At 66.1% G+C, this 115,343-nt stretch carries 98 protein-coding genes and 1 pseudogene (2 of these 99 running past the window's edge); 58 read left to right on the top strand and 41 right to left on the bottom strand.

The genetic code is table 11. The annotated features are described in order from the left end of the window. Both bsaP and bioB read right to left on the bottom strand, forming a co-directional pair. Positions 1-24, bottom strand: the start of a protein-coding gene (gene bsaP / locus NFC73_RS21080) for a biotin synthase auxiliary protein BsaP (protein WP_443703141.1). It extends 228 nt beyond the left edge of the window; only the first 24 of its 252 coding nucleotides appear in the window; it begins with the start codon at positions 22-24; its stop codon lies off the left edge, out of view. Beyond that, the gene (bioB, locus tag NFC73_RS06325; protein WP_254748582.1) at positions 21-1,046 is read right to left on the bottom strand and encodes a biotin synthase BioB; all 1,026 of its coding nucleotides are present in this window, start codon (positions 1,044-1,046) and stop codon (positions 21-23) included. The genes bsaP and bioB overlap by 4 nt, the downstream gene beginning before the upstream one ends. 301 nt (positions 1,047-1,347) lie before the next feature. On the opposite strand from bioB, the gene NFC73_RS06320 reads away from it, so the two are divergent. Together NFC73_RS06320 and NFC73_RS06315 are read left to right on the top strand one after the other, a co-directional pair. Next, positions 1,348-2,421: a DNA polymerase IV gene (locus tag NFC73_RS06320; RefSeq protein ID WP_443703140.1), complete on the top strand. Its 1,074-nt coding sequence runs from the start codon at positions 1,348-1,350 to the stop codon at positions 2,419-2,421. 120 nt (positions 2,422-2,541) lie between these two features. Then, a complete protein-coding gene (locus NFC73_RS06315) occupies positions 2,542-3,522 on the top strand; it encodes an aldo/keto reductase (RefSeq protein WP_254748580.1) in 981 nt (326 codons plus the stop codon). 45 nt (positions 3,523-3,567) lie between these two features. Here the strand turns inward: NFC73_RS06315 and NFC73_RS06310 are convergent. The 4 genes and pseudogenes from NFC73_RS06310 to NFC73_RS06295 all read right to left on the bottom strand — a co-directional run. Further along, a pseudogene (locus NFC73_RS06310) lies at positions 3,568-4,239 on the bottom strand (hypothetical protein); the annotation flags it as partial. Positions 4,240-4,324: 85 nt separating this feature from the next. Then, a complete protein-coding gene (locus NFC73_RS06305; RefSeq protein ID WP_058932601.1) occupies positions 4,325-4,543 on the bottom strand; it encodes a three-helix bundle dimerization domain-containing protein in 219 nt (72 codons plus the stop codon). A 118-nt stretch (positions 4,544-4,661) separates the two neighbouring features. Continuing rightward, a complete protein-coding gene (gene ligD / locus NFC73_RS06300; protein WP_254748578.1) occupies positions 4,662-5,906 on the bottom strand; it encodes a non-homologous end-joining DNA ligase in 1,245 nt (414 codons plus the stop codon). Positions 5,907-6,048: 142 nt separating this feature from the next. Further along, entirely contained in the window at positions 6,049-6,450 is a 402-nt protein-coding gene (locus NFC73_RS06295; protein WP_254748576.1) for a RidA family protein, read from the bottom strand. 150 nt (positions 6,451-6,600) lie between these two features. Between NFC73_RS06295 and NFC73_RS06290 the strand changes: the two genes are divergently transcribed. Then, positions 6,601-6,771 carry a hypothetical protein gene (locus tag NFC73_RS06290; RefSeq protein WP_254748574.1) on the top strand — a complete coding sequence of 57 codons (171 nt, stop codon included), beginning with the start codon at positions 6,601-6,603 and terminating at the stop codon, positions 6,769-6,771. A gap of 162 nt (positions 6,772-6,933) precedes the next feature. Next, positions 6,934-7,563: a dihydrofolate reductase family protein gene (locus NFC73_RS06285; protein ID WP_254748572.1), complete on the top strand. Its 630-nt coding sequence runs from the start codon at positions 6,934-6,936 to the stop codon at positions 7,561-7,563. On the opposite strand, the gene NFC73_RS06280 is transcribed toward NFC73_RS06285, so the two are convergent. From NFC73_RS06280 to xylA, 9 genes are all read right to left on the bottom strand, one after another. Further along, positions 7,538-8,362, bottom strand: coding sequence for an HpcH/HpaI aldolase family protein (locus NFC73_RS06280; RefSeq protein ID WP_372494586.1), 825 nt, complete (start codon positions 8,360-8,362; stop codon positions 7,538-7,540). The genes NFC73_RS06285 and NFC73_RS06280 overlap by 26 nt on opposite strands. Then, positions 8,347-9,132 (bottom strand): 2-oxo-hept-4-ene-1,7-dioate hydratase, encoded by a 786-nt coding sequence (gene hpaH, locus NFC73_RS06275; protein ID WP_254748570.1) that lies wholly within the window; start codon positions 9,130-9,132, stop codon positions 8,347-8,349. Before hpaH ends, NFC73_RS06280 begins: the two co-directional genes overlap by 16 nt. A gap of 2 nt (positions 9,133-9,134) precedes the next feature. Continuing rightward, a complete protein-coding gene (hpaD, locus tag NFC73_RS06270; protein WP_254748568.1) occupies positions 9,135-10,232 on the bottom strand; it encodes a 3,4-dihydroxyphenylacetate 2,3-dioxygenase in 1,098 nt (365 codons plus the stop codon). Between the two features lie 49 nt (positions 10,233-10,281). Further along, positions 10,282-11,796: a 5-carboxymethyl-2-hydroxymuconate semialdehyde dehydrogenase gene (gene hpaE / locus NFC73_RS06265; RefSeq protein ID WP_254748566.1), complete on the bottom strand. Its 1,515-nt coding sequence runs from the start codon at positions 11,794-11,796 to the stop codon at positions 10,282-10,284. A 60-nt stretch (positions 11,797-11,856) separates the two neighbouring features. After that, positions 11,857-12,537, bottom strand: a complete 681-nt coding sequence (locus NFC73_RS06260; RefSeq protein WP_254748564.1) for a GntR family transcriptional regulator — start codon at positions 12,535-12,537, stop codon at positions 11,857-11,859. Next, positions 12,534-14,054 carry a fumarylacetoacetate hydrolase family protein gene (locus NFC73_RS06255; RefSeq protein ID WP_254748562.1) on the bottom strand — a complete coding sequence of 507 codons (1,521 nt, stop codon included), beginning with the start codon at positions 14,052-14,054 and terminating at the stop codon, positions 12,534-12,536. The genes NFC73_RS06260 and NFC73_RS06255 overlap by 4 nt, the downstream gene beginning before the upstream one ends. Before the next feature lie 63 nt (positions 14,055-14,117). Next, positions 14,118-14,519, bottom strand: a complete 402-nt coding sequence (locus tag NFC73_RS06250; protein WP_254748560.1) for an SgcJ/EcaC family oxidoreductase — start codon at positions 14,517-14,519, stop codon at positions 14,118-14,120. A 69-nt stretch (positions 14,520-14,588) separates the two neighbouring features. Next, complete coding sequence (locus NFC73_RS06245; RefSeq protein ID WP_254748558.1) at positions 14,589-16,199, bottom strand: xylulokinase; 1,611 nt, start codon at positions 16,197-16,199, stop codon at positions 14,589-14,591. Positions 16,200-16,218: 19 nt separating this feature from the next. Continuing rightward, on the bottom strand, positions 16,219-17,409 hold the full coding sequence (gene xylA / locus NFC73_RS06240; protein WP_254748556.1) for a xylose isomerase: 1,191 nt from the start codon (positions 17,407-17,409) through the stop codon (positions 16,219-16,221). 241 nt (positions 17,410-17,650) lie between these two features. On the opposite strand from xylA, the gene NFC73_RS06235 reads away from it, so the two are divergent. The 7 genes from NFC73_RS06235 (at position 17,651) to NFC73_RS06205 (ending at position 26,280) form a co-directional block, all read left to right on the top strand. Further along, entirely contained in the window at positions 17,651-18,925 is a 1,275-nt protein-coding gene (locus NFC73_RS06235) for an FAD-binding protein (RefSeq protein ID WP_254748554.1), read from the top strand. Positions 18,926-18,936: 11 nt separating this feature from the next. Next, the gene (locus NFC73_RS06230; protein WP_254748552.1) at positions 18,937-20,157 is read left to right on the top strand and encodes an ROK family transcriptional regulator; all 1,221 of its coding nucleotides are present in this window, start codon (positions 18,937-18,939) and stop codon (positions 20,155-20,157) included. A gap of 109 nt (positions 20,158-20,266) precedes the next feature. Then, positions 20,267-21,280: a LacI family DNA-binding transcriptional regulator gene (locus NFC73_RS06225; RefSeq protein ID WP_254748550.1), complete on the top strand. Its 1,014-nt coding sequence runs from the start codon at positions 20,267-20,269 to the stop codon at positions 21,278-21,280. 107 nt (positions 21,281-21,387) lie between these two features. Beyond that, a complete protein-coding gene (araB, locus tag NFC73_RS06220) occupies positions 21,388-23,112 on the top strand; it encodes a ribulokinase (RefSeq protein WP_254748548.1) in 1,725 nt (574 codons plus the stop codon). Then, positions 23,109-23,813 carry an L-ribulose-5-phosphate 4-epimerase gene (locus NFC73_RS06215; protein WP_254748546.1) on the top strand — a complete coding sequence of 235 codons (705 nt, stop codon included), beginning with the start codon at positions 23,109-23,111 and terminating at the stop codon, positions 23,811-23,813. The genes araB and NFC73_RS06215 overlap by 4 nt, the downstream gene beginning before the upstream one ends. Positions 23,814-23,860: 47 nt before the next feature. Beyond that, complete coding sequence (gene araA / locus NFC73_RS06210; RefSeq protein WP_254748544.1) at positions 23,861-25,381, top strand: L-arabinose isomerase; 1,521 nt, start codon at positions 23,861-23,863, stop codon at positions 25,379-25,381. Next, positions 25,378-26,280, top strand: coding sequence for an aldose 1-epimerase family protein (locus tag NFC73_RS06205; protein ID WP_254748541.1), 903 nt, complete (start codon positions 25,378-25,380; stop codon positions 26,278-26,280). The genes araA and NFC73_RS06205 overlap by 4 nt, the downstream gene beginning before the upstream one ends. A 142-nt stretch (positions 26,281-26,422) precedes the next feature. On the opposite strand, the gene NFC73_RS06200 is transcribed toward NFC73_RS06205, so the two are convergent. Both NFC73_RS06200 and NFC73_RS06195 read right to left on the bottom strand, forming a co-directional pair. Continuing rightward, entirely contained in the window at positions 26,423-26,860 is a 438-nt protein-coding gene (locus tag NFC73_RS06200; RefSeq protein WP_254748538.1) for an RraA family protein, read from the bottom strand. Positions 26,861-27,155: 295 nt separating this feature from the next. Further along, positions 27,156-27,509 carry a hypothetical protein gene (locus NFC73_RS06195; protein WP_254748535.1) on the bottom strand — a complete coding sequence of 118 codons (354 nt, stop codon included), beginning with the start codon at positions 27,507-27,509 and terminating at the stop codon, positions 27,156-27,158. Between the two features lie 406 nt (positions 27,510-27,915). Between NFC73_RS06195 and NFC73_RS06190 the strand changes: the two genes are divergently transcribed. Together NFC73_RS06190 and NFC73_RS06185 are read left to right on the top strand one after the other, a co-directional pair. Beyond that, positions 27,916-28,656 carry a tetratricopeptide repeat protein gene (locus NFC73_RS06190; RefSeq protein WP_254748533.1) on the top strand — a complete coding sequence of 247 codons (741 nt, stop codon included), beginning with the start codon at positions 27,916-27,918 and terminating at the stop codon, positions 28,654-28,656. Positions 28,657-28,848: 192 nt separating this feature from the next. Continuing rightward, positions 28,849-29,271, top strand: a complete 423-nt coding sequence (locus NFC73_RS06185; protein ID WP_254748531.1) for a hypothetical protein — start codon at positions 28,849-28,851, stop codon at positions 29,269-29,271. 148 nt (positions 29,272-29,419) lie between these two features. On the opposite strand, the gene NFC73_RS06180 is transcribed toward NFC73_RS06185, so the two are convergent. From NFC73_RS06180 to NFC73_RS06155, 6 genes are all read right to left on the bottom strand, one after another. Beyond that, positions 29,420-30,280: a phosphogluconate dehydrogenase C-terminal domain-containing protein gene (locus NFC73_RS06180; RefSeq protein WP_254748529.1), complete on the bottom strand. Its 861-nt coding sequence runs from the start codon at positions 30,278-30,280 to the stop codon at positions 29,420-29,422. 1 nt (position 30,281) lies between these two features. Then, positions 30,282-31,115: a sugar phosphate isomerase/epimerase family protein gene (locus NFC73_RS06175; protein ID WP_254748527.1), complete on the bottom strand. Its 834-nt coding sequence runs from the start codon at positions 31,113-31,115 to the stop codon at positions 30,282-30,284. Next, positions 31,112-31,915 (bottom strand): triose-phosphate isomerase family protein, encoded by an 804-nt coding sequence (locus NFC73_RS06170; protein ID WP_254748526.1) that lies wholly within the window; start codon positions 31,913-31,915, stop codon positions 31,112-31,114. The genes NFC73_RS06175 and NFC73_RS06170 overlap by 4 nt, the downstream gene beginning before the upstream one ends. Beyond that, positions 31,899-32,369: a ribose-5-phosphate isomerase gene (locus NFC73_RS06165; protein ID WP_254748524.1), complete on the bottom strand. Its 471-nt coding sequence runs from the start codon at positions 32,367-32,369 to the stop codon at positions 31,899-31,901. The genes NFC73_RS06170 and NFC73_RS06165 overlap by 17 nt, the downstream gene beginning before the upstream one ends. After that, positions 32,366-34,150: a dihydroxyacetone kinase family protein gene (locus NFC73_RS06160; protein ID WP_254748523.1), complete on the bottom strand. Its 1,785-nt coding sequence runs from the start codon at positions 34,148-34,150 to the stop codon at positions 32,366-32,368. The genes NFC73_RS06165 and NFC73_RS06160 overlap by 4 nt, the downstream gene beginning before the upstream one ends. A 106-nt stretch (positions 34,151-34,256) precedes the next feature. Further along, positions 34,257-35,621 carry an MFS transporter gene (locus NFC73_RS06155; RefSeq protein WP_254748521.1) on the bottom strand — a complete coding sequence of 455 codons (1,365 nt, stop codon included), beginning with the start codon at positions 35,619-35,621 and terminating at the stop codon, positions 34,257-34,259. Positions 35,622-35,829: 208 nt separating this feature from the next. On the opposite strand from NFC73_RS06155, the gene NFC73_RS06150 reads away from it, so the two are divergent. Continuing rightward, positions 35,830-36,573 (top strand): FadR/GntR family transcriptional regulator, encoded by a 744-nt coding sequence (locus NFC73_RS06150; protein WP_254748519.1) that lies wholly within the window; start codon positions 35,830-35,832, stop codon positions 36,571-36,573. A 57-nt stretch (positions 36,574-36,630) separates the two neighbouring features. On the opposite strand, the gene NFC73_RS06145 is transcribed toward NFC73_RS06150, so the two are convergent. Next, the gene (locus tag NFC73_RS06145) at positions 36,631-37,623 is read right to left on the bottom strand and encodes a LacI family DNA-binding transcriptional regulator (RefSeq protein WP_254748516.1); all 993 of its coding nucleotides are present in this window, start codon (positions 37,621-37,623) and stop codon (positions 36,631-36,633) included. A 396-nt stretch (positions 37,624-38,019) separates the two neighbouring features. Here NFC73_RS06145 and NFC73_RS06140 point away from each other — a divergent pair, with 396 nt between their 5' ends. The 6 genes from NFC73_RS06140 (at position 38,020) to NFC73_RS06115 (ending at position 45,914) form a co-directional block, all read left to right on the top strand. Next, the gene (locus NFC73_RS06140; protein WP_254748513.1) at positions 38,020-39,279 is read left to right on the top strand and encodes an ABC transporter substrate-binding protein; all 1,260 of its coding nucleotides are present in this window, start codon (positions 38,020-38,022) and stop codon (positions 39,277-39,279) included. A gap of 88 nt (positions 39,280-39,367) precedes the next feature. Continuing rightward, positions 39,368-40,333 carry a carbohydrate ABC transporter permease gene (locus NFC73_RS06135; RefSeq protein WP_246848512.1) on the top strand — a complete coding sequence of 322 codons (966 nt, stop codon included), beginning with the start codon at positions 39,368-39,370 and terminating at the stop codon, positions 40,331-40,333. Continuing rightward, positions 40,333-41,217 (top strand): carbohydrate ABC transporter permease, encoded by an 885-nt coding sequence (locus tag NFC73_RS06130; RefSeq protein WP_254748511.1) that lies wholly within the window; start codon positions 40,333-40,335, stop codon positions 41,215-41,217. Before NFC73_RS06135 ends, NFC73_RS06130 begins: the two co-directional genes overlap by 1 nt. 45 nt (positions 41,218-41,262) lie before the next feature. Continuing rightward, a complete protein-coding gene (locus NFC73_RS06125) occupies positions 41,263-43,017 on the top strand; it encodes a DUF5605 domain-containing protein (RefSeq protein ID WP_254748508.1) in 1,755 nt (584 codons plus the stop codon). 171 nt (positions 43,018-43,188) lie between these two features. Continuing rightward, a complete protein-coding gene (locus tag NFC73_RS06120; protein WP_254748506.1) occupies positions 43,189-45,099 on the top strand; it encodes a D-apionate lactonase family protein in 1,911 nt (636 codons plus the stop codon). A 59-nt stretch (positions 45,100-45,158) separates the two neighbouring features. Next, positions 45,159-45,914: an SDR family NAD(P)-dependent oxidoreductase gene (locus tag NFC73_RS06115; protein WP_254748503.1), complete on the top strand. Its 756-nt coding sequence runs from the start codon at positions 45,159-45,161 to the stop codon at positions 45,912-45,914. A gap of 25 nt (positions 45,915-45,939) precedes the next feature. Here NFC73_RS06115 and NFC73_RS06110 read toward each other — a convergent pair whose 3' ends face one another. After that, positions 45,940-46,578 (bottom strand): TetR/AcrR family transcriptional regulator, encoded by a 639-nt coding sequence (locus NFC73_RS06110; protein ID WP_254748500.1) that lies wholly within the window; start codon positions 46,576-46,578, stop codon positions 45,940-45,942. A gap of 184 nt (positions 46,579-46,762) precedes the next feature. Here NFC73_RS06110 and NFC73_RS06105 point away from each other — a divergent pair, with 184 nt between their 5' ends. The 9 genes from NFC73_RS06105 to NFC73_RS06065 all read left to right on the top strand — a co-directional run bounded on the left by NFC73_RS06105 (position 46,763) and on the right by NFC73_RS06065 (position 62,476). Further along, on the top strand, positions 46,763-48,286 hold the full coding sequence (locus NFC73_RS06105) for an ABC transporter substrate-binding protein (RefSeq protein ID WP_254748498.1): 1,524 nt from the start codon (positions 46,763-46,765) through the stop codon (positions 48,284-48,286). A 75-nt stretch (positions 48,287-48,361) separates the two neighbouring features. Continuing rightward, complete coding sequence (locus tag NFC73_RS06100) at positions 48,362-49,303, top strand: ABC transporter permease (RefSeq protein ID WP_254748496.1); 942 nt, start codon at positions 48,362-48,364, stop codon at positions 49,301-49,303. Further along, complete coding sequence (locus tag NFC73_RS06095; protein WP_254748494.1) at positions 49,300-51,150, top strand: dipeptide/oligopeptide/nickel ABC transporter permease/ATP-binding protein; 1,851 nt, start codon at positions 49,300-49,302, stop codon at positions 51,148-51,150. Before NFC73_RS06100 ends, NFC73_RS06095 begins: the two co-directional genes overlap by 4 nt. Further along, the gene (locus NFC73_RS06090; RefSeq protein ID WP_254748492.1) at positions 51,147-52,007 is read left to right on the top strand and encodes an ATP-binding cassette domain-containing protein; all 861 of its coding nucleotides are present in this window, start codon (positions 51,147-51,149) and stop codon (positions 52,005-52,007) included. The genes NFC73_RS06095 and NFC73_RS06090 overlap by 4 nt, the downstream gene beginning before the upstream one ends. A 110-nt stretch (positions 52,008-52,117) precedes the next feature. Further along, entirely contained in the window at positions 52,118-53,557 is a 1,440-nt protein-coding gene (locus NFC73_RS06085; RefSeq protein WP_254748489.1) for a GH1 family beta-glucosidase, read from the top strand. Further along, positions 53,554-56,118 carry a beta-glucosidase family protein gene (locus tag NFC73_RS06080; RefSeq protein ID WP_372494585.1) on the top strand — a complete coding sequence of 855 codons (2,565 nt, stop codon included), beginning with the start codon at positions 53,554-53,556 and terminating at the stop codon, positions 56,116-56,118. The genes NFC73_RS06085 and NFC73_RS06080 overlap by 4 nt, the downstream gene beginning before the upstream one ends. Further along, entirely contained in the window at positions 56,115-57,647 is a 1,533-nt protein-coding gene (locus NFC73_RS06075) for a glycoside hydrolase family 43 protein (RefSeq protein ID WP_254748487.1), read from the top strand. The genes NFC73_RS06080 and NFC73_RS06075 overlap by 4 nt, the downstream gene beginning before the upstream one ends. An 83-nt stretch (positions 57,648-57,730) precedes the next feature. Then, complete coding sequence (locus NFC73_RS06070; protein ID WP_254748485.1) at positions 57,731-60,622, top strand: alpha-L-rhamnosidase; 2,892 nt, start codon at positions 57,731-57,733, stop codon at positions 60,620-60,622. 45 nt (positions 60,623-60,667) lie between these two features. Next, complete coding sequence (locus NFC73_RS06065) at positions 60,668-62,476, top strand: DUF5605 domain-containing protein (RefSeq protein ID WP_254748483.1); 1,809 nt, start codon at positions 60,668-60,670, stop codon at positions 62,474-62,476. A gap of 189 nt (positions 62,477-62,665) precedes the next feature. Here the strand turns inward: NFC73_RS06065 and NFC73_RS06060 are convergent, their stop codons facing one another. Both NFC73_RS06060 and NFC73_RS06055 read right to left on the bottom strand, forming a co-directional pair. After that, positions 62,666-63,250, bottom strand: a complete 585-nt coding sequence (locus tag NFC73_RS06060) for a histidine phosphatase family protein (RefSeq protein WP_254748481.1) — start codon at positions 63,248-63,250, stop codon at positions 62,666-62,668. A 62-nt stretch (positions 63,251-63,312) separates the two neighbouring features. Then, positions 63,313-64,128 carry an alpha/beta fold hydrolase gene (locus NFC73_RS06055; protein WP_254748479.1) on the bottom strand — a complete coding sequence of 272 codons (816 nt, stop codon included), beginning with the start codon at positions 64,126-64,128 and terminating at the stop codon, positions 63,313-63,315. Between the two features lie 355 nt (positions 64,129-64,483). On the opposite strand from NFC73_RS06055, the gene NFC73_RS06050 reads away from it, so the two are divergent. Next, positions 64,484-65,419 (top strand): 5'-3' exonuclease, encoded by a 936-nt coding sequence (locus NFC73_RS06050; RefSeq protein WP_254748476.1) that lies wholly within the window; start codon positions 64,484-64,486, stop codon positions 65,417-65,419. A gap of 23 nt (positions 65,420-65,442) precedes the next feature. On the opposite strand, the gene NFC73_RS20965 is transcribed toward NFC73_RS06050, so the two are convergent. The 3 genes from NFC73_RS20965 to NFC73_RS06040 form a co-directional block, all read right to left on the bottom strand. Beyond that, the gene (locus NFC73_RS20965) at positions 65,443-66,135 is read right to left on the bottom strand and encodes an HNH endonuclease signature motif containing protein (RefSeq protein WP_372494584.1); all 693 of its coding nucleotides are present in this window, start codon (positions 66,133-66,135) and stop codon (positions 65,443-65,445) included. Between the two features lie 24 nt (positions 66,136-66,159). Further along, positions 66,160-66,960, bottom strand: coding sequence for a 13E12 repeat family protein (locus NFC73_RS20960; RefSeq protein ID WP_372494583.1), 801 nt, complete (start codon positions 66,958-66,960; stop codon positions 66,160-66,162). A 152-nt stretch (positions 66,961-67,112) separates the two neighbouring features. Continuing rightward, positions 67,113-67,691: a hypothetical protein gene (locus NFC73_RS06040; protein WP_254748474.1), complete on the bottom strand. Its 579-nt coding sequence runs from the start codon at positions 67,689-67,691 to the stop codon at positions 67,113-67,115. A 162-nt stretch (positions 67,692-67,853) separates the two neighbouring features. Here NFC73_RS06040 and NFC73_RS06035 point away from each other — a divergent pair, with 162 nt between their 5' ends. The 3 genes from NFC73_RS06035 to NFC73_RS06025 all read left to right on the top strand — a co-directional run bounded on the left by NFC73_RS06035 (position 67,854) and on the right by NFC73_RS06025 (position 73,281). Next, the gene (locus tag NFC73_RS06035) at positions 67,854-70,013 is read left to right on the top strand and encodes an elongation factor G-like protein EF-G2 (protein ID WP_254748472.1); all 2,160 of its coding nucleotides are present in this window, start codon (positions 67,854-67,856) and stop codon (positions 70,011-70,013) included. 52 nt (positions 70,014-70,065) lie between these two features. Next, positions 70,066-71,322 (top strand): MFS transporter, encoded by a 1,257-nt coding sequence (locus NFC73_RS06030; RefSeq protein ID WP_254748470.1) that lies wholly within the window; start codon positions 70,066-70,068, stop codon positions 71,320-71,322. A gap of 102 nt (positions 71,323-71,424) precedes the next feature. Then, positions 71,425-73,281 (top strand): gamma-glutamyltransferase family protein, encoded by a 1,857-nt coding sequence (locus tag NFC73_RS06025; RefSeq protein WP_254748467.1) that lies wholly within the window; start codon positions 71,425-71,427, stop codon positions 73,279-73,281. Between the two features lie 48 nt (positions 73,282-73,329). On the opposite strand, the gene NFC73_RS06020 is transcribed toward NFC73_RS06025, so the two are convergent. Continuing rightward, complete coding sequence (locus tag NFC73_RS06020; RefSeq protein WP_248764158.1) at positions 73,330-73,590, bottom strand: hypothetical protein; 261 nt, start codon at positions 73,588-73,590, stop codon at positions 73,330-73,332. A gap of 95 nt (positions 73,591-73,685) precedes the next feature. Here NFC73_RS06020 and NFC73_RS06015 point away from each other — a divergent pair, with 95 nt between their 5' ends. After that, positions 73,686-76,481 carry an ATP-dependent RNA helicase gene (locus NFC73_RS06015; protein WP_254748465.1) on the top strand — a complete coding sequence of 932 codons (2,796 nt, stop codon included), beginning with the start codon at positions 73,686-73,688 and terminating at the stop codon, positions 76,479-76,481. A gap of 153 nt (positions 76,482-76,634) precedes the next feature. Next, positions 76,635-76,787 (top strand): hypothetical protein, encoded by a 153-nt coding sequence (locus tag NFC73_RS06010; protein WP_254748463.1) that lies wholly within the window; start codon positions 76,635-76,637, stop codon positions 76,785-76,787. Between the two features lie 39 nt (positions 76,788-76,826). Here the strand turns inward: NFC73_RS06010 and NFC73_RS06005 are convergent, their stop codons facing one another. Then, complete coding sequence (locus tag NFC73_RS06005) at positions 76,827-77,504, bottom strand: alpha/beta hydrolase family protein (RefSeq protein WP_254748461.1); 678 nt, start codon at positions 77,502-77,504, stop codon at positions 76,827-76,829. A gap of 79 nt (positions 77,505-77,583) precedes the next feature. Between NFC73_RS06005 and ligD (NFC73_RS06000) the strand changes: the two genes are divergently transcribed. Then, a complete protein-coding gene (ligD, locus tag NFC73_RS06000; protein WP_254748459.1) occupies positions 77,584-78,606 on the top strand; it encodes a non-homologous end-joining DNA ligase in 1,023 nt (340 codons plus the stop codon). A gap of 36 nt (positions 78,607-78,642) precedes the next feature. Here ligD (NFC73_RS06000) and NFC73_RS05995 read toward each other — a convergent pair whose 3' ends face one another. Then, on the bottom strand, positions 78,643-79,263 hold the full coding sequence (locus NFC73_RS05995) for an L-threonylcarbamoyladenylate synthase (protein ID WP_058932553.1): 621 nt from the start codon (positions 79,261-79,263) through the stop codon (positions 78,643-78,645). A gap of 140 nt (positions 79,264-79,403) precedes the next feature. Here NFC73_RS05995 and NFC73_RS05990 point away from each other — a divergent pair, with 140 nt between their 5' ends. Next, positions 79,404-80,159, top strand: coding sequence for a ZIP family metal transporter (locus NFC73_RS05990; protein WP_254748457.1), 756 nt, complete (start codon positions 79,404-79,406; stop codon positions 80,157-80,159). Positions 80,160-80,179: 20 nt separating this feature from the next. Here NFC73_RS05990 and NFC73_RS05985 read toward each other — a convergent pair whose 3' ends face one another. Continuing rightward, a complete protein-coding gene (locus tag NFC73_RS05985) occupies positions 80,180-82,153 on the bottom strand; it encodes an APC family permease (RefSeq protein ID WP_254748455.1) in 1,974 nt (657 codons plus the stop codon). 178 nt (positions 82,154-82,331) lie between these two features. Between NFC73_RS05985 and NFC73_RS05980 the strand changes: the two genes are divergently transcribed. The 7 genes from NFC73_RS05980 to NFC73_RS05950 all read left to right on the top strand — a co-directional run bounded on the left by NFC73_RS05980 (position 82,332) and on the right by NFC73_RS05950 (position 88,430). Beyond that, positions 82,332-84,302: a DUF4118 domain-containing protein gene (locus NFC73_RS05980; protein WP_254748453.1), complete on the top strand. Its 1,971-nt coding sequence runs from the start codon at positions 82,332-82,334 to the stop codon at positions 84,300-84,302. Further along, positions 84,299-85,018 carry a response regulator gene (locus NFC73_RS05975; protein WP_254748451.1) on the top strand — a complete coding sequence of 240 codons (720 nt, stop codon included), beginning with the start codon at positions 84,299-84,301 and terminating at the stop codon, positions 85,016-85,018. Before NFC73_RS05980 ends, NFC73_RS05975 begins: the two co-directional genes overlap by 4 nt. 111 nt (positions 85,019-85,129) lie before the next feature. Continuing rightward, positions 85,130-85,561 (top strand): VOC family protein, encoded by a 432-nt coding sequence (locus NFC73_RS05970; protein WP_254748449.1) that lies wholly within the window; start codon positions 85,130-85,132, stop codon positions 85,559-85,561. Between the two features lie 174 nt (positions 85,562-85,735). Next, on the top strand, positions 85,736-86,245 hold the full coding sequence (locus NFC73_RS05965) for an HAD domain-containing protein (RefSeq protein WP_254748447.1): 510 nt from the start codon (positions 85,736-85,738) through the stop codon (positions 86,243-86,245). Between the two features lie 152 nt (positions 86,246-86,397). Next, complete coding sequence (locus tag NFC73_RS05960) at positions 86,398-87,615, top strand: inorganic phosphate transporter (protein WP_254748445.1); 1,218 nt, start codon at positions 86,398-86,400, stop codon at positions 87,613-87,615. Beyond that, on the top strand, positions 87,612-87,833 hold the full coding sequence (locus NFC73_RS05955) for a hypothetical protein (RefSeq protein WP_058932545.1): 222 nt from the start codon (positions 87,612-87,614) through the stop codon (positions 87,831-87,833). Before NFC73_RS05960 ends, NFC73_RS05955 begins: the two co-directional genes overlap by 4 nt. A 39-nt stretch (positions 87,834-87,872) precedes the next feature. Further along, on the top strand, positions 87,873-88,430 hold the full coding sequence (locus NFC73_RS05950; protein WP_254748443.1) for a dihydrofolate reductase family protein: 558 nt from the start codon (positions 87,873-87,875) through the stop codon (positions 88,428-88,430). A 20-nt stretch (positions 88,431-88,450) separates the two neighbouring features. Here NFC73_RS05950 and NFC73_RS05945 read toward each other — a convergent pair whose 3' ends face one another. Continuing rightward, positions 88,451-88,924: a hotdog fold thioesterase gene (locus NFC73_RS05945; RefSeq protein WP_254748441.1), complete on the bottom strand. Its 474-nt coding sequence runs from the start codon at positions 88,922-88,924 to the stop codon at positions 88,451-88,453. Positions 88,925-89,117: 193 nt separating this feature from the next. Between NFC73_RS05945 and polA the strand changes: the two genes are divergently transcribed. The 5 genes from polA (at position 89,118) to rpsA (ending at position 96,471) form a co-directional block, all read left to right on the top strand. Next, a complete protein-coding gene (polA, locus tag NFC73_RS05940; RefSeq protein WP_254748864.1) occupies positions 89,118-91,760 on the top strand; it encodes a DNA polymerase I in 2,643 nt (880 codons plus the stop codon). A 60-nt stretch (positions 91,761-91,820) separates the two neighbouring features. Beyond that, entirely contained in the window at positions 91,821-92,432 is a 612-nt protein-coding gene (locus NFC73_RS05935; protein WP_254748439.1) for a GyrI-like domain-containing protein, read from the top strand. A 97-nt stretch (positions 92,433-92,529) separates the two neighbouring features. Next, positions 92,530-93,819, top strand: a complete 1,290-nt coding sequence (locus NFC73_RS05930) for a GNAT family N-acetyltransferase (RefSeq protein WP_256548704.1) — start codon at positions 92,530-92,532, stop codon at positions 93,817-93,819. Positions 93,820-94,123: 304 nt separating this feature from the next. Continuing rightward, on the top strand, positions 94,124-94,834 hold the full coding sequence (locus NFC73_RS05925; RefSeq protein ID WP_254748435.1) for a polysaccharide deacetylase family protein: 711 nt from the start codon (positions 94,124-94,126) through the stop codon (positions 94,832-94,834). Positions 94,835-94,992: 158 nt separating this feature from the next. Then, the gene (gene rpsA, locus NFC73_RS05920) at positions 94,993-96,471 is read left to right on the top strand and encodes a 30S ribosomal protein S1 (protein WP_056339708.1); all 1,479 of its coding nucleotides are present in this window, start codon (positions 94,993-94,995) and stop codon (positions 96,469-96,471) included. A gap of 153 nt (positions 96,472-96,624) precedes the next feature. On the opposite strand, the gene NFC73_RS05915 is transcribed toward rpsA, so the two are convergent. Next, positions 96,625-97,122, bottom strand: a complete 498-nt coding sequence (locus NFC73_RS05915; RefSeq protein ID WP_254748433.1) for a GNAT family N-acetyltransferase — start codon at positions 97,120-97,122, stop codon at positions 96,625-96,627. Next, positions 97,106-97,795, bottom strand: coding sequence for an IMPACT family protein (locus NFC73_RS05910; RefSeq protein WP_254748431.1), 690 nt, complete (start codon positions 97,793-97,795; stop codon positions 97,106-97,108). The genes NFC73_RS05915 and NFC73_RS05910 overlap by 17 nt, the downstream gene beginning before the upstream one ends. A gap of 40 nt (positions 97,796-97,835) precedes the next feature. Here NFC73_RS05910 and coaE point away from each other — a divergent pair, with 40 nt between their 5' ends. The 4 genes from coaE (at position 97,836) to NFC73_RS05890 (ending at position 104,039) form a co-directional block, all read left to right on the top strand. Beyond that, complete coding sequence (gene coaE, locus NFC73_RS05905) at positions 97,836-99,050, top strand: dephospho-CoA kinase (RefSeq protein ID WP_254748429.1); 1,215 nt, start codon at positions 97,836-97,838, stop codon at positions 99,048-99,050. A gap of 78 nt (positions 99,051-99,128) precedes the next feature. Further along, positions 99,129-101,228, top strand: coding sequence for an excinuclease ABC subunit UvrB (gene uvrB / locus NFC73_RS05900; RefSeq protein ID WP_254748427.1), 2,100 nt, complete (start codon positions 99,129-99,131; stop codon positions 101,226-101,228). A 228-nt stretch (positions 101,229-101,456) separates the two neighbouring features. Then, on the top strand, positions 101,457-102,485 hold the full coding sequence (locus NFC73_RS05895; RefSeq protein WP_056339723.1) for a TerC family protein: 1,029 nt from the start codon (positions 101,457-101,459) through the stop codon (positions 102,483-102,485). A gap of 120 nt (positions 102,486-102,605) precedes the next feature. Then, a complete protein-coding gene (locus NFC73_RS05890) occupies positions 102,606-104,039 on the top strand; it encodes an MFS transporter (protein WP_254748425.1) in 1,434 nt (477 codons plus the stop codon). On the opposite strand, the gene NFC73_RS05885 is transcribed toward NFC73_RS05890, so the two are convergent. From NFC73_RS05885 to NFC73_RS05870, 4 genes are all read right to left on the bottom strand, one after another. Beyond that, the gene (locus NFC73_RS05885) at positions 104,025-105,323 is read right to left on the bottom strand and encodes an alpha/beta fold hydrolase (RefSeq protein WP_254748863.1); all 1,299 of its coding nucleotides are present in this window, start codon (positions 105,321-105,323) and stop codon (positions 104,025-104,027) included. The genes NFC73_RS05890 and NFC73_RS05885 overlap by 15 nt on opposite strands. Positions 105,324-105,402: 79 nt before the next feature. Next, on the bottom strand, positions 105,403-105,903 hold the full coding sequence (locus tag NFC73_RS05880; RefSeq protein WP_254748423.1) for a GNAT family N-acetyltransferase: 501 nt from the start codon (positions 105,901-105,903) through the stop codon (positions 105,403-105,405). A gap of 30 nt (positions 105,904-105,933) precedes the next feature. Further along, positions 105,934-107,319 carry a CoA transferase gene (locus NFC73_RS05875; protein WP_254748421.1) on the bottom strand — a complete coding sequence of 462 codons (1,386 nt, stop codon included), beginning with the start codon at positions 107,317-107,319 and terminating at the stop codon, positions 105,934-105,936. An 11-nt stretch (positions 107,320-107,330) separates the two neighbouring features. Beyond that, positions 107,331-109,877: a DEAD/DEAH box helicase gene (locus NFC73_RS05870; RefSeq protein ID WP_254748419.1), complete on the bottom strand. Its 2,547-nt coding sequence runs from the start codon at positions 109,875-109,877 to the stop codon at positions 107,331-107,333. A 96-nt stretch (positions 109,878-109,973) separates the two neighbouring features. Here NFC73_RS05870 and NFC73_RS05865 point away from each other — a divergent pair, with 96 nt between their 5' ends. The 5 genes from NFC73_RS05865 to uvrA form a co-directional block, all read left to right on the top strand. Continuing rightward, on the top strand, positions 109,974-110,759 hold the full coding sequence (locus NFC73_RS05865; protein WP_254748417.1) for a trans-aconitate 2-methyltransferase: 786 nt from the start codon (positions 109,974-109,976) through the stop codon (positions 110,757-110,759). A gap of 144 nt (positions 110,760-110,903) precedes the next feature. Further along, positions 110,904-112,649, top strand: coding sequence for an ABC transporter ATP-binding protein (locus tag NFC73_RS05860; RefSeq protein ID WP_254748415.1), 1,746 nt, complete (start codon positions 110,904-110,906; stop codon positions 112,647-112,649). Continuing rightward, entirely contained in the window at positions 112,646-114,457 is a 1,812-nt protein-coding gene (locus tag NFC73_RS05855; protein WP_254748413.1) for an ABC transporter ATP-binding protein, read from the top strand. The genes NFC73_RS05860 and NFC73_RS05855 overlap by 4 nt, the downstream gene beginning before the upstream one ends. Continuing rightward, a complete protein-coding gene (locus NFC73_RS05850) occupies positions 114,454-114,834 on the top strand; it encodes a GntR family transcriptional regulator (RefSeq protein ID WP_254748411.1) in 381 nt (126 codons plus the stop codon). The genes NFC73_RS05855 and NFC73_RS05850 overlap by 4 nt, the downstream gene beginning before the upstream one ends. Before the next feature lie 48 nt (positions 114,835-114,882). Then, positions 114,883-115,343, top strand: the start of a protein-coding gene (uvrA, locus tag NFC73_RS05845) for an excinuclease ABC subunit UvrA (protein WP_254748409.1). 2,467 nt of this gene lie beyond the right edge of the window; the window shows 461 of its 2,928 coding nt (coding positions 1-461); the start codon lies at positions 114,883-114,885; its stop codon lies beyond the right edge, outside the window.

Here is a 115,343-nt window from a genome sequence, read left to right as displayed (position 1 = left end):
TGAGCTCGTCGCAACCCCGTTCATAGTGTCTTCTGGAGTTCCTTGATGGGCATGTTCAGCTCCACGAGCAGGTTCAGGTCGGCGTCTGCCGGGCGGCCCAGGGTGGTCAAGTAGTTGCCGACGATGACGGCGTTGATGCCGCCCATGAGGCCTGCCTTGGTTCCGAGGTCGCCGAGGGTCAGCTCGCGGCCGCCCGCGTAGCGCAGCACGGTGCGGGGCATGGCCAGGCGGAACGCGGCGATCGCGCGGAGCGCGTCCTTGCCGTCCATGATGCCCTGGTTTTCCAGCGGGGTGCCGGGGCGGGGGTTGAGGAAGTTCAGCGGGACTTCGTGGGGTTCGAGGGCCGCGAGCTGGGCTGCGAGTTCCGCGCGCTGTTCCAGGCTTTCGCCCATGCCGATCAGGGCGCCGCAGCACAGTTCCATGCCGGCGTCTTTAACCATGTTGCAGGTGTCGAGGCGCTCCTCGTAGCTGTGTGTGGTGACGACCTCGGGGAAGTAGCTGCGCGCGGTTTCGAGGTTGTGGTTGTAGCGGTGCACGCCCCAGCTGGCGAGCTGGTCCACCTGGCGCTGGGTGAGCATGCCCAGGGAGCAGGCGATGTTGATGTCCACGGCTTCGTTGATCCGGTCGATTGCGAACTTGATCTGGTTCATGAGCTTGATGTCCGGGCCGCGGACGGCCGCGACGATACAGAACTCGGTCGCTCCGGTGGCGGCGGTTTCCTTCGCGGCTTTGACGAGTTCGGGGATGTCGAGCCAGACGCCGCGAACGGGGGAATCGAACAGGCCGGACTGGCTGCAGAAATGACAGTCCTCGGGGCAGCCGCCGGTCTTGATGGAAATGATGCCCTCCACTTCGACGTCCTCACCGCAGTGCTTGAGCCGGACTTCGTGGGCGAGCTGCAGGGCTGCGGGCAGGGCGCTGTCCGGCAGCCGGAGGATTTCCAGGAGCTGGCTTTCGGACAGGCCGATGCCCTGATCCAGGACCTGGTAGCGGGCGGTCTCGAGGATGGGGCTGGGGTTGGCCTGAAGCTCTGGCTGCATCTTCATCGATAGTCCTTTGGGGGTGCATAGCTGCGGATATTGCCTCGGGACAAACGCTACTTCCCGGTTGCACGGCAGATTTTGTTGGGTTTCGACAAAGTGGCGAAGCTGAAATTAGAAGGACCGATACCCAAGCGAGGGGACGCTGGACGGAATGTCTCGCGCGCGGACGAGTCGCGCTCCAAGCCGTCGGGCAAAACTGAGACACACCACTAGGGAGCATCGCTCCGCCCCTGTGATGGTGTTCTGCGGTCAGGCTCAGTGGTTAGCGGATGCCCGCCAGGGATGTTTAGGGCAGACTGATGGCGTGAGCGGAATCCGGTGGGTGCTGCATGTCGACCTCGACCAATTCATTGCGGCGGTCGAAGTGCTCCGGCGGCCGGAGCTTGCGGGCAAGCCGATCATTGTCGGCGGCCGAGGCGATCCCACGGAACGGGCGGTGGTATCGACCGCATCCTACGAAGCCAGGGCGTTCGGGGTGGGTTCCGGAATGCCCTTACGCATTGCGGCCCGGAAAGTTCCCGACGCTGTGATCCTGCCCGTCGACCACGAGGCTTACCTCGCGGTGTCTGAAACGGTGATGGCCACGCTGCGCGCGCAGCCCGGCGCCACCGTGCAGGTGCTGGGCTGGGATGAAGCCTTTATGGGCACTGAGACAGCGAATCCGGAAGCCTACGCCCGGCGGGTGCAGGCCGCTGTCCTGGAGCGAACGCGGTTGCATTGCAGCGTGGGCATCGGCGACACGTTGGTCCGGGCCAAGGTTGCCACCGGTTTCGGGAAGCCAGCTGGCGTTTTTCGTCTGACTGCCGGGAACTGGCTCGACGTTATGGGCAGTCGGCCCACCAAGGACCTGTGGGGTGTCGGAGCCAAAGTGTCGGGCCGGCTGGCCAGGCTCGGCATCAATACAGTGGCCGAGCTAGCCGCGTCCGACCCCCAGAACCTGGTTCCGGAGTTCGGCCCCAGGATGGGTCCTTGGTACGCGGAGCTCGGACGCGGGGACGGCGCCAGTGTTGTGGACGATACGCCGTGGGTTGCCCGCGGGCACAGCCGGGAGACCACCTTCCAGCGGGACCTGACCGAGCCCACCCAGGTGGACGACGCGGTGAGGGAGCTGACAGCGCGTGTCCTTGAGGATGTTGTGGCTGAAGGACGGCCCGTGGTCGGGCTGACTCTGAAGGTCCGGTACGCGCCGTTCGAGACCAAGAACCACGGGAGGAAGATTCCCGAGACCTTCGACCGGGCGGAAATCCTCGCGAGGGCTTTGGACCTCGCAGCAGGAATCGAAGCGGGCCGTCCGATCCGGCTCCTCGGCCTGCGGGCCGAAATGGCCATGCCCGACGATGCCCGAAAGGGACATACGCCTACGCGGGGCGGTTGGTGACGGTCTCCGCGTTTGCAAGGTGCTGGCCGGGCAGGAGGGGCGGCGCGGCCGGGGGCGCCGCGATGCGCACAGCGATCTCCGGCCCCGGAATCTGAAGTGCTGCCCCTATATAGTCGGGGGATGGAACAGCGCGTATTAGGCAAGACCGGACGGAACGTCTCGATCGTGGGGCTCGGCACCTGGCAGCTCGGTGCCGATTGGGGCAACGTGGACCCGTCGCAGGCCCAAAGCATTCTGGCGGCCTCCGTGGAGGCCGGCGTCACGCTCTTTGATACCGCAGATGTTTACGGCGACGGCAAAAGCGAACGGGCCATCGGCACGTTCCTTAAAGACAATCCCGGGCTGGACATCACCGTGGCCACCAAAATGGGCCGTCGCGTGGACCAGCAGCCCGAGAACTACACTCTGGCCAACTTCCGCCAGTGGGTCGACCGGTCACGCAGGAACCTGGGTACGGACAGCCTGGATCTCATCCAGCTGCACTGCCCGCCCACGTCCGTGTATAGCAACCCCGAGGTCTACGACGCCCTGGATACGCTGGTCTCCGAGGGTGCCATCCGCAACTACGGCGTGAGCGTGGAACGAACGGACGAAGCGCTCGAAGCCATCCGGCACGAAGGCACCGCATCCGTCCAGATCATCCTCAATGCCTACCGGCTGAAGCCCCTGGACGAAGTCCTCCCCGCAGCGAAGGCCGCCGGAGTGGGCATCATTGCCCGGGTCCCGCTCGCTTCTGGCCTGCTTTGTGGAAAGTACACGAAGGACACCTCCTTCGCGGACAACGATCACCGCAACTACAACCGCGCAGGCGGATCGTTCGATGTCGGCGAGACTTTCTCCGGTGTGGACTATGGCGTGGGGCTGAAGGCCGTGGCGGAGTTCGAGCAGTTGGTCCCGGATGGTGTTGGCACCGCGCAGGCGGCCATCGCCTGGATCGCCGCCCAGGATGGCGTTACTTCCGTGATCCCCGGCGCACGCAACGTGGAGCAATCCGTCGCGAACGCGGCCGCGGCCGGCGTTTCCCTCGACGGCAAATTCGACGAGGGCGTGCGCTGGATCTACGACCACTACTTCCGCGAGGCGATCCACCCGCGCTGGTAGCGCCGCAGGTTTATCACCAGCCGGCCAGGTTGGAGCCCTGTATGGCTACTTGGCGCGGGCGAGAACGGACGCGTTATCGGGATCGCTGATGTCGTTGGGCTGGTGTGGGCTGAGGTTCTTCCGGTATCGCCACACGCCAATGCCGACGACGACGGCGGCGAGTGCCATGGAGAGCAGCAGCGATTCGCGGGTTGCGTCCAGGATCAGCATGCCGATGAGTAGGGCGACGATGCTGGCGATTGCGACCCAGGTCAGGTGCGGGAAGAGCCACATCTTCATGGCGAGGTCCTTGGCGGCTGCGCCCATGCGGCGGCGCAGGATGAGCTGGGAGGCGGCGATGACCAGCCACACGAAGAGTGCGATGGCGCCGGAGGTGTTGACCAGGAAGAGAAATACCGTGTCCGGGGCAACGTAGTTCAGTCCGACCGTGATGAATCCGACCACGGTGGATGACAGCACGGCCGCAGCCGGAACGCCGCGCTTGGAGATCTTGGTCCAGGACTTCGGGGCGTCGCCTCGCTGGATCCGATGTAGAAGACCAGGATGCGCCATACGGTGGACTTGACGGCCTTCTTGACTGCGTCAACGGGATTTTCGGACTCGCCGGCGGCGATCGTGGCGATCTCGGCCCCGAAGAAGGAGAACACCACCTCCCGGGGCGGGAACCCCGGGAACAAGGCCGAGGATTGCGGCAATGCCGAACAGCAGGAAAAGCACTGCTCGAAGGAAAGTAATCCAAAGCTACCGCCACCGTTGGGGATGGCGCGACCCTGAGCAGCTGCGGACCCGGTTCAGCGGGATGTCAGGTTTCCCTGTTCCTGCGGGAGAACTCGCGGTGGAGTTTGTTCCTGGCGCCGTGTTCGACAAGGGTCGGGATGTACGTCCGGATCCGGCCCGCATCCAGCGTTTCGTATTCCTCTGTGACGACCCGGACGACCACCGGCCGGGGTGCGTCGGGATAGCGTGCGGCGAGCAGGTCGGTGACTTTGGCGATGGTGTCGTGCTTCTCCGTATCTTCCATCCAACCAGTTTGATGCCGAAGACTTGTGGCGTCTATCACATTTTGCAGAGATATTTTGCAGAGCTGGGGAACGCTGAAGACCCGCTCGGCGCGCGGACGTCCGGTTTCCGTTACGGTGTCAGGATCCCGGGCGCCCGGGCCACTCCTTGCCGGCCCACGGGTCGTAGTCGGCGATGAGCTCCTCCTGGGGTGGACGCTCCGGTTCGGGGACGTGCTGCAGGTTCACCCGCACCCGGTACCAGAGGGAGCTTGATCCCCGCATTCCGTCGACGAGCACATCGGCGGGGTGCAGGGCCGGGACGACGGCGGCATGCCGGGTTTTCCACTCGTCGAGCGCAGCGAGCGCCTCGGGTTTGGTCCTGGTGCGGGCCACCTCGATGAGCGGCATCAGCGACTGCCGTCGGCCGGTGCCATCACCGCTGCGGGGCGCCTTCTCGGCGGGGCCGAGTTCGGCCGCCAGGGCCAGCAGCCCATCGAGCGTGCCGACGGCGTCGTCGATGCCGGCGTGGGGATCTCCCCCGTCGGCGAAGCGCCCGGGCACCGTGAGCACGGTGAACTGTTCCGGCCGGATGGAGCGGACCTCATCCCAGGTGAGCGGCGTCGAAACCCGGGCATCGGGCAACGGCCGGATCGAGTACGCCGATGCCACGGTCCGGTCCTTCGCGTTCTGGTTGAAGTCGACGAACACACTCTCGCCGCGCTCCTCCTTCCACCAGCGCGCGGTGGCGAGGCCGGGAGCGCGGTTTTCGACCTCGCGGGCGAGGGTCTCGGCAGCGAGCCGCACCTCGCGGAACGACCACTGCGGCGCGATGCGCACCAGGATATGCAGTCCGCGCGATCCGCTCGTCTTCGGCCACCCCACCAGCCCCACGTCGTCGAGCACTTCCCGCGCGACATACGCGACATCAACGATCTGGGACCAGCCAACGCCCGGCATCGGATCGAGGTCCACCCGGAGCTCGTCCGGGTGCTCAAGGTCCTCGGCGCGCACGGGATGCGGGTTGAGGTCCAGGCAGCCAAGATTCACCACCCACGCCAAGCCCGCGGCGTCCCGTATGACGGCCTCTTCGGCTGATGTCCCGGACGCGTAGTGCAGCGTGGCTGTGTCGATGAAGTCGGGGTGGCTTTCGGGCACGCGCTTTTGGAAGAACGGTTCAGCGTCGATGCCCTTCGGGAAGCGCTTGAGCACCATCGGCCGGCCGCCGGCGCCGCGCAGCGCGCCATCCGCGACGGCGAGGTAGTAGCGGACCAGATTGAGCTTCGTCAGCCCGGGCTCGGGGAAAACCACTTTGTCCGGACTTGAGATGCGTACCTCGGCGCCGGCAATGTCGAGGATTTCGGCCGGGGTCTTCGACGGGCTCATGGCGCCACGCTAGCAACGATCGGATGTCCCAGCCAGACCTGCTGGAGGGAATAGCCGCCGACATTTCGCAGTCGGCGTCGTCGATTACATTGGCGGTGACCGTCCAGCCGAGGGCTTGGCCAGATGCTCGCCGGGGTCTCCTTCACCGCATAACGGCGGCGACCGCGCTGATCTCGACCAGTGCCCCGGGCACGCCCAGCGCCGCGACTCGCGCTCCGGTCACCAGGGGCGGTTCGTCGGACGCGAGTTCCGAAGCGATGGCCCCGTACGCCGCCGCGAGGTCCACTCCATCGACGAAGAGCACTGTCCACTGCACAACGTCGCTGAGGGCAGCGCCGGCTGCGGCGAGCGCGATCCGTGCGTTCTCGAGGGCGCGGGCAGACTGGACGGCCACGTCGCCCTCTCCGACGAGCGCGCCGTCGGCGTCGACGGCGTTCTGACCGCCGACGTAGATGGTGGTCGCACCCGGCGGCACGATGGCGACGTGGCTGAAGGCCGGGCTCGAGATGAGCCCCTGGGGGCGGATGCGCTGTATGGATGCCATGCCTGTATATTCTCACCGACCGCAGGCCGAGGCGACTCTCGAAACATACCGAAAGCTTCATCGGGACGGCTGCGGACCGCCTTCAAGCCTTCGACGTGGTCCTCACCGGCGCCACGTACAAGGCCACGGCGCTGGAGGGCCTGCGGCAGGATGGACATTCGCTTTACTTCGACGACACGGTGCATCGCCGTCGGGGTTCTCAGCGGGTACTGCCCCGTAAACCGGCTGCGGGCCGCCGGAGCGCAGCCCATCATTACGGACTACGAAGGAATGGACGTGGTCACTGCACGCACGCTCTTCGGCAGCTACGTGAGGCCATAGCTTCTTCAATGTGTCGAAGCTCCGGTCATCGTCGATGCCAAGCCCCTTGAACGTCTGAGCGCGGCAGGGCTAGCATTGCCGGCACGGGCGCCGACGCCACACCTGGACTGATGCCACACCTCTACAACGCGGTGCCGACGTCGATCAAGCGAGGAGACTGCCATGGGCGAGACATCTGCAGAGGCGTCATCAGCAGACCTGATGGTCGACCTGATCATCTCGCTGGACGGGTATGCCTCGGCGGAGGGGTGGCCAGGCTGGTGGGGTCTGGAGGGGCCGGAATACCTGGCTTGGCTCGGGCAGGAGGGCGAGAAGGACTACACGTTCCTCCTTGGGGCGAACACCTACCGGCTGATGTCCAGCATGTCGGAGGAAGCCGCGGCCGACGCCTCCAGCTTCTCCGAGGAGGAGGGGGCCAGCCTGACCGGCCTTGCCGCCGTGCCCAAGGTCGTCTTCTCCTCCACCCTGCAGGAGCCCCTGACATGGCCGAACACGGAGCTGGTCACCGGGGACGCGGTCCAGGCCGTGGCGGAGCTGAAACGGACCAGGACCGGAACCCTGAGCACCCTGGGCAGCATCAGTCTCTGCCGGTCGCTGCTGACCGCCGGCCTCGTGGACAGGTTCCGGTTGGTCATCTTCCCGGTGATCACGGGCAGCACCGGCAGGGAACGGATCTACGACGGCTATCCGGACATCTCGCTCGAGATGGTGAACAGCAGGACCTTCGACGGCCGGCTTCAGCTGCTCGAGTACATCCCCACCGTCCTCAGCGGTCCGCCGGGTCGCGGGTAGCGAACGCGTTGGCCAGCGCCTCGGAGCCGCGGGCCAGGAGGGCGACGTCGGCGCCTACGAGGACAAAGGCGGCGCCGGCGGCCAGGTAGCTGCGGGCGGTGTCCGGGTTGAACGCGTTGACCCCTGCGGGTTTGCCGGCCGCTTTTGCGGCGGTGAGGCAGTGTTCGACGGCGGCGCGCACCTTGGGGTGTTCCTGCTGTCCCAGCACGCCCATCGAAGCCGCGAGGTCCGAAGGTCCCAGGAAGATGGCGTCCACGCCGTCTACGGCCAGGATCTCCTCGACGGCTTCGACGGCCGCCGTCGATTCGATCTGCACCGTGACGCTGACGGTCTCTGACGCGCGGGCGAGGTAGTCCGGGACACGGTTCCAGCGTGAGGCGCGGGCCAGGGCGGATCCCACCCCGCGGACGCCCTGGGGTGGATACCGGGTGGCCGCAACCGCGGCTTCCGCTTCGGCCGCCGAGTTGACCATGGGGATCAGCAGGTTTTGCACGCCGAGGTCCAGGTACTGCTTAATGAGCACGGTGTCGTTGACCGGGGGCCGGACCAGGGCCTGGACCGGGTAGCCGTTGACGGCCTGGAGCTGGGCCAGGATGGATTCGAGGCCGTTGGGGCTGTGTTCGGCGTCGATGAGGAGCCAGTCCAGGCCGGATCCGGCGCAGAGCTCGGCCACGAGCGGGCTGCCGGAGCAGACCCACATCCCCGTCAGGGGGCGGCCTGCTTTACCGTTTTGACTGCGGAGGGCGTCGCGGAACGTGTTTGCGTCGTCAGGATTTCCGGGTTTTACTCGAAGCGGCATGTGATGGCCCCCAATGGTCCGTAGTCGGCGTGGACGGTGTCGCCCTTGTACACCCAGAGCGGGCGGGTGAAGGAACCGGCGAGGATGATGTCCCCGGCTTTCATCCCGTCGCCGTGGGCGGCGATTTTGTTGGCGAGCCAGTGCACGCCGTTGGCCGGGTGGTCCAGGACGCCGGCTGCAATCCCGGTTTCCTCCACGGTCTGGTTTTTGTAGAGGATGGCCGCGACCCAGCGGAGGTCCACGGCGTCGGGCTTGACCGGGTTGCCGCCGATCACCATGGCGCCCATCGCGGCGTTGTCGGCGATGGTGTCCACGATGGTCCGGCCCTCCATTTCGATCCGGGAGTCCAGGATCTCCAGGGCGGGCACCACGTAGTCCGTGGCGTTCAGGACGTCGAAGATGGTGCAGCCGGGTCCGGCCAGGTCCTTCTTCAGCACGAACGCCAGCTCCACTTCCACCCGGGGATGGGTGTACCGGTCCCATTCCACCGAGCAGCCGGTTTCGAGGACCATGTCATCGAAGATGGCGCCGTAGTCCGGCTCAGTGATGCCGGTGGCGGCCTGCATGGCCTTGGAGGTGAGGCCGATCTTGCGGCCCACCAGTTTGCGGCCGGCGTCCTCGTTGCGCCGCCGCCACAGCTGCTGCACGGCATAGGAGTCCTCCACCGTCATCTCCGGGTAGCGGGCCGTGAGGCGGGGGACCGGGGTGCGGGTTCGGGCGGCCGCCAGGAGTTCGTCGGCGATGGCCTCAATCGTCTTCGCGTCCAGCATGGCTACAGCTGCGCCCCGAGCTTGAATCCCGTTTTCTGTTCAACGGCGCCGGCGCCTTCTCCTTCTGTTTTGCGGGTGTAGGAGAAGCCGTCGGCACCCACGGTGACCGCCATTTCGCTCTTTTCCTCGCGCACGACGACGGGCTGCGGGTTGCCGTCGAGGTCCAGGACCAGGGAGGCCTCGGTGTACCAGGACGGGACCACGGGGTTGCCCCACCAGTCGCGGCGCTGGTTGTCGTGGACGTCCCAGGTGACGACGGGGTTGTCCGGGTCTCCGGTGTAGTAGTCCTGGGTGTAGATCTCGATGCGGTGCCCGTCAGGGTCCAGGATGTAGAGGTAGAACGCGTTGGAGACGCCGTGCCGGCCGGGGCCGCGCTCGATCCGGTCGCTGATGCGCAGGGCGCCCATCTTGTCGCAGATCTGGATGATGTTGTGCTTCTCGTGCGTGGCGAACGCGATGTGGTGCATGCGCGGGCCGTTGCCGCCGGTCAGGGCGGTGTCATGCACGGTCTGCTTGCGGTGCATCCAGACCGCGTACGTGACACCGTCGGAGTCCTGGATGTCCTCGGAGACGCGGAAGCCGAGGTCCTCCAGGTACTTGCGGCCGCGGGGCACGTCCGGGGTGACCTGGTTGAAGTGGTCCAGGCGGACCAGTTCGCCGGCGGAATAGAGGTCGTAGCGCTGGGTGAGGCGCTCCACGTGTTCCACGTCGTAGAAGAATTCGTAGGGGAAGCCCAGCGGGTCCTCGACGCGGACGGAGTCGCCGACGCCTTTGGTGAAGCCTTCCTTGCGGCGTTCAACCCGGCAGCCCAGTTCCTTGTAGTAGGCCTCGGCGGCGTCCACTTCGGCGGGGGACTTCACCCGGTAGGCGAACGCGGCGACGGCGGCGATGGGTCCCTTGCGGAGCACCAGGTTGTGGTGGATGAACTCCTCGAGGGAGCGCAGGTAGATGGTGTTCTCGTCTTCCTCCGTGACGTGCAGGCCCAGGACGTCGACGTAGAACGCGCGGGAATTGGCGAGGTCGGTGACCACGATTTCCATGTAGGCGCAGCGGACGATGTCCGGAGCCGGGACGGTGGGGGTGGGAACGAAGTCAGTCATGGGAGTCTCTCTTCTGTGGAAGCGGGTCTGGTGGGCGCCGGTGGGTGGCTCAGGCGCCGAATTTGGGGGTGTGGACGGTGCCGAGGCTGATGTGCACGGCCTGCTGGTCGGTGTAGAAGTCGATGGAGCGGTAGCCGCCTTCGTGGCCCAGGCCCGAGGCTTTGACGCCGCCGAACGGCGTGCGGAGGTCGCGGACGTTGTGGCTGTTCAGCCAGACCATGCCGGCCTCGACGTTCTGGGAGAAGTTGTGCGCGCGGGTCAGGTTCTGGGTCCAGATGTAGGCCGCCAGGCCGTAGCGGGTGTTGTTCGCCAGAGCCAGCGCCTCGTCGTCGTTCTCGAACGGGGTGATGGCGACGACGGGACCGAAGATTTCCTCCTGGAAGATCCGCGCGTCGGGCGCGACGTCGGCGAACACAGTAGGTGCGATGTAGTTGCCTTCAGGGAGGTGGCCGGGGCGTCCGCCGCCGGCCAGGAGCCGGCCTTCGGTTTTGCCGATCTCCACGTAGGAGGCCACCTTGGCGTAGTGCTCAGGATGGACCAGGGCCCCGACTTCGGTCTTCGGGTCGTGGGGGTCCCCGACCACGATGTTTTTGGCCCGGGCGGCGTACTTTTCGCAGAACTCGTCGTAGATGGCGCGTTCGACGAGGATCCGGGATCCGGCGGTGCAGCGTTCGCCGTTGAGGGAGAAGACCCCGAACAGGGCGGAATCGATCGCGGCGTCCAGGTCGGCGTCGGCAAACACCACACACGGGGATTTGCCGCCGAGTTCCATCGACAAGCCCTTGAGGTTGGCTGCGGCGTTGCGGAAGATCGTCTGCCCGGTGGTGGTCTCACCGGTGAAGGAGATCAGCGGGACGTCCGGGTGCTTGACCAGTGCATCGCCGGCTTCCTCGCCGAGGCCGTTGACCAGGTTGAACACCCCGTCCGGCAGGCCCGCGTCCTTGAAGATCTGCGCCCAGAGCGAGGCGGACAGCGGCGTGAACTCGGCAGGTTTGAGGACCACGGTGTTGCCCGTGGCCAGCGCGGGGGCGAGCTTCCAGGACTCGAGCATGAAGGGGGTGTTCCACGGGGTGATGAGCCCGGCCACGCCGATCGGCTTGCGGTTGACGTAGTTGATCTGCGCGCCGGGGACTTTCATGGCGTCGTCGAACTGGGCCACGATCAGGTCCGCGAAGAACCGGAAGTTCTCGGCTGCGCGCAGCGCCTGGCCCTTGGCCTGGGTGATGGGCAGGCCGGTGTCGAAGGTTTCCAGTTCGGCGAGCCGGGCCTCCTGGGCCTCGACGGCGTCGGCTATCCTGTTCAGGACCCGGGCGCGTTCCCGTGGCTTCATCCTTGGCCACGGGCCGTCGGTGAACGCTGCGCGGGCGGCGGCCACGGCGAGGTCGATGTCCTCCTTCTGGCCGGCGGCGGCGGTGGCGTAGTTCCGGTTCGACACCGGGTCCAGGACGTCGAAGGCCGCTCCGTTCACGGAGTCAACGAACTGGCCGTTGATGTAGTGCTGGATGTGGGTGGGGAGGTCCTGCGGCACGTAGTGCGTGCTGGCTTCTGAGGCGGTGAACGTCATTGTTGTCTTCCTTTGCTTCTAATTGCAACGCGGGGTCACTTCTTGCCCGTGCGGGGCCGTTTATCGGGCGTTTAGTGACCCCGCGTTGCTTTGGGCGAGGTAGGCGTCCAGGGTGGCGGCCCGGTGTCGGCGGGCGGCTCTTTCGATGGTGTCTGCTCCGGCGCCGGCCTCGATCAGCCGAAGGAGCGCTTCGTGCTCGTCCACCGATTCGTGGGCGCGGCCGGGAACGAACCGGAACGTTGAAGACCGCAGTGAAGCGAGCCGGTTCCAGCCCCGGTGCACCAGGTCCAGGATGTGCGGGTTGGGGCAGCGCTCAAAGAGGATGCTGTGGAAGTCCTGGTTCAGCGCCGTGAAGCGGACGGGGTCGAAGTGCTGGAGGCATTCGCGCATGTCCTCGTTCACGGCCCGGGCGCGTGCAATGTCCGCCGGGCCAATCAGTGGAGCGGACAATGCGGTGGCGGCTCCCTCGACGATGCTCAGGGTCTGCATCGTGTAGAGGTACTCAGTGGGGTCGATCCCGGAGACCGTGGCGCCGACGTTCCGCTCGAACGTCACCAGACCTTCGGCCTCAAGGCGCCGGATCGCTTCACGGACCGGGACCACACTGACACCCAGATCCTTGGCGATGGCGGCCAGGACCAGCCGGTAACCGGGGGAGTAGGTACCGTCCACGATCCGTGCCTTGACGGCCGCGTAGGCCTGTTCTGATTTGCTGCCTGTCGCCATCAACGTCTCAGTCATTGGGCTTTGCCTGCTTCCCATGCCTCGTACTTGGCCCGCCAGGCCGCGTTCAGCGGGTAGAGACCGTCTACGCTGTGGCCCTGTGCCACCATTTCCGCGATGAAGGTTTCCTCGCGCTCCTGGATGATGGAGTCGTCCGCGAGCTCTTCGGCCAGGGCCGGCGGGATCACCAGGATGCCGTCGGCGTCGGCCACGATGATGTCCCCGGGCTGCACGGTGGTGCCGCCGCAGGCGATGGTGATGTCCGTGTCCCACGGGATGTGCCGGCGCCCCAGGACGGCGGGGTGCGGGTTGGCGTAGTAAGTCGGCATGTCCATCGCGGCCACCGCGGCGAAGTCCCGGACGCCGCCGTCGGTGATGATCGCCGCAGCTCCCCGGACCTGGGCGCGCAGGGCCAGGATGTCGCCGATGGTGCCCGTGCCCTTCTCGCCACGGGCTTCCATGACCAGAATCTCGCCCTCGTTCACGGAGTCGATGGCCTGTTTCTGGGCGTTGAAACCGCCGCCATGGGTCTTGAACAGGTCCTCGCGGTTGGGCACGTACCGCAGGGTCCGGGCCAGGCCCACAATCCGCTTTTCCGGCCGGGTGGAGCTGAGGCCGTCGATGCTGACGTTGTTCAGACCGCGCTTGCGCAGCTGGGAGGAGAGCGTGGCGGTGCAGACACTCTCCAGCTTCGCCTTCAGCTCAGGGGTCAGAACCTGCCCGACGGCGGTGCTGGCCGCCGGGGCAAGCCCGGCGGCTGCGCGGGAACCGTACGCCTCCTCCCGCTGCGCGTCATCTGCCCTGGGCTGCGCCCCAAAGTCAGCGAACGCCGTCGTGCCTTCCCCCACGCGGGTGACCAGCCGCCCGGTAGTCAATCCAACACCGGTGACTTCAGCACCGCCGGGGGCTCCAGCCGTCGTGCTGACTTCAACCTCGACCACGTCGCCCGGTTCGGCCACGGAGGCGCCCGCGGGCGTGCCGGTCAGGATGATATCGCCCTCCTCCAGCGTCAACAGCTGGGACAGGTCGGCGACGAGGCGGGCGAACGGGAAGAGCAGGCCCGCGGTGGTGTCGTCCTGGACGAGGTCGCCGTTGTGCCAGGTCCGGATGCGGAGACCGGCGGGGTCCACGGCGTCCGCGGGGATCAACCCGGGGCCGATCGGGGTGAAGCCGTCGCCGCCCTTGGACCGGAGATTGGAACCTTTGTCCGCGTAGCGGAGATCGTAGACGCCGAGGTCGTTGCTGGCGGTCACCCACTCGACATGGCTCCAGGCGGCCTCCACACCGACGCGTCGGGCGGGCTTGCCGATGATCAGGGCGACCTCGCCCTCAAAGCCCAGGAGTTCGCACCCGGCCGGACGCTCCACAACGGAAGGGGCTGCTGCCGAACCATGCGCCAGCGAGGACGGCGGCTTCAGGAAGTAGGACGGCTGCTCCGGCGTGCGGCCACGCTGGGCTGCCCGGCTGGGGTAGTTGATGTGCACCGCGATGACCTTGCGGGCCGCGGCCAGGGTGTGCTCGGTGACCTGATCCAAAAATTACTCCTCATCGAGTACGAAATCGTATACGAAGCAATATTCCAGATATCCCTTGCGGCGTCAATGGGTGTGGTCAATTGTGTGATCGTTGCACAGGCGGTGCCGGTCGGTGCTGTCGTCGGCGTCGGAAACCCCTACGTTGTCGGTTTGGAATGTGCCCGCGACGAGTAGGTCTCCGGGACAAGTCCTTCTTCTGAGGAAAGGTGCGTGTGCATGCCGGGGACGATATCGGTGTTTTGGGCGCTTACGGCGAGCCACCCGCCGTTCGGTTGGCGGGTGGCTGTGAAACTGATGACTCCCAATGGCATGGTTCTCACGGATCTGATGCCGGTTCGTCCACCAAAGACCGACAACGTTAACGAAGTCGGCGTCCTCCACAAAGAGGGCCGCCAAGGCCTCAGGATCCACCGCGTTCCAGGCAGCAGCGAACTCCTCGGCGATCTCGCGCGGGTTACGGGGCATCGGATAGGGCACTTTCCGGGGTCGTGGGGGGTGGCTTGATCCTTACAGGAGAACCTTAGCGACCCTGCCTCAGTGCTGACTCGAGGTCGGCTCACTGGACGTCGAAGACACAATGGCGCGGCTGTCCTCATTAATCTGCCCACAGGCCCGCGCATACTGCTCGCCGATGACGGAATGGAAGTCCGACGCCGGCGCCGCGGCAAGTGCCACCGGCCAGTCGGGACGGACTCCCGTGAGTGCCCAGACCGCCTGTGCTGCGGCGCCGCGGGCCACGTACTCGTCGGGGCGTGGCACCACCACCGGCAGGTCAAACACCTGTGACGCGATCTTCTGTACCGCCGGGTTCTGCACGGCTCCGCCGATCAGCAGCAGCCGCCGCGCCGGGTAGCCCAACGCCTGCAAGGCTGCCAGGCCGCCGGACAATCCGCACAGCATCCCTTCGATGGCCGCCCGGGCAATGTTGCTCCGGGTGGAGGACGCGATGCTGAGGCCGTGCAGGCTGGCCTTGGCGTGCGGCAGGTTGGGCGTGCGTTCGCCCTCAAAATAGGGCACGAGAACCACACCGTCTGCCCCGGGCGCAGCGTCCAATGCCAGCCTGGAGAGCTCATCAAAACCGACGTCCAGGAGCGTGGCCATGGAGCTCAGCACCCTGGCGGCGTTCAGCGTTACGGCGATGGGCAGGTAGTCGCCGGCCGCGTCTGCAAAGCCGGCAACTGTTCCGCTGGGATCATGGCCAGCTTCGGATGCGACGGCGAAAACTGTTCCGCTGGTGCCGACGGAGACCACCACATCACCGGGCCTGGCGCCCAGACCCAAGGCTGCGGCTGCGTTATCCCCGGCGCCTGCGCCGAGCAGGATTTCCGCCCGCCCGCCGCCAGCGCCTGCGTCACCACCGGTATCAGTGTCTGCGCCGGCGTTGCTCCCGGCAAAACAGCGCGGATGAACACGGCCGGCGGCTTCGCCGGCGGCCAGCACGCGCGGCAGGATGACAGCCCCATCCAACGCGGGGGCAGCCGAATCAGGTGCAGCTTCAGCCGCTTCCTGAGGAGAGGCCTCGCGTGCATCCCTGCCGAAGGCCAGCCGGAACAGCTCCAGGTCGTAGCTGCCGGAGGCGGGGCTCCAGTAGCCTGTCCCGCTGGCATCGGACCGGTCCGTGGTGAGAGCGTCCAGATCCGGGCCCAGCGGGCTGGCACCTGCCGGACCGTATCCGCGCAGGCGCCAGCTCAGCCAGTCATGGGGGAGGGCGACGGCTGCCACCCTGGCCACATTCTCGGGCTCGTTGTCCCTCACCCAGCGGACCTTGGTGACCGTGAAGGACGCCACGGGCACCAGCCCGGTACGCCGCGCAAACTCCCCGGCCCCCACCTCGTCGATGAGAGCCGCGGCAGCTGCCGCGGAGCGGGTGTCATTCCACAGGAGTGCCGGCCGCACCACGTTGCCGTCGCGGTCCAGCAGCACCATGCCGTGCTGCTGGCCCGCGACGGACAACGCGTCCACGTCCGCCAGCCCGCCGGCGTCGTCAATGGCTTCGGCCAGGGCCCGCCACCAATGGTCCGGATGGACTTCCGTCCCGTCCGGGTGGCTCGCCCGGCCCTCGCGGACCAGGACGCCGCCTTGGGCGTCCAAGACCGCAACCTTGCAACTTTGGGTGGAGGAGTCAACCCCGGCAACGAGGTTCAAGGAAGCAGCCGCCACAGTATCAGCGCGCTCCGAGGAGGTGTTCGATGAAGAGCTGCTGCAGTTTCACGAAGCCGAAGCCCTTGCCGCCGAAGTAGGCGTCGGCGTCGAAATCCTCGTAGGAAGCACGGTCCGCACGCAGTTGCTCGTAGCCTTCGCCCGGGTCGAGCGTGGGCTCGTTGATTTCCGCCACGCGGGAAGCCTGCAACGCGTCCTGCACCTCGGGGTCGGCGCGGAAGGCCTTCGCGCGTTCCTTCAGCAGCAGGTAGGTCTGCATGTTCGCGGCGGCGGAGTCCCACACGCCGTCGATGTCCTCGGTGCGGCTGGGCTTGTAGTCGAAGTGGCGGGGGCCGCTGTAGGCAGCTCCACCGTCGGGGCCGCCGTTTTCGAGCAGGTCCACCAGGGAGAACGCGTTCTGCAGGTCGCCGTGGCCGAACACCAGGTCCTGGTCGAACTTGATGCTGCGCTGGCCGTTGAGGTCGATGTGGAAGAGCTTCCCCTGGTACAAAGCCTGGGCAATGCCGTGCGTGAAGTTCAGGCCGGCCATCTGCTCGTGGCCTGTCTCAGGGTTGACGCCCACTAGTTCCGGACGTTCCAGGGTCTCAATGAAGGCGAGGGCGTGTCCCAGGGTGGGGAGCAGGATGTCGCCGCGGGGTTCGTTCGGCTTCGGTTCGATGGCGAAGCGGATGTTGTAGCCCTTGTCCGTGACGTAGTCGCCCAACAAGTTCACGGCCTCGCGGTAACGTTCCAGGGCACCGCGGATGTCCTTGGCGGCGTCGTACTCGCTGCCCTCACGGCCGCCCCACATCACGAACGTCTCGGCGCCGAGTTCAGCCGCGAGGTCGATGTTGTCCAGGACTTTGCGCAAGGCGAAGCGGCGGACGCCGCGGTCGTTGCTGGTGAAGCCGCCGTCCTTGAAAACCGGGTGGCTGAACAGGTTGGTGGTGACCATGGGAACGATCATGCCCGTGGACTTGAGCGCGCCGGTCAGCCGGTCAATCTCACGCTGGCGGTCAGCTGCCGAGCAGCCAAAGGGAAAGAGATCGTTGTCGTGGAAAGTGATGCCATAGGCACCCAGATCACTCAGCTTGTTGACGGCTTCGACGGTGTCCAGGGGCGGACGGGTGGCTGAACCGAACTGGTCCTGGGCCTCCCAGCCGACCGTCCAGAGGCCGAAGGAAAACTTGTCTTCACGGGTGGGCTGAATCGTCATTGAATGCTCCGTTGCTCGGTATCAAAGGGAGTGCGTGCCGCGCTCCTGGGTGAATCGCAGGCATTTTGTTCTGCATACAAACATATTAGGAATTTCCGTGATGTCAACCACTGCGGCACCGGAGGCCGGAATGACGCGCGGGAGCCCCTCCCTCTAAATGACTGGTTTTGCGCACCCGCAGATCTGTTATGTTGTGAAGAACATCAAACCCGAAAACCAGACTCCATGGAGGACGCAGAGCGTGACTGAACAACGTGTGCAGGAACGGAACTGGGCCGGAAACCTCGGCTACCGGGCGGAAAGGATCGTGCACCCGCGCACCGTGGCGGAGCTGCAGGAACTGGTGGCCGGAGCCCGGACCATCCGCGCCCTGGGATCCCGCCATTCGTTCAACGACATCGCCGACACTTCCGGCACGCTGGCGGCCCTGGACATGCTGGATCCGGCCATCACTGTCGATGCTGAGAGCATGACCGTCACGGTGAGCGGAGGCACGCGGTACGGGACGCTCGCCGCGGAGCTGCAGCGGCAAGGCTTCGCCCTGCACAACCTGGCCTCGCTACCCCATATTTCGGTGGCCGGTGCGGTGGCCACGGCCACGCACGGCTCCGGTGACGGCAACGGGAACCTGGCCACCGCCGTCGCCGGCCTGGAACTGGTGACAGCCGACGGCGGCATCCTCACCGCCCGCCGCGGCGAGACCACGGACTTCGACGGCATGGTGGTGGGACTCGGTGCCCTGGGAATCGTCAGCAGCGTGACCCTGGACATCGAGCCGGCGTTCCAGGTTGAGCAGCACGTTTTTGAGAACCTGGACTGGGGGCAGGTTCTGGAGAATTTCGACGACGTCACCTCCTCCGCGTACAGCGTCAGCCTCTTTACCGACTGGAGCGGCAGTACCGTAGGGCAAGCATGGCTGAAGGACCGGGTGACGGGTCCGGGAGTGGTGGCCGGCAGGCGGGACTTCTTCGGCGGCACACCGGCCCTGGCGGCCCGGCATCCGCTCCCGGGGGTCTCCGGAAGCAACTGCACGGAGCAACTCGGCGTGCCGGGGCCGTGGTCGGACCGGCTTGCCCACTTCAGGATGGAATTCACGCCCAGCAAGGGCGACGAACTCCAGTCCGAGTACCTGGTGCCCCGGGAACTCGCCGTGGATGCCATCCGCACACTGCGTAAACTTTCCGGGGTCCTTACCCCGTTGCTCCTGGTTTCCGAGATCCGCACGATTGCTGCCGACCGGCTGTGGCTAAGCCCCAACTACGGCCGCGACGGCATCGGCCTGCACTTCACTTGGCGGCAGGACCAGCCCGCGGTCGAGGCGGTACTGCCACTGCTTGAGGCGGAGCTGGCGCCCTTTGCGGCACGGCCTCACTGGGGCAAGCTGTTCGACGGCGGTGCTGCCGCCGTCGCGCCCCTGTACCCGCGCTTTGATGACTTCCGGGCCCTCGCGGGCCGGCTGGATCCTGCCGGAAAGTTCCGTAACCGGTTCCTGGACTACGCGGTCTTCGGCTCCTGATATTGTCACGGATGATGTCCTCAGCAACCCGCCTCCCCGCAACGGCCAGCGACCCTGATCCGTCGCGGCGGAACAACCTTGCCCTGATCGCGACCCTGGTGCATCACCATGGCGTGCTCAGCCGAGCGGACCTCACCAGGCGGACCGGGCTGAACAGGTCCACGGTGGGGGCGCTGGTGGGCCAGCTGGCGGCACTCGGCCTGGTCTATGAAACGGCACCGTCCGGCGAGTCCCAGGTGGGCCGTCCCAGCCCGGACGTCCGGCCTGACCCCTCCACGGCGGCGCTGGCCGTCAATCCGGAAGTGGACGCCGTCACCATCGGACTGGTGAGCCTGGGCGGAAAGGTCCAGAAGAAGATCCGCTTCGCCACGGAGCGGATCCCCACCGCCAGGGAAGCAGTCAACATCGCTGCCGCCGTCATTGAAGGGATGCGGTCGGAGCTGGATGCTTCCTACCGGATCGTCGGCATCGGCATGGCAGTGCCCGGCCTGGTCAACCGTGAGGACGGTGTGGTCCGCCACGCCCCTCACCTGGACTGGCGCGACGAACCCGTGGCCCGGATGATGCGCGAGGCCACCGGCTACCCGTGCCTGGCGGACAACGATGCCTCCCTTGGTGCGGAGGCCGAGCTCATTTTCGGGGCCGGCGCCGGCCGCGGCAACCTGATCTACCTCAACGGCGGCGCCAGCGGCATCGGCGGCGGCGTTGTTGCCGATGGGGCGTTGCTGCGCGGGTCCGCCGGATATGCGGGCGAGCTGGGACACACCTTCGTGCGGACCGCCGGCCAGGTCTGCCATTGCGGTGCCTCCGGCTGCCTCGAAACCGAGGTGTCCCAGTCCCGGCTCTTTGAGCTGGCAGGGCTCCGCGGCGGCGACGCCAGCCAGCTCGAAGCGGCACTCCGCTCGAAGGACAGTGCGGAGCTGGCAGGGGAGATCGCCCGACAACTGGGCTATCTGGGAATCACCCTGCGCAACGCCGTTAACACGTTCAACCCGGACGCTATTGTCCTCGATGGGTTCCTGGGCATTCTGCATGCGCTGTCCCCTGACACACTGGAAGGCCTGCTCCGGACCCAGGCCCTGGACGAGGTGGCGGGCATGGCGAAGATCTACCGTGCCGCGCTGGGCTCCGATCTTATGATGATCGGGGCTGCGGAGCTGGCCTTTACCCGATTGCTCGCGGACCCGGCAGGCATCACTGCCCTGCCCGCACCTCCCGCGAAAGTACGCTGAGTGCACCCGGCAGCGCCGACAGTGCCGGGCTGACAACGCTGCTTTCCGCATCGATCGCGGCCATAGAATGTTGGACACCACCTTGTCTTCCACCGAAGGGTCCCCTCACATGGGCAACACCATCGACCGACGCCAGCCACGCCTGGAGGACGTGGCAGCGCGGGCAAAGGTGTCCCACCAGACCGTCTCGCGGGTCATCAACAACCACCCCAATGTCAGCAGCGCCACCAGGGAGAAAGTGGAAGCGGCGATTGCGGAACTCGGCTACCGGCGCAATACAGCTGCCAGGAGCCTGGTCACCCGGCGTTCGCAGACCATAGGTGTGCTGGCAGCCGAAATGGGGCAGTACGGCCCGGCCAACACCCTCCTGGGAGTCCAGCAGGCCGCCCGGGAGGCCGGCTACTTTGTGAGCATCGAGGCCATCAAGGAGGCCGGTGCGGATGCCATCTCGGACGCCGTCCGCCATCTCACGGACCAGGGCGCGGACGGGATCATCGTCATTGTGCCCCACGACGGTACCGTTCAGGCACTGGAGGGCCTCACTCTGGACGTTCCCGTGATCCTTGTGGGTGCCGCCGGTGGGGGGCTCTTCAGCGGAGCGCTGGTGGACCAGAAGCTCGGGGCGCGCCTGGCGGTCTCGCACTTGATCGACCTGGGCCACCGGCGGATCGGGCATGTTTCCGGACCCCAGGACTGGGTGGACGGCAGGTCACGTGCCGAGGGCTGGGGTGAGCGGCTCCGCGAAGCCGGCCTTCCTGATGACCTGTTGATCGAGGGGGACTGGAGCGCCGGCAGCGGGTACCGGATCGGCCGTCAGCTTGCCGCTGAGCGCACGGCAACGGCTCTGTTCGTTGGCAATGACCAGATGGCCCTGGGCCTGCTGCGCGCCTTCAGCGAAGCGGGGGTCCGCGTGCCCGACGACGTCTCCGTGGTGGGCTTCGATGACCAGCCTGAGTCGGGCTACTTCACGCCGCCGCTGACCACCGTGCGCCAGGACTTCGAGGAACTCGGCAGGCGCTGCATGGGCGCTATGCTGAACGCCCTTGAGGGCGGCGCGGGCGCAGGCACCATCATGGTGGAGCCGGAGCTGGTTGTCCGCAGCAGTACGTCCGCTCCCGCCTGATTCCCGCCTGATCTTCCCAGCCATGCCGCCGACACTTGACGTCCCAATTGTTAGCGCTCACAATTGAATCAATCCGCGCTCACCGGACCAGCTATTTGGAGGACTTCATGGACGTCACAGTGGACGGCACAGACAGCTACGTCATCGGCGTGGACTACGGAACGCTTTCGGGACGGGCCGTAGTGGTCCGGGTCCGTGACGGCAAGGAACTGGGCAGCGGTGTCTTCGACTATCCGCACGCCGTGGTCACGGATGCCCTTCCGGCGGATGTAGCGGGCGTTGCGGGCGACGGCAGTGGCCGGCTTCCCGGGGAATGGGCACTTCAGGTGCCGAACGACTACCGCGACGTCCTCCGCCACGCCGTCCCGGCAGCGATCGCAGACGCCGGGATCAACCCGGCGGCCGTCGTCGGAATTGCCACTGACTTCACGGCCTGCACCATGGTGCCGGTCAGGGCCGACGGCACCCCGCTCAACGAACTGCCCGGCTTTGCCAGCCGCCCGCACGCCTACGTGAAGCTGTGGCGGCACCACGCCGCGCAGCCGCAGGCGGACCGGATCAACGCCCTGGCCGCCGAGCGCGGCGAAACCTGGCTGCCGCGCTACGGGGGACTGATTTCCTCCGAGTGGGAATTCGCCAAGGGCCTGCAGCTGCTGGAAGAGGACCCGGAAGCCTATGCCGCCATGGACCACTGGGTGGAGGCGGCCGACTGGATCGTCTGGCAGCTTTGCGGCCAGTACGTTCGGAACGCCTGCACCGCCGGTTACAAGGGCATCTACCAGGACGGCCGGTACCCTTCCGAGGACTTCCTCGCCGCGCTGAACCCGGAATTCAAGGACTTCGTCAGCACGAAACTTGAACACACCATCGGCCGCTTGGGCGATGCCGCGGGCTACCTCACGGCCGAGGCCGCCGGATGGACGGGATTGCCTGAGGGCATCGCCGTGGCCGTCGGTAACGTGGACGCGCACGTCACGGCCCCGGCCGCAAAGGCAGTGGAGCCGGGGCAGCTGGTGGCCATCATGGGCACGTCCACTTGCCACGTTATGAACGGTTCGGAACTTCGGGAAGTCCCGGGCATGTGCGGCGTGGTGGATGGCGGGATCGTGGACGGGCTGTGGGGCTACGAGGCCGGGCAGTCCGGCGTAGGCGACATCTTCGGCTGGTTCACCAACAACGGTGTCCCGCCGGAATACCACCAGGCGGCGGCCGCGGCAGGCCTGGGCATTCACGAATACCTCACCGAGCTCGCCGCACACCAGGCCATCGGAGGGCACGGCCTCATCGCCCTGGACTGGCACTCGGGGAACCGTTCGGTGCTGGTGGACCACGAGCTCTCCGGCGTGGTGGTGGGCCAGACGCTCGCCACCAGGCCCGAGGACACCTACCGCGCGTTGCTGGAGGCCACGGCCTTCGGCACCCGCACCATCGTGGATGCCTTCCGCGATTCCGGCATTCCGGTGAAGGAATTCATCGTGGCCGGCGGGCTCCTGAAGAACAAGCTGCTGATGCAGATCTACGCGGACATCACCGGCCTGCAGCTTTCGACCATCGGCTCCACCCAGGGCCCGGCCCTGGGCTCCGCCATCCACGCCGCCGTTGCGGCGGGAAAGTACGCCAGCATCCGTGAAGCTGCGGCGGCCATGGGCTCAGAACCCGGCGACGTCTACACGCCGATCCCGGAAAACGTTGCAGCCTACGAGGAACTGTTCCAGGAATACCGGACACTTCACGACTACTTCGGCCGGGGAGCCAATGACCTGATGCACCGGCTTAAGGCCATCCAGCGCAACGCCACGAAAGCACTCGTGGGCGCCGGAGCATGCGCATGAGCGCCGCGCCTTCAAGCACCTTGGAAACCATCGCCCGGATCCGGCAGGAGGTCTGCATCCTGCATGCCGAGCTCACCCGCTATGGGCTGGTGGTGTGGACGGCGGGCAATGTCTCCGCGCGCGTTCCAGGCCATGACCTGATGGTCATTAAGCCGTCGGGCGTTTCCTACGATGACCTCACACCCGAGCAGATGGTGGTCACCGACCTGTATGGGGTACCCGTGGCAGGCGACGCCGACGGTGAGTGGGGCAACCCGGGGCTGTCGCCGTCGTCGGACACCGCCGCGCACGCCTATGTCTACCGGCACATGCCCGACGTCGGCGGCGTGGTGCACACGCACTCCACCTATGCCACGGCCTGGGCAGCCCGCGGCGAGTCGATCCCGTGCGTTCTGACCATGATGGGCGACGAGTTCGGCGGCTCCATCCCGGTGGGCCCGTTCGCGCTGATCGGCGATGACTCGATCGGTCAGGGCATCGTGGAGACGCTGAAGAACTCCAACTCGCCCGCGGTGCTGATGCAGAACCACGGCCCGTTCACCATCGGCAAGGATGCCAGGGATGCGGTGAAGGCCGCGGTCATGTGCGAGGAAGTGGCGCGGACGGTGCACATTTCCCGGCAGCTCGGCGAGCCGCTGCCGATGGACCAGGCCAAGATCGAATCCCTCTACGCCCGCTACCAGAACGTCTACGGCCGCTAGCCGGCCCGGACCCCCGCACTTCACCGGACTTTCACAGGAGAAAACCCATGAACAACGCCAACAGCACGTCCCTCGGCCACTACGAGGTCTGGTTCCTCACCGGCAGCCAGCACCTTTACGGCGAGGATGTCCTCAAGCAGGTCGCCGCCCAGTCACAGGAGATTGCCGCCGCCCTGAACGCCTCCTCCGACGTTCCCGTCAAGGTGGTCTGGAAGCCGGTCCTCACCGATTCGGACGCCATCCGCCGCACGGCATTGGAAGCGAACTCGGACGATTCCGTGATCGGTGTGACGGCGTGGATGCATACGTTCTCCCCGGCCAAGATGTGGATCCAGGGCCTGGACCTGTTGCGCAAGCCGCTCCTTCATCTGCACACGCAGGCCAACGTGGAGCTGCCCTGGGCGGACATCGACTTCGACTTCATGAACCTCAACCAGGCCGCCCACGGCGACCGCGAATTCGGCTACATCCAGTCCCGCCTCGGCATTCCCCGCAAGACCGTGGTGGGCCACGTGTCCAACCCGGAAGTCTCGAGGCAGGTGGGCGTGTGGCAGCGGGCGTCGGCAGGCTGGGCCGCGGTTCGCACGCTCAAGCTGACCCGCTTCGGTGACAACATGCGCAACGTTGCCGTCACCGAAGGCGACAAGACCGAAGCCGAACTCCGCTTCGGTGTCTCCGTCAACACCTGGTCCGTCAACGAGCTCGCCGACGCAGTGCACGGCGCCGCAGAGTCCGACGTCGACGCCCTGGTTGCGGAGTACGAGCGCCTGTACGAGGTGGTCCCGGAGCTCAAGGCCGGGGGAGCGCGGCACGAGTCGCTGCGGTACAGCGCCCGGATCGAACTGGGGCTGCGCAGCTTCCTGGAGGCCAACGGCTCCGCCGCGTTCACCACCTCTTTTGAGGACCTGGGCGATCTCCGCCAGCTGCCCGGCATGGCCGTCCAGCGGCTGATGGCCGATGGCTACGGCTTCGGCGCCGAGGGCGACTGGAAGACGGCCATCCTGGTCCGCGCGGCCAAGGTGATGGGCGCGGGCATGCCCGGCGGCGCGTCCCTGATGGAGGACTACACCTACCACCTGGAACCCGGTTCCGAGAAGATCCTGGGCGCGCACATGCTCGAGGTCTGCCCGTCCCTGACCGCCACGAAACCGCGCGTCGAGATCCACCCGCTCGGCATTGGCGGCAAGGAAGATCCCGTCCGCATGGTGTTTGATACGGACGCTGGCCCCGGCGTCGTCGTAGCGCTGTCCGATATGCGCGACCGGTTCCGTCTGGTCGCGAACGTGGTGGACGTCGTCGACCTTGACCAGCCGCTCCCCAACCTGCCGGTGGCCCGCGCGCTCTGGTCGCCGAAACCCGACTTCGCCACCTCGGCCGCAGCGTGGCTCACCGCCGGTGCCGCGCACCACACGGTATTGTCCACGCAGGTGGGTCTGGACGTGTTCGAGGACTTCGCCGAAATCGCCAAGACCGAACTTCTCACCATCGATGAGGACACCACCATCAAACAGTTCAAGAAGGAACTCAACTGGAACGCCGCGTACTACAGGCTGGCGGGCGGCCTGTGAACGGTGTCGAAATTGAGCTCGTCTCGGGGGACTACACCGCCGCCGTTGTCCAGCGCGGCGGCGCCTTGCGGCGGCTGGCGTTCCGGGGCAGGGACCTGGTGGTGCCCTTCGACGCCGATGCGCCCATCCCGGACTACCGGGGAATCATCGCTGCGCCGTGGCCCAACCGGATCGCCGATGGCACGTACCGTTTTGCCGGCGTCGAGCACCAACTGCCCACCAACGAACCGGAGCGGGGCACGGCACTGCACGGGCTCGCATTCGACCGTTTGTGGACCGTTGAACGCAGCGGCGCCGACGCGGTGAGCCTGTCCTGTGAGATCCCCGGGGCCCCAGGGTATCCGTTCCACCTTCGGCTCCACGTCGACTACAGGCTGGACGACGCCGGGCTGCACACCACTGTCACGGCCACCAACGCCGGCGACGAGGCGGCCCCTTACGGGGTTTGCCCGCACCCGTACCTGCTGGCGGGACCCGCGCCGCTGGATGAGTGGACCGTCCGGATCCCCGCGGCGTCTTTCCTCGAGGTCACGCCGGACCGGCTCCTGCCGGTCGCCACCCGGACGGTGGAGGGCCATCAGTTCGACTTCCGGGCGCCGCGTGCAATCGGCGGCACACAGATCGACCACGCCTTCACCGACCTGGAGTTCGACGACGGCGGCCGCGCCCAGCTGATCGCCAGGGACCCCGGCGGAACCGGGGTGGGCATGGCCTGGGACCGGGCATGCCCCTGGCTGCAGATCCATACCGCCGACAAACCTGCCCCTGTACCCAACAGGCTGGGCCTGGCGGTTGAGCCGATGACCTGTCCGCCGGACGCCTTCAACAGCGGCCAGGACCTGCTGCAGCTGGAACCGGGCAGCAGCCATCAGGCCGGCTGGAGCATCTTCGCCGCCTGATGCCGCCTGATGCCGCGTGGTGGTGGCGTTGACACGCACAGAAGCGGCCGGCCCCGGCAGTTAGCCGGGGCCGGCCGCTTCAATGGACAAGCTGTCAGTGCACAATCAGGTCAGTGCACAATCAAGCCAGTGCACGCGCGGGTCAGTGCGCCAGCAGCGTCTCAAGCGGTTCTCCTGCCGCGATCCGTGCCAGCAGCTCCGGCTCGGCCGCATCGGAGGCAAGCGCCTGCTCCAGGACTGCTGCCGCCTCCCGCGGAGACAACACGATCACGCCGTTATCGTCACCCAGCACCCAGTCGCCGGGGGCCACGTCCACGCCCCCGCAGGTCACGGAAACGTTGACCGCAGATTCCGTGCCGTGCAGGCGCTTGGTGGTGAGGCATGACGTGCCGCGGGCAAAGACCGGCAGGCCGGTGCTCCGCAGCTCCAGCAGGTCCGTTGCCACTCCGTCCACCACAATGCCGGCGGCGCCCTGGGCCTTGGCGGCTGCGGCCGTCACTGCGCCGACGGGGGCATGGCGGCGATCGCCGTCCATGTCCACCACCAGCACTGCGCCGGGGTACAGCTCCAGTCGTACCACTCGACGGTCGTGCCGATGACGCTGGCGAGGGCGATTTTGCGCATTTTTTGCGAGGTCCAGCCGTGCCGTAGCAGCGGCGGTGGCGGTATTTACCATGTTGGCCATCAGTTCTCCAGATGGGGGTGCGGGGACGATTGTCCGGTGCAGGTAGTTACCAACCATTCTGTGTCCGCGATCTCAGTTCAATGGCTAAAAGGCCGATAAATGTGAGTTCACACAACACGCCGCCCAAGGTAATAACGTGCCGCTACGCGCAGGCCACTGGCATCCGGACGGCCTGCACCGGATCAGTGCGTCACACCTGGGCAGAAAGTTCGTGCCGGGTCAGGCTCAGGTACACCTTTCCGTCTTCGACCCGGTTGATGACATCCGCAGCGGCATAGGAGTCGCTTGCCCAGAATCCGCGGGCATCGATTTTGATGTAGCCCGAATGGAACAACCGCCGGGCCATCAGCTCGGGTACTTTCGGTTCCCTGCCAAAGACAGCGCTCAGCCCGAGGTTGAGCAAATCCTGTTCGGAAGCCGTGGCGGCTTCTTCGAACACTTCTGCCTTAGTGTTCGGCGGAACGATGAGCTCAACGGCACCGATATCATCGCCCGACGCATCCACAACGCGCATTCCCTTGGACACGGATTCCAAGACGTCCACGATCGTCCTCCTCCACTCAACTTCATTACGGCACCATTGCGCCCCACGGTCAAGGGGCTGTGGCTTGGGCAGGCGCCGCCACTGGTGACGCTCGCAAACGTCAGGCCCACGCCACTACCAGCGTGGCCACCTGGGCGGGAACGGCAAGGTCGATTCCGGTCAGGTCCTGGAACCGGTTCAGCCGGCTGAGGATGGTGTTCCTGGGCCATGCGGACCCGCTCGGCCGAATAGCCTGAGTGCGTGTGCGCGGCGAATTCGTCCGAGCGTGGACGGAATCTCCCACAACGAACACGAAAACACCACGGACGAGGACATCGTGGCCGGCCGCGCCATGCTGACCGAAGTGGTTAGCCGTCTTTGCAACGGGGTCCTGGAGGACTAAGGGAGGCGGATCTCGGCGAAGGGGATGCCGGATACTCCGGCCGCGTTGATTTGTGCTGCGCGTGGCGTCCCGTTCAACGGAGCCAACCCGGCGGCCTGGAACCTGGGCATCGCATCAACAGCCCTGGGTGACTGGACCACCGCCCGGCACGCGTGGGTCGCTTACGGACTGGACAAGTTTCGGGCTGAAGCTGGGCCCATCGACGTCGACTGCGGCATGGCTCCGGTCCGGCTCAACCCCGACCAGCCCAGCCTCCCTCACCAGGTGCTGTTTTCGGCCGGGAATACTGAGGTGGTGTGGTGCTGGCGCCGGAGCCCGGCCCATGCAGTCATCGCGAGCGTTCCGCTGCCGGATTCCGGCCATCGGTGCCGAGACGTTGTCCTGCACGACGGTGAACCCAAAGGGACCCGACAGCTCGACGGACAGGATGTGTCGGTCTTCGACGAGCTGGGACGCCTCGAAGAATCCGGCCTGCCGACATGGCAGGCCCAGGTGGTCGGTGCCACCGCCAACGATTTTCAGGAACTGTCGGACCTCTTGGAACAGCGCGGACTCGGACTTGACGATTGGTCCGGGATCCGGTTGATGTGCTCGGAATGCTCGCACGGTGCACAGCAGGATGGACACGACCACATTCCTGCAGCGTCGGACGATGGGAAACGGCTGGGACTCGCCGGCCGCGAGTCAGACCTGGACGAAGTCATAGCGCCATGGCTGTCCGGGAGGCACGGAATCGACGTGCTCAACCTCGACCTGCTCTGGTAATCCTCCATCGCTAAGGAACTTGATCGCTAAGGAAGGGACGGAAATGTTCGGTCTATTCAAGAAAAGAGAACCCAGCGTTGTTATCGCCACGCTGAACGCACGCCTGCAACCCCAGGACCGGGCCGCCCTTGAAGACGCCTTCGAGTCCGCCATGACGTGGCGCGGCTCCGCGTTGTTGGCGGGGGAACCCAAATGGCGGCCAACGGCGAGGTCATTGACTGTGATATCGAAATTGAGATTGACGAACTCTCCGAGCTGACGGTCGACGCCGTGACCGAAACCCTTGCCACAATGCTCGCCCCCAAGGGTTCCACCCTGTACGTGTCAGACCAAGACCGTCGGATCGATTTCGGCGCACACGAAGGATTGGCCCTTTATCTCAACGGCGCCGATCTTCCGGAGGATGTGTACCGGGACTGCGACTCCAATCATGTCTATACAGAATGCGGCCGGCTGCTGGAGGGGTTGGGGATCGTGAGCAGTCACTGGCAAGGACCTCGTGAAACAGCGCTATATATGTATGGATGGGACGTCCAGGCCATGCAGGAGAGGCTGACACCGTTCCTGCAGGAGTATCCGCTGTGCCAGCAATGCCGCGTGATACAAATCGCGTGATACCCCGATGAGAATGTGGCATGACTTGTTACGATGACGCGCTTGCTCCCATAACCTCGGTCAACGGTGGGCCGCAGACTACGGGAGGCATCAACACAAATAGCCCGGTGCGCGGCAACTGCCGCGCACCGGGCTATCACTGGGGGGATCAGCGTTTGACGGCGTCCAGTTTCAGCATCTTGGCGATGACGCTGTCCAGCTCGGAGTCGTCGAAGATTTTCTTCCAGTCGTCCTTGATGATGGTGTCCTTGCCGTACTGGATGGCGATTTCGCAGGCTTCGGAGAACGGGTTGGAGCCGCGCAGGGCGTTGGTGAGGGCGATCTGGACGTGGCCGAACAGCATGGCCTTGGCCGCTTCCTCTGGAACGCCGGCGGTGTGGACGGTCTCGTACAGCGCCTCGTTCAGGAGGGTTCCGATCATGCAGGCCACGGTTTCCACCAGGGTGGGTTCAAGGATGGCGAGCTGCTTGACGGTGACCCAGTGCACGTCGATGACGGGGGCGTAGATGATGCGGATGGTGGCCTCGGCGGCTGCCTTGGTGTCTTCCGGGGCGTCCTCGTCGATCGCGGCAACCACGTTCTGCGGGGCGCCTTCGCCGCCGAAGGTGTCGGCCCATTCTTCCTTGGTGGTGCGCTCCAGGAACACGGACGGGTGGCAGGGGTGCGCCACTGCCTGGACGACGTCGTCGCGCTTGGCCAGCAGGCCGGCGTAGGCGGCGGCGGGGTCCAGGGTGAGCAGGATCGCTCCGGCCTTCATCTGCGGGACAACGCCCTCGGACACAACGCCGAGGACGGTGTCCGGGACGGCGAGGATGACCACGTCGGCGTTCTTGACGGCGTCCTCAGTGGAGGTGATGTCGCGGCCCTCGGCCTGGATGCGTTCCTGGCCTGCGGGGGAGTTCTCGCTATAGAAGACGCTGTGGGTGCTCTTCTGGAGGTTCCGGGAAACGCGCATTCCCATTTTTCCACCGGCTCCGACGACGGCGACGGTCAATTTTTCTGTTGACATTTCACTTGCTCCTTAGGTATTCGATGCTGTGTTTGGTCCACTGGTTTTCGAGGCGGATGGTTTCCGCTTTGGAGTCCTGCCACGGCAGCCAGTGTTCGACGATCTGGTTGATGCTTCTTTGGTGGGGCTGGAATTTGCTGACCATGTAGTCGTAGTCGAGCAGGCCTTCGCCGAGCGGCGCTCCGGCGTAGGTGAACCCGACCCAGCCGTCCTTGCGGCTGAACGCGAAGTCCTTGACGTGCATGTTCAGGACGTAAGGCGCGACGGCGTCAATCACCTCGCGCGGCATCTCCAGCGCCGCGACCGTGTTGGCCGGGTCGCTGCAAATGCCAAGGTATGGTCTGTCCACTCCGCGGATCACGTCCAGGATCCGGGAGGTGGGAACCTGTTCGTAGGTTTCCACCGCGATCTTGACCCCGGCGGCTTCGAACTCCGGCAGGACCTCCTTGAAGATGGCCACGGCTTCCTCCGTCGTCGGGGTGTGGCCCGGGACGTTGAACATGGTCCGCAGCAGGGGCGAGCCCAGGATCCCGGCGATGCGCAGGAATTTCCGCAGGTGCCCAGGGCGGATGCCCTTGGTGCCGAGCTCCAGGGAGATGCCCAGCCGGTCAGCTGTTGCCCGGACGGCTGCCAGTTCGGTGTCCGTCATGGCTTCCAGCGGGGCGTAGTCGCAGACCTGGAACAGGTCCACGCCGAGTTCCGCCGTCCGCTCCAGCGCCTGGTGGATGCTAAGCGGTTCGCTGACCTTGTCCGAGAGCTGCCAGAAGAACGCGTAGCTGCTCAGGCCGATCCGTGAGCCAACTCCGATCCGTGAGCCCTGGCCGACGCGGCTCATACCGTCACCTCCGCTGCTGTCAGCCGTGCGGCCGTCTCGTCCAGGATGGTCTTCAGCGCCTTCGGGTCGTGGGCGAAGCGGCCCAGGAACAGGCCGGCCACGGCGGAGTCCAGTTTGGTGATCAGGCCGGGTCCGGCGCTGCCGCCGTAGATCACGCGGCTGTCCGCCTGGCCGGGCAGGGCGCGCAGGTGCGCGTCCAGCCCGGCGATGACGGCGCTGATGTAGTCCGGGGTTGCGGGTTCCGGGGCGCCGATGGCCCACTGCGGTTCGTACGCCACGATGGTCCGGCCTATGGGTCCCAGCGACTGGGCGCGGTTCAGGGCGGCATCAATCTCGGCGGTGCACTGCGCGATAGCCTCTTCCGGCGAACCGGCGTGAAGCTCCCCGACGCACAGGATGGGCGTGAGGCCGTTGCGGTAGGCGGCGGCCGTCTTCAGCCCGATGACCGTGTCATCTTCGCCGAAGATCCGCCGGCGTTCGGCGTGGCCCACCTCGGCGTAGCGTCCGCCGAGCTCCACCACGGTCTTCCCGCCCACTTCACCGGTGAACGCCCCTTCGTCTTCCCAGAAGATGTCCTGGGCACCCGCGGCGGCTCCTGCAGTGCCCAGGATGCGGGCAGCTTCGGGAAGGACCGGGAGAGTGGGCAAGACAAACAGCTCAATGTCGCCGCCCTGGATGGCCGGGTGCGCGAACGCGATGCCGGCCACGTCGCGGCAGTAGTCCACCGAGCGCTGGTAGCCGAAGTACATCTTCAGGCTGACACCGATGATGGCTTTCGGTTTCTTAGCAGGAAGTGACACCCTCATAGTCCTTAATCAGTGTGACCTTCTCGGCCGAAGCCGAGCTTTCGTCGAAGGTGTAGGTGAGCCATTCCTTGGCGAGGCGGCGGGCCAGTTCCAGGCCGACGACGCGCTGGCCGAAGGTGAGGACCTGGACGTTGTTGGAGAGGATGGAACGTTCAACCGAGTAGCTGTCGTGCGCGGTGACGGCGCGGATGCCGGGGACCTTGTTCGCGGCGATGGCGACGCCGAGACCGGTGCCGCAGACCAGCAGGGCACGGTCGGCCTTGCCGGCGGCGATGAGTTCGGCGGCGGCGATGGCCACGGACGGGTAGGGGGTGTGGCTGGTGGCGTCCACTCCGACGTCGGTCACGGATTCGACCAGGTCGGAGGCCTCCAGGTCAGCCTTGAGGGCTTCCTTGTAGTCGAATCCGGCGTCGTCGGCTCCGATGACCAGGCGCAGTTTGGCGCTCATGCGTTCTCCTTGACTGTATTGATGCTGGGGGTGTTGTGGCTGGGGGTGTTCCCGGCGGGGGAATTCTCGCCGAAGGTGTTGTGGATGGCCCGGACGATCAGGGCCATGGAGACCGCTCCGGCGTCGGGGGTGCCGAGGCTCTTCTCGGCGTGCGGGCGCGCGCGGCCCATCAGGGGCAGCAGCGCGGCGGTGTCGTCGGCGGCCTGCTGCGCAACGGTGGCGGCGGCGCCCCACGCGTCGGTCAGGGACTGCCCGGCCTGTACTCCGGCTGCCAGGGCGTCGCGGAACGGGACCAGGACGTCCACCAGGGTTTTGTCCCCGGGTTTGGCCTTGCCGAAGTCCATGATCGCGGCTGCGGCGCCGGCGACTCCGGCGGCGACAGCTCCGGCGTCGGGGGCTTTGGTGTCCCCGACCGCGTCACCGACGGCCCGCAGGGCCATGCCCCAGAGAGCTCCGGACGTGCCGCCTGCCCTGTCGGACCAGGCGTCCGCGGCGAAGTGCAGCGTGGTGGCCGCGCCGGCGCCGCGGGCGACGGCGTCCGTTGCGGCCTCGACGGCGGCGCCGACTCCGCGTTCCATGCCGATGCCGTGGTCACCGTCGCCGGCGATCGCATCGATCCTGCCCAGTTCGTCAGCGTTGGCGTCCACTACCGCTTTCGCGGCGCCGAGGGCGGCGAGAATGCGGACGGCGCCGGCGCGGGACTCCGGCGTCGCCTCAGGAATGGAAAGTTCGACGTCGGCCGCTTCGCCGGCGTCGCTCGGCTCAAGGGCGGCCGTCACGGCTCCGCGGCGGAAGGCCGGTGCGTCGGCCGGGGCGTTCCAGAGGGTCTCGAGTTCGTCGTCGAGCCAGAACAGGGTCAGGGACGTCCCGGCCATGTCGAAGCTGGTGACGAGTTCGCCCACCTGAGGGTCCACGGCTTCCAGGCCGGCTTCGGTCAGGAGCTGGGCGACGCGGCGGTAGACCACGAAGAGCTCTTCGTACTTGACGCTGCCCAGGCCGTTGAGGATGGGGACCACGCGGGCGCCGCTCGTCTCCAAACCATCCGGGATTTCGGTGAGGAGCTTTGCAACCAGGAGTTCGGCGAGTTCATCCGCCGTCGGGATGTCCGTCTCGCCGATGCCGGGTTCGCCGTGGATACCCATCCCGACGGCCATCCGACCCTCGGGGACGGAGAACAGGGGGTGGTCGGCGCCCGGCAGAGTGCAGCCGGTAAAGGCCACGCCGAAGGAACGGGTGCGGTCGTTGGCGCGCTCGGCGATGGCGACGACGTCGTCCATGGAGTAGCCGGCTTCCGCTGCGGCGGCGGCCACCTTGAAGACGGTCAGGTCACCGGCGATGCCGCGGCGTTTGGCGCGTTCGGCCAGGGGGGCGGAGGAGACGTCGTCGGTGACAGCGATACTGCGGCAGTCGATGCCTTCCTTGCGGAGGCGGTCCTGGGCCTGGTTGAAGTGCAGGACGTCGCCAGCGTAGTTGCCGTAGCCCAGCAGGACGCCGGCGCCGTTGTTGGCGGCCTTCGATACGTTGTAGACCTGCTGCGCCGACGGGGACGCGAAGAGGTTGCCCATCGCTGCGCCGTGCGCCAGGCCCTGTCCCACCAGTCCGGCGAACGCCGGATAGTGGCCGGAGCCGCCGCCGATCACCAGCGCCACCGTGTCCGGGGTGCTCTTGGTGTTGCGGACCACGCCGCCCGAGACACGCTTCACCCAGCGGCCGTGGGAGGCAACAAAGCCTTCGATCATCTCGTCGGCGAAGGCTGCTGGTTCATTGAAAAGGCGTGTCATGGGGAGCTCCTGGGCCTAACTGCGGGGAAGTCGTGATTCGGGGTGGGGGTGCGGGGTGGGATTGGTGCGGAGGCGTCCCCGGGTGAGGGGGACGCCTCCGGGTCCGTTACGGCTCGGCGTGGTGTCCGGCCCCTGCGGGGTCCAGGGCTTCCGCCGGGACTCCGTCGCTGACCTTGCCGGAGCGGCTCAGCACCACCATGAGGATGGAGGACAGGAGCATAAAGCCGCCGACGACGAACATCGGTACCGTGTAGCTGCCGGTCAGGTCCTTGAGCCAGCCGGTGATGTACCCGGCGCTGAATCCGGCGAGGTTGCCCACGGTGTTGATCAGGGCGATGCCGGCAGCAGCCGCTGCGCCGGTGAGGAACTGGGTGGGCACGGTCCAGAAGTTGGGCAGTGCCGCGAAGATCGACATGGCCGTGATGGTGATGACGGCGATCGTTGCTGCCGGCGAGCCGGCGAACAGTGCCAGCGGGATGCTCAGGCCGCCGATAAGGGCGGGGAGGGCGATGTGCCAGGTCTTGACGCCGCGCTTTGTGGCGTCCTTGGACCAGAAGTAGAGGGCGAATGCCGCCGGCAGGTACGGGATGGCGGTGATGAGGCCCTTCTGGAGCACATCGAACTTGGCGCCGTAGATGCCTTCGAAGCCGGCGATGATGGTGGGCAGGAAGAACCCGAGGGCGTAAAGGCCGTAGATGAAGCCGAAGTAGATGGCGGACAGCATCCAGACCCGGCCGTTGCCGAACACGGTGCGGACGCTGACGTGCTTGTTGCTGGCGGTCGTTGCCTTCTTTTCCTTCTCCAGCGCGCCGGTCAGCCAGGTCTTTTCCTCGGCGGTCAGCCACTTGGCCTTGGCGGGGGAGTCAGCGAGGTAGAACCAGGCGATGATGCCGACGATGATGGCGGGGATGGCGACGCCGAAGAACATTACGCGCCAGCCTTCAAGCCCGAAGAGGCCGTGCTGCTGGATGAGGAGGCCGGCCAGCGGGGCACCGATCACGGTGGTCAGCGGCTGGGCCAAGTAGAAGAGGGCGAGGATCTTGCTGCGGTGGCGGGACGGAACCCAGAGGCTCAGGAAGAGGATGGCGCCGGGGAAGAACCCGGCTTCTGCTACGCCCAGGATGAAGCGCAGGATGTAGAGCTGTTCCACGTTGCCCACCCACGTGAAGAGGAGGGAGACGATGCCCCAGCTGACCATGATGCGGGCGAGCCAGCGGCGCGCACCGAACTTGTGCAGTGCCAGGTTGCTGGGAATCTCGAGCAGGATGTAGCCGATGAAGAAGACGCCGGAGGCGAAGCCAAACTGGGCGGCCGAGAGGGCCAGGTCCGTATTCATGCCGTTGGGACCGGCAAAGGAAATTGCCGTGCGGTCCAGGTAATTGATGAAGAACATCAGGGCGACGAAGGGAACAAGCCGGATCGCCACTTTCCTGATTGCAGATTTTTCGACCACCGATTGTGTGGTGTCCACGTTGACTCCTAGATGTTGATGTCCCGGCGCAATCCTGCATTGGAGGCGTGGGGCTGGTTTGAGGCTTGGCCTAGTAGTGGTTGCCGGATGGGCTAGGACTGTGATCTCTACCATAGGACTAATCTGTAAATTGGTCAACCGGTTGACGTGTTCTTTTTCGCGCGGGTCCATCCCGCCGAATTGGTCAGCCGGTTGTTAGGCTTGGACCGTGACCCTAAATTCCGCTGCCTCCGCGGCCAAAATCAGTGCCGCCCTCGGCTCCGTAGGGCAGGGTTCTGTTGTGTCGGAGGTTGCCGAGCGCCTCTTGGCCTATTTCACAAGCGGGGATATTGCCGTCGGAACCAGGCTTCCTGCGGAGCGCCAGCTCGCGGCGTCCCTCGGCGTCGGCAGGTCTGCCGTGAGGGAGGCGCTGGCAGCCCTGGAAATCCTGGGCATCGTGATTGTCCGCCCAGGTTCAGGGACCTACCTCCGGGACGGCATCTCCGAACTCCTGCCCCGCACGCTGAGCTGGGGCCTGATGCTTGGGGCGCCCCGGACCCGAGAGCTGGTGGAGCTGCGAAGCGGCCTGGAGGTCCAGGCGGCGCAGCTGGCTGCCGACCGGATTACCAACGAAGCGCTGGACCGCATGCGCGGCAACCTCGAAACCATGGCCCACACCCTCGATGACCTTGCCGCGTTCGTCGAGGCGGACGCTTTGTTTCACCGCGAAATTGCCGAGAGTTCGGGCAATCAGGTTCTGCAGGAGCTGCTGCAGAGCATCCGGTCCCTGCTGCGGATCTGGGTGGACCGTGCGCTGACCGACGAGGGGCATGCGGCGGCGGCCCTGACGGAACACTCACAGATCTTTGCGGCCCTTGAAGCGCGGGACCCCGACGCCGTGACGCTGACTATGCGTTCACACATGCAGACGGCTTCCAAGCGACTGCTCGCTGGCTTCGACGCATCGCAGTAGCTTCCGTCGATTTGGACGGGGCTGGCTGCACGTAGAAAGTTGCGGGTGCGCCGGGGCCTAGGGCCGCTGGGTGGCTGAGGTCGAATTGCGAATCACAAGCTCGGGCTCGACGACGTAATGCTGGGCGCGTTCTCCTGTGAGGATCTGATGGTGCAGCATCTTGAAAGTCGCGATGCCCAGTGCCCGGAAGTCAAGGCGCATGGTGGTTAGCGGAGGTGAGAAGAAGGCGGCTGCAGGCATGTCGTCAACGCCAACGATTGAAAAGTCCTGGGGTGCACGGAAGCCCCGTCTTTCCAAGGCACTCATGAAGCCGAGGGCTATCTCGTCGTTGGCCGCGAAGACAGCCGTGAACGTGGCCGGATCCGCCAGTTCCCCGGCGCGATACCCGGAAATCGAGGACCAGTCCTTTGCAACATTCAGCACGCGAGGGCTGAGGCCGGCACTTTGCATGGCGTCGCGGTAACCACGTTCACGCTCGTGTCCTTCATTGCGGGTCGCGGGGCCGGCGACGTGCAGGATGTCCCGGTGGCCTAGCCCGATGAGGTGGTGGGTCGCTTCCCAGCCGGCGGCGTGCGAGTGAGTGCCCGCCGATCCTTCGTCCGTACCCGGAAGCTCGGAAACAGTGATCAGGGGCGTTGATTCGTCCCAGTCGGCGAGGAGATTCTCGATCCCTGGCAGCGGTGTCGACAAAACGATGCCGTCAACCTGTGCGGACTTGAAGTGCGTTAGTGCGCGCCGCGCCTCGACTTCCCAGTTCTTCGCTTCGAAGTCGAGATCAAGGGCGGCAATGGTGAGGGTAACGTCGGCCTCGCGGGCTGCAAGTCCCAGTCCGGTGAGCACGCCGGCGCTGCCGTAGCTGAAAGCGCCCATGGTTAAGACCCCAACGGAGTTCGTCCTGCTCGTGCGGAGAGTGCGGGCGGATTGATTTGGTACGTACCCAAGTTCGTCGATGGCAGCGGCGATCCGGTCCCGCGTCTCGGTCCGCACATAACCAACACCGGTGAAATACCGGGACACCGTCTGAGTCGAGACGTTTGCCAGCCTCCCCACGTCCGCCATGCTTGGCCGCGCCGCCGGTCTTGCCTTTACCAAATTCCCACCTCCATGCACGGTCTGCCACGCGGCCCAGCTTGTGCTGCCGGTTGCTGCTGCGAGGTTCGGGTGACGAAGCCCATTGGATTGGGCTCTTCAGAATAAGTTTACGATAACCTACGGTGCTTGCTTCCGCTGCGGACGCGATTCCGCTTGGCCTCCGCTCAGTAGCCACCGGGCCGATGTCGGCCGCCGTTCCCTGTAAGCAAATCAAAGATTAATTGGTCAACCGGTTGACTTGAGTTATCGTAACCCTACATACTCGTTTATGGGCCAGATCACATCCGCGCTTTTCCGAAGGGGCGGCCGAATTGACGAAGGCACCCTCACATAAACCTACGAAAGGACGCGACGATGCGTTTGCTTGCCAAAGGCGCTGTTGCTCTTACGGCCATTGCCGTGCTGGCCGGTTGCTCTGCCGGTGCAGGATCCGATGCTTCTGGGAAAACCCAGCTTGACTGGTGGGTGATTAACCCGAGCTCCCCGTCAGCGGCGGCGGCGCAGGAGAAGATCATCACGGATTTCCAGGCCGCCAACCCTGACATCACGATCAAGAAGACCAACCGTGCAGTCGATGCGCACAAGGATGCGTTGCGGACCTCTATCGGTACCGCGGCCGCTCCCGACATCTATGACTTCTGGGCTGGGCCGGGTCTTGGTGGTGAGTTGGTAAAGAACGGCGCCAGTGCTGACCTGAGTGCCCAGTACACCGAGTACAAGTGGCCCGAGCGGTTCACGGAGGCCGCACTTGGGCCGGTTACGCAGTATGGCGGCTACCACGGGGTTCCGTGGAAGCTCAACGGTGAAGCGATGTACTACAACAAGGCTTTGTTTGAACAGGCCGGCATCGCTGAGGTGCCGAAGACCATGGATGAACTGAACGATGCAGCCGCGAAGCTCAAGGACGCCGGCATCACGCCGATCGAGTTCGGCGGTACCGTCAACTGGCACGTCATGCGCCTGCTCGACACTTTCCTCGAGGGCTACTGCGGTTCTGACACGTTCGACAAGCTGGTCACCAAGCATGCAAATTGGGGCCAGGAAGAGTGCGTGACGGAGTCCTTCACGAACCTTCAGAAGTGGTCAAAGGACTACTTCAACTCCGGATTCATCGGCATCAATAATGACGAAGCCTCTTCGCTGTTCTTCAACGGCAAGGCCGCCATGGCCCTCGAAGGAGACTGGTTCAACGCCCAGATCAAAGACAAGGCCACCAAGGCCGAGGACTATGGCGTGTTCCCCCTGCCCACCGGCACTGGCCGCATGTACGGCTTCGAGCAGGCCATGTACATCACCAAGGACAGCAAGCACGCTGATGCTGCGGCCAAGTTCCTGGACTTCATGATGTCCACTCCGGTTCAGAAAGAAACGTTGGGCAAGTTCTCGACCCAGTCGGTGAACAAGGAAGTCAAACCCACGGGCACGGACGAACTCACCAAGTCCTGGGAAGGCATCTTCGCCGCTGCAAAGGGCCTGTACATGAACAACGATCAGAACCTCTCCCAGTCCCAGACCACTGAGTACTGGCGCATCCAGAACCTGGTTGCCACCGGCGGCCTGGACCCGGCCAAGGCCGGGGCTGAGTTCCAGAAGTTCCTGGATTCGAGCAAATAGCTCCTCCGCTGAAGAGGTGGGACTGGGCGTCCCGCGCAGTCCCACCTCTTTGGCCCCGTAACCGATCAAAGATCAAAGGCGACCTCTCTTGTCCAAGCTCACAGCCGCGCCCCTCCAGACGCAGGTGCCCGCGCCCCGGAAAATTCCGAAAAAGCCTCTTCTGAAACGCCTCACCAAAGGTGGTTTCATCGCGGCACTGCCGTTCCTCGCGCCTGCCCTGGCCGCATACGTTGTCTTCGTCATCGGCCCGATGGTCAGCGCCGTGCGCTTGAGCCTGTACGAGTGGTCTGGCTTCAACGCCGACCCGCAGGTGTTCGTCGGGTTCCAGAACTACGTCCGTCTCTTCACCCAGGACCCGGTGTTCTGGACAGCCATGCAGAACACCATCATCTGGGTGCTGCTCTCCCTGGTAATTCCGACCACCCTGGGCCTGGCGATGGCCCTGGCCCTGAACCGTCCGATCTTTGGACGGAATCTCTTCCGCTCTGTCTTCTACATCCCCGGAGTCCTGGCCCCGATCGCCATCGCGAACATGTGGCGCTGGATGTACAACCCCAACTACGGGGTATTTTCAGAGCTCGCCAAAGCCTGGCACCTCGGCGATGGCTCGGGTGTGACCTTCCTCAGCGACCCCAAATTGGCCATCTACGCTATCTTTGCCGCCTTCGTCTGGCAGATCGCCGGGCTGAACATGGTCCTCTTCCTTGCCGGCCTGCAAAGTGTGTCCAAGGAACTTGTCGAAGCGGCCCGTCTGGACGGCGCAACCAGCTGGAAGGTCTTCCGGCACGTGACCTTTCCCGCCCTCCGCCCCACGGTCGTGGTCGTCATGGTGCTGACCATCGTGCACTCCATCAAGGTCTTTGACCTCGTGGTCGGCATGACCGGCGGCGGCCCCGCGCAGTCCTCGCAGGTACTGGCTCTGTGGTCCTACTCCCAGTCCTTCCTGCAGCACGACTTCGGCATGGGCAACGCTATAGCCACGGTGCTGCTCGCCGTCACCCTTGTCCTTGTCATCCCCTACCTGATCTGGTCCACCAAAGGAAACGAAGACTGATGAGCACCCTGACTCTCGGGCGCGCCAAGCACGCCGACGGAACATCCCGTCCACGCCGCAACGTCGACTACGTAAGGATCGGGCTGTGGCTCGCTCTGGCCGTCACCATGGTCATCTGGGCCATGCCCCTGATCTTCGTGATGTTTACATCGCTGAAGTCAGAAGCCGCGATCTTCAGCACCTCATCGTTCTCCCTTCCCACCGCGGCTGAGTGGGAGAACTACTCCGAGGCGCTGGAAACCGGGAACCTCCTCACCGCCGGCGGCAACAGCCTTCTCATCGCCGCGATCAAGGTGCCCCTGGGCCTGCTGTTCTCGGCCGCCGCTGCCTTCGGCCTGTCCCGTATCCGTTTCAAGCACAGCAAGCTGCTGCTGGGGGCGTTCGCCCTTGGATCCATGGTTCCGATCCAGGTAGCCCTGGGACCGCTGTTCAAGACGATCCTGGACATGGGCCTGCTCAACAGCCCGATCGGCGTGATCCTCCCGTACATCGGATTCGGCCTGCCCATTCAGATCTTCATCCTGCATGGGTTCTTCAGCGCCATCCCGAAGGAAATCGACGAAAGCGTCCGAGTGGACGGCGGCGGCAACTGGCGGCTGTTCTGGCAGATCATCCTTCCCCTGTCCAAGCCTGCCCTGGCTGCACTGTTCATCCTGGACTTCGTGGCCACCTGGAACGAGTACGCGATCGCCCTTGTGATCCTGCAGGACCAGGCAGCCCAGACCATTCCGCTGGCCATCCAGGGCTTCCAGTCCCAGTTCACCAGCTCCTACGGTCCGCTGAATGCCTTCACTGTCATGTCGATTCTCCCGGTCCTCATCGTGTATCTGCTCTTCCAGCGCTACTTTGTCGAGGGTATGTTCAGCGGCGCCGTCAAGGGCTGACCCCGCCCCCTCGTTTTACGAAACTTTCAACGCAGAAAGGCCATCATGGCGACCTACACCGCAACCACTCCGCTCTTCGAGGTCATGCGCGATCCCGCCGGACACGAGATCCTGGCGCACGACGTTCCTGAACTCGCGGCCAACCCGCTGCTCCACACGCTGTACCACTACCAGCTCGGCCTGATCCTCGGCACAGAGAAATCCCTGCGCAACGACCCGGCAAAGAAGGCCGAGATCCTCGCGAAAATCGAGGCACTGCAGCCGTCACCCGCACCTGACCGGTCAGTCCGGCACAACGCACCTGCAGCCGGCTACGAGCCCGAATCGGTCGAGCGAGGCAGCGCCCGGACCGACTTCCCCGCCGAGGGCACCAAATGGCAGCAGTACGAGATCGCACTGCAGGGCCCCTCACACGGAAACCCGTTCACGGACGTTGAACTGGCCGCTGACTTCACCACCAACGGTGAGACGCTGACAGTTCCCGGTTTCTACGACGGCGACGGCGCCTACCGGATCCGCCTGCTCGTCCCGGCTGAGGGGGAGTGGTCCTTCACCACCCGCAGCAACGCCACGTCCCTGGACGCCATCACGGGAAGCTTCACCGCGGCTGCGGCTTCGCCGGATTCCCGCGGAGTGGTCCAGGTGGCCGACACCTTCCATTTCGCCTACGAGGACGGAACGCCCTACCTCCCCATCGGCACGACATCCTATGTCTGGACCCACCAGGGCGAGGCCCTCGAAGAACAGACCCTCCAGTCCCTGAAGGCCGGGCCCTTCAACAAAATGCGCATGTGCGTCTTCCCTAAGTCCTACCTGTTCAACGAAAACGAGCCTGAAATCTACCCCTACGAGGGGAACCTTCAGGACGGTTTCGACTACACCCGTCCCAACCCCGCCTACTACAGCCATCTGGAGAAGCGGATCAGCCAGCTCGAAGAACTCGGCATCGAAGCTGACCTGATCCTCTTCCACGCCTATGACCGGTGGGGCTTCTCCAAAATGGGCCCCGCAGCCGATGATCTGTACGTCAAATACGTCACCGCGCGCCTGGCCTCACACCGCAATATCTGGTGGGCCCTGGCCAACGAGTTTGACCTCATGTTCGAAAAGACCATCGAGGATTGGGAACGTTTCGCTGCGATCGTGCAGGAGAACGACCCAACCCACCATCTGCTCTCCATCCACAACTGCCGCGAGATGTATGACCACTCACGTCCTTGGGTTACGCACTGCAGCATCCAGCGGCTCGACATCTACAAGACCGCCGAAATGACCACCCAGTGGCGGCAGGAATGGCAGAAGCCTGTCGTCATCGACGAATGCGCCTACGAGGGGAACATCGACCAGGGCTGGGGAAACATCACCGGCGAGGAAATGACCCGGCGGTTCTGGGAAGGCGCGGTCCGGGGCGGTTACGTCGGACACGGCGAAACCTATGTCCACCCCGAGGACATCCTCTGGTGGGCCAAGGGTGGGAAGCTGCGTGGCACCAGCCCCGACCGCATCGGATTCCTGCGACGCATCATGGAGGCAGCCCCCGAAGGCCACCTCGAGCCGCTGCCAGGCCACTGGGATGCTCCCAGCGCCGGAATCAAGAACGAATATGAACTGATCTATTTCGGCTTCAACCAGCCCACGTACCGGCGATTTGTCATGCCCCCGGGGATAGAGTTCCAGATTGACGTGATCGACACCTGGAACATGACTGTGGAAACTCTTCCCGACACATTCGAAGGCCGCTTCCGCATCGAACTACCGGGCCGGCAGTACATCGCCGTACGGCTGCGCGCTGTGGCTTGACGGCTATTCAACGGCCAGGGGTTGCGCTCCTTCCCTCCGGCCGTTGACGTCCCATCCATCCCCCTGTGATTCCATAATCGGAGGTGGCCTGACTCCCAGGCCATCTTTGAGTTGGCACTAGACAAGCCGCTTACCCGGGCCACAGCAGCCGGGCCGGCAGAGAGTAGCGACGTGACTTTCCAGCCCTTTCAGTATGACGAACCCGGAGTGTCCCGCCCGGCACCGTCACGCCCGGCACCGTCACGCCTGGCACCCGCCCGCCGGGCGCTGTCCGCAGGACCCTGGTCCGCCGAGCTGGTGGGCGACGAACTGGCCCACATCAGTTACCTTGGACGCCCCGTGCTGCGGGCGGTCAAGGCCGTGGTCCGGGACCAGGACTGGCAGACACCCCAGCCGGCCGTCCGTACCCTTGAGGTCACCCAGGATAACGAGTGCCTGCAGGCGCGGTGGACCGTCCGCTTTGCCGGCTATGGCGTGGAATATGACGGCCGCCTGACGGCAGACTTCACCCCTGCGGCCGTGGAGATTGCGTTCGAAGGCGAGGCCGTCCATGCGTTCCGCAGCAACAGGATCGGCCTGGTGGTGCTGCATCCGCCTGCCGACGCCGGACGGGACATCACCGTGGAGCATCCCGACGGCGGCCGCACGGCCGCGCGGTTCCCGCGCGACATCAGCCCGCACCAGCCGTTTATGGACGTCGCCGCCCTCGAATGGGCCGACGACGGGACCGCCTTCCGGCTGTCGTTCACCGGCGATGTCTTCGAGACTGAGGACCAGCGAAACTGGACCGACGGTTCGTTCAAGACGTACAGCACGCCGCTGGCGCGGCCTTTCCCCGTGGACGTTGCGGCGGGGAATACGGTACGGCACGTGGTGCGCCTGGCGGCTGCCAACGTGGACGCCGCCACTCTGGACGCCGCCGATCTGGCTACGGACAATCCGAACACCGCCGCCCTGGAGCTGCCGAAGACCGTAGCGTTGGGCGCTGTGGCCGCCCGCGTTCCCCGGCTGGCCGTGGGTGCAGCACCCCACTCCGGAGGGCTTTCCCCGCTGACCGGACTTGATGCGGTCCTGCTGGAACTCGCTGACGAGCCCGGCGACAGGCCGCGGTCCGGCTGGGCTGCCCGGCTGGAGGCTGCCGCGGATGAGGCTGCCGTCCATGGCGCGGGCCTGGACATCCGGGCCGTTGCAGCTGACCCCGCGGCTGCGGTGGCGGAGCTCGCCCCCTACCTTTCCCGGGCCAAGCGGCTGGCCGTTTTCCATCCGGCCAGCCAGATGACCGAGCCGGGCAGCTGGCCGGAGCTCAAGTCCGCCCTTCATGCCGCAGGGTTCCGTGGAGAGCTCCTTGCCGGTGTCCGTTCGCACTTCACGGAACTCAACCGCAACAGCGGCCGTACGCCGTCGGACTCTGATGCCCTGACGTTCAGCCTCACGCCGCAGATGCACAGCACCGAGGCCACGCACATTATCGACACCGTTCCCATGCAGCGGCTTGTGGCACAGAACGCACTCCGGCTGGGCGGCGGGAGGCCCGTGCATGTGGGGCCGGTGACCCTGTTGCCGCGCTTCAACGCCGTGTCCACATCAGGCGCGGCCCCCGAGGCCGAAGCGGATGAACTTCAGGCCGAACCCTTTGCCGCGGCCTGGACCCTGGCCAGCATCGATGCCCTGACGCTGGACGGGGTGGAATCCGTTACCTACTTCGAGGCTTCAGGTCCGAGGGGAATTTCCGACGCCGGTGGCCGGCTCAATCCAGCCGGCGAACTCCTGAAGGAGGTCGCCGCCCTCCGGGGCAGCGAGGTGTTGTCGGTCCATGACAGGGGGCCATCTTCGCTGACCCTCTATCCCGTGGTGACGTCCCATGGACTGGCCCTCTTTGCCGGGAATCTCTCTGCCTCCGCCCTGGAGGTGGGTATACAGCTTCCGGACGGCACGGCCGCCGCTGACGGTGAATGCGGGGTTTTCGGGCAGGACCGGGGTTCGGCCATGGCCTTCACTGCCGACGACGGCGGGCCGGCCGGTGGGCGGCTCACCCTGGGACCCTGGTCCGCCGGCGTTGTCCGCTTTCCTGCCGTCCGCTGAACTGCGGACCACATTTTCGCCGCCCCGGGGGCGGTGTCACACCAACGAAAGGAGACCCCATGGGTCTGCGTCTTGAAGGAAAAACAGCCCTGGTCACCGGGGCCGGATCGGGCATCGGCCTGGCCGTGGCCCAACGGTTCGTGGCCGAGGGGGCCACGGTCTACTTTGCCGACATCAACATGGCGGCTGCCGAACAGGCCGCCGAGGCCACAGCCTCCCCGCGGGCCCGGGCCCTGCATATGGACATTTCGGACGAGGACAGCGTGGCCGCTGCCTACGCCGCCATGGCCGGAGACGGGCAGCTGGACGTGGTCGTGGCCAACGCCGGAGTGCAGCTGTTCGGCCAGGATGCCAAGGTGGGTGAACTGGATCTTGCGGTCTGGGAAAAGACCGTCAGCATCAACCAGCGCGGCGCCTTCCTGACCCTCAAGCACGCCGTCCGGGCCATGGAAGGCCGCGGCGGCTCCATCATCTGCACCGGGAGTCCCACCGCCGTGGTGGGCTGCGGCCAGACGTTCACGGCGTACACCAGCTCCAAGGCCGGGGTCCACGGCCTGGCCCGCGTGGTGGCGGCGGACTACGCGCAGGCCGGGATCCGCGTCAACACCGTGGTCCCGGGCTACACCGAGACGCCGCTGGTGCAGGCCATCGCGGACGACCCCGTCAGCCGCGCGGGCCTGGTGGACTCCACCATGCTGGGACGGCCCGGCACCGCGGCGGACGTGGCGGGGATCATGGTGTTCCTCGCCAGCGACGACTCCTCCTACGCCACCGGGGGACTCTTCACCGTGGACGGCGGCCTGACAGCGCTGTAGGGGAACGGCGCTGTGACGCTTCGGCTTAGAACTTTTCCGTGGTGATGGCTTCGAGGAACGCTGCCACTTCGGCCGGCATATCCACGGACCCGTTGTCCAGCAGCCACTGCACTTGCAGGCCATCCATCAGGGCCGCGAGCTGGCGGGCAGCGGCGGCGGGAACGATGCCCGGCCGGAGTTGGCTGAGCCGTTGCATCTCCGCGAAGGCCTCGGTCATGGTGCCGCGCACCCACGCGTAGCGCCGTTGGAAGTAGCCGTGGGCCGGGTGGTCCGGGTCTGTGGCCTCAGCCGAGAGAACGCAGTAGAGGGCGACGAGGCCAGGAATGGTGGTGTTGTAGTGCGTGAGCTCCACCAGGCCGCGCAGCATCTCGATCCCCTTGGTGGTCAGGGACCGCGTGCGGACCACTGAGTCCTCGTCACGCAGTGTCAGCACCGCCTCCAGCAGGGCCTCCTTACTGGGGAAGTGATGCAGCAGGCCGGCCTGGCTCAGCCCCACTTTGTCCGCCACGTCCTTCAGCGACCCGGCGCGGTAGCCCGACGTCGAAAACACCTCAAAGGCGGCGGTCAGGATCTCCTGCCGGCGGGCCTCGGTCTTAGCGTAGCTGCCCCGCGGACGGCCCCGCCGTGGCGCTTCAGCCACTGCGCCGGCTGGTGTGTCAGTCATCACGTAACCCTAACAAGCTCGTTCCTGTGCGCTTGAAACCAATTGGTCAACCGCTGTGGGTGGCGTCACATTTCGTGACGATTCAAAATTGGGAAATAAAAACCTAGTACCCACTAGGTTTTCATGTTACGGTCTTTCCCAATGGCAGTCCATGGTGGACCGCCACTGACCGTGAAAGGGACCAATGATGTTCCGATCCAAGCGAATGGCCGCCGTTGTTGCCGCCGTAGCCCTGAGCCTCGCCGGCTGCTCCGCCGGTGGAGATGCCTCCGCAGAACAGTCCTCACAAACCCTCACCCTCGGCGCCATCCAGTCGCCCAAGACGTTCGATGCCAGCCAGTCCGAGTTCGCCAACCTCTCGCCGTTCTACCAGGCCGTCTACGACACACTGCTCCGCATGGAGCCGGACGGCACGCTGGTGCCCATGCTGGCGACGGAGTGGAAGTACAACGACAACAAGACTGTCCTGACCCTGAAGCTGCGCGACGACGTGAAGTTCACCGACGGGACGGCCTTCAACGCCGACGCCGCCAAACAGAACCTCGAGCGCTTCAAGGCCGGAACCTCCCCGGATGCCCAGTTCCTGGCGGCCCTGAAGACAGCCACGGCCGTCGACGCCACCACTTTGGAACTGACCCTCTCCGCCCCGGATCCCGCGTTCCTGAACTACCTGTCCAAGGACGCGTCGTTTATGCAAAGCCCGGCCTCCTTCGCCAACGCGGACATCGCCACCAACCCCGTGGGTTCCGGACCGTACATCCTGGACACGGCCGCCACCGTCACCGGCACCTCCTACACGTACAAGAGCAACCCGGACTACTGGGCCAAGGACCTGGTCCACTACGACCAGCTGGTCCTGAACGTCTACCTCGACCAGACGTCCCTGCTGAACGCCATCAAGTCCGGCACCCTGAACGGCGCCAACACCATTGACAACAACACGCTCACGGAGATCGAGGCTGCCGGCTATAAGGTTAACCCGCTCCAGCTGAACTGGTCCGGCCTGCTGATCTTCGACCGCGCCGGAACCACCAACCCGGCACTCAAGGACGTCCGCGTCCGCCAGGCCCTCAACTACGCGTTCGATACAAAGGCGCTGCTGGCGTCCATCGGCCAGGGCCACGGCGAGCAGACCGCCCAGGTGTTCCCGCCGTCGTCGGACGCCTATGACAAGTCACTGGATTCCCGCTACGCCTACGACCCCGCCAAGGCCAAGGCACTGCTGGCCGAGGCCGGCTACGCCAGCGGCCTGACCCTGACGCTGCCGTCCTCCGCCCTTCTGGGCAACACCATTCCGGCGCTGATCACCCAGCAGCTCAAGGATGTGGGCATCACTGCGGAGTTCACCGATACCGGCAACAACTTCATCGCCGACCTCCTGGCCCCGAAGTACGGCGTGAGCTACATGATCCTGGAGCAGCAGTCCGACTGGCAGCTGATCAACATGAAGCTCACTCCCAACGCCCCGTGGAACCCGTACAACTACGAGGATCCCAAGGTGGATGAACTGGTCAACAAGATCCACGTCGGCTCCGCGGACGAGCAGAAGTCAGCGGCCAAGGAACTGAACAAGTACATCGTGGAGCAGGCCTGGTTCGCCCCGTGGTTCCGCCCGCAGTCCAGTTTCGTGACCGACGCCAAGACCAACGTCGAGGTCCAGACGGGCAACGCCTACCCGTTCCTCTGGTCCTTCACCCCCGCCTCCTAGCGGACAGCTTCCGGACCGGGCCGCACAACAGCGGTCCGGTCCGGCAGCCCAGGAACCTTCCCTAAGGATTTTCGAATGTACCGATTCGTGCTGCGGCGCCTGTTTTCCGGTGTCCTCCTGCTGTTCGTCATCACTACGGTCGCCTACCTGCTGCTGTATGCCGGCGGCGGCGACATCGCCCGCCGCATCGTGGGACCCACCGCCAGCGATGCCCAGGTTGCGCTGAAAGCCAGCCAGCTGGGCCTGGACCGCCCGCTCCTGGTCCAGTACTGGGACTGGCTCACCAGCGCCCTGACCGGCGATCTTGGCCGGTCCTGGTTCAACGGCCAGCTGGTGACCGCCGGCGTCACCGGCCGTGTCTCCGTGACCCTCTCCCTGGTCCTCGGCGCCACCATCATCGCGGCGGTTATCTCCGTGGTTCTCGGCGTCCTGGCCGCTGTCCGCCGCGGCACGGTGGATCGGGTGGCGCAGCTCGTCGGCGTCCTGGGCCACGCCATCCCGGGCTTCCTCATCGCCCTGGGGCTTGTGTCCCTCTTCGCCCTGAACCTCAAGTGGTTCAAGGCCACCGGCTACGTCCCCCTTACGACGTCGTTCGGCGGCTGGGCAGCCACCGTCACCCTTCCGATCATCGCCCTTTCCATCGGCTGCATCGCGGCGATCGTCCAGCAGGTCCGCGGTTCCCTCATTGACGCGCTCCGCCAGGACTACGTCCGGACGCTCCGCGCCCGCGGCCTGTCCTTCAACCGCGTTGTCTACAAGCACGTGCTGCGCAACGCCGGCGGCCCCGCCCTCGCTGTGCTGGCCGTGCAGTTCATCGGCCTGCTCGGCGGTGCCGTCATTGTGGAACAGATCTTCGCGCTGCCCGGTCTCGGGCAGATCACCGTCACCGCCACCGGCCAGGGCGACATCCCGGTCGTGATGGGAGTCGTCGTCGCGACTGCCGCCATCGTGGTGACCGTCAACCTCATCATCGACCTCGCGCAGGGCTGGCTCAATCCGAAAGTTCGGCTGTCATGATCGAAACTCCCATCGCACTGCCCGTCACGGCAGCCAAGGTTTCCCTGTTCCGCAAGCTCCTGACCAACCCCACCGGCGCGGCATCGCTGCTGGTCCTGCTGATCGTGGCACTTGCCTCCATCCTGGCGCCACTGCTCGCCACCCATGATCCCAGCACCGCCAGCCTGCAGGATGTGCTCGCCAAATCCGGATCCGAGCACCTGCTGGGTGCCGACAGTGCCGGCCGCGACGTCCTGAGCCGGCTGCTCTTCGCCGGCCAGTTCAGCCTCGCCGGGGCACTGGTTGCCCTCGTGGTGGCTCTGGTGCTGGGCGTTACCGGCGGCCTGATCGCCGGCTACTACGGGGGCTGGTTCGACTCCGCAGCTTCCTGGCTCACCGGCCTGCTGATGGCCCTTCCCGGCATGGTGGTACTGCTGGCCGCCCGTGCAGTCCTTGGCCCGTCCATGTGGCTGTCCATGATGATCTTCGGCATCATGCTCTCGCCCGCCTACTTCCGGCTGGTCTACGCCTCGGTGACCGCCGTCCGCAACGAACTGTATGTGGACGCGGCCCGAGTCTCCGGACTCAGCGATTTCCGGATCATCGGCCGCCATATCCTCACAGTGGTCCGGGCGCCCGTCATCATCCAGTCCGCCATGATCCTGGGCATTGCCATTGCCATCCAGGCAGGCCTCGAATTCCTGGGCCTGGGCGACCTCAACATCCCCACCTGGGGCAGCATGCTCAACGACGGCTTCATCAACATCTTCAAGTCGCCAACGCTGGTCCTGTGGCCCGCCCTGATCATCGGGCTCGTCTGCATCGCCCTGACGCTACTGGCCAACGCCATGCGCGATGAACTGGAACGCAGCCGGGGGCCCGTCAAGCGCCGCAAGGCTGCCACCACCGACGCCGCCACCGCGGTTGCCGAGGCCGCAGCGAAACGCGGCGAGGCCGCCGTCGTCCATCCCGAAGAGCCGGCCGGAGCCACCAAGACAGTCGGCGAGCTGCTCCTGGAAGTCACTGACCTGGGCGTCGGCTACGACCAGCCCGACGGTTCCACCACCCACGTGGTGAACCACGTTGGCCTGGCCGTCCGCCGCGGCGAAGTCCACGGCCTGGTGGGCGAATCCGGTTCCGGCAAGACCCAGACCGCTTTCTCCATCCTCCGGCTCCTGCCGCAGGGCGGGCGCATCACCGGCGGCTCCATCTTCTTCGAGGGAAAGGACCTGGCACGGCTCTCCGAGAAGGAGATGACCAAGGTCCGCGGTAAGCGCATCGCCTACATCCCGCAGGAACCCATGTCCAACCTGGACGCCGCCTTCACCATCGGCAGCCAGCTGATGGAACCCATGCGGGTCTGCCTGGGAATCTCCAAAGCCGAAGCCCGCAAACGCGCCCTCGCGCTGCTGGCCAAGGTGGGCATCCCCAACCCGGAACGTACGTTCAATTCCTACCCGCACCAGGTCTCCGGCGGCATGGCCCAGCGCGTCCTGATCGCCGGCGCCGTGTCCTGCGAACCGGACCTGCTGATCGCCGATGAACCCACCACGGCCCTGGACGTCACCGTGCAGGCCGAAGTCCTGAACCTGCTCCGCGAACTGCAGGCGGAGCTGAACATGGGCGTCATCCTGGTGACGCACAACTTCGGCGTAGTGGCCGATCTCTGCGACCGGGTCTCGGTGATGCAGTCCGGCCGCGTGGTGGAAACCGGCCCCGTCCGCGCCATCTTCAACGACGCCCAACACCCGTACACCCGGCAGCTGCTGGCAGCCATCCTCGAAGACACCGCACCCCGCGGGGAGTACATCACCGCCGGTGCGGTTCCAACCGGTGGGCACAAAGAACTGAAAGGAGTGACGCCATGACCGAGCCACTGCTCGACATCAAGGACGTCGTGGTCGAATATCCCCTCAAGGGTTTCCGCCGCGCACCGTTCAAAGCGCTCAGGGGCGTCTCCCTGGACATCCGCCCGGGCGAGACCGTGGGCCTGGTGGGCGAGTCCGGTTCCGGCAAGACCACCCTGGGCCGCGCCGTGCTGGGTCTGGCGCCCGTCACCGGCGGCAGCATCAAGTACCGCGGCCAGGAGATCTCCAGGGCCAGCCGTGCCCAGCGCAAGGAACTCAGCCACGAGATCCAGGTGGTGTTCCAGGACCCCTATACGTCCCTGAACCCGTCCATGACCATCGAACAGATCCTCACCGAGCCGCTCACCGTCCGGAAAGTGGACCGGCAGGCAGCCAACAAGCGCGTGGCCGAGCTGCTGGACCAGGTCCGGCTGCCGCACGGTGCCGCGCACCGGCTGCCGCGTGAGTTCTCGGGCGGCCAGCGCCAGCGCGTGGCCATCGCCCGCGCCCTGGCCCTGGATCCGAAGCTGATCGTCTGCGACGAACCGGTCTCGGCCCTGGACCTCTCCACCCAGGCCCGCGTCATGGAACTCTTCATCGAGATCCAGGAACGCACCGGCGTTGCCTACCTTTTCGTCTCCCACGACCTCGCCGTGGTGCGGCACCTCAGCCACCGCGTGGCAGTGATGTACCACGGCGAAATTGTCGAATGGGGCGACGGCGAACAGGTCACCGGAGCACCGGAGCACCCGTACACGCAGCGGCTCTTTATGGCCGCCCCCATCCCCGATCCCGACCGGCAGGCCAAGCACCGCGCAGACAGGCTCCGGCTCCTGGAACTCCAGCAGGAGCAGGATCTCCAAGCCGGCGCCGCCTGACCAACTGTTCCCCCCGCCCAACTGAGTAGCAGCAGATGTCGTTTAGAGCCCTCAAAACGACATCAACTGCGACCTAGTTAAGGTTCCCACACCCTACGAAAGGCGCGCCCATGACGGAGCCAGCAGCCTCCCCACGCCCTCAGCTATCCTCCGATGCAACCTTCCCCGCCGGCTTTGCCTGGGGCGTGGCCACCGCCGCGTACCAGATCGAAGGCGCGGTCAACGAAGGGGGCCGCGGCCCCAGCATCTGGGACACCTTCTCGCACCAGCCAGGCACCACCATCAACGATGACAACGGCGACATTGCCTGCGACCACTACCACCGCTGGGAATCCGACCTGGACCTGATGGCGGAGCTCGGGATTCCGTCCTACCGCCTGTCGCTGTCGTGGTCCCGCCTGCAGCCCACCGGTACCGGTCCCTTGAACCCCGAGGGTGTCCACTTCTACCGGGACCTGCTGGCAGGCTGCATTGCCCGTGGCATCACCCCCTATGTGACGCTCTACCACTGGGACCTGCCGCAGGCCCTGCAGGACGACGGCGGCTGGCCGGCCCGGCAGACGGCTTACCGCTTCGGCGACTACGCCGGGCTGGTGGCCGATGCCCTGGGTGACCTCGCCGAACACTGGATCACGATCAACGAACCGATGTGCGCGGCCTTCCTGGGCCACTCCTGGGGCATGCAGGCCCCCGGCTTCAAGGACGACAGGCTGGCCGTGGCCGCCGCGCACCACCTGCTCCTGGCCCACGGCCTGGCGCTGGCCGCATTCCGCACGCGCCGTCCCGGCACCAAGCTGGGCATCACCAACATCATCGGCAACCTGAACCCGGCCAGCGGCTCGCAGGCCGACCTCGACGCAACCGAGTACTGGGATGCCGTCAGCAACCGGATCTTCCTGGATCCGGTCTACCGCGGCCGCTACGCCGACGCCACCGTCGCCGCGTACGGAAAGTACGGCCTGACCGCCACCGGTGAAGGGGCCGGAGCCGGGGACCTGGTCCAGCCGGGCGACCTGGACATTATCTCCGCGCCGGGCGACTTCGCGGGCGTCAACCACTACACCAACATGCTGGTCTCCGCGGGTCCCGGCACGGACGGCACCCCCAGCTGGACGCACGTTCAGCCGGCCCCGTCGTCCTTCGGCTGGTCCAACACGCCAGAGGCCCTCAAGGCAGTCCTTACCCGGGTGGCCGCCGAATACACGCAGCTGCCGCTGTACGTCACCGAGAACGGCGTGACCTTCCACGACTACGTGGACCCGAACGGCGAAGTCCGGGACCCCCGGCGCATCGACTACCTCCGCGGCTACATCTCCGCGGTGGGCGAAGCGATCACCGACGGCGTGGACGTCCGCGGCTACTTCGCCTGGTCCTTTATGGACAACTTCGAATGGGCCGAGGGCTACGACAAACGCTTCGGCCTGGTCTACGTGGACTACGGCACGCAAACCCGCATCCCCAAGCAGAGCGCCTACTGGTACCGGGACACTATCGCCGCCCACAGTCCTGCTGCGAAAACAGCACCCGTCACTGCCGGTGCCACGGCATGAGCATCGATACCTCCGCCACCGGAACAGCTAGGAAAGCCACCATGGAAACCCTCACCCCCGACCACCGCGCCACGGACGTGCGCCTGGAATCCCTGCTCGCCGAACTCACCCTCGAAGAGAAGGTCCAGCTCCTGACCGGCCGCGACTTCTGGACCACCTGGCCGCTGGAAAAAATCGGCCTGCGCCGCATGCTGTTCTCCGACGGCCCCACCGGGGTCCGTGGCGAAGTATGGGATGAGCGCGAGCCGTCCATGAACTTCCCCTCCGCCGCGGCCATCAGCTCCAGCTGGGATCCGGCCATCGCGGACCGGCTGGGCGCCGCGTCCGCCGTCGAGGCCCGCCGCAAGGGCGTGGACGTTGTCCTGGGCCCCACCATCAACCTCCACCGCTCGCCACTGGGTGGCCGCCACTTCGAGGCGTTCAGCGAGGACCCCGTCCTGACGGCGGAACTCGCAGCAGCGTACGTGTCCGGCGTGCAACGCAACGGCGTGGGCGCCACCCCGAAGCACTACATCGCCAACGATTCCGAAACCGACCGGTTCACGGTGGACGTGAAAGTGGACGAGCGGCCGCTGCGAGAGCTGTACCTGCTGGCGTTCGAGAAGGCCATCGTCGAATCCAAGGCCTGGCTGGTGATGAGCTCCTACAACTCCATCAACGGCGCCACCGCCACCGAAAACGACCTGCTGGAAACCCCGCTGAACACGGAATGGGGCTTCGACGGCGTGGTCATCAGCGACTGGACCGCCGTGCGCAGCATCAACAGCGCCAACGCCTCCCAGGATCTCGCCATGCCGGGTCCGGCCGGCCCCTGGGGTGCAGCGCTGGTGGTGGCCGTCAAATCCGGGGACGTGGCGGAAACCGCCATTGACCGCAAGGTGCTGCGGATCCTCCAGCTCGCCGCCCGGGTAGGTGCACTCGAGGGCTTCGGCGCCGTCCAGGCTGAACCGGCCGACAGGGAAGACCCCATCGCCTTTGCCCGTGAAGCGTCCGCCGCGGGCACCGTAATGGTGAAGAACGACGGCGTCCTGCCGCTCGATGTGCCCTCAGTGCGGAAGGCGGGCCTCAAGTCAGGCGGCAAGTCAGTCGCGGTGATCGGGCACAACGCCCGGTATGCCCGCACCCAGGGCGGCGGCTCCGCCACCGTGGTCCCGGAGAAGATCGTCACCCCGCTGGACGGGATCCGTGCCGCGTTCGGTCCGGACAATGTCAGTTACAGCGTGGGCGCCGTGGTACAGGAAGGCATCGCCGAACTCCCGCTGGAACAGATCACCAACCCTGTCACCGGAACTCCGGGCGTGCGGGTGCGCTTCCTCGATGCCAACGGCGAAGAATTGTTTGCCGAGGACCGCCGCTCCACCGCCCTGGTCTGGTTCGGCGGGGATGCCCCCATCGAGGCGTCCTCCACGGTACAGTTCCACACCCTCTACACCCCGGCAGAAACCGGTCCGGTCAAGCTGGGCTTCTCCACCGTGGGCCACGGCCGGATCTTCGTGGACGGGGTCCTCACCCGCGAAGCAACCATCGAGGCAACCGGCACGGACCTGGGGGCGGCGTTCCTCGCCCCGCCGTCCGCGTCTGTTGAAATCCAGGCTACGGCCGGGGTACAGCTGCAGGTCCGGATTGAACTGGACACGGCGGACCGTGAAGGTGCCCTCTCCAACGCGCTGGCCATCACCATCGGGGTCGAAGCGGACAACGCCGACCCGGACGCACTGATCCACGACGCAGTGGAGGCCGCCCGCGCAGCCGAGATCGCCGTCGTCGTGGTGGGCACCAACTCCCGCGTCGAATCAGAAGGCTATGACAGGACCACGCTTGAGCTGCCGGGACTGCAGGACCGCCTGGTCCATGCCGTCGCAGCCGCCAACCCCCGCACCATCGTGATCGTGAACTCCGGCTCCCCGGTCCTCCTGCCGTGGCGTGATGAGGTGGCGGCAACCCTGATCGGCTACTTCGGCGGCCAGGAATTCGGTAACGCCCTCACGGACATCCTCACCGGTGCCAGCGAACCCGGCGGCCGGCTGCCCACCACCTGGCCGGCCACCCAGGAAGACGTGCCGGTCATCAACGTCACCCCCGCCGAGGACGGGACCCTGACCTACGACGAAGGCATCCACATCGGCTACCGCGCCTGGCTCCGGGCGGGCACCACACCGGCCTACGAATTCGGCTACGGCCTCGGCTACACCGACTGGAGCCTTGACATTGTGGACGCCCCCGCGACCGCGGAACCCGGCACCGCCGTCCCCCTGACCGTGACCCTCACCAACACCGGCACCCGCGCCGGCAAGAACGTGGTCCAGGTATACGCCGAAAAGCCAGGTTCCGCCGTCGACCGTCCCGTCCGCTGGCTCGTGGCCTCCACGCCCGTCTGGGCCGGACCGGGCGAAACCGTCACCGCCGTCCTGGACGCCCCCACCCGGCTACTTGCCTACTGGGACAATGGCTGGACCTACGAACCCGGCGACTACACCCTCCGCATCGGCACCTCCGTCACCGACCTGCCGCTGGAAACCACACTGACCCTGACCGACATCTCCCAGGAGGGAGCAGCATGAACCTGCCCAACCCGCTGATCCCCGGCTTTAACCCGGACCCCAGCATCGTCAAGGTGGGCGCGGACTACTACCTCGCCACGTCCACGTTCGAATACCTGCCCGGCATCCCGGTCTACCACAGCACCGACCTGGTCACCTGGGCCCGGATCGGACATGTGGTGGACCGGGAAGGGCAGCTGGGCTCCCGCGAGGTGCCCACCCTCGGCGGTGCCTGGGCTCCCACCATCCGCTTCCACAACGGCCTGTTCTACGTCGCCGTCACGGACGCCATGGCCCGCGGCACGCTGGTGTTCACTGCCACAGACCCCGCCGGCCCGTGGAGCGACGGACTGGTCATCGAAGGCGCCATCGGCATCGACCAGGACCTCGCCTGGGACGAGGACGGCACCGCCTACATGACCTACTCCGGACTCGACACCGTCACCGGAAACATCAATGACCACGGCGGCATCCTGCAGGTCCGCGTGGACCTTGAGGCAGGCAAGGCACTGGAGGAACCCCGCAGCGTCTGGTCCGGGACCGGACTGATGTTCCCCGAAGCGCCGCACCTCTACAAGCGCGGCGACTACTGGTACCTCATGATCGCCGAGGGCGGCACCGAGCGCGGCCACAGCGTCAGCATCGCCCGCGGAACGTCCCCGGCCGGGCCTTTCGTGGGCAACCCGGCAAACCCCATCCTGAGTGCCCGCAGCACCGACCGGCCCATCCAGAACACCGGCCACGGCGACCTGGTGGAAACCCCCGACGGCGGCTGGGCCATGGTGCTCCTGGGCATGCGTCCCAAGGGCATGACCCGCGCATTCTCGGCCCTGGGCCGGGAAACCTTCATCACGACGGTTACGTGGGAGGACGGCTGGCCGGTAGCGGAACCGGTGATTCTTAATCCCCGCGAGGGCGGCTTCGCGTTCGAGGACGACTTTGCGGATGCCGAGCTCGACGGCGGCTGGATCGCCGTGCGGCGCTTCCCCGGTGCGTTTGCCTCCACCGAGAAGGACCCCGGCCGCCTGACGCTGAGCAGCGACGGCACCGGCCTGGACGATGCCCGGCCCGCGTTCCTGGGCCGGCGCCAGGAGTCGCAGGTGGAGACCATCTCCGCGCTGGTGGACGCGGGATCTCCTGAATCCGGGAGCGGCGCCGCGGCAGGCGAGCGCAGCTCCGGCGGCCTGGCCGTGCGCTACGACGAGGCGCACCACTACTCCATCGAGACGGACGGCGCCACGATCACTGCCCGGGCCAGGATCTCCTCGATCGAGCAGAGCTGGACCCATGCGGCCCCCGGCGGCCCGGTGGAACTGCGGATCGAAACCCGCGAGCCCGAACGTGGTGCGGGCCTGAGTCACCTGAGCTCGGACACCATCGCGCTGCAGGCGGTCATCGACGGCGAAACGGTTACCCTCGCCGAACTCGACGGACGGTACCTTTCGGCCGAAACCGCCGCGTCCTTCACCGGCCGGGTGTCCGGCGTCTTCGCCAGCCGCGGCACCGTGGCCTTCGACTGGTTCCGCAGCTCCGGCCGCGAACCCAGCTAGGAACGCTCACCCAGGCCGCGAACCGGCCAGCTCACCGCGGCCGGTGCCCAGGCCTCATCCACCTCATTTCCGAAAGGCCTTTCGTGACATCCACGTCCCTGACACCGCAGTCAGTCACCCGCCAGCAAGCCGCCGTCAGCCGGTTGACGGCGGAGTACCGGACTGACACCCCGTTCGTGGCTGAGCCGCGTCCCCGGCTCAGCTGGGTCACCGACACGGACAGCACCGGCTGGCAGCAGTCGCAGGCGGAGCTACGTATCACCCGTGGCGGAGCCGTGGAGTCCGTGGTGCAGGACGGTCCGGAGTCCGTGCTGGTGGCGTGGCCCTTCGGGTCCATCGCCGGCGGTGAGCGCGTGGAGGTGGAAGTCCGCGTGACCGGGAACGACGGCGGCACGACGGACTGGAGCGAGCCCCTGGCTTTGGTGGGCGGTTTTGTTGCCGGTTCCTGGCGGGCCGAAGCCATCGGCCTGCCGGCCCCGGCCGGTGAGGAACCGCGGCTGGGGCAGCCCGGCCAGCTGCGACATGAATTCACCGTGGGGGAGGGCTTGGTCAAAGCGACCCTCTTCGCTACCGCCCACGGCGTCTACCAGGCCGAAATCAACGGCACGGAGGTGGATGACCAGGTCCTCAAGCCGGGGTGGACGGCTTACGCGGACCGGCTCAACCACGAGACAACGGATGTCACCGCACTCCTGACGCCGGGCCCCAACGCCATCGGCATCTGGCTGGCCGGCGGCTGGTTCACCGAAAAGTACGGCTTCCACGGCTTCGCGAAACCGTTCTACGGTGAGCAGCCTGCCGTGAAGGTGGAGCTGCGCCTTGAATACGCGGACGGCACACAGGAAACCGTGGCCAGCGGCCCGGCCTGGCGCGCCACCACCGGCGGTCCGCTGGTCTCCAGCGGCATCTACGCCGGCGAAGCCTACGACGCCCGTCGCGCCGAGGCCGGCTGGTCCGCGCACGGTTTCGACGACGCCCGCTGGCTCCCCGCGCCGCTCACCGAAGGGGACTGGCCGGAGGCGACCCCGGCCACCGCCCCGCCCGTGCGCCGCATCCAGGAACTGCCCGTCAAGGAAGTGCTGACCACGCCCTCCGGCGCCACGGTGCTGGACTTCGGCCAGAACCTGGTGGGACACCTCAGGATCCGGGTCACCGGCGAGGCAGGCCGCACCATCACCCTCCGGCACGCCGAAGTCCTTGAGGACGGCGAGCTGTCCCTCCGCCCGTTGCGCCAGGCGGCCGCCACCGACACCTACACCCTCGCCGGCGGTATCGGAGAAGCTGGCGAGGAGGAATGGGAACCGCGCTTCACGTTCCACGGCTTCCGCTACGCCCAGGTGGACAACTGGCCCGGCGAGCTGGACCCGGCGGCGATCACCGCCGTCGTGATCCACAACGACATGCGCCGCACCGGCTGGTTCGACTGCTCCGACCCGCTGCTGAACCGGCTGCACGAAAACGCCCTCTGGGGGATGCGCGGAAACTTCCTGGCTCTGCCCACCGACTGCCCGCAGCGTGATGAGCGGCTGGGCTGGACCGGCGACATCCAGGTTTTCAGCCCCACCGCCGGCTACCTCTATGACTCGCTGGGCTTCCTGGATTCCTGGCTGCGGGACCTCGCCCTCGAACAGGGCCGCCGCGACGGCGTGGTCCCCATCGTCGTGCCGTCCGTCCTGGGCATGCTCGAATCGCCGGTGGCCGCATGGGGCGACGCCGCCACGGTGGTCCCGTGGGTGCTGTTTGAGCGCTTCGGGGACACCGGACTGCTACGCCGGCAGTACACCAGCATGCGGGACTGGGCCGATGCCCTGCTCAAAGTCAGGGACAGCTCCGGTCTGTGGCAGGGACAGATGCAGCTCGGCGACTGGCTAGACCCCGCCGCGCCGCCCGACAAGCCGGGTGCCGCCCGCACCCACGGCGACATCGTGGCCAGCGCCTACCTGTTCCGGTCCCTGGACCTGGTGGCCCAGGCTGCAGCCGTACTGGGGAACGACGCCGACCACGGCACCTACGCGACGCTCGCCGAGGAGACCCGGCAGGCTTTCCTGGCCGAGTACGTGACCCCTGCCGGCAGGATGGTCTCGGACGCCCAGACCGCCTACTCCCTGGCCCTCATGTTCGGCATCAGCACCGAACCTGCCCAGCGCCAGGCCCTCGGTGACCGGCTCGCCGAACTCGCCCGCTTGGGCGGCTATCGGATCGCCACCGGATTCGTCGGAACGCCGCTGATCGCGGACGCCCTCACAGCCACCGGACATCTGGATGCCGCGGAACGGCTGCTCACCCAGACCGAATGCCCGTCCTGGCTGTACCCCGTGACGCAGGGCGCCACCACCATCTGGGAACGCTGGGACTCCATCCTGGAGGACGGCAGCGTTAACCCCGGCGAAATGACCTCCTTCAACCACTATGCGCTGGGCGCCATCGCCGACTGGATGCACCGCACTGTTGCCGGACTGGCACCGGCCGCGCCCGGGTACCGGAAACTCAGCGTCGCACCACGCCCGCTGAACAGCCTCACGCACGCGTCGACGTCGCACGAAACGCCGTACGGCCTGGCCCGGGTCGCGTGGAAGCGCGTGGGGGACCGGATCCTGGTGGATGCCACCGTGCCGCCCGGCACCGCTGCCGTCGTCTCACTCCCGGACGGGTCCGCAGAGTTCGAGGTCGGCTCTGGCCGGCACAGCTGGGACGTTCCCGCCGCGGCCCCGGCGCCTGCAGCCGGCGCTGCCTCCCTGCATACCCCGCTCGCGGCCATCATGGACGACCCCCAGGCCTACGCCGCAGTCTGGCAGGCCATCGACGTGCATGACCCGGCCGCGGCTGCTGCGTTTCGCAGGGACACCGTCTGGTACCGGCAGACCACGCTGGAACAGAGCCTGATCTTCACCCAGCCGGCGGTCAAGCAGGACATCGCCGCCGCGCTGGCCGCCCTCAGCGGCAACCGCGCCGCCAAAACCCCCAAAAACTCCTGATCTCCCAAGTCCGGAATCCCAACTCCTGAAATCACGAAGGCACCGATGACAACTTTCACTGCTGCTAGCCCCCTGTATTTTGTGATGCGGCACGCCGAAGGCAACCGTATCCTGAGCCAGCACGTCCCTACGCTGACCAACAACCCCCTGCTGCACACCCTCTACTTCCACGAGGTGGGCATGATCCTGGGCACCGAGGAAGCCCTGAAGGGCAATCCCGCCGAGGTGGCGGAGATCCTCCGCCTGATCAGCGAGCTGGAGCCGGAGGACACCGTGGCGCAGCGGGCTGCAGCGGCCGCCGTCGACGTTCCCGCCCCGTCTGCCGACTACGAACCGGAAACCGTGGAGCGGGGCAGCGCCGCTGTTTCGTTAACCACGACGGCGACAGCGCAGGAACGCTTCGAAGTCACCTTCGCCGGGCCCTCGCACGGCAACCCGTTCACCGACGTCGGACTCCGCGCCTTGTTCACCGCACCCTCCGGCAAGGTGCTCAGCGTGCCCGGCTTCTACGACGGCGACGGCAGCTACAAGGTCCGGCTCCTGGTTCCGGAACCGGGGGACTGGAGCTTCACTACGTTCAGCAACGCCCGCTCGCTCGACGGCGTCACCGGCTCCTTCGCCGCTGCGGAGCCTGCAGCAGGCGCCAGGGGCGTGGTGCGGGTGGCCAACACCTTCCACTTCGCGTACGACGACGGCACCCCCTACCTGCCGATTGGCACCACTGCGTACGCCTGGACCCACCAGGGCGACGCCCTCGAAAAGCAGACCCTCGACACGCTCGCCGCGGGCCCGTTCAACAAGATGAGGATGTGCGTCTTCCCCAAGTCGTACCTGTTCAACGAGAACGAACCGGACCTGTACCCGTTCGAGGGCTCCCTGGCCGGCGGCTTCGACTACGAGCGGCCCAACCCTGCCTTCTATCGCCATCTCGAACAGCGCATCAGCCAGCTGGACGAGCTCGGCATCGAAGCGGACCTCATCCTCCTCCACGCCTACGACCGCTGGGGCTTCTCTACCATGACCCCGGGCCAGGACGACCGCTACCTCAAGTACGTGGTGGCCCGGCTGGCTGCACACCGGAACATCTGGTGGTCCCTGGCCAACGAATACGACCTGCTGTTCCGCAAAACAACCGAGGACTGGGAGCGCTTCGCCGGAATCGTCCAGGCCAACGACCCCAGCGGCCACCTGCTCTCCATCCACAACTGCCAGGACTTCTACGACTACAGCCGGCCGTGGATCACGCACAGCAGCATCCAGCGCCAGGACGTCCACAAGACCGCCGAGTTCACGGGGGAATGGCGGGACCGCTGGCAGAAACCGGTGGTCATCGACGAGTGCGCCTACGAGGGCACCATCGACCAGGGCTGGGGCAACATCACCGGCGAGGAAATGACCCGGCGGTTCTGGGAAGGCGCCGTCCGCGGCGGCTATGTCGGCCACGGGGAAACCTACATGCACGCCGATGACATCCTGTGGTGGGCCAAGGGCGGGGCATTCCACGGCAGCAGCCCGGAACGCATCGCCTTCCTTCGCCGCATCCAGGCAGAGACGCCCGGCGGTTACCTGGAGCCGCTGCCCAGCGCCTGGGACGTACCCACCGCGGGCATCCGGTATGAGTACGAGCTCAGCTACTTCGGCTTCAACCAGCCCTCGTACCGGAACTTCGTGATGCCGGCCGGGCGGAAGTACGAGGTGGACATCATCGACACCTGGAACATGACCATTGATACCCTGCCCGGCACGGTCACGGGGCGGTTCCGCGTGGAGCTTCCGGGCCAGCAGTTCATCGCCGTCAGGATCCGCGCCGTCAGCTCTCCAGACTCCGGAATCATCGCAGCCCTGCGGCTATGAGGCCTGTCCGTTGATGGAGGACCCCGCGCAGATCGCGATTCTGGAGCGCTACACGGATGCCGCGGGTTTTGCCGCCGCCCGGAAACACTGAACACATCGAGCAGATCGGGGCTGCACTGATCATTCCGCGGCTGGAGCGCGGGAACATCGAAGCGTTCGAGGTTAGGTTAGGGCGGACGCCTAGGTTTATCAGCCCTGGGCTGTAGCCACCACGCGCTCGCCGTTGAAGTATTCGAGGTGCCAGCCCTCGGTGGCATGGTAGTGGGCCAGGTTCAGCACCGCGTTGTCGATCCTGTGCAATGTGCGGCCAATGGCGCGGTTAAGGCTCACCCGGAGGAGTGTGCCATGGGCGACCACAAGGACGCGGCGGGCGGGGAATTCTTCGGCCAGCGCTTCCAGTGCACCCAACCCGCGCGCGGCCGCGTCTTCCTCGGTTTCGGCGCCGCGGTAACCACCGGGTATGCGCAGGGCCTCCAGCTCGGGGCCGGCCTGCAACCCCTCTGCCGGTCCGAAGCTGCGTTCGGCCAGCGCCGGAATGTGCCGCGTAACACTCAGCCCCAACCCGTCCGCAATCACGCTGGCGGTTTCCGCGGCACGACTAAGCGGCGAGGACACGATCGCATCCCACTCGTAGTCTGACAGGACGTCGACGGCGTCGCGCGCCTGCCCACGGCCGACGTCGTTCAGCGGAATATCGGTGGCTCCCTGGAGCCGACGCTGCGCATTCCAGTCTGTCTGGCCATGGCGGATCAGGGCGAAGGTCGTAAGGGTCATGCTGTCTATTCTCCCCGACGGCGGGGACGGTCCGGGCAGCCGCCGGGATCAAGGCAATCCTTCTAGGCCCAAGGGTCCGGTCCGGCGTTCCGGTCGATGAAGTCCAGGACAGCCGGATGGGCAGGATTAATAAGGTGCCCGCCCGGGACCAGCACCGTATGGGTGAAGGGCAGTGCACCCGACAACCTGGCGTTCACGGACCGGCAGGCCTCGGGGGAGTCCTCGGCGGAGACAATCAGGGTGGGCCGGCGGATCCCGGCGAGTTGCTCCTCGTTCAGTTCCAGAGCATCGTCGCTGAGATCCAGGCCGTGGCCGTTGATTTCGGCCAGGACAGCGTGGCTCGTGTCGGCAAGCATCTGTTTGAGCCCTGCGGGAAGCGACTCCCACGTCGCATCCCCCAAGGCTTCCCGGATCACAATCTCGGCGGCAAGCCCGGGCTGGGCGTCCGTGCGCTCAAGCACACGGCGGCGCAGGCCGCGGGCCCAGGCGTCTGCATCCGGAGCGATGGTGAAAAACGCCGGTTCCAATAGGACCAGCGCTTTGACTTTGTCCGGGAAACGGCGGGAAAGTTCGATGGCGATCAGGCCGCCTGTGCTGCGGCCGATCACGATTGCCGGCCCGGCACGGAGCGCCGCCAGGACTGCGGCTGCGTCGTCGACATGATCCACCAGGTCCAAGGTCGCGAACGGCCGCGGCGGGGCACTGCGGTGGAAACCCCTGCGGTCGTAGATGATGCAGCGGCCATGCCGGGCGAGTTCGGTTGCGGCGTCCGCCCACATCACAGCCGAACTGGGTGTTCCGTGCACGCCCAGTATTGGTGTCCCTTGGCCGCTCTCTTCGTAGTAGAGATCAACACCGTTGACGCTGACGTGGGGCATGTCGTCAGCCTGGAGTTCGCGCGCTCATCGCAGGACCGCCACCCGGGCTCACGGGCCCGGCCAGTGCTCCCGGTCGAAGCCATAGGGGTTGGGAGCAGCATCCCGGTCAGCCGCTGCGGCGGGGCCGTTCCGTTCGTCGTCGTGATGACGTGGCGGCGGGTGCGGGTCCGAAGCCTGCTTCAAGGGCACTCGGGGCGCAGTCTTTACGGGTGCATCTTCGGCCACGGGGAAACCTCACAAACACAGAAAGGTTGGTCCGCTGCTTGAACCGATAGAGGCATCGTAACCCCATGGGAGCGTTCTGTCGCCGGCAAATGCTCATGGCCCGGCAGCCGCTTCCGTGTCAGGATCAGGTATGCCGCACCGCCTGATGCTGCTTGATACTGCGTCACTGTACTTTCGCGCCTTTTATGGCTTGCCGGACACGATCCGCCGTGCTGACGGAACGCCGGTGAACGCGGTTCGCGGCCTCCTGGACATGATCGCCCGCCTCACCACGGATTACGGGGCAACGCATTTGATTGCCTGCTGGGACGATGACTGGCGTCCGCAGTGGCGCGTGGACCTCATCCCGACCTACAAGTCGCACCGGGTCGCCGAGCTTGTGTCGGATGCCCCCGACGTCGAGGTCGTCCCGGACGCGCTCGAGGCGCAGCTTCCGATGATCCGCCGCGTGCTCGAACTCGCCGGCATCGCCATCGTGGGGGCCGCAGAACACGAGGCCGATGACGTCGTGGGGACCTATGCCAGCCACGCGGACCTCCCCGTGGATGTGGTCACCGGCGACCGTGATCTTTTCCAGACCGTCAACGATGACCGTCAGGTCCGGGTGATCTACACCGCGCGGGGCATGAGGAACCTCGAAGTCGTGACAGACGCCGTCGTCGTCGGGAAGTACCGCGTGCTGCCCGAACAGTATGCCGATTACGCGACCCTTCGCGGCGACGCCTCCGACGGGCTGCCAGGCGTGGCCGGCATCGGCGAGAAGACCGCTGCTTCGCTCCTTGGCGAGTACGGCACACTGGAGAACCTGCTCGCTGCAGCCGCTGACGGTGGCGGCGGAGTATCCGCCTCGGTTCGGTCAAAGCTGGCCGCGGCCGCCGGCTACCTCACGGTTGCGCCGGCGGTTGTGAAAATCGTGCGCGACCTCCCGCTTCCCACCCTTGAGGAAGCCGGGGCACAGCTGCACACCGTCGACGGCGAATCGCGCGCCGAACTGGAGCGTCTCGCCATCGAATGGAACCTTGGCGGCTCGATCAAACGGCTGCTCGACGCGCTTGACCGGCAGTAGCGGTGATTGCTGCATAGGCCCAGCTAGACCGTTTGGGGGATGCTCCACTCCGGCCAGGGCTCGTCGACCGGTGCCTGTTGCCAGCTCCACTCCGGCACGGAACAGACCGGGCGTAGCTCCTTAGGCGGTGCGCCGGGCAGCGAGTCTCCAGACAGGATCTCTTCAGGCATGGCCAGGCCAGGTTCAGGGTGTCTCAGTCGGCCCATCATCTGGGATGGCCAATCGGGTGGCTCCCAGTCCTGTTGTTCGCTGGCGTACTGACGGCCTGACGGCGAAGTCCAGCCGGGTGGCTTGTCGGCGCTCGCCCCGGCTGGCGTCCAACCTGTGGTGTGTTTCAGCCTGTGGTGTTTGCGGCATGGCTGGCCGAGGCTGCTGATCCCGGTGGTTCCGCCGTCGGCCCAGGAGAGAAGGTGGTCGGCTTCGTTGTCCAGGGACTGGTTGCTGCAGCCGGGGAACGGGCATCTGCCGTCCCGCAGGCGGAGCCATTGCCGCATGCTGACGGGGATGCGGTAGCTGGTGCGCCCGATCTCCAGCGGCGCCCCGTCGCGGGGGTCGGTAAGGACCCGGTGGAATGATGTGGAACTTTCGGCCATGAGCCGGCCGGCCATCGACGTCGGGATGGGCCCATATCCGTCGAGCATGGCCGGTTCGTCGGTGAGGCCCATCAGCGCGAATACCGGCACGGTCACAAGCACCTGCGCCGAGGGTGACGGCATGTGCTCCGCGGCGCCGCCAAGGAGTCATCTGGCGGCCACATCGGCGCGGATCTGGCTCAGGTTCCGGTCCTCTTGGGGTCCTTGGAGGGCACGGGCTGCTGTGGTGGCGCGGTCCCAGATCCCGGCGGCCTGGTCTGCGGGGAGGTACGCGCTCAGCCAGGCCATGCCGTCCCGGTCCGGGGCGAACTCCAGCCGGCGGTCCAGGGCGCTTTTGGTGTGGCGTTTTTCGATGCTGTCCGGGTGGTGCCGTTCGCGCCAGGTCCGGGCTTTGCGCCGGAACTCGGACGGTACGAGTTCCCCGGCGGGACAGCCGCTTGCCGGTTTGGCTGCGTCGGGGTCCAGGAAGTGGGCTTCCAAGGCGGCGGCGCCAGCCAGGTTCAGGCTAGCGGTTTCGTCGACCATGGCCCGGGCATGCTGCCACGAAATTTTCCCGTCCTGCAGGGCGGCCAGCGTCAGCGGCAGGGTGGTCAGTTCGTGGGCCTCGGACAGGAGCGCACCGGAGGTCCGTTCGCTGACCGCCAGGACGCACGCGACCTCAGCAACTACCGCCATCTCCTGAGCGATGCGGCCCTGCGGCAACGCGTTCGGGAAGGTCATCGCCCGCGTAGTATCAGCGAACCCGGCGGCGGCGTGGACTACCAGGGCAGCCGTGGCAGCCTGCAGCCGGGCAGCCTCCGCCAGCGTGTCCAGCCAGCCGTCAGACTGCTGCCGCAGCGGATCCGGTTCCCCTTGACGCGTTGGAACTGCGCCGGGGATCACCAGGGCAAGCGCAGCGACGGAAGCCCTAATGGCCTCCAACGCCTCCACCGCGGTTGTCCTTGTCATGCTCACATCATCTTGCGAGGCACCGACATTTAAGGTCCCCTCCAGGCAGTGACGCGAAATACTTTGGGAAAGTTTTTCGCGTGGCGACCTCAAGTGTCTGTTCGCGCAGCGTGCGGGCCTGGAACGGTGCCGCGCTCTGACGCGTTGGCTGCTCAGTCAGCCGTCAGGAACCGGCCGTTCCTGATCCGCGACGGGCCAAAGACGACGGTCAGCGGGGCAATCGTCCGCGGCCGGCGATCCCGTGACAGGGGACGGCCGACGGCGACATGGGGCACCCAGTGCGGGTACCGGTAGCCCAGTGCCGGGGAGCTGAGGATAAAGTCGTCCACATTGTCCACGAGGAGCCGGTCCAGCAGATCATGCAGGCCCTGCACCAGAAACACCTGGTAGTCGTGCACGCGATCGGGCACATCCACTTCGAGCCCGGAGATGCCGCCGCCACCCAGCACGATCAGTTGTTCCGAAGTTCCCGCAAACCCGTCCAGAACGGGCAGGCCCTGCAACCAGCCTGTCGCGCGCCGGGCGGCTTCACCGGCCGAGGTGATCCCCTTGGTCCAGTCCGCGACGTCCTGCGCAAAATCAGCCAGGATTCCGATATGCAGCAGCGTCAGGTGCAGCCCCTGCGGCCTGCGCAGGGCATTGACATAGCTGGCCAGTGCCTCGTAGTCGGACGGACCCGCACCAACCGTGAGGACGGGAACCTCCACCGTGATGCGCGGAACCTGCTGCATGGGACCCCCTCACACTGGCACGGACTCGTGGGCTCTGGCTGCCATTATCCTCCGCTGCGGCCACCTCGTCCCGGCGCGTGCTCTTGCCCTTGCGCCCGCCAGGGTGTCGAATCAGAGGACACGATTCGGCCCGGTGCATGGCAAAGACGCCAGGAGGTTCCCATGTCAGTGAAAGCCGCAAAGGACGCAGCACGGACACCGGGGCGGGGAGGGCCGGAGGTGCGCCGGGGTGATGCTCCGCACGGCATCGCGGCAACAGATCCGGAACAGGTGCGCAACGTGGCGCTCGTGGGGCATTCCGGTGCCGGGAAGACCCTGCTGATCGAGGCGATGCTGGCCGCCCACGGCATGATCACACGCAAAGGCTCCATCGCGGAGGGCACCACCGTCAGCGATTCGGACCCTTCGGCAGTGCGGCAGCAACGGTCGGTCACGCTGTCCCTGGTTCCGCTGCTCGTCGACGGGATCAAGGTGAACCTGCTGGATACTCCGGGATATCCGGACTTTATCGGCGAACTTCGGGCGGGGCTCCGGGCTGCGGACGCCGCCCTCTTTGTTGTCTCCGCCGTTGACGGCATCGACGCCACCACTACGGCGCTCTGGGGCGAATGCCAAGGCCTCGGGATGCCGCGGGCTGTGGTCATCACCCGCCTGGACCACCCCCGGGCAGATTACGACGGCGTTCTGGCCGCCTGCCAGCAGGCGTTCGGCGACGCGGTGCTGCCGTTGTACGTCCCGGTCCGGTCCGGCGGCGAAACCAGCGGGCTGCTGGGACTGCTGACGGGCACAGTCTCTGACTACTCCGCCGGGGAGGCGGCCGCAGGTTCCCGGGACGCTGACGCCGGTGAGCGCGCGGCGTCGGAAGCCGCCCGGGGCCGGCTCATCGAAGGGATCATCGCCGAGAGCGAGGACGAGACCCTGATGGACCGCTATCTGGGTGGTGAGGACATCGATACCGATGTCCTCATCGCGGACCTGGAAACCGCCGTCGCCCGCGGTTCCTTTTTCCCGGTGGTACCGGCCTCGGCTGTCACCGGCCTCGGCACGGCGGAACTGCTGGAAGTCCTGACCCGGGGCTTCCCGTCGCCGGTGGAGGGCGGCCTCCCTGAGGTGACTGACCTGACGGGCGCTGCAGCGGCGGCCCTGGCCTGTGACCCGGACGGGCCGCTGGCTGCTGAGGTGGTCCGCACAACCATTGATCCGTTCCTGGGGAGGGTCTGCCTGACGCGTGTATTTTCGGGTACTTTGCGTGCTGATACTCCCGTGCACGTCGGAGGGCACGGGCTCGCGGACCGCGGCCATCAGGACCATGACACCGACGAGCGCGTCACCCACCTGTATTCTCCGCTGGGCCCCAACCTGCGTCCTGTCGCGCACTGTGTGGCCGGTGATATCTGTGCGGTGGCGAAACTGGGAAGCGCCGAAACGGGGGACACCATCTCGGCGAAGGACCAGCCGCTCCTGCTGGCTACCTGGGAGATGCCTGAGCCACTGATGCCGGTGGCCGTCGAGGCGGACTCGCGCAGTGACGAGGACGCGCTGGCCCGGAGCCTGGCGAAGGTGGCCGCCGGCGATCCCACGCTGCGTGTTGAGCGGAACGCGGAAACACACCAGCTGATCCTCTGGTGCATGGGGGAGGCCCATGCCGAGGTGGTGCTGGACAGGCTGCGCGACCAGGGCGTGAAGCTGCACACCATTGACGTCGTGACGCCACTGCGGGAAACGTTCGCGGCCCCGGCAACGGGCCACGGCCGGCACGTCAAACAGTCCGGCGGCCACGGGCAGTATGCCGTCTGCGACATCGACGTGGAGCCGCTGGACCGTGGCGGCGGGTTCGAATTCGTCGACAAAACGGTGGGCGGGGTGATCCCCGGAACGTTCATCTCCTCCGTGGAGAAAGGGGTGCGTGCGCAGATGCAGAAAGGGCTGGCTGCCGGGTTCCCCGTGGTGGACCTCCGCGTCACGCTGGTGGGCGGCAAGGCCCACAGCGTTGACTCCTCCGACGCCGCCTTCCAGGCGGCGGGGGCCCTGGCGCTCCGGGAGGCTGCCGCGGCCGGTCGTATCCAGCTGCTCGAGCCTGTTTCCGCGGTCAGCATCACCGTGTCCGAGGCGCACGTTGGGGCCGTGATGAGTGACCTCTCAGCACGCCGCGGACGGCTCACCGGCACGGCCACCTCCGGTAGTGAGCTGACCGAAATCAGCGCGGAAGTCCCGGACCAGGAACTGCTGAAGTACGCTGTGGAGCTGCGGGCGCTGACAGCAGGGACCGGCCGGTTCCGGCGCCGGTACCTCCGGCATGACCCGGTGCCCAGCGGCTCATGAACGCCTCGTGATGACCGGATCGTCGTGAACGCCACCGCATGAACGGATCGTCATGAACGCCACCGCGCGGAAAATCCAGCGCATCTACCTCACCCTGACCCTGGGCAACACTCTTGCGGCCTCCTTCATCTGGGGCATCAATACGCTCTTTCTGTTGGATGCCGGGCTGAGCAACCTGGAAGCATTCGCGGCCAACGCGTTTTTCACGGCCGGCATGGTCCTGTTCGAAGTGCCTACCGGGGTCATCGCGGACGGTTGGGGACGCCGGGTCTCATTCCTGCTCGGCACGGTGACCCTGGCTGCTTCCACCTACCTGTACTACCTGCTCTGGCAGTTGTCCGCTCCCTTTTGGGCCTGGGCAGTGGTGTCGGTCCTGCTGGGCCTGGGCTTTACGTTCTTCTCCGGGGCCGTGGAGGCTTGGCTGGTGGATGCGTTGCGTTTCTCCGGCTACGACGGTGAGTTGGAGGCAGTGTTCGGGCGGGCTTTGATGGTCTCCGGCATCGCGATGCTCGCCGGTTCGACGGGCGGCGGCGTGATTGCCCAGGCCACCGACCTCGGCGTGCCGTTCCTGTTGCGCGTTGGAGTGCTCCTGGCGATGTTCGGGGTGGCCTTTTGGCTGATGCGCGATGTGGGCTTCACTCCGGAACGTTCTCCCCATCCGCTCAAGGCGAGCCGGGACGTGCTGTCCGCCTCCATCGACAACGGACTGAAAAACCCGCCCGTACGGTACATCATGCTCGCCGCGCCTTTCAGCGCCGGCGTCGGAATCTATGTTTTCTATGCTCTGCAGCCCTACCTGCTGGAGCTCTTCGGTGACCCGCGCGCCTACTCTGTCGCTGGACTCGCGGCGGGCATTGTGGCCGGGGCCCAGGTGGTGGGCGGCTGGCTGGCGCCCATGGTCCGGCGCGTGGTCCGCAAACGCACCACGGTGCTGGTAGTGAGCAGCAGCATGGGCGCCTTGATCCTGGTGGCCCTGGGCATTACGCGTGTGTTTTGGGTGGCGCTGCTGCTGCTGGTGCTGTGGGCCCTGATCTCGGCGGCGGGCACTCCGGTGCGGCAGGCCTATCTGAACGACATGATTGCTTCAAAGCAGCGCGCAACGGTGCTCAGCTTCGATTCACTCATGGGATCCAGCGGTGGAATTGTGGTGCAGCCGCTGATGGGCCGGGCAGCGGACGTATACGGCTATCCGTTGTCGCTGGCCATCAGCGGTGTGATCGAGCTGTTCGCCGTGCCGTTCCTGTTGGCGAGCCGGCGGCGGCGCTCGCCGGCCGACACTGCCACCACCGAAGCCGGCACACCGGCCTGAAGCCATGGCCTCGGCACAAAAAGTTGAGCCTTGAGAGTCCCAACACGGCGGAGTATCGTGGCGCAAACCCACCCTGCGCAACACCCCGACTTGGGAGAGATCATGCCTAGTGTGCGACGTCAATTGGCTGCTGTAACGGCTGTTCTGGCTTTGAGCGTGACGGGTGGGGCGGTGACCAGTCCTGCGTTTGCTGATCCCCGGGAAATCAAGAAGGAGGCGTTGGCTACCGGGTACGGCGGGGCGGTGAGCACCGTTGACCCGGAGGCGTCCGCTGCGGCTATCGAAGTCCTGCGCGACGGCGGCAATGCGGCGGATGCCGCCGTCGCCGCGGCCGCGACCCTGGGTGTGACCGAGCCCTACAGCGCCGGCGTCGGCGGAGGCGGATACTTCGTGTTCTACGACGCGAAGTCCGGCAAAGTGGGCACCATCGATGGCCGGGAAACGGCTCCGGCAACGATGCCGACCACTGCGTTCGTGAATCCGGCCACCGGCGTCGTATACACGTTCGCAGAGCTCGTCTCGAGCGGCGTCTCCGTGGGTGTCCCCGGAACGCCGGCGACGTGGGAACGGGCGCTGGAACGTTGGGGCACACTGGACCTTGGCGAGGCCCTCGAACCTGCCATCAGGGTGGCCAACCGCGGCTTCGTGGTGGACGAAACCTTCCGCCAGCAGACGCTCGACAACAAAGTACGGTTCTCGGCCTTCCCCGCCACGGCGAGTCTCTTCCTGCCCGGCGGTGACGCTCCCGCCGTCGGCAGTATTTTCCAGAGCAAAGACCTCGCGGAGACGTACCGGCTCCTCGCGACGGAGGGAACGGATGCGTTCTACGGCGGACAGCTCGCGACGGAGATCGCGGCAACGGTCCAGGCTCCGCCGAAAGACCCCACCTGGGTGCCTCCTGTGACTGTCCCGCCCACCAGCATTCCAGCCCTTCCGGGCTACCTGACGACGGCGGATCTCGCCGCATACCGGACGCTGGACCAGGAGCCCACACATGTGGAGTACCGCGGCTACGACGTCTACGGCATGGCGCCCTCCAGCAGTGGCGGGACCACCGTGGGCGAAGCGCTGAACATCCTGGAACCGTTCAACCTCGGTGAGATGACCAAGCCGGACGCCCTGCACCACTACCTCGAAGCCAGCGCGCTCGCCTTCGCAGACCGCGGTAAGTACCTCGGGGACCCGGCATTTGTCGACGTCCCCACCGATGCGCTGACCAACCCGCTGTTTGGCAAGGAACGGGCGTGCGCCATCGATCCGAAGCATGCGGCGACACCGAAGCCCGTCGCCGCCGGTGATGTTTCCGGGTTCGACGGCGTCTGCACGGTTTCGCCTGCGGCTGCGGCGGCCGAGACAGATACCGAAAACATCTCCACCACCAACCTCACGGTCGCTGACAAGTGGGGGAACGTCGTGGAGTACACCCTCACCATCGAGCAGACCGGCGGTTCCGGCATCGTGGTGCCCGGCCGCGGGTTCCTGCTCAACAACGAGCTCACCGACTTCTCCTATACGTCGACCAATCCGGAGGACCCGAACCGGATTGAGCCGGGCAAGCGCCCACGGTCCTCGATGTCGCCCACCATCATCCTTGAGGACGAGAAGCCGTTCCTGGCGCTCGGTTCCCCGGGCGGATCGACCATCATCACCACGGTGCTGCAGACCATCCTCAACAGGGTGGACCTGGGTATGGGCGTTTTGGACTCGCTCGCGGCCCCGCGTGCATCCCAGCGCAACACGCCCAATGTCACGGCCGAGCCGGACTTCATCAAGGCCTATGGAGACGCCCTGGCACCATACGGTCACAAGTTGGTGCCCGCAGGAGACGCTTTCACGTCGGCTGCGGAGATCGGCGCCGCGACAGCCATCGAGTTTGGGCCTGGCAAGAGCATGACCGCGGTTGCCGAGCCCCTGCGGCGCGGCGGCGGTTCGGCGATGGTGGTCAACCCGGCGCGGTGAGCATACGTGGTCCGCTGGCTCTGGAGCCGATTGGCGCGGTGGCCCGGGTTACTGCCCCATCCCGGGCCGGACGGGGACAAACTCGATAGTGGTCTGCACCTTTTTCTGCGGACCACGGGAAAAGCCCTTGGCATCAAGCTGGTTTTGGGCGCGGTACACGGCCAGGGCGTCGTCGTAGATCTCATTGAGCCGGCGGCCGGAGAACTCCTCCTGGGAGCCGTCGCTGAACGTGACAGTCACCGTGGCAGTGGCGGGAAAGTGCCTCTTCATACGGATGAAGCCTTCGGAGTCCTGCTGGAGGTTGATCAAGGGAAGTCCTGCTTTCGTGGTCGATGACCTCCAGTCTGACCTATTCCACCGCACGTGCGCCTACGGCGGTGGGGGATTGCGGCGACAATGGACGAGTGACATCGCCAACCGACTCCGCCGCCGTCCCTGCTGGCACCCCTGGTGCCGGCACCTTTGATCTGGCGGCCATCGGCACCGATCTGGCCTTCGCTGCATCGCTCGCCGAGTTGTCCTCTGTGCTGCGCGCCGGCGGTACGGCGGGTACGGCAGTGGTGCAGGCGCCGCCCGGCACCGGAAAAACAACGCTTGTCCCGCCGCTGCTCGCCAACCTTGCCGCGCCTGCAGGAATGGCCAATCGGGTGGTGGTCACCCAGCCGCGGCGGGTCGCGGCGCGTGCCGCCGCCCGGCGCCTTGCCGCCCTCGACGGCAGCCGGATCGGAGACCGCGTGGGGTACACCGTCCGCGGTGAACACCAGGCCGGGCCAGCCACCCTGGTGGAGTTTGTCACGCCGGGCATCCTGCTGCGGCGCCTGCTCGATGATCCCGGCCTGGAAAGCACGGGCGCGGTCATCCTGGACGAGGTCCATGAACGAGGCCTCGAAACCGACCTGCTGCTGGGGATGCTCGCCGAAGTTCGGCAGCTCCGCGGCGACCTCACCATGGTGGCCATGTCCGCCACCCTGGACGCGCCCCGCTTCGCCGCCCTGATCGGGGGCGCAGCCGCGAATGCAGGGACAGGACAGGCAGGGACCGCGGATGACGGCGGCGGGCCGGCTCCCGTTGTCGACTGCCCCTCAGCGCTGTACCCCCTGGCAGTGGAGTGGGTACCCGGCGCCGTGGCGCGGCTGGATGACCGTGGGGTCACACGCGGATTCCTCGACCATGTGGCGGATACAGCCGCGCAGGCCCATACTGCCGCCGTGGCGGAGGACACGCGCACCGATGCGCTGGTCTTTGTCCCGGGGGCCTGGGAGGTTTCCTATGTGGCGGCCCGCCTCCGCGGCCGGGCTGCCCCCGGAACGGAGGTGCTGGAGCTCCACGGCCAGGTCAGCCCGGCCGAACAGGACCAGGCAGTGTCGGGGCGCCCGCCGGGCGGCCCGGCACGGATCATCGTGTCCACGGACCTGGCGGAGTCATCCCTGACTGTCCCTGGAGTGCGCCTGGTCATCGATTCCGGGTTGACCCGCGAACCCCGCCGTGATGCCAGCCGGGGGATGTCCGGGCTGGTCACGGTGTCCTGTTCCCGGGCATCAGCCGAACAGCGGGCCGGCCGGGCCGCACGGCAGGGCCCGGGCCGGGTGGTCCGGTGCTACGACCAAAGGACCTATGGTGCCGCGCCGGCGCACGTGACGCCCGAGATCGTTGTGGCGGACCTGACCGGTGCTGCGCTGGTCCTGGCCTGTTGGGGATCACCGGGCGGCGCCGGGCTGGCGCTTCCGGATCCGCCTCCCGCGGCAGCCATGGGCGAGGCTGTAGAGGTGCTGCGCGAACTCGGAGCCGTGGGGCGGGACGGGCACGCCACCGCACTGGGGCGGACGCTGGTACGGGTCCCGGCTGATCCGCGGCTGGCCCGCGCACTGCTCGACGGCGCAGCGGCCGTGGGTCACCGCGCCGCAGCGGAAGCGGTGGCACTCGTAGCCGGGGACCAGCGGGCCCCGGGGGCCGACCTCACCCGGCTCCTGTCCGGCCTGCGAGCCGGAAAGGACCCCGCCGCCAGGCGCTGGGCAGAGGACGTCCGCCGGCTGGAGGGCATTGCGCGGACTGAAGGCGCCGCCATCGGACAACCCGCCATTGCGTCCCTGGTGAGGTCCGCGCCGGTGACGGCCGCGGAGGCGGTGGGCGTCGTCGTCGCGCTGGCGTTCCCGGACCGCGTGGCCCGGCGCGTCCCGGGCGATGGCCCGGCGCGGTACCTGCTGTCGTCCGGCACCCGTGCGGGGTTACCGGCGGGCAGTCCGCTCACCGGACAGGAGTGGCTGGCAGTGGCGGAAGTTTCACGCGCCGCCGGCCGGGCCGCAGCCGGTACCGGCGCGGTCGTCCGGTCCGCCGCGCCGCTGAGCGCCGACACCGCCGAGGCGGCCGCCGGGCACCTCCTGACCGACGCCGTGGAAGCGCAGTTCAGCCAGGGCAGGGTGAAGGCCAGGCGGGAACGCCGGCTGGGTGCCATCAGCCTGTCCTCCACGCCCGTCCGCCCCTCCGCCGAGGAGGGCCGTGCCGCGGTGACCCGTGCCCTCGCCACGGAGGGGCTGGGAACCATCGGATGGTCGACGGCGGCTGACGCGTTGCGCCGCCGCCTCGCCTTGCTGCGCCGCGAACTGGGTGAGCCGTGGCCCGACGTTTCCGAACCGGCCCTGCTGGCCCGGCTGGACTCCTGGCTGGGACCGGAGCTCGAGAAACTGGCCGGCGGCGCCGCCACCAGCAGCATTGACCTCACCGACCCCCTGCGGCGGCTGCTGCCCTGGCCGGAGGCGGTCCGTCTGGCGGAGCTGGCACCGGAGGCACTGAAAGTGCCCAGCGGATCGATGGTGCGGATCGACTACCCCGAGGTGTCGGACAGAGCGGCGCCAGGCGGTGCCGGGTCAGATGGTGCCGCGGCGGACCAGGCAGGACCCGGGCAGGAAGCACCGCGGCAGGCACGCGCGGACGACGGCGGCCGGCCGGTTGTCGCGGTCAAGCTGCAGGAGTGCTTTGGCTGGGCTGAGACCCCACGGCTGGTGGACGGAAGGGTTCCTGTCCTCTTCCACTTGCTGTCGCCTGCGCGGCGGCCGCTTGCCGTGACGGACGACCTGGCATCGTTCTGGTCCGGGCCGTACGCGCAGGTGCGGGCCGAGATGCGCGGCCGCTACCCCAGGCATCCCTGGCCGGAGGATCCCTGGACGGCACTGCCGACGGCCCGGACCAAAGCCCGGATGTAGCCGGCGCGCCGGCGGCCTTTCTTTCGCCGGTTGCACCGGTGAGATGTCCGATACGTCGCCGAAACGTTGCGTCGACCCGCTGAAACATGGCGCAGTTAGGCTCGTTCCTACTTGGACAGCGTGGTCCAGACCACCACACGAAGGGACACAATTATGTTGCTTTTGAGTAGCCTGAACTTCCTCTTTGACGCCGGCCGCGGAGAGGGCAGCCACCCGCACAATGGAGGGATCGGGAAGACCGATTTCCCCACAGGCCGGCTGACCTCCACCGCCTGGGAAGGCTGGTGGCACGAGGACGCTGCGTAGCTGGTCGGGGCACGTGGCCGTTACGGCTGGCCGGTTCGGTCAGCCGCGGCTCCGCATAAACTCGGCCACCTTGGGCGCCAGCGACGCTCCGATCTCTGCAGCGTCGCGCTTCTTGCCGGCGACGGCGAAGGAGTGGTCACCACCGTCGATCCAGTCCAGGACAGCGGACGGACCGATCCGGGAGATGACACCCTCCAGCAGATCCGGCGTCGCGAAGGTGTCGCGCGTGCCCTGCAGGAACAACATGGGCAGCGTGAGCCCGTAGAGATGCTCGTCGCGGAGCTTTTCGGGCTTTCCGGGCGGGTGGAGGGGATAGCCGAGGTAGACGAGTCCGGCAGTGTCCATTCCCTCGGCAACTGCCATGGACGCCATCCGGCCACCAAACGATTTGCCGGCGGCCCACACCGGTCCCGTATCACCGTGGGCCTGCGCCTGGCGCGCGGCTTCGTCCATGGCGGCGCGCCAGGCGGCGATGGCTGCCGGCGGCCGGTCCGGGAATTTTCGGCCGGCCTCGCGGTAGGGGAAGTTGAAGCGCAGGGTGGCAACGCCGTCGTCGTTCAGTCCACGGGTGAAACCGCTCATGAACGGGTGCTCCATACCGGCGCCTGCCCCGTGCGCCAGCACCAGGGTGGCGAAGGGGCTGTCCGGGCGGGCGTAGACGCCGGAGACCTCAACGTCGCCGACGGGAAAGGTGACAGGGGATTCAGCTACGGCCATAGGTCCATGATGCCGGATCACCGGCAGCGCTGGGTGCCGGGGTGCTGACGCCACGCATGGCGCAGGGTAGGTTGTCCCCATGGCGAGCGAACAGACCACCCTCACTGTCCCGGGACCTCACGGCGAGCGCGAGATGCGCGTTTCCAGCCCCAGCAGGGTGCTCTGGCCGGATCTCGGTCTGACCAAGCTGGACCTCGCACGCTACATGGTGGATGTGGGGGAGGCGTTCATCGCCGCGAACGGTGACCGGCCGGTGGCGCTGCAGAGGTACTCGGACAATGTCGAGGGGGACCAGTTCTTTTCAAAGAACCCGCCCAAGGGAGCACCTGACTTCATCCGCTCAGTGAACGTGACCTTTCCGAGCGCACGCTCGCACCCCATGCTGGTCCTGGACGAACCCGCCGCGGCTGTATGGGCGGTGCAGATGAATACGGTGGTGTTCCACCCGTGGCCGTCCCTTACAGCGAACACCGATAACCCGGACCAGCTGCGCATCGACCTTGACCCGCAGCCGGGCACAGACTTCGACGACGCCGTCCCGGCTGCCCTGGCGCTGAAGGAGGTGCTGGCGGAGGCCGGGCTGGACACGTTCATCAAGACATCCGGGAACCGCGGCCTGCACGTCTACGCTCCCATCGAGCCCAACCACGAATTCCTGGACGTCCGCCACGCGGTGATCGCTGCGGCCCGCGAACTGGAGCGGCGGATGCCGGACAAGGTCACCACGGCCTGGTGGAAGGAGGAACGCGGCGTGAAGGTGTTCCTGGACTTCAACCAGGCGAACCGGGACCGGACCATCGCCGGCGCGTACAGCCCCCGCGCGCTGGCCCATGCGCCCGTCTCCTGCCCCATCAGCTGGGACGAACTGGGCAGCGCGGATCCCAAGGACTTCACCATCCTGACGGTCCCCGAGCGGCTCAGGGCCGTGGGCGATCCCTGGGCAGACATGAAGGAACATCCCGGCACCATCAACGTGCTCTTGGAGTGGTGGGAGCGGGACCTCAAGGCCGGGCTCGGCGAACTGCCGTTCCCGCCGGACTACCCGAAAATGCCCGGCGAGCCCCCGCGGGTGCAGCCCAGCCGGGCCCGCAAACAGGACTGAGTCCGTTCGAGCCGGTCCTCGCGTACGAGGAAGGGCCTACTCGAACCGGGACGGGTCCCCGGTGCCGCGACGCACCACCTCGGCCACTCCGCTGGAATAGTCGATCACCGTGGTGGGCTCTGCCCCGCAGTCGCCGGAATCGATGACTGCGTCCACCTCGTGCTCGAGCCGTTCCTTGATTTCCCAGCCCTGGGTCAGCGGGTCTTCCTCGTCCGGGAGCAGCAGGGTGCTGGAGAGGAGGGGCTCGCCAAGCTCGGCCAGCAGCGCCTGGACCACCCGGTTGTCCGGGATCCGCACACCCACCGTCTTTTTCTTCGGGTGCAGCAGCCGGCGCGGCACTTCCTTGGTGGCTGGCAGGATAAACGTGTAGCTTCCCGGGGTGACGGCTTTTATGGCGCGGAAGACGTCGTTGCCGATGTTCACGAACTGGCCCAGCTGGGCGAAGTCCTTGCACACCAGCGTGAAGTGGTGCTTGTCGTCGAGCTTGCGGATATTCCGGATCCGGTCCAGCGCATCCTTGTTGCCCAGCTGGGCACCGAGGGCGTAGCAGGAGTCCGTGGGGTAGGCGATCAGCCCGCCGTCGAGCACGATCTTCACGGCCTGCGTGATCGCGCGGGGCTGGGGATCCTGGGGATGAACATCAAAGTATCTGGCCATGCTCCTGAGCCTACGACAAGTGGCGCCCCGGCCAGTAGACAGGCACGGCGTCGTGAGCAGACACCGATCGCGTATAGGTTCAGGGAGGATAGGTTCAGTCAGCCGGGTAAGCGCCGGGCGGACAAACGAAAGGTGGCAGCGTGCCGGTGTGGCTTCAGGCGTTGATGTGGGGAACCGTGGCCGGAGCCGCCCTGGTGCTGGGGGCCGCCGCGTCGTGGAAATGGGCCATCCCGTCAAAACTTGTTTCCTCGATCATGTCGTTCGGGGCGGGCGTGCTGATTTCGGCCCTGGCGTTCGAGCTCGTTGCCGAGGCGGTTGATGGCGGGGGCCTGTGGCCCACCGTGACCGGATTCCTGGCCGGCTCCGTCGTCTACGTGGGAGCGAACATGCTCCTCACCCGGGCCGGCGCCAAACACCGCAAACGCTCAGGCAGCCAGCAACCGACGGAGCAGGACAGCCCGGGCAGCGGCGCGGCCATCGCGTTCGGCGCCCTCCTCGACGGGATCCCGGAGTCGATAGTGCTCGGCGTCGGACTCGTCACCGCTGGATCGGTCAGTCCAGCCATGCTGGTGGCTGTGTTTATCTCCAACGTTCCCGAGGGTCTTTCCGGAACCGCGGGCATGAAAAAGGCGGGCCGCAGCACCGGCTACATTTTCGGGGTGTGGGGCGGCATCGCCGTGATGTGCGGACTCGCCTCACTGCTCGGGTACGTGGCGCTGGAGAACGCTCCGGGCGCCGTCGTCGCCTTCATTACCGCGATCGCGGCGGGCGGGATCCTGGCGATGCTCGCCGACACCATGATCCCCGAGGCGTTCGAAGAGCACCACAACCTCACCGGGCTGACCGCATCCGTCGGGTTCCTGACGGCCTTCACGGTCCACCAGCTCGGCGGGTGATGTCCCGCCGTCGTGAACGGTCAGCCCACGTGCACCCACGGCCGCTTGGTGACATCCGGTTCGGCTTCGCGGAGGATCTCGCGTGTCACGGGGGCGATCTCGCCTTCGCCCAGCACCAGGAAGCGCAGGAGGTTCACGGCAGGATTTCCTTCGGTCCAGCGGAAGTAGACGTGGGGCATCAGCCCGGTCACATCGCGGATGTGCAGGAGCACCGAGGCGATGGTGTTGGGCACAACCGGTCCGTGGACTTCCAGGACGGCGAACCCGTGCCGCACCACACCCCGGACCTCCAATGCCGTCTCGAAGTCGGAGGAATCGTCCACAGTGACTTCCAGGAACAGCGGCCGGTAATCAGACGGGAAATGGCTTGCTTCGGTGGATGACGCCAGTTTCTGCCGGTAAGCGTCCGCCGACTGGCGGAGCGGCTCGTGGGCGATGATCCCGATCGGCCCGCTCAGGTTCTCCGCCATGAACTCCAGGGCCTGGGTGTCCAGCCGGACGTGCGTGGCGTGCAGTTCGAAGGACCGCAGCACCCTTGAGAGCAGCGAGATGCTGATGATCCCCAGGATGAAGAAGCCGGCAATCCGGATGCCTTCGGGACGTTCAAAGATATTGGCGACCGTTGTGTAGACAAACAGCACCGTGATGATGCCGAAGCCGATGGTCCGCTTACGCTGCCGAAGCCGGCGCGCCGAGAGTGTCACGGCCACTGCAGCCGAGGTCATCAGCACCAGGACGCCGGTGGCGTACGCCCCGCCCTGGGCATCGACGTCGGCCTCAAACAGCCAAGTGATCAGGAACCCGATCAGCGTGAAGACAAGCACGAGCGGCCGGACTGCCTTCGCCCACGCAGGGGCCATGCCGTACCGAGGCAGGTACCGGGGGACCAGGTTCAGCAGGCCGGCCATCGCGGACGCACCGGCAAACCACAGGATGGCGATGGTACTCACGTCATACACCGTGCCGAAACCCGGCCCGAGGTATTCGTGGGCCAGAAACGCCAGTGCCCTGCCGTTGGCTTGTCCGCCCGGCAGGAACTCAGCCTCGGGGATCAGGACAACCGTGGCGAAGCTGCTGGTCACGAGGAAGGAGCTCATGATCACGGCGGCGGTGGTCAGCATCCGCCGAGTCCCCTGGATCCGCCCAGCCGGGTTCTCCGGGGTATCGCCCACGCCGCCGCGGACCTGCGGCATCACCGCCACGCCGGTTTCAAAGCCGGACAGCCCCAGCGCCAGCTTGGGGAAGACGAGCAGGGCGATGGCCACCGCCATCAGCGGATTCCCGTGGGAGGTGGTAAGAGTCTGCCACCAGTCACCGACGGCCACCGGATGGGCGGCTGCCTCCGCGAGCGACCTCGCGATGACCACCACGTTGAGCCCCAGGTACAGGACCACCAGCACAACGGCGACGCCGATGGCCTCCTTGAACCCGCGCAGGAAAACCGCAGCGAGCAGGGCAAGCAGGACCAGCGTTACGGCCACCTCCTGGCCGTGCAGGGCGCCCGGTGCAAACGGATTCTCGATCAGGTGTGCCGTCGCATCGGCGGCGGACAGCGTCATGGTGATCATGAAGTCCGTGGCCGCGAAACCCAACAGCACCAGCACCAGGAGCTTGCCCCGCCACTTGGGGAGCAGCCGCTCCAGCATGGCAATGGACCCTTCGCCGCGGTGGCTCTCGCCGGCAACCCGGCGGTAGACGGGGAGGGCGCCAAACAGCGTCACGGCCACCAGGACAAGCGTTGCCAAAGGGGAGATGGCACCGGCCGCGAGCGCCGCAATGGCCGGCTGGTAGCCCAGCGTGGAGAAATAGTCCACGCCGGTCAGGCACATCACCTGCCACCAGTGGTGCTTCCTTTGTTCGTCCGCGAGCCCGCCCGGCCCCTGATGGGTGCCCTTGGCATCCTCCAATCCATGCAGCAGCCAACTGCCAAGGGCCTCCTTCCGCGTCGCACGGAGTGCCGAGGGATCGGCAGGGGGTCTGCTCATGGTGGTCATGAAAGCCTTTCAGTCTGCGGCACAGCACCGCGGGCACAGCCGAATCTAGTACCGCCCACTCGCCTTGGCGCCGCATTCGGGCGGATCTTGACGCATCCTTAACGCCCGTATGAGCACAGCCACCGACCCCGGGAAAGGCCCGCACGGGACGCGGGGATCCGGGTGGGAGAATGGCGGCATGGCACGGGAACGGATAGTCATCGGCCTCAACGGCAGCGATGACGCAGAACTGCTCATCCGGCGCGCCGCCAGGATTCTCGAAAGGACCGACGGCGGCGAGCTGGTGGCCGTCCACGTCCGCACCACCGGGGGTACCGCGGGCGAGTCTCCCCAGGTCTTGGAGGCACAGCGGCGGCTGGTCAATGACCTGGGCGGGACCTACCACACTGTTTCCGCGACGGATCCGGCCCGGGCCCTGCTCGATTACGCCCGCAAGTCCAGTGCCACCCATATTGTTGTGGGGCAGTCCCGCCGCGGACCGCTTGCCGGTGTGCTCGCAGGGTTGTTCGCCGGCGGCACCGTGGAAGCCCGGGTGGTCCGCGGTGCGGGCGACGTTGATGTCCAGGTAGTTCCCCGCGTCCCGCCCCAGCGGAACGCACCACGCCGGCGGCCTGACCTGGGCCGCACCAGGGTTGCCATTGGCTTTGCGCTCGCAGCAGCGCTGCCTGCCCTGCTGCAGCTGCTGCTCGCAGCCTTCGACCACAGCGTTGCCACTGCCGTCCTGATCCAGCTTGCCGGCGCCGTTGCGGTGGCGCTGGTGGGCGGGTTGTGGCCTGCCGTGGTCGGCGCGCTGTGGAGCAGCCTGCTGGTGAACTACTTTTCCACACCGCCCCTGGGGGACCTGGCGATCAGTGATCCCCAGGACCTCCTGTCCCTGGCCGTTTTTGTGGGGGTGTCAGTGGCAGTCGCCGGGGTGGTGGACGGGTCTGCCCGCCGGTCCAAGGAGGCTGCCCGCGCGCAGGCGGAGGCGGCGACGCTGGGCGACCTCGCCCTGGGCGCCTCCCGTTCGGAGGACACCCTGGACGGGATCCTGGCGGAGGCCCTGGACGTTTTTGGCGCCACCGGTGCCGGTGTGTACAGCAGCCGGGAGGGCACAGCGCAAGGTTCCGGTCGGATGTCGGGACCCGCCGGAGTCCGTGGCGCGGACGGCAGGATCTGGTCGCTCGTGGCCGGCGCGGGGGATACCGCCGGGTGGGAGCATGGTGTCACTGGACTGCCGGGCAGCACCGGACTGCCGGGCAGCACCGCGGAACCGGTCGACGCCGACACCTGGCTGGTGTTGTTCGGCCGGGAGGTGCCGGCAATGGAAAGCCGGTTGTTGGGTGCATTTGCGGTCCACGTCAAAGCCCAGCTGGAACGCCGCCAACTGGCCGTCAGCCGGCGCGAGGTGCTGCGGCTGGCCGAAGGGAACTCCATGCGCACGGCGATCCTGCGGGCCGTGTCCCACGACCTGCGGACGCCCCTGGCGGGGATCAAGCTCGCCGCCGGTGGCTTGCTGCAGCGGACCGTCACCTATACGCCCGCGGAAGAACGGGAGCTGCTGGAAACCATTGACGAATGCACGGACCGGCTGGACCAGCTGGTGGGAAACCTCTTGGACATGTCAAGGATCACCGCCGATTCCGTCCGGCCGCTGCTGGGACCCGTGCGGTGGAACGACGTTATTGCCCCGGCCCTGCGCGGGCTCCCGGACGGTACCGTCCGGGTGGAGCTGCCCGCCAACATGCCGACCGTCGAGGCTGATCCGGTGCTGCTGGACCGCGTGATCGCGAACATTGTGGAAAACGCCGTCAAATATGCGCCGGGTTCGGGGATCACCATCACAGGCGCTTCCGACGGCATGGGTGCAGCCACGCTGGATGGCTATCCGTCCGGCGAACTGCGGATCATCGATCACGGCGCCGGTGTGCCCGCCGGGAAGGTGCTTGAGATGTTCCAGCCGTTCCAGCGGCTCGACGACCGGGCCCAGGCCACCGGAGTGGGACTGGGCCTGGCTGTCGCCGACGGGTTCGTCAGGGCCATGGGCGGGACGCTGACTGCACAGGAAACTCCCGGCGGCGGGCTGACCATGGTGATCAGGCTGGCCCTTTCCACCGGCTCGCCGGGCGCACGCCACGCGGCCGGCCAGCCGCGTCAGGAGGCCACATGAACACGGACCAGGCTGGTTCTTCCGGCACGCAGGGAAGCCGCCGGACCAGCGTGCTGGTTGTCGACGACGATCCCCACCTGCTGAAGGCACTCCGGATCACGCTCCAGGCCCACGGCTACGCCGTGGAGTCGGCGGCCGACGGCGGGACAGCCTTGCGTGCCGCTTCCCACCGTCCGCCGGACGTAATGATCCTGGACCTCGGACTGCCGGACCTGGACGGAGCGGAAGTCCTGCGGGAACTCCGTCGATGGAGCAACCTGCCCGTACTGGTGCTGTCCGCACGCCACGGCTCATCGGACAAAGTCGACGCCCTGGATGCCGGGGCGGATGACTACATCACCAAGCCGTTCGGACTCGATGAGCTGTTGGCCCGACTGCGGGCGCTCCTGCGCCGCGTTCCGGATCCGGCGTCGGCACCCACGGTGGCCGCATCCTCCTTCACGGTGGACTTGGCCCAGCGGCAGGTCAGGAGGGACGGGGACGTTGTCCGGCTGACGCCGACCGAATGGAACATCCTGGAATTGCTGGTCCGGAACCCTACCCGGCTGGTGACCCAGCAGCAGCTGCTGCTGGACGTCTGGGGACCGGCCTACCAGACGGAAGCCAACTACCTGCGTGTGTACATGGCCCAGTTGCGGCGGAAGCTGGAGGCCGATCCCGGGAAACCCCGTCACCTCCTCACGGAACCTGGTGTGGGATACCGCTTTATGCCCTGAAAACCGCGGGGCACCAGGTTGCCGTGAACCCCTATGAACGTGGTGGGAAGTGCGGCAGGATGTTGACTGTTCCGATTCCGTTTCAGTTCCGCATCACAAGGAGAACCGGCCATGTCAACGACGCTCAACCCCTACCTTGGCTTCCGCGAGAACGCCCGCGAGGCGATGACCTTCTACCAGTCCGTCTTCGGCGGCGACCTGGCCCTCAGCACGTTCGGGGAGTTCCACGCCAGCGAAGATCCGGCGGAAGCCGACAAAATCATGCACGGCATGCTGACCTCCAGCAACGGCCTGGTCCTGATGGGGGCAGACACGCCGAACGGCATGGACCTCGCGGCCGGCAGCTCCATTTCGGTTTCCCTCAGCGGCGACGACGAAGCCGAACTGCGCGGCTACTGGGAAAAGCTGTCCGCCGACGGCGGCACGGTCACCGTTCCCCTGGAGCCGGCACCCTGGGGCGACATCTTCGGCATGTGTACCGACAAGTTCGGCACCGCCTGGCTGGTCAACGTCAACAACCCCCAGGCCGCTCCCGCGACATAGGCTCCCACGTCAAACCAGGACAGAGAACGATGGACCAAAGGCCTGCTCTGCCTGGGATACGCGCTTATCCGCGAGTCCTTGAGCAGGGGCTGCACGCAATGCAACCATTGATGCGTGCAGCCCCTCAATCATCTAAGCGCCGCTCCGGGCCTCCCGGACTGACCGGGAGCGGCAGTGCGGAACGTCACCCTGTACCTGGACGTCGACGGCGTCGTTTGCCCGTTCGGAGCAACAGGCAAGACCCCATGGGGTTCCGCCTGGATACTTGCGAACGCCGGCGTGCTCGAAGTGGCATATGCGGGCCAGCTGGTTGACGGGCTGAACCGGCTTTCCCGGTTGCCTGGAGTCCGGTGCGTGTGGCTCACCAGCTGGGAGGAGATGGCCGCGGAATACTTATGCCCTGCCATCGGACTTGCAGGCGGCCACTGGCCCTGCCTGACAGCGGATGGCTCCGGAACGGGGGAGGGCTGGTGGAAGCTTGCCGCCCTCCAGGAGGACCTGGCGGCCAACCCCCCGGATGGCATCGTGTGGATTGACGACCAGCTCCGCTATGAACAGCAGGCACTCGCTTGGGCCGGATTCCTGGGCCCACGCATCCTCACGGTGTCGCCCGATCCACGCCGGGGAATCTCTCCCGCCGAACTGGCCGCCGTCGGGGGGTTTGTCACGGAGCAGCTGTTTTGACCTGATGCCAGGGACGCGTACGATCGATAAGGTTTCACGCCGGTTCTGTTAACTCCACAGGTCATTTCACATGAACTGCAGGTGAATAATGCGTTGCAGGGCACGGCGGGTAGTGGAACTGCTGAACGTCGACTCTGCAGATTGGGCAACAGGTGGATATCACCTTTATGGTGGCGCTGGTCATCGGACTGGCTTTATTTTTCGACTTCACAAACGGATTCCATGACACCGCGAATGCGATGGCTACGCCCATCGCCACCGGTGCCATCAAACCGAAGACCGCTGTGACGCTCGCCGCAATCCTGAACCTGGTCGGCGCCTTCCTCTCGACGGAAGTGGCCAAAACAGTCTCCGGCGGCATCATCCGGGAAGGCTCCGACGGTGTCCAGATCACCCCTGACATTATTTTCGCGGGCCTTATGGGCGCCATCCTCTGGAACATGATCACCTGGCTCAAGGGTCTGCCGTCCAGCTCATCCCATGCACTCTTCGGCGGGCTGATCGGCGCGGCCATCGCCGGCATCGGGTTCAATTCCGTGAACCTGGAAACCCTGCTGCAGAAGGTCATCCTGCCCGCCATCTTCGCCCCGCTCATTGCCGGCCTGGTGGCGTACCTCTGCACCCGGCTCGCGTATGCCCTGACGTCCAGGCACGATCCGGAAACCGGCACCAAGCTGACGCAGAAGCGGGGCGGGTTCCGCACCGGCCAGATCTTCACGTCCAGCCTTGTGGCGCTGGCCCACGGCACCAACGACGCCCAGAAGACCATGGGCATCATCACCCTGGTGCTGATTTCCGCCGGCACGCAGTCCCCGGGTTCGGGCCCGCAGTTCTGGGTCATCACGGCATGCGCCCTGGCCATCGCCGTCGGAACCTACGCAGGTGGCTGGCGCATCATCCGGACCATGGGTTCCGGGCTCACCGAGGTCAAGCCTGCCCAGGGATTCGCGGCCGAGACCAGCACCGCCTCTGCCATCCTTGCGTCTTCCCACCTGGGCTTCGCCCTGTCCACTACCCAGGTGGCGTCAGGGTCCGTCATCGGGTCCGGAATGGGCCGTAAGGGCACCACGGTGCGGTGGAACATGGTTGGCAAGATCGCCCTGGGCTGGCTGTTTACACTTCCCGCCGCCGGCGTTGTGGGCGCGCTGACCGCGCTGCTCGTGAAGACCGGCGTGGTGGGTGTGGTGATTGCCGCCGTCGCCGGCACCGCCGCGGTGCTGTTGATGTTCGCCTACTCCCGCAAGTCCGCGGTGGGCCACCACAATGCCGTGGAAGTCGAAGAAGCGGGCCAGGCCGTCCGCTTTGCCAAGAAGAAAGCCTTCGCCCGGGCCCGCGCCAAGGCGAACCAGCACAAGGATGTTCAGCGATGAAGTGGTTGGAACTCTTGACAGTGGCAGGTGCCACCCTGGTATCCGCGGTGACCGTTGTGGTCCTGTATTCATTGGGCGTGCGGCTGACGGCCATCGCCGGTGACGCCCGGCAGGCCTCACCCCGCACCAAGCGCTACTTCGCCTACACCTGTTTTGGCCTCTGCGGCGTGGCTGTGCTGTTCGGGCTTTACCTGATCATTCCGTACTTCAGCAAGTAGGCCTTCAGCGCATCAACGCCGCAGGGCTAATCTGGTTCCATGTCAAGGATCCAGTATTTTGTCGCGGCCTCCATTGACGGGTTCATCGCCACCACCAAGGATGACCTCGCCTGGCTTCTCGAGTTCGATGGATTCGAGGGCGGCAAGGAGAGCTACGAAACCTTCATGGCCGGAGTCGGCTGCATCGTGATGGGCGGCGAGACGTACGCCTGGCTGATGGAGCATGAACCCGGCAACTGGCCGTACTCTTCCACGCCCTGTTATGTGTTTACCCGGCACGAGCACGTTGCCCCGGCCGGCACGGACATCACCTTCGTCCGCGGACCCGTCCAGGAGTTCATCCAGGACTTCAGGGACCACGCCGGCGGCATGAACGTCTGGGTGGTGGGAGGCGGCAACCTTGCTGCACAGTTCGCCAACGCAGGACTGCTGGATGACCTCATCCTTTCTGTCATCCCCGTGGTCCTGGGCGACGGCAAACGGCTGCTGCCCTTGGAGGGCCCGACGCCGCCACTTGAGTTGACGGCGTCCCGCACCTTGGGACGGGGCATAGTGGAGCTCCGCTACACCCTAACCTCCCCGGAACCGGCCGGTTAGGGGCTTCCCGACTGAGGCGCTTAGGCCTCCGCAGGCCCGTTGTCCCGCAGCATGTTGGTGATGCGTGCGGTGGAGAGGCGCCGGCCTTGTTCGTCGGTCATCACGATTTCATGGGTTGTCAGGGTCCGGCCCAGGTGGATCGCGGTGCACGTACCTGTCACGGTGCCCGCGGCGATTGCACGGTGGTGGGTGGCGCTCACTTCGATGCCCAGGGCGTGCCTGCCTGCGCCTGCGTGCATCCCGGCGGCGAAGGATCCCAGGGTTTCGGCCAGCACCACATGGGCGCCGCCGTGCAGGATGCCCGCCACCTGGGTGTTCCCTTCCACCGGCATGGTGGCCACCGTTCGCTCCGGGCTCATCTCGAGGAAGTGGATCCCCATCTTCACCACCAGGGCACCGATGCCCAGGCTGCCGAGCCAGCCGTGAAGGTGCGCCGGGATGCCTGCTGTGACCAATTCCTCAGTGAAGGGCCCGGGCGTGAAATTGTCCATCATGGGAACTAGGCTGGCACTTGTGAGTGAAACTACCAAACCGGCCCCCTTCCCGTCCGAGACCGCAGTGCTTGACGCTGATGCTGCCCTGCAGGACATCACCGTCCTGCCGGCCGGAGGCCAGGTTTCCGCCACTGAAGCCCCCGTGGTTCCCGTCACCGGACAGCCGCGGCTCCTGGTGCTGGATGGCCACTCGATGGCTTTCCGCGCGTTCTTCGCCCTGCCGGCGGACAAGTTCTCCACCGCCAACGGACAGCACACCAACGCCATCCACGGTTTCACGTCCATGCTGATCAACCTGATCAAGGAACAGAAGCCCACCCATATTTGTGTCGCCTTCGACGTCTCGGATGACACCACGCACCGCAAAGCCGAGTACAGCGGGTACAAGGGGGGACGCAACGAAACACCCCGTGAGATGAGCGGCCAGATCGACCTCATCGACAAGGTCATGGGCGCTTGGGGCATCAAAACCATCAAACTGCCCGGATATGAGGCCGATGACATCCTGGCGACCCTCGCCGCCATGGGGGAAAAGGCCGGTTTCGAGGTGCTGCTCGTCTCGGGCGACCGTGACGCCTTCCAGCTGATCACGGACAACGTTTTTGTGCTGTATCCGCGGAAGGGCGTCAGCGACATTCCCCGGATGGACGCATCAGCCATCCAGGAAAAGTACTTCGTCACGCCCGCCCAGTATTCGGACCTTGCCGCGTTGGTGGGGGAGACCGCGGACAACCTCCCGGGCGTTCCGGGCGTCGGCCCGAAAACCGCGGCCAAGTGGATTAACCTTTACGGCGGACTTGAGGGCGTCCTCGAGCACCTGGACGCGATCGGAGGCAAAGTGGGCGATGCCCTCCGGGAAAACGTGGAGGACGTCAAACGCAACCGACGCCTGAACAGGCTCCACACGGATCTCGAACTTCCGCTCACCCTGGACGATCTCGCGGAACCGCGGCCGAACGAAGCCGCGCTGGAGGCTTTGTTCGACGAACTTGAATTCAAGACCATCCGTACTCGGCTCTTTGCCCTGTACGGCAGTGAAGACGTGGAATCTGCGGAGCGCGAAACCATCGCCGCGCCGGACTTCGTGAATCCCGCAGGGGCAGCCGAGCTGGGTGCCTTCCTGGCGGCCGGCGTTGGCAAGACGTCCGCAGTCGCCGTCGACCTGGTGCCCGGGCGGATCGGCGAGGACGCCGCCGCACTGGCCATCGTCCGTGACGATGCCGCCGTCTATATCGACCTCGCCGCGCAGGACGCCGCAGCCGAAAACGTCCTGGCAGACTGGCTGCGCGATGAAAGCTCGCCAAAGGTCATGCACGGCTACAAGGCTGCGTTGAAGGCCCTGTCCAACCGTGGCCTGGGACTGGAAGGCGTAGTGGATGACACCTCCATTTCCGGATACCTCATCCAACCGGACCGCCGCACCTATGAACTCGCCGAGTTGGCCCAACACCACCTCAACGTCAGTGTTCCGTCCGAGACCTCCAAGGCGGGCCAGCTGGAGCTGGCGTTCGACGGCGACGATGCCGCCGCGGCCGGCGCGCTGGTCCAGGTGGCGGCCGTAGTGCAGGCCCTGAGCCGGCACTTCGCATCTGAGCTCACCGAACGCAAGGCCGGGGACCTGCTGACCACCCTGGAACTGCCCGTCAGCCGGGTGCTGGCCGACATGGAAACCGCGGGCATCGCCATCGACCTGCCGCGCATGGACGAGCAGATCGCCGATCTGGCCAAAGTGATCGATAACGCGCAGGAACTTGCCTTCGCCGCGATCGGCCACGAAGTTAATCTGGGATCGCCCAAACAGCTGCAGACCGTGCTCTTTGAGGAACTGCAGCTGCCGAAGACGAAGAAGATCAAGTCCGGCTACACCACCGACGCCGCCTCTCTGAAGAACCTGCTGGAAAAGACCGGGCACGAATTCCTGGTGCAGCTGATGGCGCACCGCGAGTCCTCGAAGCTGCGCCAGATGCTGGAGTCGCTCAAGAAGTCCGTGACCGAAGACGGCCGGATCCACACCACGTACGCGCAGAACGTGGCAGCGACGGGCCGGATCTCCTCCAACAACCCCAACCTGCAGAACATCCCCATCCGCAGCGAGGAAGGCCGTCGCGTCCGCGGCATTTTTGTGGTCAGTGACGGCTACGAATGCCTGCTGTCCGCAGACTACTCACAGATCGAAATGCGGATCATGGCGCACCTTTCGGGCGACGCAGGCCTGATCCAGGCCTACCGGGACGGCGAAGACCTCCACCGGTTTGTGGGCTCGAACATCTTCCACGTGCCCACCGAAGAAGTCACCAGTGCCATGCGCTCCAAGGTCAAGGCCATGTCCTACGGCCTCGCCTACGGCCTGACCTCGTTTGGCCTGTCCAAGCAGCTGGAAATTTCCGTGGACGAGGCCCGCACCCTGATGAAGGAGTACTTCGACCGGTTCGGCGCCGTCCGCGACTACCTCCGCGGAGTGGTGGACCAGGCCCGGGTGGACGGCTACACGGCCACCATCGAGGGGCGACGCCGCTACCTGCCGGACCTCACCAGCACGGACCGGCAGTTGCGCGAAAACGCGGAGCGCATCGCACTGAACTCACCCATCCAGGGATCGGCCGCAGACATCATCAAACGCGCCATGCTGGGCGTGCACGCTGAACTGGCGGCCCAGGGCCTGAAGTCGCGCATGCTCCTGCAGGTCCACGACGAACTGGTCCTCGAAGTCGCCGCCGGCGAACGTGTCGCGGTGGAGAAGCTCGTCACCGAGCAGATGGGCTCCGCCGCGGACCTCAGCGTCCCGCTGGATGTCCAGATCGGCGTGGGCCCCAGCTGGTACGACGCCGGCCACTAGGCTGCTGGAACGGGCTGCTCGGAAACGAATGAGCTGCCGGGAACGAATGGGCTGGGCGCGATGGACAAGTACGACGTCAAGAAACAGTTCAAGGATCTGTACGCGCCCCGGGCCCGGGACTTCGAGGTGGTTACCGTCCCTCCGCTGAGCTACCTGATGCTGGACGGGCAAGGTAATCCGGGGACGGCCCCCGCCTACGCCGCCGCCCTCGAGGCCCTGTATTCGGTGTCCTACGCCGTCAAGTTCGCCAGCAAGCACGCGGGCCGGGACTACGTCGTCGCGCCGCTGGAGGGCCTGTGGACAGCAGACGATCCGGACGCCTTCACACGGGGCGAGAAGGACAGCTGGAAGTGGACCATGATGATCCATCAGCCAGGCTGGATCGGCGCGTCCGACGTGCAGGACGGCATCGCGGAGGCGGCGGCCAAGAACGTTCCGGGGCTGGACCTGCTCCGCCTTGAGACTCTCGATGAAGGCCTCTCGGTGCAGATCCTGCACATCGGCAGCTACGACGACGAGGCCCCCACGCTGCGCCGCCTGCACAATGAATACATGCCGGCCAACGGCTTCGGATTTGCCGGCCTGCACCACGAGATCTACCTCAGCGACGCCCGCAGGGTGGCACCGGAAAAGCTCAAAACCATCCTCCGGCAACCCGTGCGGCGGTTCTGAGGCATTTCCCGGCGGCTCTGCGGAACTTCCTGCCTGCGGGCGTGTTGCTGCTGGCCAGGCCCCGGAATCATTGGTTAGGCTCGGCGGTGTGGCTGAACTGAGTGATGACTATGAAATCCGGCGCTTCCCAGCGGCGTCCCAGGGCGAGGCTGGTTATCCCGACGCCGAATCATGGGTGAAGGCGGTGGCCTTTGGCTTCCACGAATCCACGCGGACACCGGAGCATGTTGCCAAGTCCTTGGAGACCTACGCAGCTGACCGGCGGATCTTCACCGGCGCCTACCAGACGCGGGAAGTCGCACCGGGGTCGCTCCCCGCGAACGTACCGGTGGCGACCTTCGGCACCCTGCGCAAAACACTCAACATCGGCTTCGGCCGGCTGGTGGAAACCCAACTGGTAACAGCCGTGACGGTCCGGACCTCACATCGGCGGCGCGGCCTGCTGCGCCGGATGATGACTGAGGACCTGGCCATGGCGAAAGACGATGGCCTGGCAATGGCCGCCCTGACAGCGTCAGAGGGCTCCATCTATGGGCGCTTCGGCTACGGCGTGGCCAGCTTCGAACGGACCGTGAAAGTGGACACCACCGCCCGGTTCCGGCTCAACCATCACGCCGTCGGTACCGTGGACGTCGCGGACCCGCGAGTGCTGCTGGATCTGGCGCCGAAGGTTTTCGACCGCGTGCACCGCCTGACGCCTGGATCGATCGGCCGCCAGGACTGGTACCGCCGGCTTGCTTCAGGGTCCTTGGGCCGCGAGGGCAAGGAAGACCCTGCCGTCAAGGCGGCACTGCACTACGGCCCCGACGGCGCCGTGGACGGCTACGTCTCCTACAAATTCCTCGGCTGGGACACCGAGCCCTACACGATGCAGGTGGTGGACCTCGTGGCGGCCACGAACGAGGCGTACCTGGAACTCTGGCAGTTCCTGGCCGCCATCGACCTGGTGGAACGCATCACGTGGGAGGAAGCACCGCTGGATGACCCGCTCACGTGGGCACTGGCCGATCCCCGCTGCATCGACTCCTCAGACAGCCGGGATATGCTCTGGCTCCGCATCCTGGACATGGCCCAGGCGCTGGAAGCCCGGCATTACCCACTGGACGGCAGGCTGGTGCTTGAGGTGCAGGACCCGCTTGGGCTCACCGCTGGAACCTTTGCCGTGGACGTCAGCGGCGGCGAGGCCGCCGTCGTACGCCTGGAAGAGACCGCCGTTCCTGACCTGACGCTGGATGTCTCCGCGCTGTCATCAATTTATCTGGGTGGGGTCTGTCCGGTTACGCTGACGGCAGCTGGGCGGATCCGCGAACACAAGCAGGGCGCGTCGCTCCAGGCGCGGGGGATGTTTGCGGTTGAGCGGGCCACCCACTGCCTGACCCACTTCTAGGGGCCCCTGCCTCGATCAAGGACAATCCGTGGGGGATTTTGGTATGCCCGGGCAGCCCGGCCGCCGGGCTGTTTTGCTCGGCCTGGCGTCCGGTGTTCTCGCGGCTGTGACATCGTGTTCGTCGACGGAAATAGCCGCGATTGAGCCTGCGGCTTTTCAGGATGAACGCCTTGATCCCGCCAGTGCAGCCCCCTCCGTGCCCGAAGTGCCGGAGCCAGGCGTGCCGACTGTATCGCCGGTAACGCCGACGTCGGCTGGACCCGTCTCGCCGGCCGCGGTCCCACTTCCGTCAAAAGCGCAGCTGGTGACAGAATTCGGCGGCCGGCTGCCCGCGGAATGGGGCCTGACGGTGACGGGAGTGGTCACCAGATCGCCAGACAGCCAGACGGTGCTGACGCTGGATGCCTGCGGAGGTCCCGGCGGATCCGGCGTCGACCAGGAGCTGATCGCGACGCTGCGGCGGTTGAACATCCCCGCCACTCTTTTTATGAATGCCAGGTGGATCCAGGCAAACCGGCAGCTCGCCGCCGAGTTAGGGCACGATCCGCTCTTTGAACTGGCCAACCATGGCCAGGCGCACAGGCCCCTGTCCGTGACGGGCAAATCAGCCTATGGCATCGCCGGCACCGGGAGCGTGGCCGACGCGTATGACGAACTCACCGGCTGCATGGACGTCCTACGCGAATTAACGGGGCGGCAGCCACAGTTCTTCCGCCCCGGAACAGCCTATTTCGATGAAGTGTCCGCCGCCATGACGCGGCGTCTGGGCATGCTGCCGGTCAACTTCAGCGTCAACGCCGACGCTGGCGCCACGCTGTCACCGGAGGCTGTCGGCTCTGCACTGGCGACCGCGCGCCCGGGCGACATCGTCATTGCCCATTTCAACAAACCAGGCAGCGGCACTGCGGCAGGCTTCAGGCAGGAGCTGCCACGGCTACAGGGCGCCGGAACCACCTTTGCCCGCCTGGGCGACGTGTTGCCATGCGCTTTGACCCCTGTTGGCCGCTGCGACTAGAATAAGTGGGCGCGTACTACGTGCGCGTTTCTAGAATCCACAAATCAGGAAGACCCGGAAGATCCCTGCGATCGCCCGAAGACCTGCGCCTGCGTTCCATAACGCGGGCGCGGCGGTTTGCCTGACCGACTAACTATCCACAACGGAGCCCCTACTACATGACCATCACCTCCACCGAGAAGCCCGGTACCCCCGTAGTCGCCATTAACGACATCGGTACCGCTGAGGACTTCCTCGCAGCAGTCGACGCCACCATCAAGTACTTCAACGACGGAGACCTCGTCGAAGGTACCGTCGTCAAGGTCGACCGCGATGAAGTTCTGCTCGACATCGGTTACAAGACCGAAGGTGTCATCCCCTCCCGCGAGCTGTCCATCAAGCACGACGTAGATCCCGGAGACGTTGTCTCCGTTGGCGATCTCGTCGAAGCCCTGGTGCTCACCAAGGAAGACAAAGAAGGCCGCCTGATCCTCTCCAAGAAGCGGGCTCAGTACGAGCGCGCCTGGGGCGACATCGAGAAGGTCAAGGAAGAAGACGGTGTTGTCACCGGTACCGTCATCGAGGTTGTCAAGGGTGGTCTTATCCTCGACATCGGTCTGCGCGGCTTCCTGCCCGCATCCCTCGTCGAGATGCGCCGTGTGCGCGACCTCGCTCCGTACATCGGTCAGAAGATCGAAGCCAAAATCATCGAGCTGGACAAGAACCGCAACAACGTTGTGCTGTCCCGCCGTGCATGGCTCGAGCAGACCCAGTCCGAGGTCCGCTCCACGTTCCTCAACAAGCTGGAAAAGGGCCAGGTCCGTCCCGGCGTCGTTTCCTCCATCGTCAACTTCGGTGCCTTCGTGGACCTGGGCGGCGTAGACGGCCTCGTTCACGTTTCCGAGCTGTCCTGGAAGCACATCGACCACCCGTCCGAGGTTGTCGAAGTTGGCCAGGAAGTCACTGTCGAGGTTCTCGAAGTCGACCTGGACCGCGAGCGCGTTTCCCTGTCGCTCAAGGCTACGCAGGAAGATCCGTGGCAGACCTTCGCCCGCACCCACGCCCTCGGGCAGGTTGTACCGGGTAAGGTCACCAAGCTCGTTCCGTTCGGTGCGTTCGTACGCGTCGAAGACGGCATCGAAGGCCTCGTGCACATCTCCGAACTGGCAGTCCGCCACGTGGAGCTGGCTGAGCAGGTTGTCTCCGTTGGTGACGAACTGTTCGTTAAGGTCATCGACATCGACCTCGAGCGCCGCCGCATCTCCCTCTCCCTCAAGCAGGCTAACGAGGGCGTTGACGCCGAGTCCACCGAATTCGATCCGGCTCTCTACGGCATGTCCGCTGAGTACGACGAAGAGGGCAACTACAAGTACCCGGAGGGCTTCGACCCGGAGTCCAACGAGTGGCTTGAAGGCTACGAGAACCAGCGCGCCGTCTGGGAGCAGCAGTACGCTGACGCCCAGACCCGCTGGGAAGCACACAAGAAGCAGGTTGCCCAGCACGCTGCCGACGACGCTGCAGCTGCAACGTCCGGTGACAGCGATTCCGGCACCACCAGCTACTCCTCCGAGCCTGCTGCCGAGTCCAACGCCGGGGCCGGTACCCTTGCTTCGGACGAGGCTCTTGCAGCTCTGCGCGAGAAGCTGACCGGCAACTAATTGCCACCGGCCCGGGGCTTCCCGGGCCAACACAGCGGGCCCCTGCGAAAGCAGGGGCCCGCTGTGCTTAACCGACAACCGGGGTTAACCGGCCATCTGACCAGCACTTGATGCACCCAAACGCGCGTTTCGGTTCGTCTGCTGAGAGTCAGATCAGAGCACGACGGCGGCACTCACCGTGCCGTCGTCGTCGTGCCTCAGGACTGCACCGGCGGCCGACAGGAGGCGCTGGGCGCCGACATTTCCCGCCGTCGTGTTCGCCACGACCTGGTGCAGTCCGGCGCGGCGGGCTTCCGCCAATACCAGCCGCAACGCGGCGCCGCCCACACCGAGCCCCCGGTAGTTCCGGCCCAGCCAGATGCCGGTCTCGGCCGTGTTGTCCTGTCCGGTGCGTTTGAGCCTGGTCGAGCCCGCCGGCTTGCCATCGCAGAGCACCGCCCAGCTCTTTTCCGCCGCAGGGCCGTCCAGTCCCGCTGCCGCGGCCCGGTGGTAGGCGCGGAACCAGTCGAGGCGTTCCACGTTCCAGGCCGGCCCGTCGCCAAGTCTGGGTGTGACTTCATCCGCGGATGCGTCCACTTGCGCCAGGCAGAGCAGCCTGGCCAGCACTGGTTCATCGACGTCAGCCAGCCGGACGTCAGGTGAGCGGGACATCAATCCACTCCGTTCCGGCGGCCGCCAGTTCCGTTTTCCCTGCGGTGAGCGACAGGACACGTTCGGTGGCGGCGGCGATTTCGGCGGGTGCGTCAGGCACGGCCAGGCGCAGGGTGGTGTCCCGGGCTCCGTAGGTGGTTTTCGCCATCACCAACCCCGCCGCCCGAAGATCGTTCTCCAGGCGCCCCGCAGCGGCATGCGGCACGGCAGCCATACAGATGCGCAGCCGGCTCCGGCGGACCAGCGGGGCCCGTTCCAGGGCCGCGGACACCGACTCGGAATACGCGCGCACCAGTCCGCCCGCGCCCAGCAGGATCCCGCCGAAGTAGCGGACCACGATGGCGCTGACATCGCTGAGGTCCGTCACACCCGGCGCTGTTTCCCTTTTGATGATGGCCTCCAGCATGGGGATGCCGGCGGTGCCGGAGGGTTCGCCGTCGTCATTGGAGCGCTGGATGTCCCGGTCCGGGCCCAGCACGAACGCCGAGCAGTGGTGGCGGGCATCATGGAATTCGCGGCGCAGCCCTGCGACCAGGTTCCGGGCGGCGTCCTCGCTGTCGGCGCGGCACAGCACCGTGATGAACCGGGAGCGTTTGATCTCCAGCTCGTGCCGAAACTCCGGCCCCAACGCGAGCGTGGTGTAACTGGTTGCCCGGCTCTCTTCCTCTTGCACGGCTCAAGTCTATGGGAGGGCCCAATAGTAGGGTGGTGGAGTGCTGAAGATCGGATTGACGGGCGGCATCGCCTCAGGGAAGTCGGTGGTCGCGTCACGCCTCGCCGGGCTCGGCGCGGTGCTGGTGGACGCGGACGCACTGGCCAGGGAGGTTGTTGAACCTGGAACGCCCGGCCTGGCCAGCGTGGTGGAAGCCTTTGGCCCGGAGATGCTCGACGCCGGCGGCCGGCTGGACCGGTCCAGGCTGGGTTCGGTGGTGTTCGGCAATCCCGCGCAGCTGGCCGTCCTCAACGGCATAGTGCACCCCCTGGTCCGGGACGCAGCGGCCGGCATCATCGCCACAGCCCCGCCCGGCGCCATTGTGGTCCAGGACATTCCGCTGCTGGTTGAGACAGGGCAGGGGAGCGGCTTCCATCTTGTCCTTGTGGTGGACGCGCCCGACGACGTCAGGATCGCCCGCATGCTCGAACACCGCGGCATGACGGCGGAGGACGCGCGGTCACGCATGGCGGCGCAAGCCTCACGCGAGGCGCGGCTGGCCGCTGCCGACGTCGTGCTGGACAACTCCGGATCGCTGGCGGACGTGACGGCACAGGTGGACCGGCTGTGGGCCGAACGACTGGTGCCGTTCGCGCGCAATCTCCGGCGCAGCGTCAGGGCGGTCAGGGCAGGCAGGGCAGTCTTGTCGGTGCCGCAGCAGGATTGGGCGGTCCAGGCTGCACGGCTTGGCGCCCGAATCCAGGCCGCAGCACCGGACGACATCCTTGCTGTGGACCATATCGGCTCCACAGCCGTGCCTGGCCTGGCAGCCAAGGACGTCATCGACCTCCAGGTCACGGTGTCGGATCTGATCGCCGCGGACCGGATTGCGCCGCTGCTGGCGGCCGCGGGTTTCCCGGGCGTGCCGGGCGTGGCCTATGACACACCGAAACCGACGGATCCGGACCCGGCGCAGTGGCAAAAACGTTTCCACGCCAACGCGGACCCCGGCCGCGCCGTGAACGTCCACGTACGGGCTGCCGGGTCATCCGGCTGGCGGTACGCGCTGCTCTTCCGCGACTGGCTCAGGAACGATCCGGAAGCCGCCGCCATGTATGAAGGCCATAAACGCGCATTGACCGAACAGTTTTCCGGCATTAAAGGTACCCACGCCTACGCGGAGGCGAAGGAACCGTGGTTCACGGACGTCGCCTGGCCGCGTATGGACGGTTGGGCCGCGCGCACAGGCTGGGTGCCGCCGTCGTACATCACGTGAACTCCGGCCGCTGTGGCTGGCTGTTCGCCGGTAACTGATCCGGCTGTCACTGTCGGTCCCCGGTTGTAGATTAGATGCATGAGCCTTGCCCAGGAAATCAACCGCGTCGTCGCTCCGTTTGAAGTCATCAGCGAGTTCCAGCCGGCCGGCGACCAGCCTGCGGCCATCACCGAACTCACGGAGCGGATCAGGAACGGCGAAAAGGACGTTGTCCTGCTGGGTGCCACCGGTACCGGCAAGAGCGCCACCACGGCGTGGCTCATCGAACAGGTCCAGCGGCCCACGTTGGTCATGGTGCAGAACAAGACCCTGGCCGCACAACTCGCCAACGAATTCCGTGAACTCCTGCCCAACAACGCGGTGGAGTACTTCGTTTCGTACTATGACTACTACCAACCAGAGGCCTACGTAGCGCAGACGGACACCTTCATTGAGAAGGACTCGTCCATTAACGAGGAAGTGGAACGGCTCCGCCACTCCGCCACCAATGCGCTGCTGACCCGCCGGGACGTTATTGTGGTGGCCACGGTGTCCTGCATCTACGGCCTGGGCACGCCGGAAGAGTACATTGCCGGCATGGTCACGCTCCGCAAAGGGGCGCAGATGAACCGCGACGACCTGCTCCGGAAATTCGTCTCCATGCAGTATGCGCGCAACGACATGGACTTCCACCGCGGCACGTTCCGGGTCCGCGGCGACACCGTGGAAATCATCCCGATGTACGAGGAACTCGCCATCCGCATCGAATTCTTCGGAGACGAGATTGAGAACATCCACACTCTCCATCCGCTGACTGGCGAACTGATCCGGGACGAAGAGGAAATGTACGTCTTCCCGGCCTCGCACTATGTGGCCGGGCCAGAGCGGATGGCCCGGGCCATCAAGCGGATCGAGGACGAACTCGCCGAACGCCTGGCCGTCCTGGAAGGCCAGAACAAGCTGGTGGAAGCCCAGCGGCTCCGGATGCGCACCACCTACGACCTCGAAATGATGCAGCAGATGGGCTTCTGCAACGGCATCGAAAACTACTCGTCGCACATCGACGGCCGTGCCCGCGGGACCGCTCCGCACTGTCTCATCGACTACTTCCCGGACGACTTCCTGCTGGTGATCGACGAATCCCATGTCACCGTGCCGCAGATCGGCGCCATGTATGAGGGCGACATGTCCCGCAAGCGGAACCTCGTGGACTTCGGCTTCCGCCTGCCGTCAGCCATGGACAACCGGCCCCTGAAATGGGACGAATTCCTCCAACGCGTGGGCCAGACGGTCTACCTGTCGGCCACGCCCGGAAAGTACGAACTCGGCAAGGCTGACGGCTTTGTGCAGCAGATCATCCGGCCCACGGGACTGATCGACCCCGAGGTGGTGGTCAAGCCCACCAAGGGCCAGATCGATGACCTCCTCGGCGAGATCAAGACCCGCACAGCAAAGAACGAACGCGTCCTGGTCACCACCCTGACCAAGCGGATGGCGGAGGACCTCACCGACTACCTGCTGGGCCACGGCATCAAGGTCGAATACCTGCACTCGGACGTGGACACCCTCCGACGCGTCGAACTGCTCCGGGAACTCCGGATGGGTGTTTTCGACGTCCTGGTGGGCATCAACCTGCTTCGCGAAGGCCTGGACCTGCCCGAGGTCTCCCTCGTGAGCATCCTGGACGCGGACAAGGAAGGCTTCCTGCGCTCGGCGACTTCGCTGATCCAGACCATCGGCCGTGCTGCCCGCAACGTGTCCGGCGAGGTCCACATGTACGCGGACCGCATCACCGACTCCATGGCCAAGGCTATCGACGAGACCAACCGGCGCCGCGCCATCCAGGTTGCCTACAACACGGAACGTGGCATCGATCCGCAACCGCTGCGGAAGAAGATCGCCGACATTACCGACCAGCTGGCCAAGGAAGACGCGGACACCCAGGAGCTGCTCAACAACAACCGGCTGGCCAAAGGCGCCAAACGTGGCAAGTCCGCGGCCAAGGGCGCGGCACACGTCCGCAAGGACGGCCTCGCCGCGGCACCGGCCGAAGACCTCGTGGACCTCATCGAACAGCTGACCGAACAGATGCACGGCGCTGCCACCGAACTCCAGTTCGAGCTGGCCGCGCGGATCCGGGACGAGGTCAGTGACCTTAAGAAGGAACTCCGCCAGATGCAGGCGGCCGGCCACGCCTAGTCCACCCCCGGGCGCCGAGAGGACGTAGCAGTCGGGGCATGTTTCCGCATGTCGGGACGCCTGCTGTACAGTTAACGTCACGTAGGGGAGTATCCCGAGCGCTACGATCGTCAACACGCCAGGCAAAGTTGCCTGGCCGGGCGTAGCGGGCCGCCATTTCAGCACCAAGTGCACAGGCTGGCCGGAGAGACTTACACCATTTCTCTGTACCCTGCGAAAGGCCAACCTGTGCCCGAATTACCCGTATGGTTCGAGGTCGGCTCACTTGTCGTCCTTGGCCTGATCCTGCTCATTGACCTTCTGCTGGTCGTCCGACGCCCCCACGAGCCTTCCATGAAGGAAGCCGGCCTGTGGGTTGCGTTCTACGTCTCCCTGGCCCTGCTGTTCGCCGGGGCCATGTTCTTCTTTACCGGCGCCGAATTTGGCGGCCAGTTTGTGGCCGGCTGGGTCACTGAATACAGCCTCAGCATCGACAACCTGTTTGTCTTCATCATCATCATGGCCCGCTTCTCCGTGCCCCGTAAGTACCAGCAGGAAGTCCTGATGGTGGGCATCATCATCGCCCTGATCCTGCGCGGCATCTTCATCCTCCTCGGCGCCATCGTGATCGAGCAGTTCAGCTGGGTGTTCTACATCTTTGGCGCGTTCCTGCTCTGGACCGCCTGGAAGCAGGCCCAGGACGAAGGCGAGGACGAAGAGGACAAGGAAAACCCGCTCATCGCCCGGATCCGCAAGGTCATCCCCATGGCGGAGAAGTTCGACGGCGGCAAGCTGCGCACCACGGTGGACGGCAAGAAGGTCTTCACCCCCATGCTGATCGTGTTCATCACTATCGGCCTGACCGACCTCCTTTTCGCCGTTGACTCGATTCCGGCGATCTTCGGCCTGACGCAGAGCCCGTTCATCGTCTTCACCGCCAACCTGTTCGCCCTGATGGGCCTGCGCCAACTGTACTTCCTGCTCGGTGGCCTGATGAACCGCCTGGTCTACCTGAAGCACGCGCTGTCCTTCATCCTGGCGTTCATCGGTGTGAAGCTGGTGCTCCACGCCATGCACGTGAACGAACTGCCGTTCATCAACGGCGGCAACCACATCGAGTGGGCCCCGGAGATTCCGACATTCGTCTCCTTGGCCGTCATCGTGGGCACCATCATCGTTGCCGTGATTGCCAGCCTCATGAGCTCCAAGGCAAAGACGGCCCACCTGGACCCCCGCCTTGAGGAAGACGCCAAGAAGAGCCTCAGCGAAGCCGAGTAGGCTGTCTCCGCGTTTCGTTGACGCACACTGCATTTCCACTGATCCCGGCCGCACTGCGGCCGGGATCAGTGGCTTAATCTGCCCCTGCAGGAGCCGGCCGCCCAGGACTATGCTCGGACCATGGCCCGCACCCTGATGACGGAAAGAGGAGTGCGCCAGGTGCAACGGCGCACCGTGGTGCTGCTGAGCGCGGCCCAGGTTTTCGGCGGCCTCGGTACCGGAGCCACAGTTTCGATCGGCTCCATCCTGGCCGTGGAACTTTCCGGTTCCAGCGTGTGGGCGGGTGCCGTGGCCACGGTTATGACCTTGGGGGCGGCGCTGACAGCTCTGCCCCTTGCTTCGCTGGCGGACCGGCGGGGCCGTCGGGCCGGGCAGGTCACGGGGCTTTCCGCCGCCCTGGCCGGCACAGTTCTGATAGTCCTGTCGGTGGTGTCCGGCCTGTTCGTCCTGCTGGTGCTGGGGGCGGTGGGTATCGGGGTGGGTACCGCGGCCAGCCTGCAGGCACGCTTCGCCGCCGTCGACCTTGCGGACGCTGAACATCGCGGCAGGGCGCTATCCGCCGTGGTGTGGGCTGTGACGGTCGGTGCCGTGGCCGGACCCAACCTGATCCAGCCCGGCACCGTGGTGGGCCTGGCCCTCGGCCTGCCTCCCGTCGCCGGACCGTTCGTGATCTCCACAGCCGGACTCCTGCTGGCCATTGTGGTGCTGTTCGCTGGCCTCAGGCCGGACCCGCTCCTACTTGCGCGGGAAATCGCCGCCCATGATCCTGCCACCCGGAATCTTGCCACTCAGGAACCCGCCGCGCTGGATCCCGATGCCCCGCCAACTGCCGGGAAGATGCAGGCTGCGCCACGTACGGCAAATCAACAAGGCGCCACCGCGCGCAATGCAGTCGGGGGATCGCTCGTCCGCGGGCTGCGGGCAATCCGCCATTCCAGGGCGTCCTGGCTGGCGCTTGCCGCCGTCGTCGGGGCGCACGCCGTGATGGTGGGCGTGATGTCCATGACCCCGCTGCATTTGCAGGAACTCGTGGCCGGGCCTGGTGCCTCCCATGCCGGCCACGCCGCCTCCGGCGATGTCCTGGTGATTATCGGCTTCGCCATCTCCCTGCATATCGCAGGCATGTTCGCGTTGTCGCCGGTGATGGGCTGGCTGACGGACAAGGCAGGCAGGACTGAGACCATCATGATCGGCTTCGCCACGCTGATCGCTGCCGTCGCCGTCGCCGGATTTGGCCAGACGTCCACCGTAGCGGTGGCCGTGGGACTTGTGCTGCTGGGCATGGGCTGGTCTGCGGCCACCATTTCCGGGTCCACGCTGTTGGCGGAGAGCGTCCCCCAGGAGTCCCGCGTAGTGGTCCAAGGGGTGTCAGACATGCTGATGGGCGCCGCAGGTGCGGTGGGCGGGGCCAGTTCCGGACTGATCCTCAGCTGGGCCGGCTACCTGGGGCTCAACATGGCAGGCGGACTGGTGGGGGCTGCTGTCCTGACCGCCGCCGCCGTTGCCCTGGTGGCGCGCCGCCGCAGCCCGGCGGCCGGTTCAGCCTCCGGTTGAGCCGGTTGAGCCGGCAACCGAGCGCACCATACCCAGCAGCCGGCCGAAAATAGCCTCGCCGTCGTCCGCGATGCCGTCATGGTGGAAGTCGGCCGTCTCCCATACCCGGAGTCCGCGCACAGCGGCCGCGGTCTCCAGTGACAGGCTTCGGTCCACGTAAATGTCGTCCTGGTAAACCGCTGCGGCGACAGGCACGCTGTTCGCGGCCAACTGTGTGGGGTCATACAGCGGCTTCCAGTCATTTTTGGCGGCCAGCAGATGGGCCACCGGCCGCAGCGGCACCAAGGCTGGATCCTGTTCGAAATACCACGGGTACACCATCTCGCCGGTCAGCAGCAGCGACTCCGCATCCGGGTGGAATGCCGGATTTTCCTGCAGCACACGCCAGGCAGCCCAGTCGGTCGCCTGTCCCTGCCCGTAGATGGACTCATGCAGCAGGGCATAGAGCGGGTTCGCCAGGCGGGACACGATGCCCTGGACCTGCTCCAGGAAGGCATCGGAGAGCCTGTTCCCTTGTGGTGTCTCGGTGAAGGCGTCTTCCAGCAGGTAGTGCAGGCCGTCCACACGTGTGTTTCCGCCCAGGAAGGAGCCCACCATCTGGAACCGTTCAACCGTGAGCGCCCCGCCGTCGGGAAGGAACTCCTCGGTCTGCCGAAGGTGCGATGCTATCGCGTCCACTGTCCGGCGGTCCTCCGGATACCAGCTGAAGTACTCGGTGTTGCGGGCTGCAACGCGCGCGAACGTGGCGCGGTAGACGTCGTCGGCATGGCCGGCGAGCGGCGCAAGTCCGCCGGTTATGAGAGCCTCCTTCAGGCCGTCCGGGGCAAAAGACAGGTACGTCAGCGCGCAGAATCCGCCGTAGCTTTGGCCGTAGATGCTCCAGGGGCCGGAGCCGAGCGCCGCGCGGATGAGCTCGGCGTCGGCCACGATGGAATCCGCACGGAAATGCTCGAGGTACGCAGCCTGTGCTTCGGCTGTTCCGCGCGTGGCCAGCGTGTTCCGGTCAAGGGGGGTCGACAGCCCGGTGCCGCGCTGGTCCAGCATCAGGATCCGGAAGTCCCGGGCAGCCGCCTTGCTCCAGCCGCCCAGCGAAGCCAGCCGGTTGCCGCGGCCGCCCGGCCCGCCCTGAAGGAACACCAGCCAGGGAAGATCTTCGGCTTCAGCCTGGGTGTGGGCCGACGAGACGTACTCACGGGCGAAGACGGTGATGGTCTCGGGGTCGTCGCCGCTCCCCGGAGCGAAGTGGTCCAAGGGAACGGTGAAGTAGTGCTCGGCGGTGCGCATGCCACGGAATTCGTGCCGGGCCTTCACAAAATGCGGGACAGGGGTCCGCGTTTGCGTCGTTGGGGAGGAAGCGTCCTGCTCAGCCACGGATGGACGCTGCCGTTCTGGTGCCAAAGCTCTCCAGCGCGTCGCCGGTCAACCGGAACGTGGACCAGCCATCCAAGGGCCGGGCGCCGAGGCTGCGGTAGAAGTTGATGGACGGTTCGTTCCAGTCCAGGACGCTCCACTCAACCCGGGCGTAGCCCTGCTCGACGGCGATGGCGGCCAGGTGCTGCAGGAGCGCCTTGCCGTGGCCCTCGCCGCGGGCGTGCGGGCTGACGTAGAGGTCTTCCAGGTAGATACCGTGGACGCCTTCCCAGGTTGAGTAGTTCAGGAACCAGAGCGCGAAACCCCGGACCTCGCCTGCGCTGTCCTCAGCCATCGTGGCAAACACGCGCGGGTTCTCGCCGAACAGGACCTCAGCCAGCATTTCCGGCGTGTTGCGGACCGCGTCCGGTTCCTTCTCGTAGATGGCCAGTTCGTGGATCATCTGCAGAATGGCGGGCACGTCTTCCTGGGTGGCGGGGCGGATTACACTCATGGTCCGAGTTTACTAGCGGGGCCGTAATCGCTACGCCCAGGCTCCCTGGTTCCAGCGAAGCTGCGATGTTCCGTAGCGGACCGGTCCCTTGCTGTACTCCAGCGGCACGCCGTCCGCCAGGATGGGCGGCCCAACGTATCGCAGGCGGCCGTAGGGGCTGTCCATCACGCGGAGGTCCGGGTCAGGCAGGAAACCGCCGTGACCGGCCACTGCGGGCAGCCGGAACAATTCTTCAGCGGTGCGGGCCAGGGAAAGCCGGGCAGTGCCGCCACGTCCGCTTCGGAGCCGTTCGGCCAGCAAGGCAATGGCTGCCCCTGCCAATCCATAACCCGTGGCATGATCCAGTGCCTGCACTGGAAGCGCCCCCGGCTGCCACCCGTCATCAGTCGTGCGGCCATACCGATCGGCAATGCCGCACGCGGCCTGTACCAGGCTGTCAAAACCGCGCCGTCCGTTCCAAGGGCCGCCGCTGCCCCAGGCGCTGAGGGTGACGATCACGAGGTCGGGCCGGGCAAGCAACAGCGCTTCGGGCGCCAGCCCAAAAGGGTCCAGCCCGCCGTCGCGGTAACCCGTGACCACCACGTCGGCAGACTCAATGAGACGCCTGACCGCTTCCATGGCGGCAGGATCCCGGAGGTCCGCCTCGGCGCTGCGCTTGTCAAAGCCCGAGTCAATAAACACATCTCGCAACTCCGGAAGCTGGGGCGGGTCGATGCGCAGAACGTCCGCGCCCAGGGCGCCCAGGAGGCGTGTGGCAGTGGGCCCTGCAATGACGCGCGTCAGGTCCAGTACCTTGAGCCCGGCCAAGGGGTGGCGCGGAACTGCCGATGGAACCCACCCGGAGAGCTGCGGACTTTCACTGGCTGACGGTGGCGGACGGGAGATCCTGATCCATGGACCGGAGCTGGCCGCCGCATACATGGGGGTCGCGATCCACTCGTCCCGTGTGCGCACGGCAGCAGCGACGCCGTTGTTTGCCGTGATGGCTTCCTCGGCCGCCAGCGACGCCATACCTAGCAGGGCGTGTTCCACATCCTGTGCTGTGCTGACGGAGAGGGCCGCCGTCAGCCGGGCTGCGTGGTGGGGGTAGTTGGCGTGGAGGCGGATCCAGCCGTCCGACGTGCGCCGGAAGCCGGACAGCGGAACGAAGCCTTCGGGTTTCACGCCCGCGATCCGCAGGTGTCCCAGCGAATCGAAGGACGCCGCGGTGACTCCGGATGCCAAGGAGTACCTGTCCGGAACGCCAACCAGCGCGTTCAGGGACGTGGCTGCTGCCTGGACGGCCCCCAAGGCCAGCCCCTCGACATCCAGCGGGCCGTTCCACCACTGCCGTGGACCGTTGGAAGGTGCCACGGGCTGGGCCTTCAGGGCTTCCACAACCCGAAGGCCGCCGGTCAGGTCGGGGACGGAGTCCATTCGGTCAGAGCCTAGAGCCGGTTGACGTCCGTGACACGGACCACTGCCGTACCGGTTTCATCCGAGGCCGCCAGGTCCACTTCCGCGGAGATGCCCCAGTCATGGTTGCTCGCCGGATCGTCGAAAATCTGCCGGACCTTCCAAAGCCCTGGCTCTTCGGTGATCATGAGCAGTCCGGGACCGCGGGCGTCCGGGCCGGTGCCAATATCGTTGTGTTCGTCGAAGTAGTCGTCCAGGACGTCTTCCCAGCGGTTGGCATCCCAGCCCGCGACGCCGTCGAGCTCACCCAGGGCTGCGGCGTTTTCGTCCGCGAACAGTTCCACGCGGCGGAACATCTCGTTGCGGACCATCACGCGGAAGGCACGGACGTTGGACGTCAGCGACGGCGGCGGAGGAGGGGGAGCGTCGTGCGGGGTGGGCATCGCCCCGGACGTCAGCTCCTCCCATTCGTCCAGGAGGCTGGAGTCCACTTGCCGCACCAGCTCGCCAAGCCAGGCGATGAGGTCTTCAAGGTCTTCCCGAAGCATGTCTTGCGGCACGGTCTGGCGCAGCGCCTTGAAGCAATCGGCGAGGTAGCGTAATACAATGCCCTCGGAGCGGGCCAGCCCGTAGAACTGGACAAATTCGCCGAAGTTCATTGCCCGCTCGTACATGTCGCGGACCACGGACTTGGGCGCCAGTTCAAAGTCGCCCACCCATGGCGCGGCCTTGCGGTAGACCTCGAAGGCTTCGCCCAGGAGTTCGGCGAGCGGCTGCGGATAGGTGACTTCCTCCAGCATGGCCATGCGCTGGTCGTACTCGATGCCGTCAGCCTTCATGGCGGCAATCGCTTCCCCGCGGGCCTTCTTCTGCTGCGCAGAGAGGATCTGGCGGGGCTTTTCGAGGGTCGCCTCGATCACGGACACCACGTCCAGGGCGTACGACGGCGAATCCGGGTCAAGGAGTTCCAGCGCCGCCAGCGCAAACGGCGAGAGTGGCTGGTTCAGGGCAAAGTTGGCCTGCAGATGGACGGTGAGCCGTACTGTCCTGCCATCATGGCCCTGCTCCTCTGCCGGGATGCGCTCCACCACCTCAGCGGCGAGGAGCTCACGATAGATTCCCAGGGCCTTTTTCATCAGTCGCAGCTGTGAGGACCGCGTCTCGTGGTTTTCGGTCAGCAGCCGGCGGGCCGCTGTGAACGGGTCGCCGGGCCGTTCCATCAGGTTCATCAGCATCGAATGCGTCACGCTGAAGCTGGACGTCAAAGGATCGGGCACGGACTCCACGAGGCGCTTGAAGGTGGGTTCCCCCCAGGAGACGAAGCCCTCCGGCGGCTTCTTTTTGACCACCTGGCGGAGCTTCTTCTGGTCGTCACCAAACTTGGCGGTGGCCTTGGCCATCGCCTTCACGTTTTCGATGACGTGCTCGGGTGCCTGGACCACCACTGTCCCCGCGGTGTCATATCCGGCGCGGCCGGCCCTTCCGGCAATCTGGTGGAACTCCCGGGAGTTAAGCGGGCGGGTGCGGACGCCGTCGTACTTGCTCAGTGCGGTGAGCAACACGGTGCGGATGGGCACGTTGATCCCCACGCCCAGCGTGTCCGTACCGCAGATAACTTTGAGCAGGCCTGCCTGGGCGAGCTGCTCCACGAGCCTGCGGTACTTCGGCAGCATGCCGGCGTGATGGACCCCGATACCGTGCCGGACCAGCCGGTTGAGCGTCTTGCCGAAGCCTGCGGCGAAACGGAAATTCGCGATCAGCTCCGCGATCTTGTCCTTCTCCTCGCGGGTGCACACGTTGATGCTCATCAGCGTCTGGGCCCGGTCAATGGCCTCGATCTGGCTGAAGTGCACCACATAGGCGGGCACCTGGCGGGTGGCGAGGAGTTCCTCGAGTGTTTCGTGGACCGGCGTCTGGTGGTAGTAGTAATGCAGCGGAATGGGGCGCTCTGCTGAACTGACGGTGGTGGTGGGGCGGCCCGTAAGTTCGGTGATGCCGGCCTCGAACCGGCTGACATCACCCAGGGTGGCGGACATCAGGAGGAACTGGGCCTGGGGCAGCTCCAGCAGCGGGACCTGCCAGGCCCAACCACGCTGGGGGTCGGAGTAGAAATGGAATTCGTCCATGATGACCGCACCGAGTTCGGCGTCGGCCCCTTCGCGGAGGGCGATGTTCGCGAGGATTTCTGCCGTGCAGCAGATGATCGGCGCGTTCTGGTTGACGCCGGAGTCACCCGTGATCATGCCGACGTTTTCTGCACCGAAAATGTCGCACAGGGCAAAGAACTTCTCCGAGACCAGCGCTTTAATGGGGGCGGTGTAGTAGCTGCGTTGGCCCCGCGCCATGGCCTGGAAGTGCGCCGCGATGGCCACCAGAGATTTGCCGGAGCCCGTCGGGGTGGCGAGGATGACGTTGGCTCCGGTGGCGAGCTCCATGATGGCCTCGTCCTGGGCAGCGTACAGTTCCAGGCCCCGGCTTTCGGTCCACTCAAGGAATTGGGTGTACAGGGCGTCCGGGTCGATGCCTGCGCCGGAGGGGTCTGAGGCGGACAGGACAGGCAGCTGGTCAACGAGTTTCATTGATTTCCAGCTTAGTGCCAGCCGGTGCCGGATATCCGGGCGGGCCCGGGTTAGGCTCGCGGTACTGCCAGACAGCACCCGGCGATGGAGGTAACTGTGACGTGGGACCCCGTAAAGTACGTCCAGTTCGGCGATTACCGTGACCGGCCGTTTTTCGACCTGACGGGGCGGATCCAGGCCGACCGGCCACAGCACGTTGTGGACCTGGGATGCGGTCCGGGAAACCTCACGGCCACCCTCGCCCGGAGATGGCCGGAAGCGCAAGTGGTGGGGCTCGATTCGTCCAGGGGGATGCTGGACAAGGCCACCGCGCACGCAGCCAGGCATGCGGGCCTCAGCTTCGGGCTGGCGGATATCGCAGCCTGGACGCCCCCGGCTGAAACCGACGTAGTGGTCACCAATGCCGCGCTTCAGTGGGTGCCGGGGCATCAGGAGATGCTGGCGGGCTGGCTGGCGGCGCTCAAGCCCGGCGCCTGGTTCGCCATGCAGGTGCCGGGGAACTTCAATGCCGCGTCCCATGCCCTGATGCGGGAACTCGCAGGTTCGGCACGCTGGTCGCCCCAGCTCGACGGCGTACTTCGCGGCGGCGAGTCCGTGGGGGAGCCCGCAGACTACCTCAGCATCATGCTGGACGCTGGCTGCACGGCAGACGCCTGGGAAACCACCTACCAGCAGGTCCTCACTGGGACGGATCCGGTGCTGGACTGGGTGCGGGGCACGGCGTTGCGCCCGGTCGCGGCGGCTCTTTCGGCCGAGGACGGGCACGCCTTTGAAGCGGAGTATGCTGCAGCCCTGCGGGCCGCATACCCGGCGACGGCACATGGCACGGTATTTCCGTTCCGGCGGATTTTTGCCGTGGCGCAAAAGCAGGCACGCGCATAAACTCCATTCGTTTGAAGTTCTCTGGTCGGAAATGCCTTATGACTGAGAAGAAAATGTGATGCTGATTACAATGACGACAGCGGCTTCTGGGGATGGCAAATGGCCGGACCCTCATCGGCCTCCCAAATCCGTCCTGGAGGTGCGATGCTTTTCGGCTTGATGACCCGGCTGCTGGCCGGCCACAAGGGCGCCGTAGCCGCGATCGTTGCTCTCCAGCTTGTCCAGACCGCAGGCAACCTGCTGCTGCCCACCATCAACGCCGCCATCATCGACGACGGCATCGTTGCGGGGAACACGCCGGAAATCTTCCGCCTGGGCACTGTCATGGTTCTGATAGCAGCGGTGCAGGCATCGGCGGCCATCGCCGCGGGTTACTTCGGGGCAGTGGTTGCCATGAAACTTGGGCACCAGCTGCGCGGCGAGGTCTTCACCAGGATCCAGTCGCTTTCGTCCCAGGAAATGGCAGCCTTCGGCACGCAAAGCCTCGTTACCAGGGCCACCAACGACACCCAGCAGATCCAGTCGTTCGCCGTCCTGGTCTTCACCATGCTGGTGGCGGCCCCCGTGATGGCGGCCGGGGGCGTCTTGCTGGCGTGGCAGCAGGACATGGTGCTTTCAAGCGTTGTGATGGTCATCATGCCGATACTTCTGCTCATCATGTATCTCATCGTCCGGCGCCTCGTTCCCCTGTACCGCCAGGGGCAGGAGCTCCTGGACCGAACAGGGGAGCTCTTTCGCGAGCAGATCATCGGTGCGAATGTGATCCGCGCATTCGTCAGGCAGGGACACGAAACACGCCGGTTTGCGAAGGCCAACAGCAGCCTCACGGGAAACAACCTTCAGTCATCGCTGCTCGTGGCCGGCATGCTGCCGCTGATCATGATTGTGGTCAACCTGTCGTCGGTGGCCGTGGTGTGGTTCGGTGGTCAGCGGGTTTACGACGGCGGGATGAAGATTGGTGCCCTCACGGCCTTTATCGCCTACATCCTGCAGATTCTCCTGGCAATCATGATGGCCATGTACGTGTTCATGACGGCTCCGCGGGCCGCTGCCTGCGCAGAACGGCTGGGTGCCGTGCTCGGCGCAAAACCGTCAGTCCAGGACCACAAGGCGCCCCAAGAGACCCGCCAGGGGAGCTCCCTGGAGGGCGGTTGCGTCACTTTCAGGAACGTCGGCTTCTCCTACCCCGGTGCCGAAAATCCGGTACTGGAAGACATCAGCTTCACGGCCCGGCCAGGAACCACTGTTGCCATCGTCGGCTCAACAGGGAGCGGCAAGTCGACACTCCTGAGCCTGGTGCCCCGGTTCCTGGACGCCACGGCCGGAACCATCAGCATCGGCGGCCGGAACATCTGCTCGATGCCCTTGGACCTCCTGCGCCGGACCATGGCTGTGGTGCCGCAACTGTCGCACCTCTTCTCCGGAACCATCGCTGACAACCTGCGCGTCGCAGCTCCGGAGGCAACCGAGCGCCAGCTTTGGGAAGCCTTGGAGACGGCCCAGGCCGCCGGCTTCGTCCGTGCGCTGCCACGGGGGATGGACACGGAGGTCGGGCAAGGCGGAACGAATCTCTCCGGCGGCCAGCGGCAGCGTCTCTGCATAGCGCGGGCCCTTCTGCGGCGGGTCCCCGTCTATCTCTTTGACGACAGCTTTTCTGCGCTGGACTTCGCCACCGAGGCCCGGGTCCGGGATGCCCTGGAGATTGCGCTTGAGGGTGCAGTGGTCATTGTCGTGGCGGAACGGATCTCCACCGCTGCCGGGGCCAGCCAGATCCTGGTGCTCGACGACGGCCGGCTGGTTGCCCAGGGAACACACCTGCAACTGCTGGAGACGTCTGCCACCTACCGGGAAATCGCCGAGTCCCAACTGGCGCTGGACGACGCGCCATGACCGCTTCGCCCGGCGCCGGGGCGTCCGACGGATTCTGGCCCACAGCGCGCCGGGTCCTCTCGTTGCTGCGCCCGTCCAGGTGGCGGATGCTGGGTGCAGTTGCGGCCACTTGTGCTTTTGTTGCCCTCAACGTCGCGGCGCCGCACTACCTCGGTAATGCCACCGATGTGGTGGTGGGTGGGGTCTACAGCGGAGCGCTCGACGGGCAGCGCCTGGGACTCCTGCTGGCTGCCGTTGCCGCGATGTACATCGGCGCTTCGCTGTTCAACTGGATCCAGGGAGCGCTGACGGCCAGCGCGGTTCACGGCCTGATGTATCGCCTCAGGGCATCGGTTCAGGACAAGCTGCACCGGCTTCCTTCCACGTACTTCCAAGAGCAGTCCAGGGGTGATGTCCTGAGCCGCGTCACCAATGACATCGACAATATTTCGCAAGCGCTCAGCCAGGTCCTCACGCAGCTGATCATGTCCGTCCTGATGCTGTGCGGTGCCTTGGCCATGATGCTGTGGATCTCGCCGCTCCTGGCCCTGATCGCGCTTGTTTCTGTGCCCTTGTCCACGCTTATCACCGTTATGGTTGCCCGGAAGTCCCAAGCGCATTTTGCCCGCCAGTGGACCGAAACGGGTGAGTTGAACGCGCACGTGGAGGAGTTCGTCACCGGGCACGAGGTGATAAAGGCCTTCGGGTACCAGGACCAGGCAGCGGCAGTCTTCACGGCAAGCAACGACCGCCTGGCCCGGGCATCCGCACGGGCCCAGTATTCATCCGGCATTGTCCAGCCGTTGATGGTCCTTATCGCCAATATCAACTACATCGCGGTGGCGGTGGTGGGGGCGCTCCAGGTCACCGCGGGGGCCATGACCATCGGCGGGATCCAGGCGTTTATCCAGTTCAGCCGGCTTTTCACCCAGCCTGTGGGCCAGATCGGCGGCATGCTCAACGTCATCCAGTCCTGCGTGGCTTCGGCGCGCCGTGTGTTCGACCTGCTCGACGCCGCCGAGATCCCTGCCGAGGCCGAAAGTGACGGTCACAAACCCGGTCAGGCAGGGCGGATTGTGTTCAGTGATGTCACTTTCGGCTATGCCCGGGCTGACCCGGTGGTCCGTGGACTGTCGTTCACGGTGGAACCGGGCAGGACCGTCGCGATTGTCGGGCACACGGGCGCCGGCAAGACCACAGTTGTCAACCTGCTCATGCGGTTCTATGAGGTCGACGCCGGCCGGATCACCATCGGGGGGACCGACATTGCTGACATTCCGCGGGATGTCCTGCGCAATGGATTCGGGGTGGTGCTGCAGGATGCCTGGCTGTTTTCCGGCACCATCAGGGAGAACATCGAATACGGCCGGCCAGGAGCCTCGGCTGCGGAGATCACCGCGGCAGCCGAGGCGAGCCACGTGGACCACCTCATCAGGTCGCTGCCGGCCGGCTACGACACGATGCTGGGCAACGGGGGAGAGCCGCTCAGCCAGGGCCAGCGCCAGCTGATCGCCATCGCCCGGGCGCAGTTGGCGGACCGCACTGTGCTGGTCCTGGATGAGGCCACCAGTTCAGTGGATTCCCGGACCGAGGTCCTGATCCGCCAGGCCATGCAAAGGTTGCGCCGTGGAAAAACAAGCTTTGTGATCGCCCACCGTTTGTCCACGGTCCGGGACGCTGATCTAATTCTGGTCATGGACCATGGACGCATTGCAGAGCAGGGAACCCATCGAAGCCTCCTGGCGGCCAACGGCCGCTATGCACGGCTCTACAACGCCCAGTTCGCCGGCCGCCCGGGCCGCGCCGACACGTTGGAGGCCGGACGATGACAACAGCCGGTCCGTTCCCCGGAACCTGGAAGCCCAACCAGTCCAGCACGGTGGCACTGTTTGAACAGCTGCGCCTGCAGGTGATCCGCCTCGCGGACAGCGGGGGCCTTCCGCCGGGAACCAAGCTGCCGGCGGTGCGGACCCTGGCGGGGCTGCTCGACGTCGCGCCCCACACGGTGGCCAGGGCGTACAAGGAGCTGGAGGCAGCCGGTGTCGTGGCCACGAAGGGCAGGAACGGCACCGTGGTGTGCGCGCGTGATGAGCGGGCGGATGCACTCTCCCTGGCCGCCAACTCGTATGCGTCAGTGGCCAAGGCCCAAGGTGCAAGCTTTGCGGAAGCAGTGCAGCTGCTGGCGGCAGCCTACGACGCCGACTAGCCGGACCCCGCATGGATATTCGAAGAAGTTTTCGATTAGCATTAGTGGGTGCCTAAAGCCGTAGCTGAAGAAACAGCAGTCGAATCCGTCCCCGTCGCCGTTCCCCAGGCCCCAGCCGCGCCTGCCCGGCCAGACCTCTCCCGCCTTGTGGTCAAAGGGGCGCGCGAGCATAACCTGCGCAACGTGGACCTGGATCTGCCCCGTGATGCCATGATCGTTTTCACCGGGCTGTCCGGTTCCGGGAAGTCGTCCCTGGCGTTCGACACAATCTTCGCCGAGGGCCAGCGGCGCTACGTTGAGTCCCTGTCGGCCTATGCCCGCCAGTTCCTCGGCCAGGTGGACAAGCCGGACGTCGATTTCATCGAGGGGCTCTCGCCGGCGGTATCGATTGACCAGAAGTCCACCAGCAAGAACCCTCGCTCCACGGTTGGCACCATCACCGAAATTTATGACTACATGCGACTGCTGTGGGCACGCGTGGGACGGCCGCATTGCCCGGTCTGTGGCGA

Source organism: Pseudarthrobacter humi (assembly GCF_024294965.1).
Classification (GTDB): domain Bacteria; phylum Actinomycetota; class Actinomycetes; order Actinomycetales; family Micrococcaceae; genus Arthrobacter; species Arthrobacter humi.
This window is presented reverse-complemented; position numbering and strand designations above follow the sequence as displayed.

Coding starts and splice junctions, on each gene's coding strand:
- bioB (WP_254748582.1), bottom strand. CDS start 1,046: ATGAAGATGCAGCCAGAGCTTCAGGCCAACCCCAGCCCCATCCTCGAG.
- NFC73_RS06315 (WP_254748580.1), top strand. CDS start 2,542: ATGGAACAGCGCGTATTAGGCAAGACCGGACGGAACGTCTCGATCGTG.
- NFC73_RS06305 (WP_058932601.1), bottom strand. CDS start 4,543: ATGGAAGATACGGAGAAGCACGACACCATCGCCAAAGTCACCGACCTG.
- ligD (WP_254748578.1), bottom strand. CDS start 5,906: ATGAGCCCGTCGAAGACCCCGGCCGAAATCCTCGACATTGCCGGCGCC.
- NFC73_RS06295 (WP_254748576.1), bottom strand. CDS start 6,450: ATGGCATCCATACAGCGCATCCGCCCCCAGGGGCTCATCTCGAGCCCG.
- NFC73_RS06290 (WP_254748574.1), top strand. CDS start 6,601: ATGGACATTCGCTTTACTTCGACGACACGGTGCATCGCCGTCGGGGTT.
- NFC73_RS06285 (WP_254748572.1), top strand. CDS start 6,934: ATGGGCGAGACATCTGCAGAGGCGTCATCAGCAGACCTGATGGTCGAC.
- NFC73_RS06280 (WP_372494586.1), bottom strand. CDS start 8,362: ATGCCGCTTCGAGTAAAACCCGGAAATCCTGACGACGCAAACACGTTC.
- hpaH (WP_254748570.1), bottom strand. CDS start 9,132: ATGCTGGACGCGAAGACGATTGAGGCCATCGCCGACGAACTCCTGGCG.
- hpaD (WP_254748568.1), bottom strand. CDS start 10,232: ATGACTGACTTCGTTCCCACCCCCACCGTCCCGGCTCCGGACATCGTC.
- hpaE (WP_254748566.1), bottom strand. CDS start 11,796: ATGACGTTCACCGCCTCAGAAGCCAGCACGCACTACGTGCCGCAGGAC.
- NFC73_RS06260 (WP_254748564.1), bottom strand. CDS start 12,537: ATGACTGAGACGTTGATGGCGACAGGCAGCAAATCAGAACAGGCCTAC.
- NFC73_RS06250 (WP_254748560.1), bottom strand. CDS start 14,519: ATGCCCCGTAACCCGCGCGAGATCGCCGAGGAGTTCGCTGCTGCCTGG.
- xylA (WP_254748556.1), bottom strand. CDS start 17,409: ATGACGATTCAGCCCACCCGTGAAGACAAGTTTTCCTTCGGCCTCTGG.
- NFC73_RS06230 (WP_254748552.1), top strand. CDS start 18,937: ATGATGTCCTCAGCAACCCGCCTCCCCGCAACGGCCAGCGACCCTGAT.
- NFC73_RS06225 (WP_254748550.1), top strand. CDS start 20,267: ATGGGCAACACCATCGACCGACGCCAGCCACGCCTGGAGGACGTGGCA.
- araB (WP_254748548.1), top strand. CDS start 21,388: ATGGACGTCACAGTGGACGGCACAGACAGCTACGTCATCGGCGTGGAC.
- NFC73_RS06215 (WP_254748546.1), top strand. CDS start 23,109: ATGAGCGCCGCGCCTTCAAGCACCTTGGAAACCATCGCCCGGATCCGG.
- araA (WP_254748544.1), top strand. CDS start 23,861: ATGAACAACGCCAACAGCACGTCCCTCGGCCACTACGAGGTCTGGTTC.
- NFC73_RS06190 (WP_254748533.1), top strand. CDS start 27,916: ATGCCGGATACTCCGGCCGCGTTGATTTGTGCTGCGCGTGGCGTCCCG.
- NFC73_RS06185 (WP_254748531.1), top strand. CDS start 28,849: ATGGCGGCCAACGGCGAGGTCATTGACTGTGATATCGAAATTGAGATT.
- NFC73_RS06180 (WP_254748529.1), bottom strand. CDS start 30,280: ATGTCAACAGAAAAATTGACCGTCGCCGTCGTCGGAGCCGGTGGAAAA.
- NFC73_RS06175 (WP_254748527.1), bottom strand. CDS start 31,115: ATGAGCCGCGTCGGCCAGGGCTCACGGATCGGAGTTGGCTCACGGATC.
- NFC73_RS06165 (WP_254748524.1), bottom strand. CDS start 32,369: ATGAGCGCCAAACTGCGCCTGGTCATCGGAGCCGACGACGCCGGATTC.
- NFC73_RS06160 (WP_254748523.1), bottom strand. CDS start 34,150: ATGACACGCCTTTTCAATGAACCAGCAGCCTTCGCCGACGAGATGATC.
- NFC73_RS06140 (WP_254748513.1), top strand. CDS start 38,020: ATGCGTTTGCTTGCCAAAGGCGCTGTTGCTCTTACGGCCATTGCCGTG.
- NFC73_RS06130 (WP_254748511.1), top strand. CDS start 40,333: ATGAGCACCCTGACTCTCGGGCGCGCCAAGCACGCCGACGGAACATCC.
- NFC73_RS06125 (WP_254748508.1), top strand. CDS start 41,263: ATGGCGACCTACACCGCAACCACTCCGCTCTTCGAGGTCATGCGCGAT.
- NFC73_RS06115 (WP_254748503.1), top strand. CDS start 45,159: ATGGGTCTGCGTCTTGAAGGAAAAACAGCCCTGGTCACCGGGGCCGGA.
- NFC73_RS06110 (WP_254748500.1), bottom strand. CDS start 46,578: ATGACTGACACACCAGCCGGCGCAGTGGCTGAAGCGCCACGGCGGGGC.
- NFC73_RS06105 (WP_254748498.1), top strand. CDS start 46,763: ATGATGTTCCGATCCAAGCGAATGGCCGCCGTTGTTGCCGCCGTAGCC.
- NFC73_RS06100 (WP_254748496.1), top strand. CDS start 48,362: ATGTACCGATTCGTGCTGCGGCGCCTGTTTTCCGGTGTCCTCCTGCTG.
- NFC73_RS06095 (WP_254748494.1), top strand. CDS start 49,300: ATGATCGAAACTCCCATCGCACTGCCCGTCACGGCAGCCAAGGTTTCC.
- NFC73_RS06090 (WP_254748492.1), top strand. CDS start 51,147: ATGACCGAGCCACTGCTCGACATCAAGGACGTCGTGGTCGAATATCCC.
- NFC73_RS06085 (WP_254748489.1), top strand. CDS start 52,118: ATGACGGAGCCAGCAGCCTCCCCACGCCCTCAGCTATCCTCCGATGCA.
- NFC73_RS06080 (WP_372494585.1), top strand. CDS start 53,554: ATGAGCATCGATACCTCCGCCACCGGAACAGCTAGGAAAGCCACCATG.
- NFC73_RS06075 (WP_254748487.1), top strand. CDS start 56,115: ATGAACCTGCCCAACCCGCTGATCCCCGGCTTTAACCCGGACCCCAGC.
- NFC73_RS06065 (WP_254748483.1), top strand. CDS start 60,668: ATGACAACTTTCACTGCTGCTAGCCCCCTGTATTTTGTGATGCGGCAC.
- NFC73_RS06060 (WP_254748481.1), bottom strand. CDS start 63,250: ATGACCCTTACGACCTTCGCCCTGATCCGCCATGGCCAGACAGACTGG.
- NFC73_RS06055 (WP_254748479.1), bottom strand. CDS start 64,128: ATGCCCCACGTCAGCGTCAACGGTGTTGATCTCTACTACGAAGAGAGC.
- NFC73_RS06050 (WP_254748476.1), top strand. CDS start 64,484: ATGCCGCACCGCCTGATGCTGCTTGATACTGCGTCACTGTACTTTCGC.
- NFC73_RS20965 (WP_372494584.1), bottom strand. CDS start 66,135: ATGCCGTCACCCTCGGCGCAGGTGCTTGTGACCGTGCCGGTATTCGCG.
- NFC73_RS20960 (WP_372494583.1), bottom strand. CDS start 66,960: ATGACAAGGACAACCGCGGTGGAGGCGTTGGAGGCCATTAGGGCTTCC.
- NFC73_RS06040 (WP_254748474.1), bottom strand. CDS start 67,691: ATGCAGCAGGTTCCGCGCATCACGGTGGAGGTTCCCGTCCTCACGGTT.
- NFC73_RS06035 (WP_254748472.1), top strand. CDS start 67,854: ATGTCAGTGAAAGCCGCAAAGGACGCAGCACGGACACCGGGGCGGGGA.
- NFC73_RS06030 (WP_254748470.1), top strand. CDS start 70,066: ATGAACGCCACCGCGCGGAAAATCCAGCGCATCTACCTCACCCTGACC.
- NFC73_RS06025 (WP_254748467.1), top strand. CDS start 71,425: ATGCCTAGTGTGCGACGTCAATTGGCTGCTGTAACGGCTGTTCTGGCT.
- NFC73_RS06010 (WP_254748463.1), top strand. CDS start 76,635: ATGTTGCTTTTGAGTAGCCTGAACTTCCTCTTTGACGCCGGCCGCGGA.
- NFC73_RS06005 (WP_254748461.1), bottom strand. CDS start 77,504: ATGGCCGTAGCTGAATCCCCTGTCACCTTTCCCGTCGGCGACGTTGAG.
- ligD (WP_254748459.1), top strand. CDS start 77,584: ATGGCGAGCGAACAGACCACCCTCACTGTCCCGGGACCTCACGGCGAG.
- NFC73_RS05995 (WP_058932553.1), bottom strand. CDS start 79,263: ATGGCCAGATACTTTGATGTTCATCCCCAGGATCCCCAGCCCCGCGCG.
- NFC73_RS05985 (WP_254748455.1), bottom strand. CDS start 82,153: ATGACCACCATGAGCAGACCCCCTGCCGATCCCTCGGCACTCCGTGCG.
- NFC73_RS05980 (WP_254748453.1), top strand. CDS start 82,332: ATGGCACGGGAACGGATAGTCATCGGCCTCAACGGCAGCGATGACGCA.
- NFC73_RS05975 (WP_254748451.1), top strand. CDS start 84,299: ATGAACACGGACCAGGCTGGTTCTTCCGGCACGCAGGGAAGCCGCCGG.
- NFC73_RS05970 (WP_254748449.1), top strand. CDS start 85,130: ATGTCAACGACGCTCAACCCCTACCTTGGCTTCCGCGAGAACGCCCGC.
- NFC73_RS05955 (WP_058932545.1), top strand. CDS start 87,612: ATGAAGTGGTTGGAACTCTTGACAGTGGCAGGTGCCACCCTGGTATCC.
- NFC73_RS05950 (WP_254748443.1), top strand. CDS start 87,873: ATGTCAAGGATCCAGTATTTTGTCGCGGCCTCCATTGACGGGTTCATC.
- NFC73_RS05945 (WP_254748441.1), bottom strand. CDS start 88,924: ATGATGGACAATTTCACGCCCGGGCCCTTCACTGAGGAATTGGTCACA.
- polA (WP_254748864.1), top strand. CDS start 89,118: ATGGCTTTCCGCGCGTTCTTCGCCCTGCCGGCGGACAAGTTCTCCACC.
- NFC73_RS05935 (WP_254748439.1), top strand. CDS start 91,821: ATGGACAAGTACGACGTCAAGAAACAGTTCAAGGATCTGTACGCGCCC.
- rpsA (WP_056339708.1), top strand. CDS start 94,993: ATGACCATCACCTCCACCGAGAAGCCCGGTACCCCCGTAGTCGCCATT.
- NFC73_RS05915 (WP_254748433.1), bottom strand. CDS start 97,122: ATGTCCCGCTCACCTGACGTCCGGCTGGCTGACGTCGATGAACCAGTG.
- uvrB (WP_254748427.1), top strand. CDS start 99,129: ATGAGCCTTGCCCAGGAAATCAACCGCGTCGTCGCTCCGTTTGAAGTC.
- NFC73_RS05890 (WP_254748425.1), top strand. CDS start 102,606: ATGGCCCGCACCCTGATGACGGAAAGAGGAGTGCGCCAGGTGCAACGG.
- NFC73_RS05885 (WP_254748863.1), bottom strand. CDS start 105,323: ATGCGCACCGCCGAGCACTACTTCACCGTTCCCTTGGACCACTTCGCT.
- NFC73_RS05880 (WP_254748423.1), bottom strand. CDS start 105,903: ATGAGTGTAATCCGCCCCGCCACCCAGGAAGACGTGCCCGCCATTCTG.
- NFC73_RS05875 (WP_254748421.1), bottom strand. CDS start 107,319: ATGGACTCCGTCCCCGACCTGACCGGCGGCCTTCGGGTTGTGGAAGCC.
- NFC73_RS05870 (WP_254748419.1), bottom strand. CDS start 109,877: ATGAAACTCGTTGACCAGCTGCCTGTCCTGTCCGCCTCAGACCCCTCC.
- NFC73_RS05860 (WP_254748415.1), top strand. CDS start 110,904: ATGCTTTTCGGCTTGATGACCCGGCTGCTGGCCGGCCACAAGGGCGCC.
- NFC73_RS05855 (WP_254748413.1), top strand. CDS start 112,646: ATGACCGCTTCGCCCGGCGCCGGGGCGTCCGACGGATTCTGGCCCACA.
- NFC73_RS05850 (WP_254748411.1), top strand. CDS start 114,454: ATGACAACAGCCGGTCCGTTCCCCGGAACCTGGAAGCCCAACCAGTCC.